The organism is Streptomyces sp. CA-210063, from assembly GCF_024612015.1.
GTDB lineage: Bacteria > Actinomycetota > Actinomycetes > Streptomycetales > Streptomycetaceae > Streptomyces.
In genome coordinates this window covers 2356507-2471849 of sequence record NZ_CP102512.1, presented here as the reverse complement: position 1 = coordinate 2471849, position 115343 = coordinate 2356507, and the positions used below count along the sequence as shown (strand labels likewise).

General features: G+C 70.3%; 95 protein-coding genes and 3 pseudogenes (2 of these 98 only partly in view). 52 read left to right on the top strand and 46 right to left on the bottom strand.

Features of this window, described 5'->3' with window-relative positions; genetic code table 11:
- Positions 1 to 1225, top strand: the 3' portion of a protein-coding gene (gene uppS, locus JIX56_RS10685) for a polyprenyl diphosphate synthase (RefSeq protein WP_257539559.1). The gene continues 608 nt to the left of window position 1, outside the view; only the last 1225 of its 1833 coding nucleotides appear in the window; its start codon lies beyond the left edge, outside the window; it ends in the stop codon at positions 1223 to 1225.
- Between the two features lie 232 nt (positions 1226 to 1457).
- On the opposite strand, the gene JIX56_RS10680 is transcribed toward uppS, so the two are convergent.
- A complete protein-coding gene (locus JIX56_RS10680; RefSeq protein ID WP_257539557.1) occupies positions 1458 to 2357 on the bottom strand; it encodes a hypothetical protein in 900 nt (299 codons plus the stop codon).
- Positions 2354 to 3481, bottom strand: coding sequence for an SPFH domain-containing protein (locus JIX56_RS10675; RefSeq protein WP_257539555.1), 1128 nt, complete (start codon positions 3479 to 3481; stop codon positions 2354 to 2356). Before JIX56_RS10675 ends, JIX56_RS10680 begins: the two co-directional genes overlap by 4 nt.
- A gap of 152 nt (positions 3482 to 3633) precedes the next feature.
- On the opposite strand from JIX56_RS10675, the gene JIX56_RS10670 reads away from it, so the two are divergent.
- Together JIX56_RS10670 and argF are read left to right on the top strand one after the other, a co-directional pair.
- Positions 3634 to 4857, top strand: coding sequence for an arginine deiminase (locus tag JIX56_RS10670; RefSeq protein ID WP_257539553.1), 1224 nt, complete (start codon positions 3634 to 3636; stop codon positions 4855 to 4857).
- A gap of 85 nt (positions 4858 to 4942) precedes the next feature.
- Entirely contained in the window at positions 4943 to 5953 is a 1011-nt protein-coding gene (gene argF, locus JIX56_RS10665) for an ornithine carbamoyltransferase (RefSeq protein WP_257539551.1), read from the top strand.
- Positions 5954 to 5965: 12 nt separating this feature from the next.
- Here argF and JIX56_RS10660 read toward each other — a convergent pair whose 3' ends face one another.
- Positions 5966 to 6430 (bottom strand): ATP-binding protein, encoded by a 465-nt coding sequence (locus tag JIX56_RS10660; RefSeq protein ID WP_257539549.1) that lies wholly within the window; start codon positions 6428 to 6430, stop codon positions 5966 to 5968.
- 290 nt (positions 6431 to 6720) lie between these two features.
- Between JIX56_RS10660 and JIX56_RS10655 the strand changes: the two genes are divergently transcribed.
- Together JIX56_RS10655 and JIX56_RS10650 are read left to right on the top strand one after the other, a co-directional pair.
- Complete coding sequence (locus JIX56_RS10655) at positions 6721 to 7548, top strand: enoyl-CoA hydratase family protein (protein ID WP_257539541.1); 828 nt, start codon at positions 6721 to 6723, stop codon at positions 7546 to 7548.
- Entirely contained in the window at positions 7533 to 9926 is a 2394-nt protein-coding gene (locus tag JIX56_RS10650; RefSeq protein WP_443031801.1) for a bifunctional salicylyl-CoA 5-hydroxylase/oxidoreductase, read from the top strand. Before JIX56_RS10655 ends, JIX56_RS10650 begins: the two co-directional genes overlap by 16 nt.
- A gap of 270 nt (positions 9927 to 10196) precedes the next feature.
- On the opposite strand, the gene JIX56_RS10645 is transcribed toward JIX56_RS10650, so the two are convergent.
- The 8 genes from JIX56_RS10645 to JIX56_RS10610 form a co-directional block, all read right to left on the bottom strand.
- Positions 10197 to 11411: a sulfate adenylyltransferase subunit 1 gene (locus tag JIX56_RS10645; RefSeq protein ID WP_257539539.1), complete on the bottom strand. Its 1215-nt coding sequence runs from the start codon at positions 11409 to 11411 to the stop codon at positions 10197 to 10199.
- A 2-nt stretch (positions 11412 to 11413) separates the two neighbouring features.
- The gene (gene cysD / locus JIX56_RS10640; protein WP_257539537.1) at positions 11414 to 12316 is read right to left on the bottom strand and encodes a sulfate adenylyltransferase subunit CysD; all 903 of its coding nucleotides are present in this window, start codon (positions 12314 to 12316) and stop codon (positions 11414 to 11416) included.
- Positions 12313 to 12873 carry an adenylyl-sulfate kinase gene (gene cysC, locus JIX56_RS10635; protein ID WP_257539518.1) on the bottom strand — a complete coding sequence of 187 codons (561 nt, stop codon included), beginning with the start codon at positions 12871 to 12873 and terminating at the stop codon, positions 12313 to 12315. Before cysC ends, cysD begins: the two co-directional genes overlap by 4 nt.
- On the bottom strand, positions 12870 to 14117 hold the full coding sequence (locus JIX56_RS10630; RefSeq protein ID WP_257539501.1) for a glycosyltransferase family 4 protein: 1248 nt from the start codon (positions 14115 to 14117) through the stop codon (positions 12870 to 12872). Before JIX56_RS10630 ends, cysC begins: the two co-directional genes overlap by 4 nt.
- Complete coding sequence (locus JIX56_RS10625; protein ID WP_257539499.1) at positions 14114 to 14539, bottom strand: hypothetical protein; 426 nt, start codon at positions 14537 to 14539, stop codon at positions 14114 to 14116. The genes JIX56_RS10630 and JIX56_RS10625 overlap by 4 nt, the downstream gene beginning before the upstream one ends.
- Complete coding sequence (locus tag JIX56_RS10620; RefSeq protein WP_257539497.1) at positions 14521 to 15393, bottom strand: sulfotransferase family protein; 873 nt, start codon at positions 15391 to 15393, stop codon at positions 14521 to 14523. The genes JIX56_RS10625 and JIX56_RS10620 overlap by 19 nt, the downstream gene beginning before the upstream one ends.
- 74 nt (positions 15394 to 15467) lie before the next feature.
- Entirely contained in the window at positions 15468 to 16316 is an 849-nt protein-coding gene (locus JIX56_RS10615; protein WP_257539495.1) for a PaaX family transcriptional regulator, read from the bottom strand.
- Between the two features lie 15 nt (positions 16317 to 16331).
- Entirely contained in the window at positions 16332 to 17939 is a 1608-nt protein-coding gene (locus tag JIX56_RS10610) for an AMP-binding protein (RefSeq protein ID WP_257539493.1), read from the bottom strand.
- Positions 17940 to 18117: 178 nt separating this feature from the next.
- On the opposite strand from JIX56_RS10610, the gene JIX56_RS10605 reads away from it, so the two are divergent.
- Complete coding sequence (locus JIX56_RS10605; protein WP_257539492.1) at positions 18118 to 19257, top strand: acyl-CoA dehydrogenase family protein; 1140 nt, start codon at positions 18118 to 18120, stop codon at positions 19255 to 19257.
- Entirely contained in the window at positions 19254 to 19652 is a 399-nt protein-coding gene (locus tag JIX56_RS10600; RefSeq protein ID WP_257539487.1) for a RidA family protein, read from the top strand. The genes JIX56_RS10605 and JIX56_RS10600 overlap by 4 nt, the downstream gene beginning before the upstream one ends.
- Positions 19653 to 19666: 14 nt before the next feature.
- Here JIX56_RS10600 and JIX56_RS10595 read toward each other — a convergent pair whose 3' ends face one another.
- Positions 19667 to 19855: a DUF5999 family protein gene (locus JIX56_RS10595; protein ID WP_257539485.1), complete on the bottom strand. Its 189-nt coding sequence runs from the start codon at positions 19853 to 19855 to the stop codon at positions 19667 to 19669.
- A 276-nt stretch (positions 19856 to 20131) separates the two neighbouring features.
- Between JIX56_RS10595 and JIX56_RS10590 the strand changes: the two genes are divergently transcribed.
- A complete protein-coding gene (locus JIX56_RS10590) occupies positions 20132 to 20563 on the top strand; it encodes a DUF6299 family protein (RefSeq protein ID WP_257539475.1) in 432 nt (143 codons plus the stop codon).
- Positions 20564 to 20681: 118 nt separating this feature from the next.
- Here the strand turns inward: JIX56_RS10590 and JIX56_RS10585 are convergent, their stop codons facing one another.
- The 6 genes from JIX56_RS10585 to JIX56_RS10560 all read right to left on the bottom strand — a co-directional run bounded on the left by JIX56_RS10585 (position 20682) and on the right by JIX56_RS10560 (position 28278).
- The gene (locus JIX56_RS10585) at positions 20682 to 21500 is read right to left on the bottom strand and encodes a carbonic anhydrase (RefSeq protein ID WP_257539472.1); all 819 of its coding nucleotides are present in this window, start codon (positions 21498 to 21500) and stop codon (positions 20682 to 20684) included.
- A gap of 263 nt (positions 21501 to 21763) precedes the next feature.
- A complete protein-coding gene (locus tag JIX56_RS10580) occupies positions 21764 to 22447 on the bottom strand; it encodes a class F sortase (protein WP_257539463.1) in 684 nt (227 codons plus the stop codon).
- A gap of 169 nt (positions 22448 to 22616) precedes the next feature.
- Complete coding sequence (locus JIX56_RS10575; protein WP_257539456.1) at positions 22617 to 23159, bottom strand: hypothetical protein; 543 nt, start codon at positions 23157 to 23159, stop codon at positions 22617 to 22619.
- Between the two features lie 111 nt (positions 23160 to 23270).
- Positions 23271 to 24263 (bottom strand): methylmalonyl Co-A mutase-associated GTPase MeaB, encoded by a 993-nt coding sequence (gene meaB, locus JIX56_RS10570; protein WP_257539455.1) that lies wholly within the window; start codon positions 24261 to 24263, stop codon positions 23271 to 23273.
- Entirely contained in the window at positions 24260 to 26470 is a 2211-nt protein-coding gene (scpA, locus tag JIX56_RS10565) for a methylmalonyl-CoA mutase (protein WP_257539453.1), read from the bottom strand. The genes meaB and scpA overlap by 4 nt, the downstream gene beginning before the upstream one ends.
- Positions 26470 to 28278, bottom strand: a complete 1809-nt coding sequence (locus JIX56_RS10560) for a methylmalonyl-CoA mutase subunit beta (protein WP_257539451.1) — start codon at positions 28276 to 28278, stop codon at positions 26470 to 26472. The genes scpA and JIX56_RS10560 overlap by 1 nt, the downstream gene beginning before the upstream one ends.
- A gap of 135 nt (positions 28279 to 28413) precedes the next feature.
- On the opposite strand from JIX56_RS10560, the pseudogene JIX56_RS10555 reads away from it, so the two are divergent.
- From JIX56_RS10555 to JIX56_RS10545, 3 genes and pseudogenes are all read left to right on the top strand, one after another.
- Positions 28414 to 28664 (top strand): annotated as a pseudogene (locus tag JIX56_RS10555) (cation:proton antiporter); the annotation flags it as partial.
- A 165-nt stretch (positions 28665 to 28829) separates the two neighbouring features.
- Positions 28830 to 30245 (top strand): serine/threonine-protein kinase, encoded by a 1416-nt coding sequence (locus tag JIX56_RS10550; protein WP_443032032.1) that lies wholly within the window; start codon positions 28830 to 28832, stop codon positions 30243 to 30245.
- A 110-nt stretch (positions 30246 to 30355) separates the two neighbouring features.
- A complete protein-coding gene (locus JIX56_RS10545; protein ID WP_257539447.1) occupies positions 30356 to 32041 on the top strand; it encodes a dolichyl-phosphate-mannose--protein mannosyltransferase in 1686 nt (561 codons plus the stop codon).
- A gap of 26 nt (positions 32042 to 32067) precedes the next feature.
- On the opposite strand, the pseudogene JIX56_RS10540 reads toward JIX56_RS10545, so the two are convergent.
- Both JIX56_RS10540 and JIX56_RS10535 read right to left on the bottom strand, forming a co-directional pair.
- Positions 32068 to 32901: pseudogene (locus tag JIX56_RS10540) on the bottom strand (serine/threonine dehydratase); the annotation flags it as partial.
- Between the two features lie 237 nt (positions 32902 to 33138).
- Entirely contained in the window at positions 33139 to 34437 is a 1299-nt protein-coding gene (locus JIX56_RS10535; protein ID WP_257539435.1) for a sensor histidine kinase, read from the bottom strand.
- A 150-nt stretch (positions 34438 to 34587) separates the two neighbouring features.
- On the opposite strand from JIX56_RS10535, the gene JIX56_RS10530 reads away from it, so the two are divergent.
- The 3 genes from JIX56_RS10530 (at position 34588) to JIX56_RS10520 (ending at position 37822) form a co-directional block, all read left to right on the top strand.
- Complete coding sequence (locus JIX56_RS10530) at positions 34588 to 34959, top strand: DUF4333 domain-containing protein (RefSeq protein ID WP_257539410.1); 372 nt, start codon at positions 34588 to 34590, stop codon at positions 34957 to 34959.
- Positions 34960 to 34979: 20 nt separating this feature from the next.
- Positions 34980 to 35663 carry an ABC transporter ATP-binding protein gene (locus JIX56_RS10525; protein ID WP_257539408.1) on the top strand — a complete coding sequence of 228 codons (684 nt, stop codon included), beginning with the start codon at positions 34980 to 34982 and terminating at the stop codon, positions 35661 to 35663.
- A gap of 143 nt (positions 35664 to 35806) precedes the next feature.
- A complete protein-coding gene (locus JIX56_RS10520; RefSeq protein ID WP_257539406.1) occupies positions 35807 to 37822 on the top strand; it encodes an FtsX-like permease family protein in 2016 nt (671 codons plus the stop codon).
- Between the two features lie 40 nt (positions 37823 to 37862).
- Here JIX56_RS10520 and JIX56_RS10515 read toward each other — a convergent pair whose 3' ends face one another.
- The gene (locus tag JIX56_RS10515; RefSeq protein ID WP_257550809.1) at positions 37863 to 38258 is read right to left on the bottom strand and encodes a MarR family winged helix-turn-helix transcriptional regulator; all 396 of its coding nucleotides are present in this window, start codon (positions 38256 to 38258) and stop codon (positions 37863 to 37865) included.
- Between the two features lie 91 nt (positions 38259 to 38349).
- Between JIX56_RS10515 and JIX56_RS10510 the strand changes: the two genes are divergently transcribed.
- From JIX56_RS10510 to JIX56_RS10460, 11 genes are all read left to right on the top strand, one after another.
- Positions 38350 to 38880 carry a pirin-like C-terminal cupin domain-containing protein gene (locus JIX56_RS10510; protein WP_257539404.1) on the top strand — a complete coding sequence of 177 codons (531 nt, stop codon included), beginning with the start codon at positions 38350 to 38352 and terminating at the stop codon, positions 38878 to 38880.
- A gap of 146 nt (positions 38881 to 39026) precedes the next feature.
- A complete protein-coding gene (locus JIX56_RS10505; RefSeq protein WP_257539402.1) occupies positions 39027 to 39413 on the top strand; it encodes an HAD family hydrolase in 387 nt (128 codons plus the stop codon).
- A gap of 212 nt (positions 39414 to 39625) precedes the next feature.
- Complete coding sequence (locus JIX56_RS10500; RefSeq protein WP_257539384.1) at positions 39626 to 40642, top strand: zinc-dependent alcohol dehydrogenase family protein; 1017 nt, start codon at positions 39626 to 39628, stop codon at positions 40640 to 40642.
- 84 nt (positions 40643 to 40726) lie between these two features.
- Positions 40727 to 41392, top strand: a complete 666-nt coding sequence (locus JIX56_RS10495) for an SDR family NAD(P)-dependent oxidoreductase (RefSeq protein ID WP_257539382.1) — start codon at positions 40727 to 40729, stop codon at positions 41390 to 41392.
- 15 nt (positions 41393 to 41407) lie between these two features.
- A complete protein-coding gene (locus tag JIX56_RS10490) occupies positions 41408 to 41929 on the top strand; it encodes a cyclophilin-like fold protein (protein ID WP_257539380.1) in 522 nt (173 codons plus the stop codon).
- Positions 41930 to 42097: 168 nt separating this feature from the next.
- The gene (locus tag JIX56_RS10485) at positions 42098 to 43357 is read left to right on the top strand and encodes an MFS transporter (RefSeq protein WP_257539371.1); all 1260 of its coding nucleotides are present in this window, start codon (positions 42098 to 42100) and stop codon (positions 43355 to 43357) included.
- A 90-nt stretch (positions 43358 to 43447) separates the two neighbouring features.
- On the top strand, positions 43448 to 43711 hold the full coding sequence (locus JIX56_RS10480) for an SDR family NAD(P)-dependent oxidoreductase (protein WP_257539369.1): 264 nt from the start codon (positions 43448 to 43450) through the stop codon (positions 43709 to 43711).
- A gap of 92 nt (positions 43712 to 43803) precedes the next feature.
- The gene (locus tag JIX56_RS10475; RefSeq protein ID WP_257539367.1) at positions 43804 to 44571 is read left to right on the top strand and encodes a glucose 1-dehydrogenase; all 768 of its coding nucleotides are present in this window, start codon (positions 43804 to 43806) and stop codon (positions 44569 to 44571) included.
- Positions 44572 to 44607: 36 nt separating this feature from the next.
- Positions 44608 to 45021, top strand: a complete 414-nt coding sequence (locus tag JIX56_RS10470) for a (R)-mandelonitrile lyase (protein ID WP_257539359.1) — start codon at positions 44608 to 44610, stop codon at positions 45019 to 45021.
- Between the two features lie 206 nt (positions 45022 to 45227).
- Positions 45228 to 46112 carry a helix-turn-helix domain-containing protein gene (locus JIX56_RS10465; protein WP_257539357.1) on the top strand — a complete coding sequence of 295 codons (885 nt, stop codon included), beginning with the start codon at positions 45228 to 45230 and terminating at the stop codon, positions 46110 to 46112.
- Positions 46109 to 46978, top strand: a complete 870-nt coding sequence (locus tag JIX56_RS10460) for a helix-turn-helix domain-containing protein (protein ID WP_257539355.1) — start codon at positions 46109 to 46111, stop codon at positions 46976 to 46978. Before JIX56_RS10465 ends, JIX56_RS10460 begins: the two co-directional genes overlap by 4 nt.
- A 107-nt stretch (positions 46979 to 47085) precedes the next feature.
- Here the strand turns inward: JIX56_RS10460 and JIX56_RS10455 are convergent, their stop codons facing one another.
- The 8 genes from JIX56_RS10455 to JIX56_RS10420 form a co-directional block, all read right to left on the bottom strand.
- On the bottom strand, positions 47086 to 48327 hold the full coding sequence (locus JIX56_RS10455; RefSeq protein ID WP_306819840.1) for an MFS transporter: 1242 nt from the start codon (positions 48325 to 48327) through the stop codon (positions 47086 to 47088).
- 266 nt (positions 48328 to 48593) lie between these two features.
- A complete protein-coding gene (locus JIX56_RS10450) occupies positions 48594 to 49013 on the bottom strand; it encodes a hypothetical protein (protein ID WP_257539345.1) in 420 nt (139 codons plus the stop codon).
- Positions 48956 to 49420, bottom strand: a complete 465-nt coding sequence (locus JIX56_RS10445) for a hypothetical protein (RefSeq protein WP_257539344.1) — start codon at positions 49418 to 49420, stop codon at positions 48956 to 48958. Before JIX56_RS10445 ends, JIX56_RS10450 begins: the two co-directional genes overlap by 58 nt.
- 319 nt (positions 49421 to 49739) lie before the next feature.
- Complete coding sequence (gene moaA / locus JIX56_RS10440) at positions 49740 to 50729, bottom strand: GTP 3',8-cyclase MoaA (protein ID WP_257539342.1); 990 nt, start codon at positions 50727 to 50729, stop codon at positions 49740 to 49742.
- Entirely contained in the window at positions 50723 to 51889 is a 1167-nt protein-coding gene (locus JIX56_RS10435) for an XdhC family protein (RefSeq protein WP_257539340.1), read from the bottom strand. Before JIX56_RS10435 ends, moaA begins: the two co-directional genes overlap by 7 nt.
- A gap of 168 nt (positions 51890 to 52057) precedes the next feature.
- Positions 52058 to 54250, bottom strand: a complete 2193-nt coding sequence (locus tag JIX56_RS10430; protein ID WP_257539338.1) for a xanthine dehydrogenase family protein molybdopterin-binding subunit — start codon at positions 54248 to 54250, stop codon at positions 52058 to 52060.
- On the bottom strand, positions 54247 to 55227 hold the full coding sequence (locus tag JIX56_RS10425; protein ID WP_257539336.1) for an FAD binding domain-containing protein: 981 nt from the start codon (positions 55225 to 55227) through the stop codon (positions 54247 to 54249). The genes JIX56_RS10430 and JIX56_RS10425 overlap by 4 nt, the downstream gene beginning before the upstream one ends.
- A gap of 11 nt (positions 55228 to 55238) precedes the next feature.
- The gene (locus JIX56_RS10420) at positions 55239 to 55877 is read right to left on the bottom strand and encodes a (2Fe-2S)-binding protein (protein WP_257539334.1); all 639 of its coding nucleotides are present in this window, start codon (positions 55875 to 55877) and stop codon (positions 55239 to 55241) included.
- A 463-nt stretch (positions 55878 to 56340) separates the two neighbouring features.
- Between JIX56_RS10420 and JIX56_RS10415 the strand changes: the two genes are divergently transcribed.
- On the top strand, positions 56341 to 57294 hold the full coding sequence (locus JIX56_RS10415; RefSeq protein ID WP_257539333.1) for a Ppx/GppA phosphatase family protein: 954 nt from the start codon (positions 56341 to 56343) through the stop codon (positions 57292 to 57294).
- A gap of 33 nt (positions 57295 to 57327) precedes the next feature.
- Here the strand turns inward: JIX56_RS10415 and JIX56_RS10410 are convergent, their stop codons facing one another.
- A complete protein-coding gene (locus JIX56_RS10410; protein WP_257539331.1) occupies positions 57328 to 58857 on the bottom strand; it encodes a helix-turn-helix domain-containing protein in 1530 nt (509 codons plus the stop codon).
- A 115-nt stretch (positions 58858 to 58972) separates the two neighbouring features.
- Entirely contained in the window at positions 58973 to 59170 is a 198-nt protein-coding gene (locus JIX56_RS10405) for a DUF4236 domain-containing protein (RefSeq protein WP_020114176.1), read from the bottom strand.
- Between the two features lie 698 nt (positions 59171 to 59868).
- On the opposite strand from JIX56_RS10405, the gene acnA reads away from it, so the two are divergent.
- Complete coding sequence (gene acnA / locus JIX56_RS10400) at positions 59869 to 62586, top strand: aconitate hydratase AcnA (protein WP_306819839.1); 2718 nt, start codon at positions 59869 to 59871, stop codon at positions 62584 to 62586.
- 112 nt (positions 62587 to 62698) lie between these two features.
- On the opposite strand, the gene JIX56_RS10395 is transcribed toward acnA, so the two are convergent.
- Both JIX56_RS10395 and JIX56_RS10390 read right to left on the bottom strand, forming a co-directional pair.
- Positions 62699 to 63700 (bottom strand): helix-turn-helix transcriptional regulator, encoded by a 1002-nt coding sequence (locus JIX56_RS10395; RefSeq protein ID WP_257539321.1) that lies wholly within the window; start codon positions 63698 to 63700, stop codon positions 62699 to 62701.
- Between the two features lie 53 nt (positions 63701 to 63753).
- Entirely contained in the window at positions 63754 to 67482 is a 3729-nt protein-coding gene (locus JIX56_RS10390; protein ID WP_257539319.1) for a S8 family serine peptidase, read from the bottom strand.
- 260 nt (positions 67483 to 67742) lie between these two features.
- Between JIX56_RS10390 and JIX56_RS10385 the strand changes: the two genes are divergently transcribed.
- The 5 genes from JIX56_RS10385 (at position 67743) to JIX56_RS10365 (ending at position 72938) form a co-directional block, all read left to right on the top strand.
- Positions 67743 to 68471, top strand: a complete 729-nt coding sequence (locus tag JIX56_RS10385) for a response regulator transcription factor (protein ID WP_257539317.1) — start codon at positions 67743 to 67745, stop codon at positions 68469 to 68471.
- A 26-nt stretch (positions 68472 to 68497) separates the two neighbouring features.
- Entirely contained in the window at positions 68498 to 70081 is a 1584-nt protein-coding gene (locus tag JIX56_RS10380; protein WP_443031800.1) for a sensor histidine kinase, read from the top strand.
- Positions 70082 to 70335: 254 nt separating this feature from the next.
- The gene (locus tag JIX56_RS10375) at positions 70336 to 71121 is read left to right on the top strand and encodes a hypothetical protein (protein ID WP_257539316.1); all 786 of its coding nucleotides are present in this window, start codon (positions 70336 to 70338) and stop codon (positions 71119 to 71121) included.
- 62 nt (positions 71122 to 71183) lie between these two features.
- Entirely contained in the window at positions 71184 to 71639 is a 456-nt protein-coding gene (locus JIX56_RS10370) for a hypothetical protein (protein ID WP_257539314.1), read from the top strand.
- Positions 71640 to 71864: 225 nt separating this feature from the next.
- Entirely contained in the window at positions 71865 to 72938 is a 1074-nt protein-coding gene (locus JIX56_RS10365) for a lytic polysaccharide monooxygenase auxiliary activity family 9 protein (RefSeq protein WP_257539312.1), read from the top strand.
- Between the two features lie 321 nt (positions 72939 to 73259).
- On the opposite strand, the gene JIX56_RS10360 is transcribed toward JIX56_RS10365, so the two are convergent.
- Entirely contained in the window at positions 73260 to 77057 is a 3798-nt protein-coding gene (locus JIX56_RS10360) for a GH92 family glycosyl hydrolase (protein WP_257539311.1), read from the bottom strand.
- A gap of 471 nt (positions 77058 to 77528) precedes the next feature.
- Here JIX56_RS10360 and ngcE point away from each other — a divergent pair, with 471 nt between their 5' ends.
- The 9 genes from ngcE to JIX56_RS10315 all read left to right on the top strand — a co-directional run bounded on the left by ngcE (position 77529) and on the right by JIX56_RS10315 (position 89836).
- Complete coding sequence (gene ngcE, locus JIX56_RS10355) at positions 77529 to 79010, top strand: N-acetylglucosamine/diacetylchitobiose ABC transporter substrate-binding protein (RefSeq protein ID WP_257539309.1); 1482 nt, start codon at positions 77529 to 77531, stop codon at positions 79008 to 79010.
- Positions 79011 to 79026: 16 nt separating this feature from the next.
- Positions 79027 to 79953 (top strand): carbohydrate ABC transporter permease, encoded by a 927-nt coding sequence (locus JIX56_RS10350; protein ID WP_257539278.1) that lies wholly within the window; start codon positions 79027 to 79029, stop codon positions 79951 to 79953.
- Between the two features lie 4 nt (positions 79954 to 79957).
- Entirely contained in the window at positions 79958 to 80881 is a 924-nt protein-coding gene (locus JIX56_RS10345) for a carbohydrate ABC transporter permease (RefSeq protein ID WP_257539276.1), read from the top strand.
- A 252-nt stretch (positions 80882 to 81133) separates the two neighbouring features.
- Positions 81134 to 82333, top strand: coding sequence for an ROK family transcriptional regulator (locus JIX56_RS10340; protein WP_257539265.1), 1200 nt, complete (start codon positions 81134 to 81136; stop codon positions 82331 to 82333).
- 136 nt (positions 82334 to 82469) lie between these two features.
- Positions 82470 to 83561 (top strand): sugar ABC transporter substrate-binding protein, encoded by a 1092-nt coding sequence (locus tag JIX56_RS10335; RefSeq protein ID WP_257539263.1) that lies wholly within the window; start codon positions 82470 to 82472, stop codon positions 83559 to 83561.
- A 210-nt stretch (positions 83562 to 83771) separates the two neighbouring features.
- Entirely contained in the window at positions 83772 to 84563 is a 792-nt protein-coding gene (locus JIX56_RS10330) for an ATP-binding cassette domain-containing protein (protein ID WP_257539261.1), read from the top strand.
- Positions 84560 to 85900 carry a sugar ABC transporter permease gene (locus JIX56_RS10325; protein ID WP_257539259.1) on the top strand — a complete coding sequence of 447 codons (1341 nt, stop codon included), beginning with the start codon at positions 84560 to 84562 and terminating at the stop codon, positions 85898 to 85900. Before JIX56_RS10330 ends, JIX56_RS10325 begins: the two co-directional genes overlap by 4 nt.
- A gap of 312 nt (positions 85901 to 86212) precedes the next feature.
- Positions 86213 to 88132 (top strand): 1-deoxy-D-xylulose-5-phosphate synthase, encoded by a 1920-nt coding sequence (gene dxs / locus JIX56_RS10320; protein WP_257539257.1) that lies wholly within the window; start codon positions 86213 to 86215, stop codon positions 88130 to 88132.
- Positions 88133 to 88312: 180 nt separating this feature from the next.
- Positions 88313 to 89836, top strand: coding sequence for an amino acid permease (locus JIX56_RS10315; RefSeq protein WP_257539255.1), 1524 nt, complete (start codon positions 88313 to 88315; stop codon positions 89834 to 89836).
- A gap of 179 nt (positions 89837 to 90015) precedes the next feature.
- Here JIX56_RS10315 and JIX56_RS10310 read toward each other — a convergent pair whose 3' ends face one another.
- The 4 genes from JIX56_RS10310 to JIX56_RS10295 all read right to left on the bottom strand — a co-directional run bounded on the left by JIX56_RS10310 (position 90016) and on the right by JIX56_RS10295 (position 93958).
- Positions 90016 to 90597: an NADPH-dependent FMN reductase gene (locus tag JIX56_RS10310; protein WP_257539253.1), complete on the bottom strand. Its 582-nt coding sequence runs from the start codon at positions 90595 to 90597 to the stop codon at positions 90016 to 90018.
- 125 nt (positions 90598 to 90722) lie between these two features.
- Positions 90723 to 90923 carry a hypothetical protein gene (locus JIX56_RS10305; RefSeq protein WP_257539244.1) on the bottom strand — a complete coding sequence of 67 codons (201 nt, stop codon included), beginning with the start codon at positions 90921 to 90923 and terminating at the stop codon, positions 90723 to 90725.
- A 302-nt stretch (positions 90924 to 91225) separates the two neighbouring features.
- A complete protein-coding gene (gene metK, locus JIX56_RS10300; protein WP_257539243.1) occupies positions 91226 to 92443 on the bottom strand; it encodes a methionine adenosyltransferase in 1218 nt (405 codons plus the stop codon).
- A 285-nt stretch (positions 92444 to 92728) separates the two neighbouring features.
- Entirely contained in the window at positions 92729 to 93958 is a 1230-nt protein-coding gene (locus tag JIX56_RS10295) for a nucleotide disphospho-sugar-binding domain-containing protein (RefSeq protein WP_257539234.1), read from the bottom strand.
- Between the two features lie 206 nt (positions 93959 to 94164).
- Here JIX56_RS10295 and JIX56_RS10290 point away from each other — a divergent pair, with 206 nt between their 5' ends.
- From JIX56_RS10290 to rfbA, 6 genes are all read left to right on the top strand, one after another.
- Positions 94165 to 95079: an NADP-dependent oxidoreductase gene (locus JIX56_RS10290; RefSeq protein ID WP_257539232.1), complete on the top strand. Its 915-nt coding sequence runs from the start codon at positions 94165 to 94167 to the stop codon at positions 95077 to 95079.
- A 52-nt stretch (positions 95080 to 95131) separates the two neighbouring features.
- Positions 95132 to 96568 carry a DHA2 family efflux MFS transporter permease subunit gene (locus JIX56_RS10285; RefSeq protein ID WP_257539230.1) on the top strand — a complete coding sequence of 479 codons (1437 nt, stop codon included), beginning with the start codon at positions 95132 to 95134 and terminating at the stop codon, positions 96566 to 96568.
- A gap of 66 nt (positions 96569 to 96634) precedes the next feature.
- Complete coding sequence (locus JIX56_RS10280; protein WP_257539228.1) at positions 96635 to 96940, top strand: alcohol dehydrogenase catalytic domain-containing protein; 306 nt, start codon at positions 96635 to 96637, stop codon at positions 96938 to 96940.
- Positions 96937 to 98091 carry a nucleotide disphospho-sugar-binding domain-containing protein gene (locus JIX56_RS10275; protein WP_257539226.1) on the top strand — a complete coding sequence of 385 codons (1155 nt, stop codon included), beginning with the start codon at positions 96937 to 96939 and terminating at the stop codon, positions 98089 to 98091. Before JIX56_RS10280 ends, JIX56_RS10275 begins: the two co-directional genes overlap by 4 nt.
- A 172-nt stretch (positions 98092 to 98263) precedes the next feature.
- A complete protein-coding gene (locus tag JIX56_RS10270; RefSeq protein ID WP_257539217.1) occupies positions 98264 to 99283 on the top strand; it encodes a hypothetical protein in 1020 nt (339 codons plus the stop codon).
- A 127-nt stretch (positions 99284 to 99410) separates the two neighbouring features.
- The gene (gene rfbA, locus JIX56_RS10265) at positions 99411 to 100358 is read left to right on the top strand and encodes a glucose-1-phosphate thymidylyltransferase RfbA (protein ID WP_257539215.1); all 948 of its coding nucleotides are present in this window, start codon (positions 99411 to 99413) and stop codon (positions 100356 to 100358) included.
- 882 nt (positions 100359 to 101240) lie between these two features.
- On the opposite strand, the gene JIX56_RS10260 is transcribed toward rfbA, so the two are convergent.
- From JIX56_RS10260 to JIX56_RS10250, 3 genes are all read right to left on the bottom strand, one after another.
- On the bottom strand, positions 101241 to 102398 hold the full coding sequence (locus tag JIX56_RS10260) for a glycosyltransferase (protein WP_257539213.1): 1158 nt from the start codon (positions 102396 to 102398) through the stop codon (positions 101241 to 101243).
- A 133-nt stretch (positions 102399 to 102531) separates the two neighbouring features.
- Positions 102532 to 103842 carry an MFS transporter gene (locus tag JIX56_RS10255; RefSeq protein WP_257539209.1) on the bottom strand — a complete coding sequence of 437 codons (1311 nt, stop codon included), beginning with the start codon at positions 103840 to 103842 and terminating at the stop codon, positions 102532 to 102534.
- A gap of 188 nt (positions 103843 to 104030) precedes the next feature.
- The gene (locus JIX56_RS10250) at positions 104031 to 104399 is read right to left on the bottom strand and encodes an NTP pyrophosphohydrolase (RefSeq protein WP_257539199.1); all 369 of its coding nucleotides are present in this window, start codon (positions 104397 to 104399) and stop codon (positions 104031 to 104033) included.
- A gap of 166 nt (positions 104400 to 104565) precedes the next feature.
- Between JIX56_RS10250 and JIX56_RS10245 the strand changes: the two genes are divergently transcribed.
- A complete protein-coding gene (locus tag JIX56_RS10245) occupies positions 104566 to 105255 on the top strand; it encodes a hyaluronoglucosaminidase (RefSeq protein WP_257539197.1) in 690 nt (229 codons plus the stop codon).
- A gap of 12 nt (positions 105256 to 105267) precedes the next feature.
- Positions 105268 to 105420 carry a hypothetical protein gene (locus JIX56_RS10240; protein ID WP_257539195.1) on the top strand — a complete coding sequence of 51 codons (153 nt, stop codon included), beginning with the start codon at positions 105268 to 105270 and terminating at the stop codon, positions 105418 to 105420.
- A gap of 46 nt (positions 105421 to 105466) precedes the next feature.
- Here JIX56_RS10240 and JIX56_RS10235 read toward each other — a convergent pair whose 3' ends face one another.
- The gene (locus tag JIX56_RS10235; RefSeq protein ID WP_257539193.1) at positions 105467 to 107605 is read right to left on the bottom strand and encodes a 3-hydroxyacyl-CoA dehydrogenase NAD-binding domain-containing protein; all 2139 of its coding nucleotides are present in this window, start codon (positions 107603 to 107605) and stop codon (positions 105467 to 105469) included.
- On the bottom strand, positions 107602 to 108828 hold the full coding sequence (locus JIX56_RS10230; RefSeq protein ID WP_257539183.1) for a thiolase family protein: 1227 nt from the start codon (positions 108826 to 108828) through the stop codon (positions 107602 to 107604). Before JIX56_RS10230 ends, JIX56_RS10235 begins: the two co-directional genes overlap by 4 nt.
- Positions 108829 to 109259: 431 nt before the next feature.
- On the opposite strand from JIX56_RS10230, the gene JIX56_RS10225 reads away from it, so the two are divergent.
- The 3 genes and pseudogenes from JIX56_RS10225 (at position 109260) to JIX56_RS10215 (ending at position 112402) form a co-directional block, all read left to right on the top strand.
- On the top strand, positions 109260 to 110576 hold the full coding sequence (locus JIX56_RS10225) for an extracellular solute-binding protein (RefSeq protein WP_257539171.1): 1317 nt from the start codon (positions 109260 to 109262) through the stop codon (positions 110574 to 110576).
- Positions 110576 to 111547, top strand: a complete 972-nt coding sequence (locus JIX56_RS10220; RefSeq protein ID WP_257539161.1) for a carbohydrate ABC transporter permease — start codon at positions 110576 to 110578, stop codon at positions 111545 to 111547. Before JIX56_RS10225 ends, JIX56_RS10220 begins: the two co-directional genes overlap by 1 nt.
- Positions 111544 to 112402 (top strand): annotated as a pseudogene (locus JIX56_RS10215) (carbohydrate ABC transporter permease). Before JIX56_RS10220 ends, JIX56_RS10215 begins: the two are co-directional and overlap by 4 nt.
- Before the next feature lie 25 nt (positions 112403 to 112427).
- On the opposite strand, the gene JIX56_RS10210 reads toward JIX56_RS10215, so the two are convergent.
- The 3 genes from JIX56_RS10210 to JIX56_RS10200 form a co-directional block, all read right to left on the bottom strand.
- Positions 112428 to 113738, bottom strand: coding sequence for a ribonuclease D (locus JIX56_RS10210; RefSeq protein ID WP_257539151.1), 1311 nt, complete (start codon positions 113736 to 113738; stop codon positions 112428 to 112430).
- Positions 113739 to 113927: 189 nt separating this feature from the next.
- Positions 113928 to 114587: a helix-turn-helix transcriptional regulator gene (locus JIX56_RS10205; RefSeq protein WP_033529424.1), complete on the bottom strand. Its 660-nt coding sequence runs from the start codon at positions 114585 to 114587 to the stop codon at positions 113928 to 113930.
- A 315-nt stretch (positions 114588 to 114902) separates the two neighbouring features.
- On the bottom strand, positions 114903 to 115343 hold the 3' portion of the coding sequence (locus tag JIX56_RS10200; protein ID WP_257539142.1) for a DUF3000 domain-containing protein. It continues 231 nt past the right edge of the window; 441 of the gene's 672 nt are visible here — the last part of the coding sequence; the start codon falls outside the window, past its right edge — the gene reads right to left on this strand; the stop codon is at positions 114903 to 114905.

Below are 115343 nucleotides of genomic sequence, written 5' to 3'. Positions count from 1 at the left end.
CCCCGCCGAAGTCCTCGACCGCTTCCACGTCACCCCGGCCGAGCTGATCTCCCGCGAGTGGACGCCCGCCGTCCAGCAGCTGATCGCCCACCTCGCCGGCCAGGCCCGGGAATGGCTGGAGGGCTCCCGCCGCGCGCTGCGGAACACCCTCCCGCTGGGCCCCGCCATCGTCCTCGACACCGCCGTCGAACTGTTCACCGCCGAGCTGGACGCGCTCGTACGGGCCGGATCGGCCGTTCTGCACCGCCCGGTACGCGTTCCCCGGCACACCGAGTGGCGGATCCTCGGCCCGGCCCGAGCGCGGGCCGCCGTGGTGTGGCGGCTGACGCTGCCGCCCGACAGGGAGGCCGCCCCGGCGCGGACGGCGACCCCCGCGGACCGTACGGCCGCCGACGCGACCGAGGCGGCCCCGTTCACCGGCCCGGGGCGGCTGACCACCCGGATCGCCGAACCGCCCCTGCCGCCGCGCCCGCACCGCGACGGTGCCCGCCCGCCGGAGATATCCGCGGCCCAGCTGCCGCAGCACGTCGCGATCGTCATGGACGGCAACGGCCGCTGGGCCACCGGGCTCGGACTGCCCCGGGACGAAGGGCATCGCGCCGGAGCGGTCGCCCTCCGCGACGTCGTCCAGGGCGCCCTGGAGATCGGCCTCGCCCACCTGACCGTCTACGCCTTCTCCACCGAGAACTGGAAACGCTCGCCCGACGAGGTCTCCAAGCTCTTCGCGATCATGCGCGCCGAACTCCTCGACGGCGAACTCCTCGACCACGACGTACGGCTCCGCTGGGTGGGTTCCCCCGACGGCCTCCCGGACGACGTGGTGGAGGTCCTTCGCGCCCAGGAGCACGCCACCCGTCACCGCACCGGCCTCACCCTCAACGTCTGCGTCAACTACGGCGGCCGCGCCGAACTGGCCCAGGCGGGCGCGGCGTTGGCCCGCGCCGCACTCGCCGGCGAGGTCGACCCCGCCCGGGTCTCCGAGCAGCTCTTCGCCGCGCATCTGCCCCACCACGCCCTGCCCGACGTCGACCTCCTCTGGCGTACCAGCGGCGAGATCCGCACCTCCAACTTCCTCCCCTGGCACGCCCATTACGCCGAACTCCACTTCACCGACCAGCCCTGGCCCGACGTCGACCGCCGCGATCTGTGGGAGGCCGTCACCGCGTACACGCTCCGCAAGCGCCGTAAGGGGGCGGCGGTGGTGGCGCCGCCCCCTCACGCCTGAGAGCTCGGGGCTGCGGATTCGTGGGCGGGTGCGGGTCGTGTGTGGTTGCTCGCGCAGTTCCCCGCGCCCCTGAAAAGCAGGGGCTGCGCCCCGTGCTTTTCGTTTTTAGGGGCGCGGGGAACTGCGCGACCAGCCCCCACGCACCCGCAGCCAAAGAACGCACGCGACGGGGGTCGAAGGGGCGCAGCCCCTGGGGATGGGACGGGTAGGGGCGGCGGGGGCGACCCCCGCGTCAGCCCACCAACCGCAACCGAACCCCCGCCACCCCCACCCGCACCGTCTGCCCCCACGTCAACTCCAACGCATCCCCCTCCATCCCGTCCCCGAAGACGATGAGCCGGTCCGACTCGACGGTGAGCGACAGCCGACCACCCCCCGCGAGCGCCCCCGCCACCAGCGACGTCCCCGTCACCGGCGACGGCCAGGCCTCCCGCACGAACCACAGCAGCCGGTCCTCACTCGCCCCGGGCAACGCCAGCTCACTCGCCCGCTCCTGCCACACCGACCGGATCCACCCGCTCGCCCCGGTCCCGGTCCCCACGAGCACCCCGGACGAGGCCTGAGGCTCGACGACACCCCTGTCGCCGTCGAGCCCCAGGCGGTACCGGGCGGTCTGGTGCCCCGCCGCACCGAGGTAGATCTCGTTGAGCGCCACCAGCCGCTGCGTGTCATCGGCGACGGCTTCGACCATGGTCAACTCATCGGCTGAGGAGGCGCGTTGGAGGGAAGTGGCCAGCAACTTCCCCGCCTGGTCGGGCCGGTGGCGCACCAGCACCCCCGGATTGCGCCGGGGATCGGGGTTGATCCCCACCACCGGCTGCCCCGCGAGGTACTTGGCGACATTGGCCACCAGCCCGTCCTGCCCGACGACCACCACGACGTCCTCGGGGGCGAACAGGAACCGGTCCAAGTCACCCCGCTGGACCCGTGCCTGACGCCAGGTCAGCGGTACCGAGGACGTGACCTCGGCCAGCGCCCGGCGCTCCCGCCGGTGCCGCTCGGCCACGTCCTCGATGTCCCGCCCCCGGGACCGCAGGAAGAAGGCGGCCTGCCCGTGCGTACCGTGCCGGGCCACCAACTCCTCGTACTCGGTGGTGCGATGGACCAGCACCACCCGCGGCGCGAGACTCACGCGGAGTCCCCGTCCGAACCACCCGTCCCCGCCCCGACGCCGAGCTTCGCCAGCAGCCCCGTCAGCACGTCCGGCGACACCGTCACACTCTCGATCCGCGGCAGGTTCTCCGCGAGCCGCGTCCCGGTCAGCGCGTGCAGCGTCGCCGCGTCCACCTCGGCGTGCACCCGCAGCCACGCCGCCTGCGCCTCGGCCCGTGCCGCACCGACGGCCCGCGCGGCCGTGGCCTCCGCCTCGGCCAGCTTGACCTGCCGTGCCGCCTCGGCTTCGGTGAGCCTGACGCTGCGCGCCGCCTCCGCCTCCGCGAGCTTCACGGTCCGCTCGGCCTCCGCCCCGGTCAGCCGTACCGTCCGGGCCGCCTCCGAACCCGCCTTCACCGCGTCCGCGGCGGCCTTCTCCTCCGCCTCCCGCCGCGCGTTCGTGCCGCGCTGCTCGACCAACTGCTCCTCGCGCCGGGCGAGTTCGATCTGGCTGGCCAGCTCGTTCTCGGCGATGGCCCGCTCCCGCTCGACGGCCACGGCCCGGCGCTCGTACGTCGCCCGGTCCGCCTCCTGCTGGATCTGCTCCCGGGCCGGCGTACGCAGCGCCCGCTCCACCTCGGGCTCGGGCCGCAGCGCCACCACGCGTACGGCCACGATCTCGATGCCGGTGGCCGGCAGCCGGGGCTCGGCCGCCAGCCCGCCCGCCACCCGCTCGCGGACCGCCGCGACGCCGTCGACCAGGGCCGACGCCAGTGTCGTACGGGCCAGGACGTCCAGCGCGTGCTGCTGGGCCGTCTCGGTCAGCAGCGTCGACAACTGCTCCAGGGGAGCGCCGCGCCAGACCCCGGTGTCGGGGTCGATGGAGAAGTCCAGCCGGGCGGCGGCGATCGCCGGGTCGCTCACCCGGTACGTCACCGTGGCCTGCACCGCCACGTCCTGGAAGTCGGACGTACGGGCGTGGAAGGTCATCGCCAGCTCCCGGTCGTCCACCGGGACCTCGGAGAGCGCGGCGGTCAGCGACCGGTACCAGAAGCTCAGCCCCGGGCCGTCGTGCACGAGCCGCCCGGAGCGGTGGTGACGGATGTGCGCGGTGGGCGCACCGCGCAGATGCCGCCAGCCGAGCCGCCTGGTGATGTCGGCCATGGATGATCCCCCTCGTGACGGCTGATCGACACTTGTTAGTGTCACTTAGACGATAATGGCGCGGCCCACTTATCGTCAAGGGGACGAGATGGAAGGGTTCCGATTCGGTCGACCGGCGGGTGAACACGCGCCCGAATGGTCAGGATGAGGACATGGGATTCCATGTCGACTCCGAGGCCGGGCGCCTGCGCCGCGTCATCCTGCACCGGCCGGATCTTGAGCTCAAAAGGCTCACCCCCAGCAACAAGACCACGCTGCTCTTCGACGACGTGCTGTGGGTGCGCCGGGCGCGCGCCGAGCACGACGGGTTCGCCGATGTGCTGCGCGACCGAGGGGTCACCGTCCACCTCTTCGGCGACCTCCTCACCGACGTCATGCGGATTCCGCGCGCCCGGGAGCTCGTCCTCGACCGGGTCTTCGACGAGAAGGAGTACGGCCCGCTCGCCACGGACCACCTCAGAGCCGCCTTCGAGTCCCTGCCCCTGACCGAACTGGTCGAGGCGCTGATCGGCGGCATGACCAAGCGTGAGTTCCTCGACGCCCACATGGAGCCGGCCTCCGTGCGCTTCCACGTCATGGAACTCGACGACTTTCTCCTCGATCCCCTCCCCAACCACCTCTTCACCCGCGACACCTCCGCCTGGATCTACGACGGGGTCTCCATCAACGCCATGCGCTGGCCCGCCCGCCAGCGCGAAACCGTCCACTTCGAGGCGATCTACCGGCACCACCCCCTCTTCCGTGACGAGACGTTCCACATCTGGTCGGAGGGCCAGGCCGACTACCCGTCCACCATCGAGGGCGGCGACGTCCTCGTCATCGGCAACGGCGCCGTCCTCATCGGCATGAGCGAACGCACCACCCCGCAGGCCGTCGAGATGCTCGCCCACAAGCTCTTCGCGGCCGGCTCCGCGGAGACCATCGTGGCTCTCGACATGCCGAAGCGCCGGGCCTTCATGCATCTCGACACCGTCATGACGATGGTCGACGGCGACACCTTCACCCAGTACGCCGGACTCGGCATGCTCCGCTCGTACACCATCGAACCCGGCGTCGGAGAGAAGGAGCTCAAGGTCACCGACCACCCGCCGGAGCACATGCACCGCGCGATCGCCGCCGCACTCGGTCTGAACGAGATCCGGGTGCTGACCGCCACCCAGGACGTCCATGCCGCCGAACGCGAGCAGTGGGACGACGGCTGCAACGTCCTCGCCGTCGAACCGGGCGTCGTCGTCGCCTACGAGCGCAACGCCACCACCAACACGCATCTGCGCAAGCAGGGCATCGAGGTGATCGAGATCCCGGGGAGCGAGCTGGGGCGGGGGAGGGGCGGGCCGCGCTGTATGAGCTGTCCGGTGGAGAGATCGGCCGTATAGAAATGTGGAACGTCGTATAGACTTCCACCTTCCTTATGCTGTCCCTGTCCCAGTCACCCTCCCCGTCACACCCAGGAGCGCCCCCATGGCGACTGTTCCCCACGCCCTCGCCGGGCGCCACTTCCTCAAGGAGCTGGACTTCACCGCGGAGGAGTTCCGCGGGCTGATCGCGCTGGCCGTGGAGCTGAAGGCGGCGAAGAAGGCCGGGACGGAGACCCAGCACCTGCGGGGCAGGAACATCGCGCTCATCTTCGAGAAGACCTCGACGCGCACCCGCTGCGCGTTCGAGGTCGCCGCGGCCGACCAGGGCGCCCGGACGACGTACCTCGACCCGTCCGGCTCGCAGATGGGCCACAAGGAGTCGGTACGGGACACCGCGCGGGTGCTCGGCCGGATGTTCGACGCGATCGAGTACCGCGGGGACAGCCAGGCGAACGTCGAGGAGCTCGCCGCGTACGCCGGAGTGCCGGTCTACAACGGTCTCACCGACGACTGGCACCCCACCCAGATGCTCGCCGACGTGATGACCATGACCGAGCACAGCGACAAGCCGCTCGACGAGATGGTCTTCGCGTACCTCGGCGACGCCCGCTTCAACATGGGCAACTCCTACCTCGTCACCGGCGCCCTGCTCGGCATGGACGTCCGGATCGTCGCCCCGCAGGCCTACTGGCCGGCCGAGGAGATCGTCACCCACGCGCGCAAGCTCGCGGAGATCAGCGGGGCGCGGATCACGCTCACCGAGGATGTCCCCGAGGGCGTGGCGGGGGCCGATTTCGTGGCGACCGATGTCTGGGTCTCGATGGGGGAGCCGAAGGAGGTCTGGGACGAGCGCATCGGGGCGCTGGCGCCGTACGCCGTGACCATGGACGTGCTGCGTGCCACCGGCAACGCGGACGTCAGGTTCCTGCACTGTCTGCCGGCCTTCCACGACCTCGGGACGAAGGTCGGGCGCGAGATCCATGAGCGGCACGGTCTGGATTCGCTGGAGGTCACGGACGAGGTGTTCGAGTCCGCGCACTCCGTCGTCTTCGACGAGGCGGAGAACCGGCTGCACACGATCAAGGCGGTTCTCGTGGCGACGCTGGGGCGCTGAAAGACCGAAGGCCTATGCGGGGCGGCGCTGTGACGGCACCGTCGGCAGCCGGAACCACACCGCCTTGCCGGAGCCCGTGGGGCGGTGGCCGCAGGCGGAGCTGAGGGCGCGGATGAGGAGCAGGCCGCGGCCGTGCTCCTGCCAGGGGTCGGGCTCGATGTGGCCCGGCGTGGTGAGATCGCCCGGGGGTGCCGGGTCCGGGTCGTGGACCTCCACCTTGCAGCCGGACGGCAGCAGCTCGACGACCAGCTCTATGGGCCCGTCCCCGGTCGCGTGCTCGACCGCGTTCGCGACCAGCTCCGCCGTGAGCAGCTCCGCCGTGTCGCGGTCCGTCCCGTGCTCCAGCGCGGTCAGCGCCGTACGGACCAACGCGCGGGCCACGGGCACGGCCGCGGCGGTGTGCGGCAGCGCGATGCGCCAGGAGGCGGGGGCGGGAGGTTCTTGCAAGGCGGTGGATCCGTTCATGGAGCAGGTCATGGGTCGTCCTGCTTTCAGCGTGACGAATGGTACGGCGCGGACCGGCAGGGCCGCTCGGCGGGCGCCGTACGGGACCGTCGGGCCCCGTTGCCAGGCGGTCTACCCACGCCAACGTTCCGCCGCGCACGACCGAGCCCGTCGTTACCGGCCTGTCGAACGTCCGTGACCGAGTCACGGACGCCACCGACGGCCTATCGCGCACTCGTGACGACGGTCAGATATCGGTGATAGCTTCGTGAGGTAGGGAAGTAGCCGCAGCGTCGAGGTAGCCCCCGAGGAGGCCGCCCGTCATGAGTCCCTTCACCGGCTCCGCCGCCCGCACCGCCGACTGGCGGCATCTGAGGTGCGTGATCACCGACGGTGTCGCCACCGTCACCCTCGCCCGCCCCGAGAAGCTCAACGCCCTCACCTTCGGCGCCTACGCCGACCTGCGCGATCTGCTCGCCGAGCTCTCCCGGGAGAAGTCCGTACGGGCCCTGGTGCTGGCCGGCGACGGCCGAGGGTTCTGCTCCGGCGGCGACGTGGACGAGATCATCGGCGCCACCCTCGCCATGGACACCGCCCAACTGCTCGACTTCAACCGGATGACCGGGCAGGTCGTACGGGCCGTACGCGAGTGCCCGTTCCCGGTGATCGCCGCCGTGCACGGCGTGGCGGCGGGTGCCGGCGCGGTCCTGGCCCTGGCCGCCGACTTCCGCGTCGCCGACCCCACCACCCGCTTCGCCTTCCTCTTCACCCGCGTGGGCCTCTCCGGCGGCGACATGGGCGCCGCGTACCTGCTGCCCCGCGTGGTCGGCCTGGGCCACGCCACCCGCCTCCTCATGCTCGGCGAACCCGTCCGCGCCCCCGAGGCCGAACGCATCGGCCTCATCAGCCAGCTCACCGACGAGGGCAGCGCCGACGAGGCCGCACAGACCCTGGCCCACCGCCTGGCGGAGGGCCCGGCCCTGGCATACGCCCAGACGAAGGCGCTCCTGACCGCAGAACTGGACATGCCCCTGTCGGCGGCCGTGGAACTGGACGCGGCCACCCAGGCCCTCCTCATGAACGGCGAGGACTACGCGGAATTCCACGCCGCGTTCACAGAAAAACGCCCCCCGAAATGGCAGGGCCGCTGATGCCGCCCTCGCCTGTCATACCGACCTCAGGGGCAGCGGAGTCAGGGGCGCGGGGAACTGCGCGACCAGCCACGACGACCCCGCAGCCGCCCACGAGGACCAGCCACCCCCACCGCATCGCGATCATCGGCGGCGGTCCCGGTGGCCTGTACTCCGCCGCCCTCCTCAAACGCCTCGATCCGACCCGCGAGATAACCCTCTGGGAACGCAACGCCCCAGAAGACACCTTCGGCTTCGGAGTAGTCCTCTCCGACGAAACCCTGGGCGGCATAGAACACGCCGACCCGGTCGTCTACGAGGCCCTGCAAGCGCACTTCACCCGCTGGGACGCCATCGACATCGTCCACCGAAACACCCGCCACACTGCCGGAGGCCACGGCTTCGCCGCCCTGGGCCGCCGCAGACTCCTCCAGATCCTCCACGACCGCTGCCACGCCCTCGGCGTCGAACTCCGCTTCCGCACGGAGGCCCCGTACCCGGCCTGGCTCCGCGAGACATACGACCTGGTCATAGCGGCGGACGGCGTGCACAGCGCGACGCGCGAGGCATACGCCGAGGTCTTCCGCCCGGCCGTCGAGGAACACCGCTGCCGCTACATCTGGCTCGCCGCCGACTTCGCCTTCGAGGCGTTCCGCTTCGAGATCGCCGAGACCGAACACGGCGTGATGCAGCTGCACGGCTACCCGTACTCGCAGGACGCGTCCACCGTCATCGTGGAGATGCGCGAGGAGGTGTGGCGGGCAGCGGGGTTCGGGGAGCTGGACGCCTCCGCGTCCATCGAGCGGTGCGCGAAACTCTTCGCGGACGCGCTCGGCGGACGCCCCCTGCGCTCCAACAACTCCACCTGGACCACCTTCCGCACGGTCGTCAACGAGCGCTGGTCGCACGGCAATCTGGTGCTGCTCGGCGACGCCGCGCACACCGCGCACTTCTCCATCGGCTCCGGTACGAAGCTGGCCGTCGAGGACGCGCTGGCGCTGGCCGCCTGTCTGGAGGAACAGCCCGACCTGGAAGGGGCGTTGACGGCGTACGAGGAGGAGCGGCGCCCGGTCGTCGCCTCCACGCAGCGTGCGGCACGGGCCAGCCTCGAGTGGTTCGAGAACATCGGGCTCCATCTCGGCCAGCCCGCCCGGCAGTTCGCCTTCAACCTTCTCACCCGCAGCCGCCGCGTCACCCACGACAACCTCCGCCTCCGCGACGCGCACTTCACCGACGCGGTGGAGCGCGAGTTCGGCTGCCCGCCCGGCACGCCTCCCATGTTCACCCCGTTCCGGCTGCGCGGCCTGACCCTGCGCAACCGTGTCGTCGTCTCCCCCATGGACATGTACTCGGCGGCCGACGGCGTCCCCGGCGACTTCCACCTCGTCCACCTGGGTGCCCGCGCCCTCGGCGGCGCCGGGCTCGTGATGACCGAGATGGTGTGCGTGAGCCCCGAGGGGCGGATCACCCCGGGCTGCGCCGGGCTCTGGAACTCCCGGCAGGCCGAGGCGTGGCGCCGCACGGTGACGTTCGTGCACGAGCAGGCGCCGGGCACGGCCATCGGCGTCCAGCTGGGCCACTCCGGCCGCAAGGGCTCGACGAAGCTGATGTGGGAGGGCATGGACGAGCCCCTGGACGCGGACAACTGGCCCCTGACGGCGGCCTCCCCGATCCCGTACAAGCCGGGCAGTCAGACCCCTCGCGAGCTCTCCCGTGCCCAACTCACCGACATCCGGGAGCAGTTCGCCTCCGCCGCCGGCCGTGCCGCCCGCAGCGGATTCGATCTCCTCGAACTCCACTGCGCCCACGGCTACTTGCTGTCCGGCTTCCTCTCACCGCTGACCAACCGCCGCACCGACCGCTATGGGGGTTCACTGGACCGCCGGCTGCGCTTCCCCCTGGAGGTCTTCGACGCCGTACGGTCGGTGTGGCCTCAGGAGCGGCCCATGACCGTCCGTATCTCCGCGACCGACTGGGCTGACGGGGGCACCACCGCCGACGACGCCGTCGAGATCGCCCGCGCCTTCGCCGCGCACGGCGCCGACGCGATCGACGTCTCGACCGGGCAGGTCGTCGCCGACGAGCACCCCGAGTACGGGCGCTCGTACCAGACCCCGTTCGCGGACCGCGTCCGGCACGAGGTGGGGGTGCCGGTGATCGCCGTCGGCGCCATCTCCTCCTGGGACGACGTCAACTCCCTGATCCTGGCAGGCCGCGCCGACCTCTGCGCCCTGGGCCGCCCCCATCTGTACGACCCCCACTGGACCCTCCACGCGGCCGCCGAACAGTCCTACACGGGCCCGGCCGTCACCTGGCCCGCCCCCTACCGAGCAGGCAGCCGCCGCCCCAACACGGGCCGAACGGACGCCCCGAAGCCCCGCTTGAAGCTGGGGAGTTGAGGCGTCCCCCAACTGCGGGCGATCGTGCCGCTGGGGCGATGGGGGCACCTCCCGCTCGAGCGAAGCCGAGAGTGGGGGAGGGCGGGCGCGGCGGCACCCTGTCAGCGCCGGCAAGCGCCCCCGAGCCCCGCCCGGCAGTAGCCCGGGGGTGCCCTGAACCTCTGGGGCGGCTTCGCTCACCGGCGCTTGCCGGGTGCCGCTGTGCCCACCCGTGCCGCCCCTAGCGGCACGCCTGCCCACAGCTATGACGGCGAGCGTGGTGCGCGGACGTTATGACAGGTCCGTCATCCCCGCCGTCAGCGTCGCCCCGTCCGCCGGGTCGACCAGGATGAACGACCCCGTCCGTCGTACGGCCGCATAGTCGTCCAGGGCCAACGGCTCGGCCGTGCGCAGCACCACGCGGCCCAGGTCGTTCGTGGTCAGTTCGGGGAAGCCGCCGAGGTCCTTGACGATGGCCTTGACGGTGCGGGTCGTGTGCCGGAGCAGTACGCGGTCGCCCACGCGCAGCGGCCGCTCCGCCAGATGGCAGACGGCCGCGCGGACGTCCTGCGTCAGCGTCGGCGCGTCCGCCCCGGCCGCGGTGATCATGTCCCCACGGGAGACGTCCCGCTGGTCCGCCAGCCGCACGCTGATCGACTGCGGCGCGTACGCGACCTCCGCCGGCTCACCCAGGACGTCGATCTCCGTGATCTCGGAGGTCTCGCCCGACGGGTGGACGGTCACCCGGTCACCCACCCGCAGCGCCCCCGACACCAACTGACCGGCGTAGTACCGGACTTCGTCGTGCCGGATCACGTACTGCACGGGGAAGCGGGCCGGAGCGTCCGCCGTCTCCACCCCCACCGGCACGCTCTCCAGGAACTCCAGAAGCGCCGGACCGTCGTACCACTCCATCCGCCCGGACCGGTCGACGACGTTGTCACCGACCAGCGCCGAGACCGGGATCGAGGTGAAGCCGGGCAGCCCCAGCTCGTCCGCGTGCCGCGCGAAGTCCTCGACGATCCGGCGGAACTCCTTCTCCTCGTACCCGACGAGGTCCATCTTGTTGACGGCGAGGACCACGTGCGGGACGCGCAGCAGCGCCGCGACGGCCGCGTGCCGGAGCGTCTGCTCCACGACCCCGTTGCGCGCGTCGACCAGGACGATCGCCAGCTCGGCGGTGGAGGCACCCGTCACCATGTTGCGGGTGTACTGCACATGGCCGGGGGTGTCGGCGAGGATGAACCGGCGCTTGGCCGTGGCGAAGTAGCGGTACGCCACGTCGATGGTGATGCCCTGCTCCCGTTCGGCCCGCAGACCGTCGGTGAGCAGCGCGAGATCCGGGGCTTCCTGGCCACGGCCGGCCGAGACCCGCGCCACCGCCTCCAACTGGTCGGTGAGGACCGACTTGGAGTCGTGCAGCAGCCGCCCGACGAGCGTGGACTTGCCGTCGTCGACCGAACCGGCCGTCGCGAAGCGAAGGGTGTCGATGGTCATCGTGCTCATGCTTAGAAGTACCCCTCGCGCTTACGGTCTTCCATCGCGGCCTCGGACATCTTGTCGTCGGCGCGCGTCGCGCCCCGCTCGGTGAGCCGGGAGGCGGCGATCTCGGTGATCACGGCGTCCAGCGTGGTCGCGTCGGAGTCCACCGCCCCCGTGCAGGACATGTCACCGACCGTCCGGTACCGCACCTGCCGCTTCTCGACGGTCTCACCGTCCTTGGGCCCGCCCCACTCGCCCGCGGTCAGCCACATCCCGCCCCGCATGAACACCTCGCGATGGTGGGCGAAGTAGATCTCCGGCAGTTCGATGCCCTCGCGGGCGATGTACTGCCAGACGTCCAGCTCGGTCCAGTTGGAGAGCGGGAACACACGGACGTGCTCGCCGGGCGCGTGGCGGCCGTTGTACAGGTTCCACAGCTCGGGCCGCTGGCGGCGCGGGTCCCACTGCGAGAACTCGTCGCGCAGGGAGAACACCCGCTCCTTGGCGCGCGCCTTCTCCTCGTCCCGGCGGCCACCACCGAAGACGGCGTCGAAGCGCTCGCTCTGGATCCTCTCCGTCAACGGCACGGTCTGGAGGGGGTTCCGGGTCCCGTCGGGGCGTTCCCGCAGCACACCCCGGTCGATGTAGTCCTGCACGGAGGCGACATGCAGTCGCAGGCCGTGCCGGGCCACCGTGCGGTCGCGGTACTCCAGTACCTCCGGGAAGTTGTGCCCGGTGTCGACGTGCAGCAGCGTGAAGGGGACCAGGGCGGGGGCGAAGGCCTTCAGCGCCAGGTGCAGCATGACGATGGAGTCCTTGCCGCCGGAGAAGAGGATCACCGGCCGCTCGAACTCGCCCGCGACCTCGCGGAAGATGTGGACGGCCTCGGACTCCAGCGCGTCCAGGTGGGACAGGGTGTGGACGCTCATACGAGGCCTCGCTCCGCCAGCAGCGCGTACACGCACGCGGCCGATTCGTCGGGCGTCTGGTCCTGCGTCGGGAGCACGAGCGCGGGGTCGGCCGGCGGCTCGTACGGATCGTCGACCCCGGTCAGGCCCTTGAGCTGGCCGGCGGCCTGACGGGCGTACAGGCCCTTCACGTCACGCTCGCTGCACACCTCGACGGGGGTGGCGACATGCACCTCGACGTACGGGGTGCCGCTCACGTCGTGGCGCTTGCGGACGGCCTCGCGGCTGTCGGCGTACGGCGCGATGACGGGGACGACGGCCAGCACGCCGTTGCGGGCGAGGACCTCGGCGACCAGGCCGATGCGCTGGACGTTGGTGTTGCGGTCCTCGCGGGAGAAGCCGAGGCCGGCGGAGAGGAAGCGGCGGATCTCGTCACCGTCGAGGACCTCCACACGGTGCCCCTCGGACCGCAGCCGGCCGGCGAGGACGCGGGCGATCGTGGTCTTGCCCGCGCTCGGCAGTCCGGTGAGCCAGACCGTGGCTCCCTGGGCTTTGGACGCCCTGGACGAGGTGGTCATGCGTGTGTTCCTTTCGCGGCGCCGGCGGCGGCGGTGCCGTGCCGTTGCTCGTGGAGGGAGATGAAGAGGGATTCCCAGCGGTGATGGACGGCGTCCGGGCCGTACGAGGCGGCCGTGAGGACCGCGGCCACACCCATGTCGGCGCGCAGCACCTCGTCGGCCATCAGCCTGCCCATGGCGTCGGCGAGCGCGTCGGGGTCCTCGGGCGCGACGAGCAGCCCGTCCACGCCGTGCGTCAGCACGTCGGCGGGGCCGGTCGGGCAGTCGAAGCTCACCACGGGGAGGGCGTGGCTCATCGCCTCGATCATCACCATCGGCAGTCCTTCGAAGCGTGAGCTGAGCACGTAGAAGGAGGCCTTGGCGAGTTCGTCGTCCAAGCGGTCGGTGTGTCCCATGAGGAAGACGTGATTGTAGAGATGGTGTTCATCTATGAGGTTGCGAAGTTCTGACTTCTTCTCGCCGCTGCCGTAAATTCTCAGCTGCCAGTCGGGGTACGTCTCGACGAGCTTCGCCCAGGCCGGGATCAGCATGTCGAAGCCCTTCTGCGGGAAGAGCCGGCCGGCCGCCACCGCGATCTTCGACGCGGGGGTGGCGGGGACCTGGTCGAGGGAGTGCACGGCGTTGGGGATACGGATGACCCGGGTGCCGGGGAGGAGTTCGGCGTACTCCTCGCGGTCGCGCTCGGTGAGCACGGCGACCGTGGCGAAGCGCGGATACGTCTCCTGGATGCGCTGCTGCACGTCCCGCTTGTGGGTGCCGAGGTTCATGTGCTCCTGGGCGACCCGGACGACACCGCTGGTGGCGTGCTCGGCGGAGAGGAAGTTCAGCGCGGGCCGGGTGGTCACCAGGATGCCGTCGGTCAACGACCGCAGGTACGTGATGAGCCGGTCCTCGACGTACCGGTTGAAGTAGCGGTAGCCGAACTCGCCCTTCGGGATGTGCCGGGCGGGTGCCTCCAGCAGGTCGCCGCGCTTGCGGTCGCGCCAGCGGGCGACCAGGCCGGACGGCGGGGTGTAGGCGTCCTCGCGCAGATCGACGACCGTGGAGACCTTCACCCGGGGGTCGAGCGGGAACTGGAGGTCGTCGCGGCGGCGCACCGCGCTGACGATCTCCACGTTCCATCCCGCGGCGACGAGGGAGTTGGCCTGGTTCATCACCGTGCGGATGGTGCCGCCCCGGCCGTACGCGTGCAGCAGCAGATAGCGGACGCGGGGACGCTGGGGGAGTGGACGACGGTCGGTCATGCGGGGCCTCCCGTGCGGCACTCCAGAGACAGGTTGTCCTTGATCGTGTAATAGGGGCGCACGCCGAGGTCCTCGATGCGCTGCTCCGGATACACGAAGATCTTCTTCTTGCCGTGCACGTCGTCGAGGTGCTTCCCGGCGCGCAGTTCGACCTGACCGTCGGTGAGGTGGATGTCCCACTCCTCGACGGGCGCGTAGTCGGCGGCGGCGAGGTCGCCGAGGGGCAGTTCGCTCTCGAAGCGGTCGCCCTTGACGTCGGCGGTATAGCGCAGCCGGCGGTCGGCGTGGGCGCGGCGGGTGAGGACCAGCTGCCAGGTCCCGTCCGCCGGGACCCCGTGGATACGTCCTACGAGTCTTATGTGCCCGTCGCGCGGCCAGACCTCGGCTATCTCGGCGTGCGCCTTCACTTGCTGTAGCCCCACGCCTCACACATCGGCCGGAGGATCTCCGGGATGTCGTCCTCGGTGGGGAGCGCGCGCCCGGCCTGCACCTGGCCGGTCTTGATCTTGTCGCGCCAGTCGCCGAGGCCCTTCACGACCTGGGCGTCGTCCTTCCTGCCGTAGTCGAGCATGGCCGGCTCGAAGTCGAGGTCGAGGAACAGGCAGAGCCGCCGCATCTCCTTCTCGGGGTCGGCGGTGATGTCCTCGTAGCGCACTGTGTGGCCCGTGAGTCCCTTGCGGGCCCGGTCGACGGCCTTCATATAGCGCAGCGCGTCGGCGGCGGCCTCGTCGTAGGTGCGCTTGTCGGGGTCGCCCTCGTGCCACGACTGGGCGATGGAGACCGGGTGGCGCAGCAGGAAGACGAAGCGGGCGTCGGGCCAGCAGTCCCGGATGCGCTCGTACACGAAGGCGTTGCTCGGGGTCTTCTCGACGACGAAGTCCTTGCCCGATCTGACCAGTTCGCGGTGCATGACCCGGTCCCACAGCAGATGCTCCAGGTCGCCGCGCTCCAGGTCGAGGGCGCTCATCGCCTTCTGCGACAGCTTGCTGCCGTAGCCGACCTCCAGTCGGCGTATGTGCAGCTCGTGCGGGGAGTGCAGCCGTGAGTGCGCGTTCATCAGCATCCGCAGCAGCGTGGAGCCGGAGCGCACGGGAGACATGATGAAGATGGGCTGCCTCAGCAACCGGTCCGTGGCGAGGTCCTCGGGATCCGGACATCGGTACACCGCCGTGGGCTTCTTCGCGGCCGGTTTCGGCGCGGGGGTCGGAACGGCCTTCTGTACGTGCAAGCCGGTGGTGGCGGTGAGTGCACGGTTCAGGTTGCGCATGAGGCTCATGCGTCAGGATGGTAAGTAAGGATTCTGAGAAGATTGAAGGAGAACCCTGAGCGTTCCCTAAGTGAACAGAATTGTTATAGATCTTTAAGTTTGCTTGAGGTTCCCTGCAAGTCCACTCCCGCGAACCCCGCTCCCGCATCCCGTAGCCGCGCGTGCAGCGCCCGGAACACGGCCGCCGAGCGCACCCCCGGCCAGTCGGCGGGCAGCAGCGCGGCGGGCAACCCGGGGTCGGCGTACGGCAGGTGGCGCCAGGAGTCCAGGGCCATCAGATAGTCGCGGTACGCCTCCTCCGGCGGGGTGTCGGCGCGGTGCTCCCAGCTGTGCAGCACGGGCGCGTGCCGGTCGAGGAAGGCCTCGTGCTGTTTGGCGATCCCGGCCAGGTCCCACCAGCGGGCCACCGCCTCGGCGGTCGCCGCGAACCCCAGGTGCTCGCCCCGGAACAGGTCCACGTACGGGTCGAGCCGCAGCCGGGTCAGGGTGTGCCGGGTCTCCTCGTACAGCCGGGCCGGCGCGATCCACACCCCCGGGGCGGCCGTGCCGAAGCCGAGTCCGGCCAGCCGGGAGCGCAGCACATGCCGCTTCTGCCGCTCCGACTCCGGCACGGAGAACACGGCCAGCACCCAGCCCTCGTCCTGCTCGGGTGTCGTCGCGTAGATCCGCCGGTCGCCGTCCTCGAGCAACTGCCGCGCGTCCTCCGACAGCGCGTACCCCGCCGCTCCCGCCGCCGTGCGGGCCGGCAGCAGCAGTCCCCGCCGCTTCAGCCGGGACACCGAGGAGCGGACGGAGGGCGCGTCGACACCGACCGCGGCGAGCAGCCGGATCAGCTCGGAGACGGGTACGGGACCCGGCACCGAACGGCCGTACGCGCCGTAGAAGGTGACGATGAGCGAACGTGGTGCGTGCTGTTCGGACACGTTGATCATTTTAGGTCTTCGGCATCACTGCTGGTCACCTAGGGTGCGCAGCCGGAACCGCTGAAGTTTGCCGGTCGCCGTGCGGGGCAGCGCGTCCAGGAACACGATCTCCTTCGGACATTTGTACGGAGCCAGCTCCGACTTGAGGAACGCGCGCAGCCTTTCGCCGTCCCGGCCGGCGCCCGCTCCGACGACCACATACGCGACGACGACCTGCCCGCGCGCCTCGTCCGGCCGCCCCACCACGGCCGCCTCCACCACGTCCGGATGGCGCAGCAGGGCGTCCTCTACTTCGGGGCCCGCGATGTTGTAACCGGCCGAGACGATCATGTCGTCGGCGCGCGCGACATAGCGGAAATACCCGTCCGGCTCGCGGACATACGTGTCACCCGTGACGTTCCAGCCGCCCCGCACGTACTCCCGCTGCCGCTCGTCCGCCAGATAACGGCACCCCACCGGACCCCGCACCGCGAGCAGCCCCTGCTCCCCGTCGGGCACCGGCACCCCGTCCGCGTCCTGCACGCGCGCGTGCCACCCCGGTACGGGCACCCCCGTCGTCCCCGGCCGGACGGCCTCGTCGGCCGCGGAGATGAAGATGTGCAGCAGCTCGGTCGCGCCGATGCCGTTGATGATCCGCAGCCCGGTCCGCTCGTGCCAGGCCCGCCAGGTCGCCGCGGGCAGGTTCTCGCCCGCCGACACACACCGCCTGAGCGACGAGATGTCGTACCCGTCCGACCCGTTCAGCTCGCCCAGCATCGCCCGGTACGCCGTCGGCGCGGTGAACAGCACCGACACCCCGTGCTCGCCGACCGCCGGGAGCAGCTGCTTCGGCCCCGCCTGTTCGAGCAGCAGGGCGCTGGCGCCGGCCCGCATCGGGAAGACGACGAGACCGCCGAGCCCGAAGGTGAAGCCGAGCGGGGGAGACCCGGCGAACACGTCGTCCGCCCGGGGCCGCAGCACATGCTTCGAGAAGGTGTCCGCGACCGCCAGCAGGTCCCGGTGGAAGTGCAGACACCCCTTGGGCCGCCCGGTCGTACCGGACGTGAACGCGATCAGCGCCACGTCGTCGGCCGCCGTGGCGACCGCCTCGTACGGCCCGTTGGGCGCGGGCAGGCGGAACAGGTCGTCAGGGCCGTCCCCGCCGTACGTGGTGATCCTGAGCCCCGGCACGTCCGCCTTCGCGAGGTCGTCCACGGACCGTATGTCGCACAGCGCGTGCGACACCCGCGCCGGCTCGCAGACCGTCGCCAGTTCGTACGGCCGCTGCTGCGCGAGCACCGTCACCGCGACCGCCCCCGCCTTGAGCACCGCCAGCCAGCACGCGGCCAGCCAGGGCGTGGTGGGCCCGCGCAGCAGGACCCGGTTGCCGGGGACGACGCCGAGGGTGGACGTGAGCGTGTGGGCGATCCGGTCGACCCGGGCGCGGAGTTCGCCGTACGTCCAGGTGTCCCCGGCGGGGGTGCGGAAGACGGGCCGGCCGGGGTCGCCCCCGTCGAGCAGTTCGGCGGCGGCGTTGAGACGGTCCGGGTAGCGCAGCTCGGGAAGGCCGAAGGACAGCTCGGGCCACTGGTCCGGAGGTGGGAGACGGTCCCGGGCGAAGGTGTCGAGATGGGCGGTGACCCTGGAATTCATGACGTTCGCCCCCTGCTGTGGTCCCTGCCGAAGTGGACTCGCATGTGGTGGTGGGCTCGCATGTCGCGGTGGCTCGCACGTCGCGGTGGCCTCGCACAGCGAGCGTATCGCCTTGGTGACGGCAGTCAACAGTTCGCGATAGCCTCGGTAGGGGCCCCATGGGGGAGAAGGGACGGCGATGACCGCATTCTCGCTCGAACCGGCACAACTCGCCTGGCGTGCCGAACTGCGCACCCTGGCCGCCGAACGCCTGCGCCCCTTGGCCGACAAGGGCGAGCCCGGCCACGTCAACCGCCCCCTCGTCGCCGAGCTCGGCCGGCTGGGTCTGCTCTCCCGGCTGTTCACCTCGGGCGCGCTCGACCTCTGTCTGATGCGCGAGTCACTGGCGTACGTCTGCACGGAGGCCGAGACGGCGCTGGCCCTCCAAGGGCTGGGCGCCCATCCGGTCCACGCCCACGGCACCGAGGCACAGCGGGCCCGCTGGCTCCCCCGGGTGAGTGACGGCGACGCGGTCGCGGCCTTCGCGCTCAGCGAGCCGGGGGCCGGCTCGGACGCGGCGGCCCTGTCCCTCCGAGCGGAGCCGGACGGCACCGGACGCTGGCGCCTGACCGGTGAGAAGTGCTGGATCTCCAACGCCCCCGAGGCCGACCTCTACACCGTCTTCGCCCGCACCACCCCCGACGCGGGCGCCCGTGGCGTGACCGCCTTCCTGGTCCCGGCCGACCGCCCCGGCCTCACCGGCACCCCGCTCGACCTGCTCTCCCCGCACCCCATCGGCGCCCTCGACTTCGACGCCGTACCCGTCACGGCGGACGATGTCCTGGGCGCACCCGACCGCGGCTTCCGTGTCGCCATGGCCACCCTCAACCTCTTCCGCCCGAGCGTCGGCGCCTTCGCGGTCGGCATGGCCGAGGCCGCGCTGGACGCCACCCTCGCCCACACCTCCCGGCGCCAGGCGTTCGGCGGCAGGTTGAGGGATCTTCAGACGGTCGCCCACCAGGTCGCCGAGATGGCGATGCGCACGGAGGCGGCCCGGCTCATGGTCTACGCGGCGGCGACGGCGTACGACTTGGGCGACCCGGACGTACCCCGGCGGGCCGCGATGGCGAAGCTGCTGGCCACGGAGACCGCGCAGTACGTCGTCGACGCGGCCGTACAACTGCACGGGGCCAGGGCGCTGCTCCGCGGCCATCTGCTCGAACACCTCTACCGGGAGGTGCGGGCGCCGCGCATCTACGAGGGGGCGAGCGAGGTGCAACGGACGGTCATCGCCAAGGAGTTGTACCAGCGGACCGCGTCACAGGAGAGGTCTTCATGAGCGCCGAGCGGGTGAACCCGGCCGGGCTGTCACCGCCCACCGGCTTCTCGCACGCCGTCGTCGTCACCGGCTCCCGGGTCGTGTTCCTGGCGGGCCAGACCGCGCTCGACGCGGACGGCAAGGTCGTGGGGGAGACACTGGAGGAGCAGTTCGAGCGGGCGCTCGCCAATCTGCTGACCGCGCTGGAGGCCGCCGGCGGCACACCGGCCGACCTCGCCCGCGTCACGGTCTACGCGACGGATGTCGCCGACTACCGTGTCCGCGCGCCTCAACTCGGCCGTGTCTGGCGGAGGTTGGCGGGCCGGGACTATCCCGCGATGGCGGTGATCGGCGTCGTACGGCTCTGGGACGAGCGGGCTGTGGTGGAGCTGGACGGCTTCGCGGTCCTGCCGTAGCCCTCGTGAGAGGGTCAGGCGGCGACGGCGAGACGGCTCGGCGCGACGATGCTGCCGTCGGGCAGGATCTCCCCGGTGTCGTCGAAGACGATCGCCCCGGTGCACAGCAGGTTCCAGCCCTGCTCGGGGTGGAAGGCGACGACGTGCGCGGCGTCGCGGTCGGAGTTGTGGGCCGAGGGGCACAGGGGCTGGTGTGAACACATGGCGCGCCTCCACGTCGTCGTGAGTGCCGGCGGCGAGTCACCGCCTCGCACCACAGACGATGCCCGCGCCCGGAGCTCATCGCCAGACCGTTCCGCGAGACGTGACAGCACCCGGACGTGCTGTGACAGGACGCGGACATAACCCCGGGCGCGCGGGTCGCACCCGGTAGTGAGGACGGCAGAACCGACGCGCCGACGCAGGGGTGATGAGCGCCGGTGCCGGCCGGCCGGCCCGGTACCTCTGGAAGCCCGGCTCAAGGAGGTATTCCGTTGTCCATGTCCCGCGTTCCCCGGATCGCCGGCGCGGCCGTCGGCGCCGCGCTGCTGCTGTTCTCCGCCGCCCCGTCCGCCGGTGCCACGAGCGGGTCGTTCGAGACGGTGACGATCGACCCCACCGGGTATGTCGCCCCGGACGGCACCCTCAGACTCTCCGGCACCTACCGCTGTCTCGGCGGCGACGGCCCCGTCTTCGTCTCGTCCTCGCTCGCGCAGGGCGACAGCAGGGTCCGCAGGGGAGTCGGCGGCACGTCGGCCGTCTGCGACGGCGCCGACCACACCTGGACCAACACCGACAAGGCGGAGCCCGGCCGCTACCGGCCGGGTCCGGCCCGGGTCGAGGCCACCGTCACGGAGCTGTCCGGCAGTGGCCTGCCGCTGCCCAGGTTCCACGCGGTGAAGCAGCAGGACATCACCCTCGTCGAGGGCTGAGACCGAGGCTGAGACCGAGGCCGAGTGGAGAGGCCGGGCGCGGCCCGGGCCGAGACGGCGCGAAGGCGGCCCCGGTGCCTTGTGTCCACCGGGGCCGCCTTCCCCTTTCCAGGGCCTCTTACTTGAGCAGGTGCACGCGCTGGGTCGTCAGGTCGTAGCGGGCGCCGACGATGGCCACCTTGCCCGCCTTCACCTTGGCGGCGAGGTCCGGCTCGGCGTCGAGCCTGGAGCGCACCATGCGGACGTTCGCGTCGATGGTCGCCGCGATCCGGGCGTCACCCTCCACGCTGTGGTCGATGGCCGGGGCGATCTCGTCGGCGATGTACTGGATGTGGGCCGGAAGTTCCTCACCGGTCTGGTCCGCCGCGACCGCCGCCTTCACGGCACCGCAGGACTGGTGGCCGAGCACCATGACCAGCGGGATGTCCAGCTCCAGGACGCCGTACGCGACGCTGCCGAGCACCGCCTCGTCCAGCACCTCGCCCGCGCTGCGCACGGTCATCAGGTCGCCGAGGCCCTGGTCGAAGACCAGCTCCGGGGGGACACGGGAGTCGATGCAGCCGAGGATCAGGGCGAAGGGGTGCTGACTGGTCGTCAGGGTCCTGCGCACCACGGCGTCCTCGTCGGGGTGCTGCTGGTGGAGTTCCCGCCAGCGGCGGTTGCCCTTCGACAGCTCCGTCAGCGCCTCTTCGGGCGTACTCGGCCGCGTGCGGGTGGCGGCGGAGGGCGTGGGGGTGGAGCGGTTGGAGCGGGAGACGGGCTCGGCGTCGGCCGGGAAGGCGCCGATGGCGAGGCCGCCGCCGAGGACCGCGGAGCCGGCCAGCGCGGCGCGCAGGAGCGAGCGCCGGCCGCGCGGCTTCACGTGGGATATCGGGGCGTCGGCGGAGTCGGTCGCCTCGGCGCCGTCGCCTCTGTTGGATGCTGCGTCGGAGTTCACGGACAGGAACGTACGTCCGGCCTAAACGCTCAAACGTTCAAGTTGCGGAATCATGGACGAGCGTTGATCAATCATGGCCGACCCTTGAATCGTTCTTGGCCACTTGAAGGACGGCTTTTGGTCAGCCGGTCGCTCGTTGTTCGCTTCACGGGCTGGGAGCGCTCCCTGTCCCCGTACTCACGCTCACGCTGAACGAAGTGCGGGGCCGGACGGCTGGGCGCGGGTGACGCGCTGCCGTCCGGACCCCGGGTACTCCCGCGTCCTCACGTCAGATGCGCGAAGACCACCAGGTTCTCCGTGTAGTCCTTGGCCGTACGGTCGTAGTCGCCCGCACACGTGATCAGCCGCACCTCGGGCCTGGGCGCGTCGGCGTACACCCGCCTGTCGGGGAAGTTGTCCTTCTCGAACGTCTCCGCGCCGTCGACCACGAACGTCGCCCTGCTGCGGTCGGCGCGTACGACGTGGAAGACATCCCCCTCCTTCAGCTCGCTGAGCCCCGCGAAGACGGCAGGGGAGGTCGCCGTGTCGACGTGCCCGGCGATGATCGAGGTGCCCGGCTCCCCGGGGGCGGCGCCCTCGGCGTGCCAGCCGACCAGGTTGACGTCGTCGGCGGGCGGGGCTTCGAGCTGTCCGGAGCGGTCGATGGCGAGAGGGACGAACGGGGCGCTCACCCGGATCTTGGGGATGAGCAGACGGATCGGCCTGGACCGGGGCCGACGCCGCTCCTCGGGGCGTTTCGCGGGGGCGGCCGACTCGGAGGCGAGGGTGGCCTGCGGGGCGTGCCGGGCGTTCGGCGGAGGGGGGGCGTCGGACGTGGAGTCCTCGCCGCCGAACAGACTCACCGCCAGGAGCAGGAGGGCCACGGCACACAACACGGTCAGATTGACGCGGGTGCCATGGTGGGTCGGCACCGGATCGGTGCCGGGGGGAGAGGGATGGGCTGCCATCGGACACCACCTCACTAGGCACGGCAGCTGGACGGACGGGCGGAAGGGGCGGAGGGCGGGCGGAGAGCCGGCCGGCCGGAGGGGCCTGCGGAACGCCGGCCGGGCCGCCACACGACACAGGGTGTGGCGGCCCGGCCGCTATCGCGCCAGGTATGCCGCCTGACATGGCTCAGGCCATGCTTCCGGCGGTCTTCTTGCGCCGCAGGGCGTACATGCCCGTACCGGCCACCGCGAGGACGGCCATACCGCCCGCGGTCGCCGCCGGTGAGGCGAGCGCGCCGCCACCGGTGTGCATACCGCCGCGGGGCTTGTCGTGGTCGCCCTTCCAGGACTCCGTGGCGTTCTCGTCCTTCCAGGAGCCCTTGTCGTGGTCGCCCTTCCACGACTCCTTGTCGCCCTCGTCCTTCCAGGACTCCTTGTCCTGGCCGCCGTCCCACGACTCCTTCGTGGACTCGGCCCCCTTGTAGCCGTCCGACTGCTTGGCGGACCGCTCGGAGCCCCACTCCTCCTCGTTGTGCAGCGACGTCAGCGCACCGCCACCCGTGTGAACACCGCCACGCGGTCCGTCGTGCCTGCTGTCCTTGTCGTGTTCCTTGCTGTAGCCATGGTCCTCGTGCTCCCACTTGTCACCGTCGGCGTAGGCGCCTGGTGCGGTGATGGCGAGGACGGCGGTGGCCGCCGCGGTCGCCAGAAGCATGCGAGCAGAACGCATCTGATGGTCCTTCCGCCACAGCCGGGCAGCTGGTGCTTCATCAGCTGACGTGACCCGGCTCCGACGTGATCCACCGTCAGCCGGATCCCGTTCCGCCACCACTCGGGGCGCTCAGCCGGGTGAACGTACCCCAGTCCCGAAGGCCTCCAGGATGCGTTCGGCGGCCAGCGTGGCCGTCAGCTCGCCGTCCCGGACCTGTTGTTCCAGGGCGGGCGCGAGGGACCGTACGCCGGGATGGGTGCGCAGCCGGCCGAGGAGTTCGTCGCGGACCATGGACCAGGTCCAGTCGACCTGCTGGTCGCGGCGCTTGGCGGCGAGGCGGCCGGTGGAGTCGAGGAGGGCGCGGTGCTGTTCCAGGCGCTCCCAGACGGTGTCGAGGCCGGTGGACTCGCGGGCGCTGCAGCTCAGCACCGGCGGCGTCCAGACCGGGTCCTTGCCGTGCATCAGCCGCAGGGCGCCCGCCAGCTCACGGGCGGCCGTGCGGGCGTCGTGCTCGTGCGGGCCGTCCGCCTTGTTCACGGCGAGGACGTCGGCCAGCTCCAGGACGCCCTTCTTGATGCCCTGGAGCTGGTCGCCGGTGCGGGCGAGCGTGAGGAGGAGGAAGGAGTCGACCATGTTGGCGACGGCCGTCTCGGACTGGCCGACGCCGACCGTTTCCACCAGCACGACGTCGTAGCCGGCCGCCTCCATCACCACGATCGACTCGCGGGTGGCCTGGGCGACCCCGCCGAGCGTGCCGGCCGTGGGGGAGGGCCGTACGAAGGCCGCCGGGTCGACGGCCAGGCGCTCCATACGGGTCTTGTCGCCGAGGATCGAGCCGCCCGTACGGCTCGACGACGGGTCCACCGCCAGCACTGCCACCCGGTGCCCGAGCGAGGTCAGCATCGTGCCGAACGCGTCGATGAACGTCGACTTGCCGACGCCCGGCACCCCGCTCACCCCGATCCGCCGGGCCCGGCCGCTGTGCGGCAGCAGCGCGGTCAGCAACTCCTGGGCCAGTGCCCGGTGCTGGGCCCGGGTGGACTCGACGAGGGTGATGGCGCGCGCGATGATCGCCCGCTTCCCGTCGAGCACACCCTTCACATAGGCGTCGACATCGATCACAGGCCGGACCCGAGGTCGCCCGACGGCCGCTCCACCGGGTCGTGCCCGAGGTCGGCCGACAACCGCTGCACCAGATCGTGGGCCGCGTCCGGAATCACCGTCCCGGGCGGGAACACGGCCGCCGCACCCATCTCCAGGAGCGTGGGCACGTCCTGCGGCGGGATGACCCCACCGACCACGATCATGATGTCCCCGCGCCCCTCCTCGGCCAGCTGCTCCTTCAGCGCCGGTACGAGGGTGAGGTGCCCGGCGGCCAGCGAGGAGACCCCGACGATGTGCACGTCCGCCTCGACGGCCTGGCGGGCCACCTCGGCCGGGGTCTGGAACAGCGGGCCGACGTCCACGTCGAAGCCGAGGTCGGCGAAGGCGGTGGCGATCACCTTCTGGCCCCGGTCGTGGCCGTCCTGGCCCATCTTGGCGACGAGGATGCGCGGCCGACGGCCCTCGCCCTCCTGGAAGGCGTCGACCAGCGCGCGGGTGCGGTCCACGGACGGGGACTCGCCTGCTTCGTTGCGGTACACGCCGGAGATCGTACGGATCTGGCTCGCGTGCCGGCCGTACACCTTCTCCAGGGCGTCGGAGATCTCGCCGACGGTGGCCTTGGCGCGGGCCGCGATCACGGCCAGCTCCAGCAGGTTGCCCTCACCGCCGGCGGCCCGGGTGAGCGCGTCCAGCGAGTCCTGGCACGCCTGCTCGTCGCGCTCCGCGCGCAGTCGGCGGAGCTTCTCGATCTGCTGGGTGCGGACCGAGGAGTTGTCGACCTTGAGGACGTCGATCTCCTCGTCGGTCTCCACCCGGTACTTGTTGACGCCGATGACCGGCTGCCGCCCGGAGTCGATGCGGGCCTGCGTGCGGGCCGCGGCCTCCTCGATGCGCAGCTTGGGGATGCCCGCGTCGATGGCCTTGGCCATGCCGCCCGCCTGCTCGACCTCCTGGATGTGCTGCCAGGCGCGGCGGGCGAGGTCGTACGTGAGCTTCTCGACGTAGGCGCTGCCGCCCCACGGGTCGATGACCCGGGTCGTGCCGGACTCCTGCTGGATGAGGAGCTGGGTGTTGCGGGCGATGCGTGCGGAGAAGTCCGTCGGCAGGGCGAGGGCCTCGTCGAGGGCGTTGGTGTGCAGCGACTGGGTGTGGCCCTGGGTGGCCGCCATCGCCTCCACGCAGGTGCGCGTGACGTTGTTGAAGACGTCCTGCGCGGTCAGGGACCAGCCCGAGGTCTGCGAATGGGTGCGCAGGGACAGGGACTTGGAGTTCTGCGGGTCGAACTGCCTCACCAGCTTCGCCCACAGCAGGCGGGCCGCCCGCAGCTTGGCGACCTCCATGAAGAAGTTCATGCCGATCGCCCAGAAGAACGACAGCCGGGGCGCGAACGCGTCCACGTCCAGGCCCGCCTCACGGCCCGCCCGGATGTACTCCACCCCGTCCGCGAGCGTGTACGCCAGCTCCAGATCGGCCGTCGCGCCCGCCTCCTGGATGTGATAGCCGGAGATCGAGATGGAGTTGTAGCGGGGCATGCGCTGCGAGGTGAAGGCGAAGATGTCGGAGATGATCCGCATCGACGGCTTCGGCGGATAGATGTAGGTGTTGCGGACCATGAACTCCTTGAGGATGTCGTTCTGGATGGTCCCCGCCAGCTTTTCCGCCGGCACACCCTGCTCCTCGGCCGCCACGATGTACAGCGCGAGCACGGGCAGCACGGCGCCGTTCATCGTCATCGACACGGTCATCCTGTCCAGCGGGATGCCGTCGAAGAGCTGCCGCATGTCGAGGATCGAGTCGATGGCCACGCCCGCCATGCCGACGTCACCGGTCACGCGCGGGTGGTCGCTGTCGTAGCCCCGGTGCGTGGGCAGGTCGAAGGCGACGGACAGACCCTTCTGGCCGGCCGCCAGATTGCGCCGGTAGAAGGCGTTGGACTCCTCGGCCGTGGAGAAGCCCGCGTACTGGCGGATCGTCCAGGGCTGGTTGACGTACATCGTCGGGTACGGGCCGCGCAGATACGGGGCCATGCCCGGGTAGGTGCCCAGGAAGTCCAGGCCCTCCAGGTCCTGCCCGGTGTACAGCGGCTTGACCGGGATGCCCTCCGGGGTCTCCCACAGCGGGTCGTCACCGCCGGCCGCCGTCTTGACCGCCGTACGCCACTCGTCGGCGCCGCCGTCGACGGACGGGGAACCCAGCTCGATCCCGGAGAAGTCGGGGATTCCCATCAGGACACTCCCATGCGGTCGAGGGTGGCGGTCAGAACGGCCACGGCGTCGCAGCCCGCGAAGACGTACGCGTCGACGTCGGTGTACTGCCCGGGCCGACCGGCGAGGAACACATGCGAGGCACCGGCTGCCTTGAGCTCGGCGGCCACGGTCGCGGCCCGCTCCTCGTAGAGGGCGTCGCTGGAGCACAGGCACACCTCCGACGTGCCGCTCTCCTCGAACGTTCCCTCGGTGACCGGTTCGATGCCGCCCGCCTGGAAGAGGTTGGCGGCGAAGGTCGTCCGGGCGGTGTGGGCGGCGGCGGGGCCGAGTGCGGCCAGGTAGACGCGGGGCCGGGAGCCCGTCGCGGCGAGGTGGGCGTCGGAGCGGGCGCGCAGCGCCTCGTACGTCTCGTCGCGGCTGACGCGGGGGAGACCGCCGGACGGCGGCTCGGGCGCGGGCCGGCGGACGACCGGCTTCTCGGCCAGGTGCGGGAACTCGCTGACGCCGGTGACCGGTTCGCGCCGCTTGGCGAGCCTGCCGGTGCGTGCCTCCCAGGTGTCGGCGAGGTCCTGGCCGAGGTTGCCCGACCGCAGCGCGGCCGCCTGGCCGCCCTGTCCCTCGATCCGCTGGAAGAACTCCCAGCCCGCCTGGGCGAGTTCGTCGGTGAGCCGTTCCACGTACCAGGAGCCGCCCGCCGGGTCGATCACCCGGGCGAGGTGGGACTCCTCGATGAGGATCGTGGAGGTGTTGCGGGCGATGCGCCGGGCGAACGCGTCCGGAAGTCCGAGCGTGTGGTCGAAGGGCAGCACGGTGACGGAGTCGGCGCCGCCCGCGCCGGCGGCCAGCGTGGCGATGGTCGTGCGCAGCATGTTCACCCACGGGTCGCGGCGCGTCATCATCACCGGCGAGGTCACCGCGTGCTGTGTCTGCGCCCCGGCGGCGGGCGCCCCGCACACCTCGGCCACCCGGGCCCAGAGCCGGCGCGCGGCCCGCAGCTTGGCGATCGTCAGGAACTGGTCGGCGGTCGCCGCGTACCGGAACTCCAGCTGTCCACAGGCCTGTTCGACGCCGAGCCCGGCCTCGGTCAGCTCCCGCAGACAGGCGACGCCGGTCGCGAGGGAGGCGCCCAGTTCCTGCGCGGCCGAGCCGCCGGCCTCGTGATACGGCAGGGCGTCCACGGTCAGCGCCCGCAGTCCCGGGTACTCCTCGGCGCACAGCCGCGCGAGGTCGACGACCGGTGCGAAGTCGTACGTCTGTCCGGTACGGGCCTCGTGGCCGAGGGGGTCCGCGCCCAGGTTGCCGCGCGCCGCCTCCTTGGCGACGCCCCGCTCCGCGTACAGCCGCAGCAACGCCCGCGCGGCGGGCTCGACCTCGGCGCCCGCGTCCAGGACGACCGGCGCGAGATCGAGGTGGACGCCGTCGAGGACCCGGCCGAGCGACGACACCGGCAGGCCGGCCTCGCCGAGCACCAGCCACAGGGAGGTGACGCCGTTCTCCAGGTCCGCGAGCACGGCCTCGCCGTCCGCCGCCGTGTGGCGCTGGCGTACGTCCCAGCCGCCGGCGGTGTTGCCCTCGGCCCGGCCTCCTCGTACGAAGGGCGCGAATCCGGGGAAGCCGGAAGGGGGCGCGGTGTCGTGCGCGGTGTAGAGAGGACGGGTGCGCAGCCCGTCCTCCAGCGCGGTGGACAGGGCTTCCTCGGCCTGAGCACCCTCGACGTCCTTGCCCGATTTGCGCAGCACGCCCGCAACTAGGCGCTGCCACTGCTCATGGGACGCGTCAGGGAACTCGGCGGCCAGCTCAAGCCCGTCGTCAGGCAGGACCGTCATGCTCGGATGCTAGGCCAGAGGCGCAAAGGAGCAGCAGAGGGCACGGCTGTGACCTTGCCCTCCCTGAGGCGACCTTGAAGCGGGGCGGGTACACGTACTAGGTGTGCTGACCGGTCAGGTCGAGGACAGACGCCCGTGCACGACACCACCGCCATGCTCATCGAACTCGGGGCGATCATCCTCTCGCCTTCGGGCACGGCGGCATCCTGCCCCTCCAGGCCAGCGAGGAGTTCGTCGCCACCGGCGCCGCGAGGGCACTGCTGCTCGGCTGGGGCCCGGTCGCCGCCGTCGCCCTGGCCGGCGTCACCTGGATCTCCTCTTCCGGCGTCATCGCCGAGGTCCTCAGCGACCTGCGCCGCCTCGGCAACCGCGAGACCCCGGTCGTCTGATGCCGGTCCCTTCGGCCGCGGCCGTGGTGATCACGGACACCGGTAGGCTGTGATCGCCGCGGCACCCTCACCCCCTCCGTATGACAGCGGTGAGCCCTGCCCGAGCGGCGAGTCCTGATCTGCGGCCGTCGAGTCGTCATGGAACTTGAGGAAGACACACACGTGTTGATAGCGGGCCGATACCGGCTGGACGTCTCGATCGGGCGGGGCGCGATGGGGGAGGTCTGGCGGGCGTACGACGAGACGCTGGGCCGGGCCGTGGCCGTGAAGCTTCTGCTGGCGCAGGAGTCCGACCCCACCGCCGTCTCCCGCTTCCGCCTGGAGGCACAGACCGCCGGCCGGCTCAACCACCCCCATGTGGTGGGGGTCCTGGACTTCGGGGAGTACGCGGACCGGCTGTTCCTGGTGATGGAGCTGGTGGAGGGCGACAGCCTCGCCCATCTCCTCTCCACCACAGGGGCGTTGCCCGCCCGGCAGGTCGCCCGCCTCGCCGCCCAGGCCGCGGCCGGGCTCGCCGCCGCCCATCAACAGGGCATCGTGCACCGGGACATCAAGCCCGCGAACCTGCTCCTGGACGCCGACGGCGCCCTCAAGATCGGCGACTTCGGTATCGCCCGCTTCCTCGACGACCCGGCCGGCGCGCTCACCGCCACCGGGCAGATCGTCGGCACCAGCCTCTACCTCGCCCCCGAACGCGCCCTCGGCCGGACCACCGGACCGCCCTCCGACATGTACTCCCTGGGCTGCGTGCTCTACCAACTCCTCACCGGCAGACCGCCGTTCCACGCCGACACCGCGATCGCGATCCTCCACCAGCACCTCGACGCGCCGCCCGTGCCCCCGGGTGAGCTCGGCGTCCACCTGCCGCCCGCCTTCGACAACTACCTGATGGGCCTGCTCGCCAAGGAGCCCGAGGACCGGCCCACCGCCCGGCAGGCGGCCCAGTGGTTCGCCACCGGCGCCTGGCAGGGCCACCCCGAGCCGCTGCCCGCCACCACACCGACCGCCGGGCAGCGGACCGTGCCCCCGAGCAACGGTCGGACCGTGCCCCCGAGCAACGGTCGGACCGTGCCCCCGAGGAACGATCCGGCACCGAGACCCGGGCCCGGTCAGCTCCGCCCGACTGGTGAAGCCGGACCCGCGACCACGTACATGCTGCCGTCCGCCTCCGCGCGTACGGGAAGCCGTTCGCGCCGCGTCGCCCGGCAACGGCCGGACGCGCGCCCCCTCGCCTCACGTCGGACCGTCCTGGTGGGTGCCGTCGTCGCGACGGTGATCTTCCTCATGGCCCTGCTCGTCGGCAGGGCGTGGTTCGCGCCGGACGACAGCGAGGCGGAAACGTCACGGACGTCGAACTCCGATCCGTCATCGGCCTCGTCGCCGACGGCGTCTGCGGCATCCACGGCGTCTGCGGCATCCACGGCACCGACGGCATCCACGGCACCGACAGCATCCACGCCACGCACCTCCGCTCCGTCGGGCGGGACGAGCACGTCTCCGATTCCCCTTCCCCCCAACTCCGCTCTCCCGGACGGCGAGGACGGCGAGGAGGGCGAGGAGGACGAAGAAGACGGCTGAGCGGATCTTTCCCGGTTGTGACGACAACCCTTCGGGCTGTGCGTCCGTCTCCTTTGTGACCGAAGCAAGGCCGGTGGCGGCGGCAGGATGCCGGAAAGCGAGCGACAGCGTTGACCCTGCGGCCGACGACGCCCAGCGACTGGAGTGAACGACTGCGCGTGTTCGGGTACGCGGGACGCCCCCGGACCGACATCCGCGATCGGCTCGTTCCGCCCTTCCCGGAGCCGGGGACCCGCCCGTGGGAACTCATGGGCCTCGGCCCGTTACCGGCGTACCGCGTCGCGAGGGCGATGGGCCGGCTGGGGCCGGTGATCGTCGCCGTCCTGGCCGGAGCGATCCGCTTCTGGCACCTCGGGCAGCCGCGGGCCGTCATCTTCGACGAGACCTACTACGCCAAGGACGCCTGGTCCTTGCTGCGGCTCGGTTACGAGGGCACCTGGCCCGACCGCAAGATCGCCGACCCGCAGATCCTGGCCGACCCCCAGGTGATCTCGCTCTCCGACACCCCGTCCTTCGTCGCGCACCCGCCGACGGGCAAGTGGGTGATCGCCCTCGGCGAATGGATGTTCGGCCTCAACCCGCTCGGCTGGCGCTTCATGACGGCGGTCCTCGGCACGCTGTCGGTGCTGATGCTGTGCCGCATAGGACGCCGGCTGTTCCGGTCGACGCTGCTGGGCTGCCTGGCCGGCGCGCTGATGGCGGTGGACGGCCTGCACTACGTGATGAGCCGCGCCGCTCTTCTCGACCTCGTCGTCATGTTCTTCGTCCTGGCGGCCTTCGGCTGTCTGCTGATCGACCGGGACCGCGCGCGGTCCCGGCTCGCGGCGGCCCTGCCGGTGGACGGGGACGGTCACGCCCGCCCGGACCGGGACACCGGCGAACGCGCCGGAACGGGACTGCGCCCGTGGCGGCTCGGGGCCGGCCTCTTCCTGGGGCTGGCGGCCTCGACCAAGTGGAACGGCCTGTATTTCCTGGTCTTCTTCCTCATCCTGACCGTCCTGTGGGACGTCGCCGCCCGCCGCGTCGCGGGAGCACGCCACCCGTACCGCGCGGTGCTGCGCAAGGACCTCGGCGGCTCGGTGCTGTCCCTCGTACCGGTCGCCGTCGTGACCTATCTGGCGACGTGGACCGGCTGGTTCCTGTCCGACGACGGTTACGGGCGGCACTGGGCGGACGGCCGCGGCGGCCCCTGGTCGTGGATCCCGGCCCCGCTGCGCAGCCTGTGGCACTACGAGCACGGGGTCTACCAGTTCAACGTGGGACTGGACGCCTTCCACAAGTACGAGTCCAACCCCTGGAGTTGGCTGGTCCTCGGCCGTCCCGTGCTGTTCTCCTACGAGTCGCCCGAACCCGGGGAGGAGGGCTGCCACGCGGTGTCCGGCTGCTCGCAGGCGGTCCTCGCGCTGGGCACGCCCGTGTTGTGGTGGTCGGGGTGCTGCGCCCTCGTCTATCTGCTCTTCCGGTGGGCGCTGCGCCGCGACTGGCGTGCGGGCGCCGTCCTGTGTGCCGTGGGCGCCGGTTATCTCCCCTGGTTCCTGTACCAGGACCGCACGACCTTCTCCTTCTACGCCGTCGTCTTCGTGCCGTACCTGTGCCTGGCCGTGGCGATGATGCTGGGCGCGCTGCTGGGTCCGCCGGGCATGAGTGACGCGCGCCGTGCCAGGGGCGCGGTGGCGGTGGGCACGCTCGTCCTGCTGATCGCATGGAACTTCATCTACTTCTTCCCGATCTACACGGGTCTCACGATCCCGTATCCGAGCTGGCACACCCGCATGTGGCTCGACACCTGGATCTGAGCTGGACCTGTGTGCTGTCGCGCCGGTCAGTCGACCAGGTCCCCCGGGTCGGTGTTGGCGCCGCAGAGTACGACGGCGATCCTCTCGCCGGGGGCGGGCCGGTAGGGGGCATCGGGGGCCGTGAGGGCGGCGAGGGCGGTGGCGGCGCCGTGTTCGACGGCGAGCCGGCGGTGGTCCCACAGGGCCTGGCGGGCGCGGACGATCTCGCCGTCCGGTACGAGGACGGACCGTACGTGGTGCCGCTGAGCCGCGTGGAGTGCCATCGCGGAGGTGCGGCGGGCGCCGAGGGAGTCCGCGGCCACGGAGTCCACGGTGACCTCGACCGGGTGACCGGCCTCCAGGGCGGCGTCGAGAGCTCGGCAGTTCTCCGGCTCCACGGCGACGACACGGACGCCGTGGTGCCGGGCGGCGGTGGCCACGTCGGTGAAGAGCCCTCCGCCGCCGACGGCGACCACGACGGTGTCCAGGCCGTACAGCCGGTCGCGGATCTCCTCCAGGAGGGTGCCCGCCCCGGCGGCGATGAGCGGGTGGTCGTAGGCATGCGAGGTGAGCGCCCCGGCGGTGGCGGCGAACTCCTGGCAGGCGGCCAGGGCGTCGGCGTACTCCGTGCCGACGAGGCGGACGTCGGCGCCGTACGCGCGCAGCTTGGCCACCTTCACCCGGGGCGCGGTGGCGGGCACGAAGACGGTCGCGGTGATGCCCTGCTGTCGCGCGGCCCACGCGCACGCGAGTCCGGCGTTGCCGCCGGAGGCGATGGTCACCCCCGCCTCCGGGAGCGTGCCGGCCTCGCGGTGGGCCTGGAGGAAGTTCTGCGCGCCGCGCGCCTTGAACGAGCCGGTGTGCTGCGTGAACTCCATCGCCGGCCCCCACTCACCGGGCCTCTACCGGGTCGTCGGCACCCTGGAGGTGGCGGGAGAGCCGCCGGGCTCCTGCTCGGGTCGGCCTCGGCCCCCCTCGGGGCGGCCGCCGCGATCGGGCCGGCGCTGCTGACGGCCGCGGCCGCGGCGGTCCACCTGGGGACAGCCCGCCAAGCACGGGCGTCATCGAACAGGGGGCCGCTGAGCGAATCAGCGCCCCTCAGCGCCCCTCAGCACCCGTCAGCGCCCCTCAGGAATTCCCGCCGGGAACACCGCCCGCACCTCCCACCCCGCGCCGCCCCGGGGCCCGGCGCCCAGTTCGCCGCCCAGTGCGGTCACCCGTTCCTTCAGGCCGACGAGGCCGAAGCCGCCGCCGTGGGCGGCCGCCGGGAGTTGGGTGCCGCCTCGGCCGTCGTCCGCCACTGACACCACCAGGTGGCCGGCGTCGTACCGCAGCCGGACCTCGATACGTGTGGCGTCGGCCGCGTGCCGGCGGATGTTGGTCAGCGCCTCCTGGACGACCCGGAAGGCCGCGGCCTGCACCTCGTGGGGGAGGGCGTGGGACACGGCGGGGTCGCGGCGCAGCACCACCTGCTGGCCCGGGGTCGCGAAGCCTTCGATCAGTTCGGCGATGCCCGCGAGGTCGCCGACCGGGCGGTGGTCGGCGCCCTCGGGACCGGTGTCCCGCAGCACACCGACCGTGCGGCGCATCGAGGCGAGGGCCTCGGTCGCGGCGCGCTCGATGCCGGCCAGGACGAGGTCCAGCTCCTGCGGCTGGGTGGCAGCTGGTACGGGATCCCGTTCCTGCGGCTGGGTGGCGGCCGGTACGGGGTCCCGCTCCTGTGGCTGGGTGGCGGCCGGTACGGGGTCCCGCTCCTGCGGCTGGGGGGCGGCCATCATGCGGGCCACCTGGGTCTGTACGAGGATGCCGGTCACATGGTGGGCGACGAAGTCGTGCAGATCGGCGGCGATGGCCAGGCGTTCGCTGCGGCGGGTCTCGCTGACGGCGACGGTGCGACGGTAGTCCATCGAGCGCAGATAGCCCGCGAGTCCGGCGACGAGGCCGATCAGCAGCAGGCCGATCATCTGCGGGCCCAGCACGTCACTGCTCAGCGTCACGTCGCCGCGTACCGGCAGGACGAGCAGCGCGCCCGCGTCGAGGACGCCGCACACGATGGCCCAGCGTGGCGGGCAGTGCCGTACCGCGATGAAGAACAGACACAGCAGAACCATGACCTCGCCCGGGCCGAACACGACCACCTCTGGGACCAGAAGCGATGCGGCGGTGAGAAGGGCCGAGGCGAGAGCGGGCACGGCGGTGCGGACCTGCGGTGTGAGCCACTCGGGCCGCCGCCCGGCCGGCCACAGCACGGCGGCCAGCCCGACGACCACCACCGCCAGGATCGGCCAGACGGGGCCTGCCGACGGCAGGACGCTCGTTCCGTCGGAGCCCGCGTAGAGAACGTCGACGACGGACGCGGCGAGCAGGACGCCGACGGCGAGGCCACGGGCGCAGCCCCGGGCGGAATCAGACTTCATGCTGCTCACGGTAGGCGCAGCGGCCGTCGGCGGGATCAGCCGAATGGTCGAGGGGCCGCCCGCCGGACATGGCCGTTCGGCCGAGGCGCGCGGCCGGGCCCACGGGCGAGGGTGGAGCCGCATCCTCACCACGGACATCAGGAGTACGCGATGCAGCGCAGCAAGTTCCTCGTCGGCGTCGTCGGCGGTGCGACCGCCGTGGTCGCGCTGGGCGGGCTCGGCACGTATCTGCTCTCCGGCACCGAGTCGACCACCGGGCTGGACGAGCACAGCACGGCATCGGTGGACGGCCACAAGGCACTCGCGGCGCACATCGTCGCGGCCCGCACCGAGGGCAAGTACCACCCGCTGCCCTGGGTCGGCGACAAGGTCACCGGCGTCACCTGCCCGACCGGGCTCGAGGCCGTGGCCGGAGCCACCCTCACCTGCACCGGCAAGAAGAGTGACGGCGAGACCGTCGAGATCCCCGTCCGTGTGACCAAGGCCGACGCCAAGAGCGTCACCTGGAAGTTCGAGCGCTGAGAAGGACAGGGAACATCATCGTGAGCACTGTTCTGGCCGGGTACGGCCTCGTCAAGAAGTACGGCTCCACGACCGCCCTGGCCGGGGTGGACGTGGAGGTGGGCGAGCGTGACTCGCTGGCGATCATGGGCCCTTCGGGGTCCGGCAAGTCCACCTTGCTGCACACCCTCGCCGGAACCACCCGGCCCGACGGCGGCCAGGTGCTGCTGCGCGGCGACCGCATCGACGACCTGGCCGAGGACAGGCTCAGCGCGCTGCGCCGCAAGCGGTTCGGGTTCGTGTTCCAGTTCGGCCAGTTGCTGCCGGAGCTGCCCGCCGAGGAGAACGTCGCCCTGCCGCTGATGCTGGAGGGCACCCCGCGCAAGGAGGCCGTCGCCCGCGCCCGCCGCTGGTTCGCGCCGCTGGGCCTGGACGGGCTGGAGCAGCGTCGCCCCGGCCAGCTCTCCGGCGGTCAGGCTCAGCGGGTCGCCATCGCGCGCGCCCTGGTCAGCGAGCCGGATGTGGTCTTCGCCGACGAGCCCACCGGCGCCCTGGACCAGCGCACCGGCACGGAGGTCGTCCAGCTGCTGACCTTCGCCACCCGGGACACGGGCGCCGCCCTGGTCATGGTCACCCACGACGCCGACGTCGCCGCCCACTGCGACCGGATCCTCCAGGTCCGGGACGGCCGGATCAGCGGCCACCCCCAGTTCACCGCCGCCTGAAGCGTCGCCTGAGCCTCGGCCTGAACCGCGCGCGGTCTGAACCGAGGCCTGAACCGCGGTCTGAACCGCGGTCTGAACCGAGGCCTCAACCGCCGCCTCAACCATCGTCTGACACGCCCCCGCCCGAAGCCCCCGGAGTCCCCATGCGTTCCCCCGTCCTGCCCCTGACCTGGCACCTCGCCCGGTCCTCCGGCCGCCGCGGCCTGCAGTCCCAGCTGCTCGCGGCCGGAGCGGCCGCCGTCGGCTCGTTCCTCCTGCTGGTGATGATCGCCGCCGCCCTCGGCGCCGGCAGCCGCGCCGACCACACCACCTGGCGGACCCCCGACGCCGTACCGGCGAAGTGGGCGACGGCAGTCCAGGCCACGACCACGACGTACGTCCGCCACGAACCCGTCACCGTGGTGAACCTGGCCCAGCTGCCCGGCCGCGCGGCGACCCCCGCGCCGCCCGGCCTGAGCGGCTTCCCGAAGCAGGGCGAGGTGTACGTCTCCCCAGCCCTGGCCGAGCTGCTGCACAAACTCCCCGCCGGCCAACTCGCCGACCGCTTCCCGAGGACGAAGGACTACGGCACGATCGGCGCCGCCGGTCTCGCCTCGCCCGACGAACTGGTCGCGGTGGTCGGACGGGCGCCCGACGACGCGGCTGTCTCGAAGGCGGCCGGGGAGCAGAACTACTACGACGCGGGGTTGACGGAGCGCGCCCCGGTGTCCGGGTTCTCCGGCACCGAGGCGAGCGTGTTCACCGGCGTCGACCAGGGGACCGTGCTGCTGGGCGTGGTGCTCCTCGTCATGCCGGTCGTCGTGCTGGCCTCGGCCGCCGGACGGCTGGGCGCGGCCCGGCGCGAGCAGCGGCTCGCCGCGCTGCGGCTGGCCGGGGCGACCCCGCGGCAGATCCTCGCCATGACCGCCGTCGAGGCGGCGGGTGTCGGCGCGGCAGGGGCCCTGGCGGGCGCGCTCGCCTACACGGCGCTGCTGCCCGCCCTCGCCGAACTGCCGTACGGCGTCGGCGCCTGGTACACCGGCCAACTCTGGGTGGGACTGCCGTGGCTCGCGGCGGTGGTGCTGGCCGTCACCGCACTGATCACCATCAGCGCGGTGACGATGCTGCGCCAGGTGGCCACCTCGCCCCTGGGCGTGGCGCAGCAGGCCGACCCGCGCCGCACCCGAGCGATCCGCCTGGTGCTGTTCGTCGCGGTCCTGCTCTACATCTGGGCGACCACGGGCGACAGCGGCCAGCTGACGCCCCGGCAGCTGATCGCCCTCCTGGTGCTCTTCTACGGCGCGTTCTGGCTGTTCGGCCCCTGGGTCGTGGACCGGCTGGGCCGGATCGTGGGCCGCCGCGCCAAGCGTCCGGCCACGCTGCTGGCCGCGCGCCGGCTCAGCGACGACCCGCGCGGGGCCTGGCGCACCGTCAGCGGCCTGGTGCTCGCGGGCTTCGTGGCCGGGTTCTTCTCCGTCAGCACGCTGGGCTCGGAAGGCCCGAGTCACCAGGGCCAGGTCGCGGTGATCACCGCGAACGCCGCCGACGCCCGACGCACCGCGGCCGAGGCCCGTACGACGCTGCGCGAGGCGGGCGTCACGGCGAGCGTCGCCGTCACGAGTGAGGACGACTACGACAGCCTGCTGGGCGGTGTCACCGGCGTGACCGCCCGTGTCTCCGGCGGGCAGGAGCGCATCGACACCGCCGTCACCGCCCTGACGTCCCTCGGGTCGGGCAGGTACCCGTTCACCCAGGAGTACGTGTCCGCGTCGGACGACACGGTCACCGCCCGCGTCGCCGCCGTCAGCACCGCCACCCTGGTGCTGAGCTTCCTCGTCGCGGCCGCCTCCGCCGGCCTCACGGCCGCCGCGAACGTCCTCGACCGGCGCCGGGTGTACGGCCTGCTGCGGCTGTCCGGCACCCCGCTGAAGGTGCTGGACCGGGCCCGGGTCCGCGAGACCGTCATCCCGTTGGCCGTCCTGGCCGGCGGCACCACCGCGATGGGTGTCTTCGGCGCCGTGCAGCTCAACAAGGCGGTCGGCACCACGATCAACACCTCCGGTGCCGTGCAGCTGGTGATCTGCGTGGTCGTCGGCGCGCTGGCCATGTTCGCCGCGATCACCGGCAGCAGGCCGCTCCTGCGGAAGGTGACGGCGGGCCCGGCACAGACGGCGGACTGAACGCCGCACCGGCGGTGGACCCGCGCAGCCACCCCGCGCGTCAGCTTCGGTGGTTTGTGACCTTCGGCGGGGCGCTCTCCCCGCCCGCCCGGAGAGTGTCCCGAAGGTGGGCGAGGAGGCCGTCGGTGACCTCGGCCAGCTGGGTGACCTGCTGTGGTGAGAGGGCGTCGAAGACGAGTCTGCGGACTGCTTCGACGTGGCTGGGGGCGGCCCGCACGATAGCGGTCCGGCCGGTGGGCGTGAGACGGAAGGTGGCGCCGCGGCGGTCGGTCTCGCACTCCTCCCGTTCGACCAGGCCCCGCCGCTGCATCCGGGCGAGCTGGTGGGACAGACGGCTCTGTTCCCAGGCCAGGGAGGCGCCGAGATCGCGGGCGCGCAGCCGGTGGTCGGGGGTGTCGTGGAGGCGGGCGAGCACTTCGTAGTCGGCGAGGGAGATGCCGTGCTCGTCCTGGAGCTGCCGGCCCAGTGCGCACTGGAGCTGCGCGGTCAGGTTGATCAGCCCGCGCCATGCCTGTTGTTCCTCGGTCGTGCCCGCCGAGAAGAAGCTGACGCCCTCGCGCTACCAGGACCTCACCCGGGCCGCCATGGCCCGCGTGCACGCGCCGGGCGTCAGCGTCGACGTCCATGCGGGCACCGTCGACGGCGTCACGGGTGCGGCCAGGACCCATCACCCGGTGCAGGGCCTGGTCGCCACGCTCGACCCCGGCTCCTCCTACGACCTCCAAGTCCCCGCCGGACACCGCCTGTTCGCGCACGTCATGAACGGGCGCCTGCTGGTCGGCGGCCGGGAACTGCACGCCGGACAGACCGGCTGGTCCGACCCCGTCCCCGCCGAAGCGGGCGGTACGGCGACCACGTCACTGCGTCTCGCGGCCGTCGACCCCGAGCAGCGCGCCCGCGTGATGGTCTACAGCGGTACGCCGTTGCGTGAACCGGTCGCCCTCGGTGGCCCGTTCGTGATGAACACCAAGGTCGAGATCACGAAGGCGTTCACCGACTTCCACGCCGGAGCCTTCGGCCCGGTCCCGCGCCTGGCCCGCCTCGCCTACGACCGATGACAGGGGCCCTCGGCCGCCCCGGAGACGAGCGGACTCCGACCAGGTGCGCGCCGCCCTCCGGCTGCCCTCCGTCGCAGCCCTGCAGGAAGGCCGTGATCTCTCTTCCGCACAGCACCGCCGCGCCATGTGGGGATGGTGGGGGGCAAGTGGACTTTCTGCGCGGCGCGGAGGAGGCGGCCTACCGGGAGCTCACCGCTCCGGACGCCTGGGTTCCCTATCCCGACACCGAACCGGTCCTGCGTGCCCTGCACCAGCGCGGGCTGCGCGTCGCCATCGTCAGCGACTTCGCCTGGGACCTGCGCACCCACCTCGCCCACCACGGGCTGGACGCCTTGATCGACACCTGCGTGATCTCCTACGAGCAGGGCCGCGAGAAGCCCGACCCGCAGCTGTTCCTCAAAGCCTGCGCCGACCTCGGCGCGGACCCGCGCGCCACCCTCATGGTCGGCGACAACCCGGTCCGCGACGGCGGCGCGGCCGCCTGCGCACGTACATCCTTCCGGCGGAACACCGCACCGGTGAGCGCGGCCTGACGGATGTGCAGCGGCTCGTGGTCTGACCGTGGCTGCCCAGCATGACACCGATCGCACCCGCGTAAGGGGGGAGAGTTTCCTCCCCGGATGTTCCTCTCCCGGGATACTTCTCTCCGCTTTTCGCGCCTGTCCTCGCGTGTGAGTCTCGACCGTGAGCAGCCGTTCCTCACCACGGCTGCGGCCCACAGACCCCGCACTGAAGGGAGCACCCCATGCGCGGAGCAGTCATCCACGCCCCTGGCGACGTGCGCTTCGAGAACCTCGACGACCCGGAGATCACTGAGCCGACCGACGCGGTGATCCGTACGGTCGCCACCTGCGTGTGCGGCTCGGACCTGTGGCCGTATCGCGGTCTCGAGCCAGTCGGCGACCCGCACCCGATGGGGCACGAGTACGTCGGCATCGTCGAGGAGGTGGGCAGCGAGGTCACCAACGTCAGGCCGGGCCAGTTCGTGGTCGGGTCGTTCGCCACCTCGGACAACACCTGCGCGAACTGCCGCAACGGCTGGCAGTCCTCCTGTCTGAACCGCGAGTTCATGAGCACCTGCCAGGCCGACTACGTGCGCATCCCCAACGCCCACGGCACCCTGGTCGCCACCGACGAGCACCCGCATGCCGAGATGGTGCCCAGCCTGCTCGCCGTGTCCGATGTGATGGGCACCGCCTGGTACGCCGCCCTCGCCGCCGAGGTGAAGCCCGGCTCGACGGCCGTAGTGGTCGGCGACGGCGCGGTCGGCCTGTGCGGTGTCATCGCCGCGAAGGAACTGGGTGCGGAGCGGATCATCGCCATGTCCCGGCACGATTCCCGGCAGCAGCTCGCCCTCGAATTCGGCGCCACCGACATCGTCACCGAACGCGGCGACGAAGGCATCGCCCGCGTCAAGGACCTCACCGGCGGCATCGGCGCCGACTCCGTACTGGAGTGCGTCGGCACCCCTGAGGCCATGCGACAGGCCCTGCACTCCGCCCGCCCCGGAGGCAACGTCGGCTTCGTCGGTGTCCCGCACGAGGTGGCGGTCGACGGCCAGGAGCTGTTCTTCTCCCAGGTCGGCCTGCGCGGCGGTCCCGCACCCGTGCGCCGCTACCTGCCCGACCTGATCGACCGCGTCCTGACCGGCTGCATCAACCCGGGCAAGGTCTTCGACCTCAGCCTCCCCCTGGACCAGGTCGCCGAGGGTTACCGGGCGATGGACGAGCGCCGCGCCGTCAAGGCCCTGCTCAAGCCCTGAGCGCAGACGCGTCCACACCGGGGCCGCACCCAGGCGGTGCGGCCACAGGACCGGCAACCACCCCCGCTCACCCAAGGACTGACCATGACGACCTTCGCCCTCGTCGGTGCCGGACCCGGTCTCGGGCTTGCCACCGCCCGCCGCTTCGGAGCCGCCGGCCACACCGTCGCCCTCATCGCCCGCGACGCGGAGAAGCTGGACGGCCTGACCGCCACTCTCGCCCGTGACGACATCCAGGCGCGCGGCTACACGGCCGACGTCCTCGACATCGAGTCCCTGACCGCGGCCCTGTACGCGGCTGCGGCCGACCTGGGGCCCATCGAGATCCTCCAGTACAGCCCCGTGCCCCGCGCCGACTTCATGAAGCCGGTCCTGGACACGAGCGCCGACGACCTCGACGCCCCGCTCGCCTTCTCCGTCAAGGGCCCCGTCGCCGGCGTGCACGCCGTCCTGCCCGGCATGCGGGAACTGGGCCGCGGCACCGTGCTGTTCGTCAACGGCTCCAGTGCCGTACGCCCCAACCCGAACGTCGCCGGCACCTCCGTCGCCTTCGCCGCCGAGAGCGCCTACGCCCGCATGCTGCACGACGCCCTCGCCCCGGAGAACATCCACGCCGCCCAGCTGATCATCCCCGGAGCCATCAGGCCCGACGCCGAGAACAGCAGCCCCGACGTGCTGGCCGAGCGCCTGTACGACATCCACGTCAAGCGGGACGGCTTCCGCCACTACGCCGAGCCCCTGCCCGACTAGCCACGGGACGACGCCATGAACCCCGCCCGCCTTCGCGCTCTCGCCCGCGTGGTCCCGGCCGCCGTCCTGCTGCTGGTCATGACCGCCTGCGCCGACGATTCCCCACCCTCCTCCTCTTCCTCCGAGCCCGCGTCGCCGCGGGCTTCGACGGCCCCGGCAGCCACGACACCGACCGGCAGGACAACCGCGATGAACATCCGGCTCACCCTCGACGGCCATCACATCGCCGCGACCCTGAACGACAGCCCCACCGCCCGCGACTTCGCCGCCCAGCTCCCCCTGACCCTCTCCCTGCGCGACCTCAACCAGGCCGAGAAGGTCGCCGACCTGCCGCGCAAGCTGTCCACCTCCGACGCTCCGGAAGGCGCCGACCCCCAGGTCGGTGACCTGGCGTACTACGCCCCCTGGAACCAGCTCGCCACCTACTACCGCGACGCCCCCTACGCGACCGGTCTGGTCATCCTCGGACACATGGCCGACGGCGGCACCGAGCAGCTCGCCACCGCCGACGAGATCACCATCGAAGCCGCGCCCTGACCCGCACCACCGCTCGCCCCTGCAAGAAGGGGGGAGGAGATCCTCCCCTTTTCGTCCGGTTCGCCGCATGGAACCGTCGACGACGTGGCCGCGCCGTCCTCAGCCCGCCGTGACGGCCTCAGCCACCACCTCGATCCGCCGAAAGCCACGCAAGGAGAGACCACACGTATGCCTTCCGCATCCGGGACCACCCCCGGCAAGCTGCCCTTCGTCGTCTGGGTGCTCGCCGCAGGCACGTTCCTGATGGGGACCACCGAGTTCGTCGTCGCCGGCCTGCTGCCGGAGCTGGCCGGTGACCTCGGCGTCAGCGTCTCCCACGCCGGCCTCCTGATCACCGCCTTCGCCATCGGCATGATCGTCGGCGCGCCGACCATGGCCATGGCGACCCTGCGCCTTCCTCAACGCCGGACGCTGATCCTGGCCCTGTCCGTGTTCTGCCTCGGACATCTCGTCGCCGCCCTCAGCACGTCCTTCACGATCGTCCTCATCGCCCGCGTCGTCACGGCCCTGGCCACCGGAGCGTTCTGGTCCGTCGGCTTCGTCGTCGCCACCGCCGCCGCAGGCCGGCACAACGCCACCCGCGCCACGGGCGTCATGATCGGCGGTCTGACCCTGGCCAACGTCGTCGGCGTGCCGATCGGCTCCTTCGCCGGCCAGTTCACGGGCTGGCGCGGCCCCTTCTGGGCCCTGGCCGTCCTCTCCGGGCTCGCCGCCGTGTTCATCGGCCGCTTCATCCCGGCCCAGGAGCAGCACGTCGAGGTGTCCATCCGGGACGAGGTCCGGGCTCTGCGCCAGGGCCGGCTGTGGCTGGCGCTCGGCGCCGCCATGCTGATCATGGGCGGCGTCCTGGCGACGTACACCTATGTCGCACCGCTGCTGACCGACCGCGCGGGCATCCCCGCAGGGGCCGTACCGCTCGTCCTCATCGCCTTCGGCGTCGGCGCGCTGGGCGGCACCACCACCGGAGGCCGCCTGGGCGACCGACGGCCGATGGTCACCACCATCACGGCCGCCGCGGCCACCGCCCTGGTCCTGCTCCTGATGATCCCGCTGTCCGGCAACCCGGTGACGGCCACCCTCCTCGTCTTCCTCATGGGCCTGACCGGCTTCACGGTCAACCCGGTGGTCACCGCCCTCGCCATGCGCTTCGCGGGCGATGCCCCCACCCTCACCTCGGCGCTGACCACGTCCGCCTTCAACATCGGCATCGCCGCCGGATCGGCGCTCGCGGGTACGGCCCTGGAGTCCTCACTCGGCCTGACGGGACCGCCCCTGGTGGGCACCGTCATCGCCACCCTCACGCTGCTGCCCCTGATCGCACTCGCCGTCCACGACTCTTCCAGCCAGGGCCGGATCGTGGCCCGGAGCAGCGCTCCCACGCAACGGCGACGCGACGAACCGGCGACGCAGGTGCCGTCGCAACACTGACTCAAGCCTGGATCCGCGTACTGCCGACACGAAGCCGACGTACCGGCGTACCGGCGTACCGGCGTACCGGCGTACAGGGGGACTCCGCGGATGACGGTGAGCAGCGCGGGCTTCACCGGGAAGGTGGCCGCCGTGACCGGAGCCGGCTCCGGCATCGGCCGCACCACCACCGCCGTCGTCTTCGCCCGCGCGGGCGCCCGCGTCGCCCTGGCCGACCTGTCCCCGGACGGCCCCCGAAAGACCGCACGGCTCATCGAGGAAGCGGGCGGACAGGCCCTGGCCCTCGCACGCTCGGACGCCGCCTCCTTGGCCACCGGCCACGCCCTGGTCGTCGACGGCGGCCGGAGCGTCTGACGGCGTCGCGGCACGGCGTCGTGCCGCAGCAGTTCATCCAGGCACCCCTGACATCAGTCGTGCCGACACATCTCCCCACCTGAAGGGACACCGTGCATCCCACATACGACTTCCACGGCCAGGTCGCTCTTGTCACCGGGGCCGGCGCCGGTATGGGCCTGGCGACCGCCCGCGCGTTCGCCGCCTCCGGAGCCGCCGTCGCCCTCACCGACATCGACGAAGCGGCCCTGAACACAGCCGCGAAGGAACTCACCGACGCCGGCCACCAAGTTCTCGCTGTCACCTGCGACGTCAGCGACGAGGAGCAGGTCGCCGCCGTCGTCGACCGCACCGTGGAGACCTTCGGCCGCCTCGACATGGCCTACAACAACGCCGGCATCCAGATCCCGCCCAGCGACGCCGCCGACGAACCCGCCGAACGCTTCGACCGCGTCAACGCCATCAACCTCCGTGGCGTCTGGGCCTGCATGAAGCACGAGCTGCGGCACATGCGCGCCCAGGGCAGCGGCGCGATCGTCAACTGCTCGTCCCTCGGCGGCCTGGTCGGCCTCCCCGGCCGCGCCTCTTACCATGCCTCCAAGCACGGGGTCATCGGCCTCACGAGCAGCGCGGCACTCGAATACGCCCCGCGGGGCATCCGGATCAACGCCGTCTGCCCCGGCACCATCGACACCCCCATGGTCAGCGACATGATCGCCAAGGGGGAACTCGACCGCGCCGAGGCCGAGGCCGGCCAGCCCATCAACCGGCTCGGCACGGCTGAGGAGATCGCCCAGGCGGTCCTGTGGCTGTGCAGCCCCGGGGCGGGTTTCGTCGTCGGTGTCGCCCTCCCCGTGGACGGTGGCTACGTCGCCCGCTGAAGACAGCCCACACATGAAGGAGAGCTGAGAGACACCATGGAATTCATCAAGCAGCAGCCCAGCAGCAAGGCCCCGGCGGACTGGTTCACCGGCGACGTGTGGTGGGACGTCATCGTGGCCGGCCAGGAACCGTCGAGGATGCGCGCCAACCTGGTCCGCTTCTCGCCGGGCGCCCGCACCCACTGGCACTCCCACGCCCTGGGCCAGACCCTGCACGTCGTTTCCGGGATCGCCCTGATCGGCACGCGGGACGGCACCGTCTTCGAGGCCCACCCCGGGGAGACCGTGGGCTGCCCGCCGAACGAGGAACACTGGCACGGCGCCGCCCCCGACCGGTTCATGGAGCACATCGCCCTGTGGGAGGGCACAGGCGACGGCACCTCCGAGACCACTTGGGCCGAGCCGGTCACCGACCAGCAGTACAACGGCCGCCGCACCCGCGCCCAGTAGCCCCGGCCCATCGGTCACGCATCCGGGGCCCACTCAGCACGGTGCACGGCGCTGCGCTGCCGGCCGCACGTGGTCGTCGCCGCGCCGGCCGCCCGCGAGACGAACCGTCCGGTCGAACTCGTTTCTGAGCCACAAGAGGAATCCATCAGGGGAGAGGAACATCCAGGGAGGAATTCCTCCCCCTTTCCCCAGCTGCGATCGATGTAATGCTGGGAAACATGACCAGCAACGTCCCCCTGAATGAACTGGGAGAATTCCTCAAGAAGCGCCGCTCACAGCTGAGCCCGCGCACGGTCGGACTTCCGTCGACCAGCCGGCCCCGCCGCGTCGAAGGACTGCGCCGTGAGGAGGTCGCCCAGCTCGCCTCGATCAGCACGGACTACTACACGCGCCTTGAGCAGGGCCGTATGCAGGCGTCGGCTCCCGTGCTGGACATCATCGCCCGGGTGCTCCACCTGGACGACGACGAGCGGGGCCATCTGTTCCAGCTCGCGGGCACGACCACCACGCGCACGCGGCGCCGTGGCGTGCAGAAGGTCCAGCCGCAACTGCAGCGGGTGCTGGAGGACCTCGCCTCCGTCCCGGCCATGGTCCAGGGGCGGCGCGGTGACATTCTGGCGTGGAACGGGCTGGCGGCCGCGCTGGTCACCGATTTCTCCCGCATTCCGGAGAAGCACCGCAACTACCCGCGGCTCACCTTCACCGACCCGGCCATGCGCAGCCTGCACGCCGACTGGGAAACGGCCGCGCAGGTGACGGTGGCGCAGCTGCGGATGGAGGCGGCGAGGTATCCCGAGGACCCTCGTCTGATCGCGCTGGTCGGTGAACTGTCCATGCGCGACCAGCAGTTCGCCCAGTGGTGGGGCGATCACCGGGTCGCCGCCCGCACCGTGGGCACCAAGACCCTGATCCATCCGGTCGTGGGCGAGATCACCCTCGACTGGGACACCCTCACCACCAGCACCGAACCCGACCAGTACATGACGGTCTGGACCGCGACCCCGGGATCCCCCGCGCACGAGCGGCTGCGCATCCTCGCCTCCTGGGCCGCCGACCAGAACCTGCCGGCCTCGTCAGGATGGGAAGCATGACCAGCAACGTTCCTCTCAATGAGCTCGGCGAATTCCTTAAGAAGCGCCGCTCCGAGCTGAGCCCGCGCACGGTCGGGCTGCCGGAGACGGGCGGGCCCCGCCGGGTGGAAGGACTGCGCCGTGAGGAGGTCGCCCAGCTCGCCTCGATCAGCACGGACTACTACACGCGCCTTGAGCAGGGCCGTATGCAGGCGTCGGCTCCCGTGCTGGACATCATCGCCCGCGTTCTCCACCTGGACGACGACGAGCGGGGCTATCTCTTCCAGCTCGCGGGCAAGACCACCACGCGCACCCGGCGGCACGGCAGGCAGAAGGTCCAGCCGCAGCTGCAACGGGTGCTGGACGATCTCACCGCGACCCCGGCCATCGTGCAGGGGCGGCGCGGTGACATTCTGGCGTGGAACGCGCTGGCGGCCGCGCTGGTCACCGACTTCTCCCGTATTCCGGAGAAGCACCGCAACTACCCGCGGCTCATCTTCACCGACCCGGCGATGCGCAGCCTGTACGCCGACTGGGAGGGCTCGGCGCGGATCGCCGTGGCGCAGGTGCGGATGGAAGCCGCGCAGTATCCCGAGGACCCGCGTCTGACCGAGTTGGTCGGTGAACTGTCCACACGTGACAAGCAGTTCGCGAAGTGGTGGGGCGATCACCGGGTCGCCGCCCGCACCGTGGGCACCAAGACTCTCAACCACCCGGTCGTCGGCGAACTCGTCCTCGACTGGGACACCCTCACCGCCAACACCGACCCCGACCAGCACCTCACCGTCTGGACCGCCGCCCCCGGTTCCCCCACCCACGAGCGGCTGCGCATCCTCGCCTCCTGGGCCACCGACCAGAACATGGCGCCGTCGTCTTCCCTCCGCTGACCGTTGACGCGCCCACGCCGACGGTGATCCCGCCGGGCTGTACCTCACGCTCTGTCGGTCCGCGGGCGTGACCTGCCGCTCGCGTGTAGGAAGAGCCGAGCACCGCGTCAGCCAATGGCCTGAGTGCCGCACCCGATCGACTGGTCTGCGGCTGCTCGGGGCCGAGGCGGAGGCGTCTCGGAGCGGGTGGCGCGCATCAGCGCGAGTGCGGTCAGCGGTACGAGGGTGAGCGCGGCCGCCACGGTGCCGACCAGCGGGGGCCCTGCCTGCCCCAGCGGTGAGGTCAGGGCGATGCCCGCCGTCCAGGAGCCGACGGCGATGCCCACGTTGGGCGCCGCGCCGCTGAGGCCGGAGGCGAGGGTGGGTGCGGAACCGGCGAAGCGCAGGGCCAGCGCGCCGAGCGCCGGGGTTGCCGCGAAGCCTGTCATCCCCATCAGTGTCACCAGGACGACGGCCGCCACGGGGCTCGGGGAGAGCCAGGTCAGCAACAGCAGGACCAGCGTGGTCGTGGCGGCGGCCGTGAGGAGCGTGGCAAGGGGGTGACGGTCGCCCAGGCGCCCGCCGACCGTGGTGCCCAGCAGGGCGCCCAGACCGTAGCCGATCAGGACCATGGGCACGGCTCCGCCGGGGATGCCGGCCCGCTCGGTGAGCAGGGGCGAGATGTAGGTGTACGTCGCCAGGACACCGCCCATCAGCAGCGTCATGGCACTCAGCGTCAGCCACACCCGGACATCCCGCAGCGCGGCGAACTCGGCCCGCACGGAAGGCGCTTCGCGTCGCTCGTCGGCGGGGATGTACCGGCCGATGACCGTCGCCGCGCCGGCCGACAGCGCGGCCAGCACCCAGAACGGCCCGCGCCAGCCCGACAGCTGCCCCAGCCACGCGCCCAGAGGCACGCCGGCCACGGTGGCCACGGTCAGACCTCCCAGGAGCATGCCCAGCGCCCGTGACGTCGCTGCCGGTCCTGCCGCGGTCGTGGCCACGACCGCGCCGACGGACCAGAAGGTTCCTGTGGCCAGTGCGGTCACCACGCGGGCCGCGAGCACGAGCGCGAAGGACGAGCTGAGCGCGGCGACCAGGTGGCCGAGGGCGAAGACGACGAGCGCGAGGATCAGCGTGGAGCGCCGGGGCAGGTGCAGCGTCGCGACAGCCATCACCGGTGCGCCGATGATCATGCCCGCCGCGAACGCCGTGATCAGCAAACCTGCCTGAGACAGGGAGACATTCAGATCACCGGCGATCTCGGGCAGCAGGCCCGCGATGACGAATTCGGTGGTGCCCATGAGAAACGTTCCGGCGGACAGCACCAGAACGACGAAAGGCAGCTTGCGGGGTCGGTCGTCGGTCATGGATGACATTCGTCGGCATTCTCTTTTCGGGGCGACGTGCGACCGCGGCGGGGTGGGGACGCGGTAGAGCATCGCACCACACGGGCGTTCTGAGAGGGGGAGGAATTCCTCCCTGCTTCATGGCGAAGCGGCGAATGACGTACTCGCGCGTCCGGCGGTCTCCTTGCATGCGGACTACGGCGATGCGGTAGAGGGCGGCGTCGGCTTCGGACTGCCCCGATATCGAAGGGCCGGACACTCACCAGTTGTATCGAAGGGCCGGACACTCACCAGTTGTCAGGACGCCGAGCGGGAGAAGTCCTTACGTCCGTCGAAGCCGGAGCCGGGCCGCGGAGCCTGCGCCGGGCGACCAGGGTCGAGCCTGCGACCAGCCCGAGGGAGACAAGGGTGAGCCGGCCGGCGATGGACGGGCAGTCCGACGGCGTGTCGTAGCCGCCGTCATCGAGCCCGGCCTGACGTTCGAAGTGGTTGAACGCACCGGGGAAGAACGCCTCGTCGAGGGCATACAGCGCGGGGAAGGCGGCAGGCCCGCCGACGAGCGAGAAGGCCGCCCACTGGTCGGCGTGCCGGGCCTCGTGTTCCGCCAGGCGCCGCGTGCGCGGCGAGTCCACCTCCATGCGCTGGTCGGTCAGGAAGACCGTGCCGAACATGGTGCCGGCGCGGACGACTCCGTCGTCCAGGACCACAGCGGTCGTCCCGTTGTCGCCCTGATGCACCTCGCCGCCTTGCCGACGCCGTAGAGCAGGGCCGCTCCGGAGACCGGCGCGTCGACCACCGCGCGGGTGGTCTCCCACAGACCTCCGTCACCTTCGGATCCGGCTACCGCGAAGGAACCGCCGGCCGCCGGCTGCACCGCCGCCCCGGCCGCGACCACCCCGCGCCGCAGCCGGGACGGCGCCCGCCCGCGCAGCGTGCCGACGATGGCGAGGACAAGGCCCACGAGGCCGCCACAGACCAGGCATGCCACCCACCACAACGCCCTGCGGGCTCTCCGGTACCCCGGCCGCACGGCGGGCGCCTGTCGCTCCGGGACGGCCGGCGGGTGTTCCGGAGCGACCGTGGGAGCGGGCCGGTCCAGCGTCGACGTCGTCATGGGCGCCTTTCCTTGCGTTCCGTCAACGGTTTCAATGACCCCGCACAGGAATTGCCAAGGCGTGATCCATCCGCGAGAAATACTCGATTCCGACCCTCACCCGCGGACGCGGGCACGAAAAGAGGAGAAATTCATCCGGGAAGAAGAACATCCGGGAGGAAATTCTCCCCCCTTTACCGATGGTCAGCAGCGGGGTCCGTCCGCGTTGCCAGGGCGGACGGTGGCGTTGTGCAGACGACACCGAGCAGCGCGGCGGCACCGGTCGGCGCACCGAGGGCGGCCGGGACGAACAGGTCGAGCAGTGTCACCAGGGAACTGCCTAGCCTCCGATCGCTGACATCGGGCGGTCCGGCTGGACGAAGGTCGGGTCGTCCAGGCCCGCGCCCGCCTTCTTGCCCCGCATCGCCGTATGCCAGATCCGCGCGATATCCGCGTCCGGTGCGTCCGCGCGCAGGACCGCGCGCAGGTCGGTCTCCTCCCGGGCGAACAGGCAGGTTCGTATCTGGCCGTCGGCGGTGAGCCGGGTGCGGTCGCAGGCGGCGCAGAACGGGCGGGTCACCGAGGCGATCACGCCCACGCGATGCGGGCCGCCGTCCACGAGCCAGCGCTCGGCCGGCGCCGAACCCCGGGCCCGGGAGCCCTCCTCCGTCAGCTCGAAGCGGGTCCGCAGGGAGGTCAGGATGTCGCCTGCCGTGATCATGCCGTCGCGCTTCCAGCCGTGCTGGGCGTCCAGCGGCATCTGCTCGATGAAACGCAGCTCGTAGTCGTGCTCGACCGCCCAGGCCAGCAGGTCGGGGGCCTCGTCGTCGTTCAGGCCCGGCATCAGGACCGAGTTGACCTTCACCGGGGTCAGGCCCGCCTCACGGGCCGCGTGCAGGCCCTCGAGGACGTCCTTGTGGCGGTCCCGGCGGGTGAGGGTCCTGAAGACGTCCGGGCGCAGGGTGTCCAGGGAGACGTTCACCCGGTCCAGGCCCGCCGCCTTCAGCGCGGTCGCGGTGCGCTTGAGGCCGATGCCGTTGGTGGTGAGGGACATCTGCGGGCGCGGCGCAAGGCCGGCGACCCGCTCCACGATGCCGACCAGACCAGGGCGCAGCAGGGGCTCGCCGCCGGTGAAGCGGACCTCCTCGATGCCCAGGGAGGTCACCGCGATGCCGATCAGGCGGACGATCTCGTCGTCCGTCAGCAGGTCGCTCCTGCCCAGCCACTGCAGGCCCTCCTCGGGCATGCAGTACGTGCAGCGCAGGTTGCACCGGTCGGTCAGCGAGACCCTCAGGTCGGTGGCCTGTCGGCCGTAGGTGTCGATCAGCACGTTCCTGAGACCATTCCTCCCTCGTGCCGCGCTGTCTTTGGCACCGCCCCGGAAACGCGGTGGATCGGGCCGCTGACCCGGACCAGAGGCAAGCCACTCGCACGGTTGGCGTGCGCGATGATCTCGGCGGTGATGGAGATGGCCGTCTCTTCGGGGGTACGGGCGCCGAGGTCGAGGCCGATCGGGGAGCGCAGCCGGGCCAACTGCTCCTGGGTGACGCCGACTTCGCGGAGACGGCGAAGGCGCTCTTCGTGGGTGCGCCGGGAGCCCATCGCGCCGACGTAGCCGACGGGCAGGTCGAGTGCCAGCTGCAGCAGGGGGATGTCGAACTTGGCGTCGTGGGTGAGCACACAGACGGCGGTACGGGCGTCCACGGCCGTCTGTGCCAGGTAGCGGTGGGGCCAGTCGACGACCACCTCGTCGGCGTGCGGGAACCGTGCCTCGGTGGCGAAGACGGGTCGGGCGTCGCACACGGTGACGTGATGGCCGAGGAAGCGGCCGGCTTGGGCGAGGGCGGCGGCGAAGTCGATGGCGCCGAAGACGATCATGCGGGGGCGGGTGGCGGCCGCGTGGACGAGGACGGAGAGCTTCTCGGGGCAGGTGTCGGCGTCTCCGCCGACGGCGAGGCGTGCGGTGCGTCCGGTGCGCAGTCGGGCGGTGGCCCGGTCAGCCACTGCCCGGCCGGTCGGCCCGTCGCCGAGCGCGCTGTCGGCGATCCAACTGTCGCCGAGGACGCTCAAAGTGGCGCCGAGCAATCCCTCAGGCCCGTCCACGACCTGGGCGACGGCGGCGGGCCGGCCCTCGACCGCCTCGGTGAGCGCCGCGCCGAGATGCGGCTCTGCGGCCGGATCGACACGCCGCACGAGCACATCGAGTTCCCCACCGCAGGTCAGGCCCACGGCGAAGGCGTCGTCGTCGGAGTACCCGAACCAGGCGCGCTGGGGCGGGCCCTGGTCGTGCAGCACCTGTCGGCACAGTTCGTACACCGCGCCCTCGACGCACCCGCCGGAGATGCTGCCGATGGCGTTGCCGTCTTCATCCACGGCCACCGACGTACCGATGGGCAGGGGTGCGCTGCCGGTGACGTCGACGACGGTGGCCAGGGCGAAGGGGCGTTCCTCGCGGCACCAGCGGTGCAGTGTGTCCGCGATGTTGAGCATGGGGGGGTCTCCAGAGCAGACGGTCGCTGTCGCAGAAGGTGAGCGGGTCGCCGCCGCGTCGACGGGGGCCTAGGGCCCTTCTGATGGATCTCCGCGGCGGCGGCCCGGGAGGGTCCGGCAGCCGTACGGGGGGTTCGGCTGCCGGACCCGGCTATGAAGGCGGCGGTGTCAGAGCAACGCCTCGGCGGTGATGGGCAGTTGGCGGACCCGGCGGCCGGTGGCGTTGAAGACCGCGTTGCCGATCGCGGCCGCCACGCCCACCTGGACGACCTCGCCGAGTCCCTTCACGCCCAGCAGGTTGCCGGCGTTGTCCTCGCCATCCAGGTAGATCGCCTTGATGTCGGGGACGTCGGCGTTGACCGGGACGAGGTAGTCGGCGAGGCTGGCGTTCACTATGCGCCCGTCGCGGTGGTCGGTGACCGTGTGCTCGAGCAGCGCCGTACCGATGCCGCCCACGATGCCGCCGAACGCCTGGCTCTCGGCCAGCTTGGGGCTGATGATCCGGCCCGCGTCGTAGACGCCGAGCATCCGCCGTACCCGCACCAGCCCCAGGTTCGCGTCCACGGCGACCTCGGCGAAGGTGGCGTTGTAGGCGAAGTAGGCGGACCGGTCGCTGCCCGGCCCGTCGTAGGAACCGTTCGCTTCGAGATGGGAGCGGTCGTTGCGGGCCAGCAGACTCTTGTACGTCTCCCCGCGCGCCGGAGTGCCCTGAACGTGCAGTCGGCCGCCTCGCACGACCACGTCGTCCGCGCTCACCCCGTACAGCGGTGACTCGCGGTCCTCGACGGCCAGCTTGATCGCCTGCCGCCGCACCTGGTCGCAGGCGTCGACGACGGCCGAGCCGACGCTGGCCATGGTCGCCGAGCCGCCGTGCGGCGAGGTCGGCGGATACAGGGAGTCGCCGAGCCGGAAGGTCACCGTGCGCATGGTCAGCCCCAGCGCGTCCGCGGCGACCTGGGTCTGCGCGGTGTAGGTGCCCGGCCCCATGTCACTGGTGGCCGCCTCCACCACCGCGGTTCCGTCGGCGTCCAGCCGGGCCCGGGCCTGCGCGGGATACCGCCCCGGGTCGTACACCCCGGTGGCCATGCCCAGGCCGACCAGCCAGTCCCCGTCCCGCGTCGAGCGCGGCTTCGGGTTGCGGCGATCCCAGCCGAACTCGCGGGCGCCGACCGTGTAGCACTCGCTCAGCCGCCGGGTGGAGAACGGCTCGTTGGTCGACTCGTCCTCGCTCGGCTCGTTGCGCCGGCGCAGCTCGATCGGGTCCATGTCGAGGCGGTGGGCGAGCTCGTCCATCGCGGACTCGATCACGAACGACGCCGACGCGAAACCCGGCCCGCGCATCCAGATCGGCGTGTTCACGTCCAGCGGCACCTGCCGGTACGCCTGACGGACGTTCGGCATGCTGTAGAGCATCTGCCCGGCCAGCATGACGGCCTCGTTGAACGTCTCGTACGAGGAGGTCTCGGCGTCGATGTCGTGGATGGCGGCGTTCAGCCGGCCGCGCCGGTCGCTGCCGAGGCGCAGCCGGTACGCGTACGACGGCCTGAAGCCGGTGCCGAAGTACATCTGCTTGCGGCTGAGCACCAGCTTCACCGGGCGACGCGTCACCCGCGCGGCCAGCGCGGCGACGATCGTGTGCGGCCAGCAGCGCAGCCCGCTGCCGAACCCGCCGCCGACGAACGGGTTGATGACGCGCACCGCGTCCGCCGGCAGGTCGAAGACCGCGGCGATCTCGTCGTGCGTGCCCACGATCCACTGCGTCTTGTCCCACACGGTGAGCCGGTCGCCGTCCCAGCGGGCGACGGTGGCGTGCGGCTCCATCGGGTTGTGGTGGTTGCGGGCCAGCTCATACGTCAGGTCCAGCCGTACGGCCGAGGAACGCAGACCGGCTTCCGCGTCACCGCGCGCGTAGTTCGTCGGCTCGCCGGGTTCGGCCTTGGCGATGTCGGTCGAGGGTCGCTCGGCGTCGTAGCGGACCTTGACCAGGTTCGCGCCGTGCTGCGCGGCCTCCAACGTGTTCGCCACCACGACGGCGACCGGCTGACCGTGGAAGAGCACCCGGTCGTCCTGGAAGACCCGAAGCCTGCGCCCGGCCGGGTTGTTGGACCCGGCGTTGTCGCGGTACGGGAGCGTCGGCGCGTTGCCGTGGTGGATCACCCGCAGCACACCGGCGTGTTTCTCGGCGGCGCGCGTGTCGATGGACCTGATCCGGCCGCGGCCGACGCTCGCGTCGACGATGACGGCGTGCACGACACCCTTGACGTCGTGCTCGGCGGCGTACTCCGCCTGGCCGGTGACCTTGAGCCGGCCGTCCACCCTGGACAGCGGTGCGCCTACGGCTGCCTGCGGCTGGGGGCTCATTCCATCTCTCCTACGGTGCGCAGCTGGCGTTCGACGGTCCGCTTCAGGAGCTCGACCTTGAACCGGTTGTGCTGAAGGGGGCGGGCGCCGTCGGCCGCGTGACCGGCGGCCTCGGCCCACAGACGGTCCGAGGGGCGCTCACCGATGAGGGCCCGCTCGACGGCCGGCAGCTTCCACGGCACCGTCGCCACACCGCCGGCGGCGACCTTCGCCTCGCGGATCACGCCGCCCCGGATGTGCAGTGCGACGGCCGCCGAGGCCAGCCCGAACGAGTAGGACTGCCGGTCGCGGAGCTTCAGGTAGGCCGACTTCAGCGGACGCGGATACGCCGGTATCTCGACCGCCGTGATCAACTCGCCTTGCCTGATGGCCTGTTCGCGGTGCGGGGTATTGCCCGGACGGAGCAGGAAGTCGCCGAAGGGGAGGCTGCGCTCCTTGCCGTCCGGGGCCCGCAGGTGGACGGTCGCCTCCAGGGCGGTGAGGGCGACGGCGAAGTCGGAGGCGTGGGTGGCCACGCAGTCGTCGGAGCCGCCGAGGATCGCGTGGCCGCGGTTGTAGCCGCCCAGGGCGGCGCAGCCGGAGCCGGGCTCGCGCTTGTTGCAGTCGGCGGTCACGTCACGGAAGTACGTGCACCGGGTGCGCTGCATGATGTTGCCGCCGATGGTGGCCATGTTCCGCAGCTGGGCCGAGGCGCCGCGCAGCGCCTGGGCGGCCACCGGAAAGAGGGAGTTCAGCTTGGGGTCGGCGGTGGCCACGGCCATCGGGACCAGGGCACCGATGCGGATGCCGCCGCCCGCGGTGGCGGTGATCTCACTCAGGGGCAGGGCGCTGATGTCGACGAGCGTCTCGGGGGTTTCGACGGTCTCGCGCATCAGGTCGACCAGCGTGGTACCGCCGGCGATGTAGCGGCCGCCGCGTCTCCCGGCGTCCAGGGCTTCCCGGACGGTGCTGACGCGGGTGTAGGAGAAGGGATGCATGGGGCCGCTCCTTACTTCCGGGTGGCGGTCTGCTCGACCGCGCGCACGATCTTGACGTAGCAGCCACAGCGGCAGACGTTGCCGCTCATGTACTCCCGGATCTCCTCCGGCGAGCTGGTGTGGCCCTCCTGGATGCAGCCGACGCCGGACATGATCTGGCCGGGGGTGCAGTAGCCGCACTGGAAGGCGTCCTCGTCGACGAACGCCTGTTGCAGCGGGTGCAGCCTGTCGCCCTTGGCCAGGCCCTCGATCGTGGTGACCTCGGCGCCCTCCAGCCGCACCGCCAGCGTCAGGCAGGAGTTGATCCGCTGCCCGTCGACCAGCACCGTGCACGCCCCGCAGGCCCCGGCGTTACAGCCCTTCTTCGAGCCGGTCAGGTCAAGGTGCTCGCGCAGCAGATCCAGCAGCGAGGTCCGGTTGTCGACCGTCACCGTCCGCCGGGTGCCGTTCACCGTCAGGGACACACGGCTGGAGGGTGCCGCACCCGTGGCGGTCGCCTCCTCGGCGCCGGCCAGGAACGTTCCTCCGGCCACCACGACACCGCCCACCGCGACACCGGTGGCGATCACGGTGCGCCGGCTGGGCCCCGAGGGGGACTCACCGGCTCCGGTGGGCGGAGAAACAGCAGAATCAGGGAGTTCAGAGGACATGCGTTCGCCTTTGCATCACGGACGGATCAGTCGTGTACACCAGCGGGAGACCAGGCACGAGATCGACGCCACCGCGGGAACAGGGTGACCGCTCGCCTCGACAGGGCGGCTGATCACGCGGAAAGCCTGCATCACGGGCGTCACCCATGGCAGGGAGAGTTTTGTCCCCCCATGCTTTCCCTTGGCCTTCCCTTGTTTTTTGCCCGCGAGTAAGCGCTAGGTGAAGGATGGGTCGGCCGACCGCCATGACGGCGCTGTCAGGGGCCGTGCCCTGCTCGGGCTCGGCGCGTCCGGCCCGCAGCCGGGTGCTTTCTTGTGGGCCGGGGCGGAGGGTGCACGCGTGGTGACGATATGCTTACGCGCTGGCCCGGAATCCCCGTCGTGCTGTCGTCGAGAGATGTCGCAGGACGGGAGAAGGAGCCGGTCCGGTCGAGCGTCGCGGGGGCGAGGGGGAGGTGAGGGGATGCGGCAGGCAGGTGTGCTCGACGTCGGGTGTCACAGCGCTCTGCTGACGGTGGTGCGGCGGCGTCCGGGTACGGTGCTGGAGCCGGTGTTCTCCCGCAAGGTGCGGCTGAGACTGCACGAGACCCTCGACCGCAAGGGGCGCCTGGACAAGGTCGGCGTGAAGAGTGTCGAGCGGGCAGTGGCCGAGGCCGTCGCCGCCGACCCGCGTCCGCGTGGACCGGAAGTGTTCGCGTTCGCGACCTCCGTCATCCGCGACGCGCCCAACCGTGACGAGATCATCGCGCGTGTGGCACGCACCACCGGCACCCGCCTGCGCGTGCTGTCCGGCGAGGAGGAAGCGCGGTTGGCCTACGTGGCCGCCCGCCAGTGGGCAGGCCCGACGGCTGGGCAGTTGCTGGTCCTGGACATCGGCGGCGGCACAGTGGAGATCGCCCGCGGCACCGGAGACCAGCCCCGCGTCGTCCACTCGCTGCCGCTGGGCGCCCGCAGGATCACCCGGGACTGGCTTCCCGGCGGCACAGTGCCGTCCCGACGTCGCCTGGCAGAAGTCCTGCAGCACCTCAGCCGGTCCCTGGAAGCCGTCCACGGCCTGCCGCAGGCCGAGTCGGGAGGGCGGGTGTTGGCCTGCTCCAAGACCTTCGAACAGCTCGCCCGGCTCACCGCCGCCCAGAGCAGGACACCGCGCACAAGACGGCGGCTGACGTTGCCCCAACTGCACAAGGCAGTCTCCCTGCTGGCCGACGCGGCACCGTCCCACCGTGCCAAGCTGCCGGGCATCTCCCGGCACCGCGCCGAGCAGTCCCTGGCCGGAGCCCTGATCGCGCAGGCTCTCATGGAAGCCTGCGGGGCCAAGAGCGTCGAGATCTGCCCATGGTCCACCAGGGAAGGGCTACTGCTCGAACACCTCGGCGTGGCTCCCACCCCAGCCGGCCGTCCCCGCCTCGTCGGCTGAGCAGGTCAAGCAGGGTGCGGCGGCACGCGACGTTCAGATGTCCCGGAAGATCTCGATCTGTGCCCCCACCGTGTTCAGGCGTTCCGCGAGGTCCTCGTAACCGCGGTTGATGACATAGACGTTGCGCAGGACGGACGTGCCGTCGGCGGCCATCATCGCGAGGAGGACGACGACGGCGGGGCGCAGGGCGGGCGGGCACATCATCTCGGCGGCGCGCCAGCGGGTGGGGCCCTCGACGAGGACGCGGTGCGGGTCGAGGAGTTGGAGGCGGCCGCCGAGACGGTTGAGGTCGGTGAGATAGATCGCGCGGTTGTCGTAGACCCAGTCATGGATGAGGGTCTGGCCCTGCGCGGCGGCGGCGATGGCCGCGAAGAACGGGACGTTGTCGATGTTCAGACCGGGGAACGGCATGGGGTGGATCTTGTCGATCGGCGCCTGGAGCTTGGAGGGTCGGACGGTGAGGTCCACCAGGCGCGTACGGCCGTTGTCGGCGAAGTACTCCGGTGTGCGGTCGTGGTCGAGGCCCATCTCCTCCAGGACCGCCAGCTCGATCTCCAGAAACTCGATCGGCACCCGGCGCACGGTCAGTTCGGACTCCGTGACGACCGCGGCGGCGAGCAGGCTCATCGCCTCGACCGGGTCCTCGGAGGGCGAGTAGTCGACGTCCACGTCGATGTGCGGCACGCCGTGCACGGTGAGCGTGGTGGTGCCGATGCCCTCCACCCGTACGCCGAGGGCCTCCAGGAAGAAGCAGAGGTCCTGCACCATGTAGTTGGACGAGGCGTTGCGGATGACGGTCACGCCGTTGTGGCGGGCGGCGGCGAGCAGCGCGTTCTCGGTCACCGTGTCGCCGCGCTCGGTCAGCACGATCGGCCGGCCGGGGGTGACGGACCGGTCCACCTCGGCGTGGTACAGCCCCTCGGTGGCCGTGATGTCGAGGCCGAACCGGCGCAGCGCGATCATGTGCGGCTCGATCGTCCGCGTACCGAGGTCGCAACCGCCCGCGTACGGCAGCTTGAAGTGGTCCATGCGGTGCAGCAGCGGACCGAGGAACATGATGATCGAGCGCGTGCGGCGGGCCGCCTCCGCGTCGATCGCCGCCAGCTCCAGCTCGGCCGGCGGCACGATCTCCAGGTCGACACCGCCGTTGATCCACCGGGTGCGTACGCCGATGGAGCCGAGCACCTCCAGAAGGCGGTACACCTCCTCGATCCGGGCCACCCGGCGCAGCACTGTGCGCCCCTTGTTCAACAGGGAGGCGCACAGCAGCGCGACACACGCGTTCTTGCTGGTCTTGACGTCGATCGAGCCGGAGAGCCGACGCCCGCCGACCACCCGTAGGTGCATCGGGCCCGCGTACCCCAGCGAGACGATCTCACTGTCCAGGGCTTCACCGATTCGAGCGATCATCTCAAGGCTGATGTTTTGATTGCCGCGCTCGATGCGATTGACCGCGCTCTGACTTGTACCGAGCGCCTCCGCCAACTGCGACTGTGTCCAGCCACGGTGCTGCCTTGCGTCACGGATGAGCTTGCCGATGCGTACGAGGTAGTCGTCTGCCATGGGGTTGAGGTTATCTCAGATATGAGATGGCGCCTCTTGGGGGGTCCGTTCGGGGTGTTGCAGGGTCCGTTCCGGTGACGGGTCGTCAGCTTCACCGGTGGGCCACCGGTGAAGCTCAGTGGCGCCGGGCGTTGCGCGTGCGGCGCCAGCCGAAGGGGCCGGGCAGATCCATCGATGTCGTACGGCGTCCCGTGCTGCTGTGCGTGTGTCGCGGGCCGTTGTGGCCGCCGGTGGTGATGGACCAGGAACGCTTGTTGATGTTCAGTCGCACACCCGGCAGGATGCGGAAGCTCTTGCGGAACGTGAGCGGCATGTGTGCCTCCTTTCGATGCGCGACGGGTACCCCTCCTGCCGGTCCGCATCCCTGATCCTGCTCGGGCGGTCCGTCAGTGCGTTGGCCGTGGTGTCCTCAGCGGCGCTGCTTGGTAGGTGCTGAGCTGCGATAAGGCCATGTGGCACAGTTCACTCAACTCCGCCGCCGCACTGGGCACTTCACCACCTTCTGAAGTCCTGCCGGCAGGGAAACTCCCCTGCCCGTGGCCACCAGCGGCCCATAGCCTCCCTGTGCGTGGCGGAGGCGCTCGTCGACCCCTTCCTCGACCGATGGCGGGGCCGGGAGTCCGATCTCGTCGGCGCCCTCGCCGACCAGGCGGAGACCGCACTGGCCCGCGCTGGAAGGCAATGAAAAGGGGGCAAAGGGGATGGGTAATGACAAGGAGGGGACGGGGGGAGCTGTAACGCCGGAGCGGTCCGCGGTGGCGACCACACCCTGCCCCCGCCGCGGCGAGCCACGGCCGCTCCCGTCGAGATTGGCGCACGCCACATCCGCCCGGGCATGACCAGCCCGCGCCCATGTACTACTGTTATCTCGACATCGAGATATCTGCCGAGGCGCACTGCGGCCCCCACCCCGGTAAGGGGTACCTAACTTAGCCTTACCTTAGCGGATCGGCCAAGAGGGCATGGCGGCAGGATGCGGTGGTACGCGCACATGGAATGAAGGAGACTGTCGTGTCGGCGAACAGCTTCGACGCCCGCAGCACGCTGCAGGTGGGCGACGAGTCGTACGAGATCTTCCGGCTGGACAAGGTGGAGGGCTCGGCTCGCCTGCCCTACAGCCTCAAGGTCCTGCTGGAGAACCTGCTCCGCACGGAGGACGGCGCGAACATCACCGCCGACCACATCCGTGCCCTCGGCGGCTGGGACTCGCAGGCCCAGCCCAGCCAGGAGATCCAGTTCACTCCCGCCCGTGTGATCATGCAGGACTTCACGGGTGTGCCCTGTGTCGTGGACCTCGCCACCATGCGTGAGGCCGTCAAGGAGCTCGGCGGCGACCCGGCGAAGGTCAACCCGCTCTCCCCGGCCGAGCTGGTCATCGACCACTCCGTCATCGCCGACAAGTTCGGCACGAACGACGCCTTCGCGCAGAACGTCGAGCTGGAGTACGGTCGCAACAAGGAGCGCTATCAGTTCCTGCGCTGGGGCCAGACCGCCTTCGACGACTTCAAGGTCGTACCCCCGGGCACCGGCATCGTCCACCAGGTGAACATCGAGCACCTCGCTCGGACCGTCATGGTGCGTAACGGCCAGGCCTACCCCGACACCCTCGTCGGCACCGACTCCCACACCACCATGGTCAACGGCCTCGGCGTGCTCGGCTGGGGCGTCGGCGGCATCGAGGCCGAGGCCGCGATGCTCGGCCAGCCGGTCTCCATGCTCATCCCGCGCGTCGTCGGCTTCAAGCTGACCGGTGAGCTGACCCCCGGCACCACCGCCACCGACCTCGTGCTGACCATCACCGAGATGCTCCGCAAGCACGGTGTCGTCGGCAAGTTCGTCGAGTTCTACGGCGAGGGCGTGGCCGCCACCTCCCTCGCCAACCGCGCCACCATCGGCAACATGTCGCCGGAGTTCGGCTCGACCGCGGCGATCTTCCCGATCGACGGCGAGACCATCAAGTACCTGAAGCTGACGGGCCGATCCGAGCAGCAGCTCGCGCTCGTCGAGGCCTACGCCAAGCAGCAGGGCCTCTGGCTCGACCCGGCCGCCGAGCCCGACTTCTCCGAGAAGCTGGAGCTCGACCTCTCCACGGTCGTCCCGTCGATCGCCGGCCCGAAGCGTCCGCAGGACCGGATCGTCCTCGCGAACGCCGCCGAGCAGTTCAAGACGGACGTACGCAACTACGTCGACAGCGTCGACGAGGCGGGCCAGGAGTCCTTCCCGGCCTCCGACTCCCCGGCCGTCGCCCCGAACGGCGCCCCGTCCAACCCGGTCACCGTGACCGCCCCCGACGGCTCGACGTACGAGATCGACCACGGTGCGGTGACGGTCGCGGCCATCACCTCCTGCACCAACACCTCGAACCCGTACGTCATGGTCGCCGCCGCGCTCGTCGCGAAGAAGGCCGTGGAGAAGGGCCTGACCCGCAAGCCGTGGGTCAAGACCACTCTCGCCCCGGGCTCCAAGGTCGTCACCGACTACTTCGACAAGGCGGGCCTCACCCCGTACCTCGACAAGGTCGGCTTCAACCTCGTCGGCTACGGCTGCACCACCTGCATCGGCAACTCCGGCCCGCTGCCGGAGGAGGTCTCCAAGGCCGTCAACGACCACGACCTCGCGGTCACCTCGGTCCTGTCCGGCAACCGGAACTTCGAGGGCCGGATCAACCCCGACGTCAAGATGAACTACCTGGCCTCCCCGCCGCTGGTCGTCGCGTACGCCCTCGCGGGCTCCATGAAGGTGGACATCACCAAGGACGCGCTCGGCACGGACCAGGACGGCAAGCCGGTCTACCTCGAGGACATCTGGCCCTCCGAGGCCGAGGTCAACGACGTCGTGGCCAACGCCATCGGCGAGGACATGTTCAACAAGTCCTACCAGGACGTCTTCGCGGGCGACGCCCAGTGGCAGGCGCTGCCGATCCCCGAGGGCAACACCTTCGAGTGGGACCCGCAGTCGACGTACGTCCGTAAGCCCCCGTACTTCGAGGGCATGACGATGGAGACCACCCCGGTCTCGGACATCGCCGGCGCCCGCGTCCTCGCCAAGCTGGGCGACTCGGTCACCACCGACCACATCTCCCCGGCCGGCGCGATCAAGGCCGACACCCCCGGAGGCAAGTACCTCACGGAGCACGGTGTCGAGCGTCGTGACTTCAACAGCTACGGCTCGCGCCGCGGCAACCACGAGGTCATGATCCGCGGCACGTTCGCCAACATCCGCCTGCGCAACCAGATCGCGCCGGGCACCGAGGGCGGCTACACCCGCGACTTCACCCAGGACGGCGGTCCGGTGTCGTTCATCTACGACGCCTCGCGCAACTACATCGAGCAGGGCATCCCGCTGGTCATCCTGGCCGGCAAGGAGTACGGCTCCGGCTCGTCCCGTGACTGGGCGGCCAAGGGCACGGCCCTCCTCGGCGTCAAGGCCGTCATCGCCGAGTCCTACGAGCGCATCCACCGCTCGAACCTCATCGGCATGGGCGTCCTCCCGCTGCAGTTCCCCGAGGGCGCCTCGGCCCAGTCCCTCGGCCTGAGCGGCGAGGAGACCTTCTCCATCGCGGGCGTCACCGAGCTCAACGACGGCACCACGCCCCGCACGGTCAAGGTGACCACCGACAGCGGCGTCGAGTTCGACGCGGTCGTCCGCATCGACACCCCCGGTGAGGCCGACTACTACCGCAACGGCGGCATCATGCAGTACGTGCTGCGCAACCTGATCCGCGGCTGACGCGACTGAGCGGTACGGCAGGGTAGTTGAGGGCCGCATCCCCGGAGACGGGGGTGCGGCCCTTCGCCGTCCCCGACGGCCCATCCCGTACGGCCGGTGCGAGAGGGGCGTGCTACAACCAGCCGCGCTGCGCCGCCCGAGCCCCCAGCTGGAAGCGGCTCGCCGCCCCCAGCCGCTCCTGGAGGTCACTCACCCGGCGGCGCAGGGTCCGCAGACTCACGCCCAGGTGGCGGGCCACCGCCTCATCCTTCATCCCGGCCGCCAGCAGCCGGGTCAACGCCCGCTCGCCCTCGGAGAGTTCGGCGTCCTCGACGGGCCGACCGAGCGGAGTCGCCTGCTGCCAGGCCAGGTCGAAAAGCTTCTGCAGGGCCTCGGTCACCGCCGAGTGCCGTACGACGGCGGCGCAGTAGCCGCCCGCCGGAGTGGCGGTCAGCGGGAGCATCGCCCGACGCCCGTCCACCACCAGCAACTTGACCGGGACCGACGGCAACACCCGGGCCTGCTCGCCGAGTTCCACCATCTTCCAGGCATGGGACAGGACATCCGGGTCCTCCAGGGCGGTCGCCGCGTAGACCGTGCGATACACGATGCCGCGGCTGAGCAGATCGGCCTGGAGGTCCAACTGCGGGGTGCGGGGGGCGAGATAGGGAGGCGTGTCGAAGACACACACCTCGTGCTCGGCGTGCGCGTACAGCTCTTCCAGGCGTGCCGCGTTGGCGCCCTCCCCGGACACCACCTCGACCAGCCGGGACGGCTCCTCGCGCAGCAGCCCCGCCTCGTACGCGGTCGCCATCTCCTCGGCGGTGGCGGCGAGCAGTTCGGACTCCGTCTCGCGCCGCCGGATCAGCGCGCGGATCGCCACTCGTGGGTCGACCGCGCGTAACTCGCCCATGGAGTCCGGCGGTTGGAGGAATCCGAGCGCGAGCAACCGGTCGCAGGCCTCCCGCACTCGAGCCGGGGAGGCACCGGTCAGCAGCGCCCAGCCGGCCGCGTCGGCATCAGGTTGGTGGAGGATCGCCTGGTACACCAGCTCGTCGAAGGCGGAGACCCCCACCGCGGACCAAGGGCTCGCGGCAGGGGTCGGTCTTGCCGTGTCGTGTGCCGTGTTCACCATGTCCCGGCACGCTAGACGATCTTTGTTAAGGCTGAGGAGCAGTGGCGGGTCGCCTACTTCAGGCCGAACGCCCGCAGCACGGTCTGGTCGATCCCGTTGCCGTCGCGGTCGGCGGCCCGGACCCGCAGCGACACCGACTCTGCGCCCTTCGCCGGCTTGAACCGCGCCTCGCCGTTCTTGACCCTCACTTCCTTCCAGGACGTGCCGTCGTCGTAGGAGACCCAGGCCTTCAGGCTGCTCGCCTTCACGCTCCCCAGCTGGTTCGCGACCGGCAGCCCGATCTCCAGCTCCCGGCCACTTCTGGCCCGGTTGAGGAGGTCGAGGCCCTTCGGGGCGATGCCGACGGTGAGCAGCGGCAGCGCCGTCGTGGTGTCGGTGTGCGCCGACGCGAAGGTCCACTCGGTGTGCGTGCTCGTGGAGTACTTGGCCCAGGCCGCCCGGCGCTGCACGTCCAGTTCGAAGCGGTACGAGGCCTTGTCCGCGGCCACGTCGAAGATGCCGTATCCGCTGGACGTCGAGTCACCGACGGGCTCTCCGTCCGCGTAGAGCTTGCCCTGCGCGGTGGTGTCGGTGCCGTCGACGTATCCGTAGTGACCCGGCGTGGAGTCGCTCAACTCAGCGACGGACATGGTGAGTTTGTCACCGGTGCGTTCGGAGAGACCGTACTCCTCGCTGGTTCCCGGGCGGACGACCTGGCGCAGCCAGTTCTCGGCGGGCTCTGTGCCCGGCTCGCTGAAGGTCCGCAGCGGGCTCCACTGGCCCCTGAGCGTGTTCCAGTTCGGATAGACGACGTGCCAGGTACGGGTGTCGGGATCGACGTAGTAGTACTCGTCGCGTTCCGTGCCCAGCTGCATGTAGTCGCTGTTCTCGACTCCGAAGAGCTGCCAGGGGCGGAAGGTGTACAGGGTGTCCGCGCCGATCTCGCCGGCCGTGGCTCCGTGGTAACGGGCCTTCCGCTTCACCGTGTTGGAACCGTCCAAGCGGTACGTCTGGTTCGCGGAGATGGCGCCGCTCTGCGCGGCGAGCAGGTTGTAGGCATACGGACTGGCCGGCGTGCCGCTCAGCTTCAGCGTGACCTTCTTGCCGGTCTTCAGCAGGCCGGTGAGCTTGGCGCCCTCCTCACCGGTGGCGATCATCAGCGGGACCGTGGTCGCCCGGTCCACGGCCTCGATCCAGAAACCGGGGGTCTTGCGGTATGCGATGAGGTAACCCGCGCCGGCCTTGGTCGCGTTGTCCAGAGCGCTCTGTGCCCGCTCCGTGGCGCCGAGCGCGACCACCGCCACCTTGCCCTTGACGTCGAGCCCCGCGAAGTCGGCCTCGGTACCGCCGCCCGCGTCCACCGCCCGCACCGTGTGGTCACCGCTGATCTTCAACGGGAAGTCCTCGTACGTCTGGGAGTAGTAGAGCGAGGACAGTTCGGACTTCTCCGGGCTGGTGACGCTCGCCGTCAACTCCTTCGCGTACAGCCGGAACTTGGCGGAGAACTCCAGGGTTCCCTCGGTGACCTGCTCGGTCGGCGTCACATAGACGTGGTCGGTCCAGAAGCCCTGGCTGTAGGTGAGCCCCCAGCCGCTGCCCGGCCCCTCGCGGTGCACATTGGTGCTGAAGCCCTGGAACTCCGAGTCCTGCTTCGTCTTCGGCTTGATCTCCACCGCCTTGCGGGCGTCCAGGACGACCTCGGTGTCCCCGTTCACCTTGATCTCGGGGTTGACGACCACGGAGGTACCGACGGTCACCCCGCCCGCGTCGCGGTCCGGGATCCAGGTCGAGATGGAGTAGGTGCCGGCGGGAACCTGCCAGGTCCAGCCGGAGCCGAGGAAGCCGTACTCGTCGGGGTAGGCGCCGTTCAGCTCCATGAGCGTGTAGATCGACCCGCCGGTGGGCGGCTTGCCGTCGCGGCCCAGGAGCGAGACCTTGAGGTCGTACGTCTTCGGCGCCTTCTCGAAGCCGACGCCCGTGGTGACCCGGATGCCGTCGGCGGTCGCGGTGATGTGACCCGCGTACCGGCCCTCCGCCTCCTTCGCGGGGTCGACGCCGACCGGGACCGTGGCGGTGCCCCGCGCGGGCACGGTCAGCGTGTCGTTGCCCAACGTGACGTCGGCGAGCGACGACGAGATCTTCAATTCCACCGCTTTGTCGGTGGTGTTGGTGTACGTGATGTCCTTGGTGGCGACCTCGGTGTCGCCGTCCTCGAACTTGCCGAAGCTCAGCGTCGGCGTCGCGAAGACGCTCTGCTCGACGGCCCGCACGGCGTCGACCCGCCCGTCGCCCTGCTCGAACACCGAGTTGTCGGCATTCGTCTTCGCCGTGCTGGCCAGCGCTTCCTTGATCTGCTGACCGGTCCAGTCCGGATGCGCCTGCGCGACCAGCGCCGCCGCGCCCGCGACATGCGGGGTCGCCATCGACGTACCGTTCGCCGTCGTGTAGTTGTCGTCGACCGGCGTCCCCATGGTGGTGCCGGCGGCACGCGCCGCGGTGATGCCCACGCCCGGTGCGGTGATCTCCGGCTTGACCGCGAAGTCACCGGGGCGCGGGCCTCGGCTGGAGAACGACGCCAGCCGGTCCGACTTGTCGACCGCGCCCACGGTCAGCGCCGAGTCGGCGATGCCCGGGGTGCCCACGGTCTGCTCGCCCGGGCCCGCGTTGCCCGACGCGATGACGAAGAGGCTGCCGGTGGACGCGGACAGCTCGTCGACGGTCTCACTGAGCACGTCGGAGGGGCCGTACGCCGTGCCGCCCAGCGACATCGAGACGATCTTCGCGCCGGAGCGAGCCGCCCACTCCATGCCCGCGATGATCCAGGACGTCTGGCCCTGGCCCGCGTCGTTCAGCACCTTGCCGACCAGCAGTTCCGCGCCCGGTGCCACGCCCTTGCGCCTGCCGTCCGAGGCCGCGCCGGAGCCGACGATCGTGGACGCCACATGGGTGCCGTGTCCGTGACCGTCCCGTACCGCCTGGTCCGGCACGAAGCTCTGGGACTCGGCGACCTTGCCGGCGAGATCCGGGTGTCCGGTGTCCACGCCCGTGTCCAGGACCGCGACCTCGACGCCCTTGCCGTCGTAGCCCGACTGCCACACCTCGGGCGCGCCGATCTGCGGGACGCTCGTCTCCAGCGACACCTTCACCTTGGCGTCCAGCCAGATCTTGTCGATGCCCCCGCCGAGTTGCCGCGCGGCCTTCGTCGCGGGTTCGGTGCCGAGCGCGGGCGCGATGTCCGCCCAGAACGCGGTCGACTTCTCGGCACTCAGCGCCGCGCCGTCGATCCCGGGCAACGCGAGCGTGCGGCGGGCGCCGTCGGGGGTCGCACCGCCCTTCGCGTAGGTCGCGATCACGGGCGTGGTGCGGGTCCTGGCATCGGTGTAACCCTGCTCCACCAGCCGGGTGACGTTGAAGAGGGCCGGGTCGAGGCGGCCCGCCTGGACCAGCGGGATGGCGTCCGCCGGCAGGACACTGACCTCGCCGTCACGTTCGCTCGACAGGAACGTGGCGGCCTCGCGGCCCGCACCGCGCCGCACATCGACGGCGTACTTGCCGTCCGGCCCGGCGGTGAGCGAGACGGTGTCGCCGGTGATGAGGGTGACGGTCTGCGTGGTGACCGGGGTCGCGGTGTCGGTGTTCCTGGTGCTGGTGCTGGTGCTGGTGCTGGTGCTGGTGCTGGTGCTGGTGCTGGTGCTGGTGCTGGTGCCGGGGCCGGGGCCGGGGCCGGCCGCCGCGGGCGTGATCGCCGCCGCGAGCAGACCGGCCGCTCCTGCCACGGCCCCGAGGGTGTGGAGTCTTCGCATGGGTGTTGCGTCCTCCCCTGAACGCTGACGAACGCTTCCGACCTGGTGGGCGGAAGCCAGTGATCAGAGTGGGCGGCACGCCGAGAGAGACTCAAGGGGTTCCTGTGGCCGGTCCGTGCCAACGCCCTCTTCGGTCAAGGTAGTTGGCGGCTTCCGTACGTCCCCCTACGGAGCGCCGTCCGCGCCCGCCGACCAGGTCGCACGGCTCCGGCTCAGCCGGAACACAGGGTTCCCCCAGCCAACCGGGACAGGATCAGGACATGGCTGGCATCTCCGCGACCCGAAACGGCCGAGTTCGTGTCCTCATCGTCGATGACGAACCCGGGCTCACCGAACTGCTGTCCGTGGCCGTCACGGAGGCGGGCTGGCGCCCCTATCCGGCGGCCGACGGGTACAGCGCGCTGCGGGCCGCGCGCGGCTGCGCCCCGCACGCCGTCGTCCTCGACGGGATGCTGCCCGACCTCGACGGCCTCCAGGTGCTACGGCGACTGCGCTACGAGAACCCGAAGCTGCCCGTGCTCATGCTCACCGCCCGGGACGGCCTGGAGCACCGTATCGACGGACTCTCGGCGGGCGCGGACGACTATGTGACCAAGCCGTTCTCCCTTGAGGAGGTCGTCCTGCGGCTGCGCGGCCTGCTGCGCCGGTCCGGCGTCGAGGAGAGCAGATCGTCGGACGACGGCGCCCTCGTGCTCGGCGACCTCGTCTTCAACGAGGAGACCCGCGAGGTGCACCGCGACGGTACGCCGATCCGGCTGACCGCCAAGGAGTTCGAGCTGCTGGGCCTGTTGCTCAGCCATCCGCGCCAGGTGCTGAGCAAGGCCCAGATCCTGGACCACGTGTGGAGCAGTTCCTTCGACGGCGGCGGCAACCTGGTGGAGGTCTACATCTCCGGCCTCCGCCGCAAGATCGACAAGGGCAGGGCACCGATGATCCACACGTTGCGGGGACTCGGATACGTGATCCGGGCGGGGGAGGACGCAAGATGAACGGTCCGGGCGAGGCAGGACGCAAGATGAACGGTCCGCGCGGGGCTGGACGGAAGAAGAACGGCCCGGGCAGGGCAGGACCGAAGACGAACGGTCCGCTCAGGAGCAGGTCACTGCGCACACGCCTGCTCTTCTTCATCTCCGCCACGCTGGTCGCGGTGTGCGCCGCGATGACGCTGGCCACGGTCGTCGCGCAGCGCGCCTCGCTGCTCGGCGCCCTCGACGAGCGCGTCACCAACGCCGCCGAACGCAGTCTGGGCGGGGTGAGCGTCGGCCCGCGCGACCACACCGATCTGACGTTCCTCAGGGAGCAGGGCCAGGCAGTCGGCACCCTCGCCGCACGCCTCGACGGCGACGGGAACATCACCTCCGCCGAGGTCATCGGGGCGAGCGGCGACCCGGAGACCCTCAGCGCCGAGCAACGGGCCGCCCTCGACGGCATCGCGGCCGACGGTTCGACGCACACCCGAAGCGTGCCCGGCCTCGGCACCTACCGGATCACTGCCCTCGGCGACGACGGGCTGTACGTCCTGACCGGCCTGCCGATGGACGACGTACAGGACATGATCGGCGCTCTGGTACTGGTCGAGGCGGTGGTCGCCGCCGCCGGCCTCACCGTGGCGGCCTGCGTCTGCGCGGTCGTGATCCGACGTCAGCTGCGCCCCCTCGGCCGGGTCGCCGCGACGGCCGTCGAGGTCTCCCGCTCCCCGCTGGACCGGGGCGAGGTCACCGGCCTGACCCGGGTGCCCGACCGTGACACGGACCCCGGCAGCGAGGCCGGCCAGGTCGGCGCCGCCCTCAACCGCATGATCGACCACGTCGAGGCCTCCCTCGCCCAGCGGCAGCGCAGCGAGGAACGCATGCGCCGCTTCCTCGCCGACGCCAGCCACGAACTCCGTACGCCACTGGCCTCCATCGCCGGTTACGCGGAACTGATGAACCGGGGCACCGACCGGATCGAGCCGACGCTGGCATGGCGGCGCGTCTCGGCCGAGTCGGCCCGGATGACGGGCCTGGTGGAGGACCTGCTGTTGCTCGCGCGGCTGGACGAGGGCCGCCCGCTGGAGTCGGCCGAGGTGGACCTCGCGGCCCTGGTGGCCGAGGCGGTGTGGGACGCGCGGGCGGCCGGCGAGGACCACACCTGGCAGCTCGCCCTGCTCCTGGACGCCCCGGCCCTGGTCACCGGCGACGAGGCCCGCCTGCACCAGGTGCTGGCCAACTTGTTGGCCAACGCCCGGGTGCACACGCCTGTGGGCACGACGGTCACGGCGTCCGTCGAGGCCACCGCCGACCGCTGTGTGATCCGCGTACGCGACGACGGCCCCGGCATCCCGCAGGCCCTCCTCCCCTCCGTCTTCGAACGCTTCACCCGCGCCGACGCCTCCCGCGCCCGCGCCCACCCCCACAAGGGCGGCTCCGGCCTCGGCCTCGCCATCGCCGCCGCGATCGTCTCCGCCCACGGCGGCCGTCTCGACGTCACCAGCGAGCCGGGCCACACCGAGTTCACCATCGAACTCCCCCCGACCGGCACCACCGAACTCCCGACCATCGACACGGTCTCGGCCCCTTCGGTTCCGTCGATGCCCACGGTGCCGTCGATCACGGTGTGACCGCCGGGGGAGGCCTACGGGACACGACACCGGGCTAGTGCCGCGTCAGCCAAGGTTCGCCCCGTCGCGACGCCCGGCACGCTCCCCCATTCTCGGCTTCGCTCGAACGGGAGGGGCCCCCACCGCCGCACCGGCCGAAAGCCCAAGTACGTCCGGTCCATCGACGAGGACTTCCGGCCGGCACGCCGAGAGCACGCACCGGACGCCGCTCCTTGACGGGCAAACCTTGGCTGACGCGGCACTAGCCTTGCGGGATGGTGGGGGAAGAGGACTTCGGTCCGCTGCTGCAACGACTGCTGGACCGCAGGGGCCTGGACCCGACGGCCTTGTCCCGACTGGCCGCGTCCCCACCGGCCCCCGCTCTCCCCGAGTCCGAACTGCGAGCCGCCCTCGCCGGTGCCCCGCCGAGCCCGTCTCTCCTGCGCCGGCTCGCGCCCGCACTCGGTCTCCACACGGCGGACCTCTTCGCGATCGCGGGCGTCGGCATCCCCGACGACCTCGCCCCGCTGGACGCGACGGCCGGCTCACGCGTGCCCTACCTGGTCCGAGACGCCGTCGCCCTCCCGCCGGACCAACGGAACGCCCTTCGCCGACTCGTGGCGTCCCTGCCCCAGAAGCAGCGCACGCAGCCCGTCCCCGAAACACCGCGGCACCAGCAGTACCCTCCGGGCCCCGGCGCACTCCTCATGCGCATGATCCGAACCCGAAACCTTGGCTGGACGGCCACCGCCCACACGTTCCTGGTGCTCACCGGCCGATACTGGTCCGCCGCCACCTACGGCGGAGTGGGTCGCGGCCGTAAGCCGCTGACCCCCGACCTCGTGGCCGATTTCGCCGCGCTGCTCGACGTCCCGGCCGCCGACCTGGAAGCACTGACCGGCGTCTCCCCGCCCACCACCTCCACATCGCCGACCCCGGCCGTCCCCGGCGTCGCCGAACTCATCTGGGACGTACGCCGCCTCACCGCGAGCCAGCTCCGACACGTCGGCGACACCGCGGAAGCCATGCGCGAGCAACTGCCCGACGGGGGCCCCGTCTGACGGTGGATCCCATCTGGCGGCCGGCTGCTCCACAACCGCCTCACCCACTCATGGAGGACCCGATGCGTCGTGCCCCACTGCCGTACGTCGACGAGCACGCGACCGTCGTCACGGCCGCCCCCGACGCCGTCTGGCAGGCCCTCGGTGAAGCCCTGGACTCGGCCTTCTCAAGCCCCCGGGCGAGCCGTTACGCGGGCCTCGTGGGCTGCGCCGACCGTACGGCGTCCGGGTCACGGCCCCCGGCCGAGGGCTCGACGTTCCCCGGCTTCCGCGCGGTGACCGCGATCCCGGGCGAGGAGCTGAGCCTCCAGGGCAGGCACCACTTCTCGACGTACGCGTTCACCTTCCGCCTCGACCCCGCGGGCCCCGGCCGCGTCCGCCTACGGGCCGAGTCCCGTGCCGTCTTCCCCGGCCCGTTCGGCACCCTGTACCGGCTGCTCGTCATCGGCACAGGCAGCCACGCGCTCCTCACCCGCCGCCTGCTCACCTCGATCCGCCGCCGCGCCGAACACCCCTGACCACGCGCGCGCACTCGTGTGGGTGCGCGTCAGCCGTTTACAAGCGCGGTGCTCCGCGCTAGCTTCCGAAGAAGGTGGGGGTGGGAGCGCTCCCATAAAGCGGCGGACCGGAACCCGCCGCCAGGACCGCTCCCACCCCGCACCACTCATCCGCACACATGCACCTGCGCACGCACATGGACACGCGCACGTTCCTCCAAGCCGTACACGCAAGGAGTGTTTGTCATGCACGTGACAACTCTACGATCAAGGCTGCCCCGGCGCCACCGAGCTCTCCTTCTCGTCCTGCTCGCCCTCGTGACCACGATCCCGGCGCTCGGCCTGGTCGTCACGGCCGGCAGCGGCAAGGCGGAGGCGCACGGCACTCCGATGAAGCCCGGTAGCCGCACCTTCCTGTGCTGGCAGGACGGGCTGACCGACACCGGCGAGATCAAACCGGTCAACCCGGCCTGTCGCTCCGCACAGCAGGTCAGCGGCACGACCCCGTTCTACAACTGGTTCTCGGTGCTCCGCTCGGACGGCGCGGGCCGCACCCGCGGCTTCGTCCCGGACGGCCAGCTGTGCAGCGGCGGCAACACCAACTTCACCGGGTTCAACACCCCCAGCGCCGACTGGCCGTTGACCCACCTCACCTCCGGCGCGACCGTCGACTTCTCGTACAACGCGTGGGCGGCGCACCCCGGTTGGTTCTACGTCTACATCACCAAGGACGGCTTCGACCCGACGAAGACGCTCACCTGGAACGACATGGAGGAGCAGCCGTTCCTGAGCGTCGACCACCCGCCGCTGAACGGCAGCCCGGGCACGGTCGAGGCCAACTACTCCTGGACCGGGCAGCTTCCGGCCAACAAGTCGGGCCGCCACCTCATCTACATGGTCTGGCAGCGCTCGGACAGCCAGGAGACCTTCTACTCCTGCTCCGACATCGTCTTCGACGGCGGCAACGGAGAGGTGACCGGCATCAAGGAGCCCGGCAACCCCTCCGACCCGGTACCGGGCGAGTGCGCCGCGACCCGTCGTACGACGGGCAGCTGGACCGGCGGCTACCAGTCCGAGGTCGTCGTCACCAACACCGGCGACGTGCCGATGCTGGGCTGGATGGTCAACTGGACACTGCCGGCCGGGCAGAAGGTCGACAGCCTCTGGAGCGGCAGCGCGACCTACACCGGACAGAACGTGATGGTGCACAACGCCAACTGGAACGGGGCGTTGGATCCCGGCGGAACCGCCACGTTCGGGTATGTGGTGCAGGGATCGGGAGGTGATCCCGCGACGACCCTGCCCTGCCGGGTGGGCTGAGGGGCCGGTCCGGCGGACAGGTGAAGGTGCTCGGGGCGGACCGGGTGGGCAGGCGGTGCGGGCCCACCCGGTCCGCGAGCCGCGGCCGGTACGGGGGAGACCGGGCGCGGAGGAAGCGCGGCTGGTGAGACCGAGCGACAAGACAACGTTGTCGAGTGGTCTGAACACGACTCTACCGTTTCAACGTGCAACGAAGTCAAGCCGGTTGGGGTCGGGTGCGTCACAGGCGTTGTCGGCCGCCGGCCGCACCGTGCGGGTCTCGCCCCGGGCACCGGCGGTCCATGACCGCCGGTGCCCGGGTACGGGGTCTTCGTCCTGGCGTCAGGACAGCAGCTCCACCTCCGCGAGTGTCGCCGTGTCGTCGAGGACCAGTCGGTAGTGGTCGTACGCCTTCGGGACGGGGACCGAGAAGGCCCGGGTCTGACGGTCCCAGGCGAAGGATTCGCCGGAGCGCCGGTCGAGGGGCTTCCAGGTGGCGCCGTCGGTGGAGGCCTGGAGGGTCCAGCCGGTCGGTGCCTCGGTGTGGTCGGAGGAGGTGAGCGTGTACTGAACCGCCTTGGTACCGGCGGGCGTTGGGAGCGGCACCGTCTTCACGGACCCCTTCGTCGACGACGTGTTGTCGAAGAGTTCGCCGTCGCCCTCGATGGCGTCCGTGCGCGGTGTCGGCGCCTTGTCGTTCTTCGTGATCGACACCGGGGCCGCGCTCTCGCCGGTGCCCCAGCGGGACGGCTGCGGGCCCATGTCGAACTTCAGGACGCCGCCCCGGGAGATGAGGGAGTGCGGCAGTGAAGTCGACGTCCAGGGCTTGCCGTTGACCTTCAGGCCCTGCACGTACACGTTCTTCGCATTGTTCTTCGGGGCCTCGACCACCAGGTCCCTGCCGTTCTCCAGATGGACGGTCGCCTTGGTGAACAGGGGGGAGCCGATGGCGTATTCGCCGCTGCCCATCACCAGGGGGTAGAAGCCGAGGGCGGAGAAGAGGTACCAGGCGGACTGTTCGCCGTTGTCCTCGTCCCCGTGGTAGCCCTGGCCGATGTCGCTGCCGACATAGAGGCGGGAGAGCACCTCGCGGACCTTCTCCTGGGCCTTCCAGGGCTGTCCGGCGGCGTCGTACATGTAGATCGCGTGGTGGGCGACCTGGTTGGAGTGGCCGTACATGCCCATGCGTACGTCACGGGCCTCGGTCATCTCGTGGATGACGCCGCCGTAGGAGCCGACGAAGTCGGGCGAGGCCGTCTCCGGGGTGGAGAAGTAGGTGTCCAGCTTCTTCGCCAGCCCGCCGCGACCGCCGTACAGGTTGGCGAGGCCCTTGCTGTCCTGCGGCGCGGAGACGGCGTAGCCCCAGCCGTTGGTCTCGGTGTAGTCGTGGCCCCAGACGCGGGGGTCGTACTTGGCGGAGTCGAGCCGCCAGGCCCCGTTGCCGTCCCGGCCCTGGAAGAACCCGGCGTCCTTGTCGAACAACTCCACATAGTTCTGGGCCCGGTTGAGGAAGTACGCCGACTCCTCCTGGTAGCGCTTCTCGCCCGTCTTCCGGTACAGGGCCTGGCCCATGCGGGCGATGCCGTAGTCGTTGAGGTAGCCCTCCAGCGCCCAGGACAGGCCCTCGTGGGTGTCGGTGCTGGTGTAGCCGAGGAAGGGCGAGGAGGCCATGCCCTTGCGGCCGACGCCCGCCGACGGCGGGACCACCGTGGCGTTCTTGACGGCCGCCTCGTACGCCGTCTTCGCGTCGAAGCCGACGCCCTTCACGTATGCGTCCGCGAACGCCACGTCCGACGACGTCCCCGTCATCAGGTCCGCGTAGCCGGGGGAGGACCAGCGGGAGGTCCAGCCGCCGTCCTTGTACTGCTGCACGAAACCGTCGACCATCTCTCCTGCCTGGCGAGGTGTCAGAAGAGAGTACGCGGGCCAGGTCGTCCGATAGGTGTCCCAGAAGCCGTTGTTGACGTACACCTTGCCGTCGACGATCTTCGCGCCCGTGTGCGTCGGGGTGTCCGGGCCGGTCATGGGGGAGAAGGGCGAGGCGTACTGGTGCTTCGAACCGACCTTCTCGAAGCCGGAGTTGGGGTACAGATACAGCCGGTAGAGGTTCGAGTACAGCGTCGTGAGCTGGTCGGGGGAGGCCCCTTCGACCTCCACCTTCCCCAGGACGCTGTCCCACTGGGCCCGCGCCCGGTCCTTCACCGTCTCGAAGGACGTGCCGTCCGGGATCTCCTGGCGCAGGTTGTCCTTCGCCTGGTCGAGGCTGATGAGGGAGGTGGCCAGGCGCAGCGTCACCGTGCGGTCCGAGCCCGCGTCGAAACGGAGGTGGCCCTTCACGCCGGTCGAGTCGCCGTCCGTGACCGGCGCGTCGAAGACCCCGTGCACGAAGAGGCGGGTCGCACCCGTCGACAGGCCGGACTTCACATCCGAGAAGCCCGTCACGACCCCGGCGTCCTTGTCCAGGGTCAGCCCCGCCTGGTCCGTCACATTGTCGAAGAGGACGCTCGCGTCGTCACCGGGATAGGTGAAGCGCAGCACCGCCGCGTGGTCCGTCGGCGCCATCTCGGCCTTGACGCCGTTCTCGAAGCGCACCCCGTAGTAGTACGGCCGGGCCGTCTCGTTCTCGTGCCGGAAGGTCAACGCCCGTGCCGTACGGCTCAGTTCGGGGGTTCCGCCGGCGGCCGACGGCATCACCTGGAAGGTCTGCCGGTCGCCCATCCAGGGGCTCGGCTCATGACTCGCGCTGAACGCCTGGACGGTCGGCAGATTGTCCGCGTTGTTGGCCCGCGCGTAGTCGTACAGCCAGCTCAGCGAGCCCGCGTTGGTCACCGGCGTCCAGAAGTTGAAGCCATGGGGCACCGCGGTCGCCGGGAAATTGTTGCCGCGGGAGAAACCGCCGCTGGAATTGGTTCCCCTGGTGGTCACCGCGTAGTCGGAAAGATGGGCCTTCGGCCGCTCGGGCGCGCGCACCCGCAGGGTCACGTCGTCGAGCCAGCCGCGGAACCTCGCCGGGCCCTTCGGGGAGTCGTACGCCACCAGGATCCGGTCCACGGTCCGCCCGGCCGCGACCGAGCCGATCCGCGAGACCACGTCGTTCCACTGGTTGACGTACAGCACCTTCGCCGCGCCCTGTCCGTGCGGCGACAGCGGGAAGCCGTGCTGGTCCGCGGCGCCCAGCCCGCTCAGCGAGGTGCCGTCCGTGAAGACCAGGTCCACCGAGACGTTCGTGGCGTCGTAGTCCAGATCGCCGTCCGCCATCGAGGGGAAGATCCGGTACGCCAGCTCGGTGTCCCGCTCGACGGCCACGTTCACGTCGAAGACCTTGTTGTACGCATACGCCCGGCCGTCCGCCGTGTGGCGGCCCGCGTACCGCAGGGCCCGCTTGCCGGTGAAGCCCGCACCCGCCTTCGCGGTCGCCGAGCCGCTCGGGCCCCGGTCGACCAGCGACAGCATGTCCTTCGGCGCGGGGTCCTGGCCGCCGCCCGTGGAGAACTGCACATCGGCGAGCTGGGTGATCATCGAGGCGCCGTTGTTCTTCGTGATGTCGAGCCGGAAGTGCCGGTACTCGGCCGTCGCGTCGCCGGGGATGTCGTACGACTTCGTCCGGAACCGTTCCTCGAAGCTCTCACCGGAGCGGGTGTCGAGGACCTTCCACTCCTTGCCGTCGGTGGAGCCCTGGAGGGTCCAGTCCTTAGGGTCGCGGGTCTCGAAGTCGTTCGCCGAGGTCAGCGCGTAGGTGACCACCTTGGCCGGCTGGTCGAGATCGAACTCCGCCCAGCCGGTGGGCTGGAAGGTGAGCCACTTGGTGCCGGGCTCGCCGTCGACGAGGTTCTCCTTCACCTCGCCGCCGTCGGTGTTCTCGCCGCTCGCCCGGACGTCGGTGACGTGGTCGGTGATGTCGCCGGGGATGCCGGTGGTGTGGCCGCCGTCGACGCCGGACGACCGGGGGGAGCCGTCCGCTGCCGTGTCGACCGTGCTGAGCCAGTCCGGAGCCGGGTCGTCCGGTTCGAACGAGGAGCTGAACTCCCGCTCACCGGTCGCCGGCCGGTCCGGTAACGCGACGGCCGCCCCCTGCGAGGCCACCACCAGAGCGAACGCGGCGGCGCCGAGCGCCGCCGTGGAAAACCGTCTGTGCCGCATCAGCGAGCACCCTCCCTACGTCCAGCAGACTATTTTCGATCGAGAAGTGATCGAAAGAGGACAACGTTGTCGACCGCTCACGCAGGGACCAGTAGGGGTTCAAGTGGAGAGTGATGTCAAGGGTGTTGCGTGGGCCATCCGGGGCGAATGGCGCGGATTTTCCGGTCAGGTGGCGCAAGGCCGCTCATATTTCCGAGAGGTCTCAACTCGGAAAAGACCAATGGTGAACCTTGCATTCGATCTTGCCCCCTCGGCGGCAAGTGGACTATACCTGTCGGCGTCCACACAGTGGTCGCACAACTGTGGGCAGGCACGACCTGGGGGGAATTACCGGTGATCGCCAACGTGTCATGCGCGCGGACGCCGTCTCGCCCCTGTTGAATCCTCACGCACGACCCCAGCTTGAACCGACCGCGGTGCCGGGAGGATCCGGTTCACCGCCTGAGTCCTGGAGAAGGCGAGGACTTGAGCATGGGATCCACCACGGCTGAGAACGACAATGGCCCCGAGGGGGTCGGCAGCACCACTTCCGAAGGCGTCGGCCGCCGCGATCTGATCAAGCGCTCCGCGGCGCTGGGCCTGATCAGCGTGCCCACGATGAGCTTCCTGTCCGCCTGCGCCAGCAGCGGCGGAGGCGGCGACGAGGAGAAGGCCGAGGCCGGCGAGAAGACGGCGAAGAACCCTCTCGGCGTCAACGACAGCGCGCAGATGGAGTTCGTGCTGTTCGACGGAGGCTTCGGCAAGGAGTACGCCGAGGACGCGGTGAAGATCTACGAGAAGAACTTCCCCGAGGCGAGCGTGAAGTTCTCCGCCACCCAGAAGATCCAGTCCACGCTCCAGCCCCGCTTCAACCAGGGCACCCCGCCGGACCTGATCGACAACTCCGGCGCCGAGCAGATGGACATGGGCGTCCTGGTCGGCAAGAAGCAGCTCGCCGACCTCACCCCGCTCCTCGACGCCCCGTCCTACGACGACCCGGACAAGAAGGTCCGCGACACCCTGCGCCCGGGCATCGTGGAAATGGGCCAGTTCGACGGCGACCCCGTCTGGATCATGTACTACGCCTACACGGTGTACGGCGTCTGGTACTCGCAGAAGGCCCTGGACTCGCTCGACGAGCAGTACCCCGAGACCTGGGACGAGATGCTCACGGTCTGCGAGAAGGCCAAGAAGAAGGGCATCGCGGGCTGGACGTACGCGGGCAAACACCCGTACTACCTCCCCTTCTCGCTCTACCCGATGATCGCCAAGGTGGGCGGCCGGGAGGTTCTCGACTCGATCGACAACCTGGAGGACAACGCCTGGAAGCACCCGGCGGTCAAGGCCTGCTTCGAGGCCTACTACGAGCTCTACCGCAAGGGCTACATCCTCAAGGGCACCCCGGGCCTGGACCACATCCAGTCGCAGACCGCCTGGGCCGAGGGCAGGGCGCTGTTCATCCCGAACGGCTCCTGGGTGGAGAACGAGTCCGCGAAGGTCATCCCGTCCGACTTCGATCTGGCCGTCTCCGCGCCCACCGGTCTCGACTCCTCCGACAAGATGCCCTTCGGCACCATCTGGGCCTCCGGCGGCGAGCCCTTCATCGTCCCGGCCAAGGCGAAGAACGGCACGGGCGGCATGGAACAGCTGCGCATCATGCTCAGCGAGGCGTCGTCCAAGAACTTCACCAGCAAGGTGAAGTCGCTGACCGCGTACAACGGCGGCACCGACGGCATCACCCTCACCCCCGGTCTCAAGTCCGGTGTCGCGGCCCTGGAGAAGGCCGGCGACAACGTGGTGAACCCCCGGATCCAGGACTGGTACGTGCAGCTGCAGAAGGAGCAGATCGGTGTGGCGGGCCTCGGCGAGATGATGGCCGGCCGGCTCACCCCGGCCGAGGCCATCAAGAAGATCCAGGCCTACGCCGACGCGGCCGCCAAGGACTCGTCGATCAAGCACTACAAGCACCAGTAAAGGCACCGGTGAAGCGATGCAGCACGGCAAGTACCGGTTCATCGTGGGGTTCCTGGCGGTGCCCCTCGGGCTCTACACGCTTTTCGTCGTGTGGCCGTTCATCCAGTCCATCTACTACTCGTTCACGGACTGGACCGGTCTGAGCCCCGAATTCAAGATGGTCGGTTTCGACAACTACAGCCGGATGCTCGACGACGAGATCTTCTGGAAATCGTTGCAGCACAGCCTGCTGTTCGCGATCGTGCTGCCGCTGCTGACGATCAGCCTGGCGCTGTTCTTCGCTTTCATGATCAATGTGGGCGGACGCAAGAGGAAGGGCGGCCCCGTGATCACCGGTGTCCGGGGATCGTCCTTCTACAAGATCGTCTATTTCTTTCCGCAGGTGCTCTCGATCGCGATCGTGGCGCTGTTGTTCGCCTTCGCGTACAACCCGGACAGTGGTGCGATCAATTCGATACTGCGTGGCATGGGGCTGGACGGTGTCCAACCGCTGTGGCTGGGCGATCCGGACCTCGCCCTCTGGGCCGTGATGGCGGTCCTCGTCTGGTCCACGGTCGGGTTCTTCGTGGTCCTCTTCTCCGCCGGCATGGCCTCCATCCCGGCGGACCTGTACGAGGCCGCGCTCCTCGACGGGGCCGGCCGCGCCACCACGTTCTTCCGGATCACCCTGCCCCTGCTGTGGGACACGGTGCAGTCCGGCTGGATCTACATGGGCATCCTCGCCCTCGGCGCCGAGTCGTTCGCGGTCGTACAGATCATGACGACCGGGCCCGGCGGCCCGGACTACTCGACCACCGTCATGGTCCTTTACGTGTACCAGAAGGCGTTCCGGGACGGGCAGGCCGCCTACGCCACCACGATCGGCGTCGCCCTGCTCGTCGTCACGCTGGCCTTCGCCGCCGTGGTGATGCGGCTGGGCCGACGCGAGCGGCTGGAGTACTGAGCTGATGAAGACGACCCAGACCCCCGCCCCCGTCCCGGCCGAGTCCGGGGCCCCCGTCGCCAAGGCCGACGGCCCGGCCGCGCCACCACCCCGGAAGAAGAAGGAGGGCGGCACCCTCAACGTCTTCTCGCACGCGATCCTGATCATCTGGGCGATCATGGTCGTGATGCCCTTGGTGTGGGCGGTGATGACGTCCTTCAAGGACGACCGCTCCATCTTCTCCTCGCCCTGGTCGCTGCCGGACCAGCTGCACTTCGACAACTGGTCGCGGGCGTGGACCGAGGCCAACATGAGCGACTACTTCCTCAACACCATCCTGGTGGTGGGAGGTTCGCTCATCGGCACCCTGATGCTCGGGTCGATGGCGGCGTATGTGCTGGCCCGCTTCGACTTCCCGGGCAACCGGTTCATCTACTTCCTGTTCATCGGCGGCATGAGCTTCCCGATCATGCTCGCGCTGGTGCCGCTGTTCTACGTCGTGAACAACATGGGCCTGCTGAACACCATCCACGGCCTGATCCTGGTCTACATCGCCTACTCGCTGCCCTTCACGGTGTTCTTCCTGACCGCGTTCTTCCGGACGCTGCCGACCTCGGTGGCGGAGGCCGCGTTCGTGGACGGCGCCTCGCACACCAGGACGTTCTTCCAGATCATGCTGCCCATGGCCAAGCCGGGCCTGATCAGCGTCGGCATCTTCAACTTCCTCGGCCAGTGGAACCAGTACATGCTGCCCACGGTCCTCAACACCGACCCGGACAAGCGCGTCCTCACCCAGGGCCTGGTCCAGCTGGCCGTCAGCCAGGGCTACAAGGGTGACTGGTCCGGACTCTTCGCCGGTCTGGTGATGGCGATGCTGCCGGTGCTGGCCGCATACATCGTGTTCCAGCGGCAGGTGGTGCAGGGGCTGACCGCGGGGGCGCTGAAGTAGCGCCGCGCCGCCGACCAGGGCGGCCTCGTCCCCGGGCGGCCCCGCAAGTAGCCCGTCCGGGGACCTCAAGTAGCCGCAGAGTGACATTTAGTGGTCATTCGGCGATGCCAGTTTCCGTCAAGGACTTGACTGCGGTAACCCGTTCAGCGGAGCTTGGAGTTCACAACTTGTAAGTGACCCGGTTCCGCGGATGTGACCTGGGTCACGGGCGGCGTGCGGGCCGCCCAGCCTTGGACGGGAGTGGATGAGTCGATGGAGACTCCGGGGTCGCAGTCGTCGCTGCACCGAGCAAATCTCGAGCGCGTCGTCCGGGCGGTGCGTCTCGCCGGGTCGCTCACGCAGGCGGAGATCGCCAGGACCACCGGCCTGTCCGCCGCCACGGTCTCCAACATCGTGCGCGAGCTCAAGGACGGCGGAACCGTCGAGGTCACGCCCACGTCGGCGGGTGGCAGGCGGGCCCGCGCGGTCTCGCTCAGCGGGGACGCGGGGATCGTGATCGGCGTCGACTTCGGGCACACCCATTTGCGCGTCGCGATCGGGAATCTCGCCCATCAGGTGCTCGCCGAGGAGGCCGAGCCGCTCGATGTGGACGCCTCCTCGGCCCAGGGCTTCGACCGGGCGGAGCGGCTGGTCACCCGCCTGATCGAGGCCACCGGCGTCGACCGTACGAAGATCGCGGGCGTGGGCCTCGGTGTGCCGGGCCCGATCGATGTGGAGTCCGGGACGCTGGGCTCCTCCGCCATCCTGCCGGGCTGGGCCGGCACCAAGCCCGGCGTGGAGATGCGCGAGCGTCTCGGCGTCCCGGTGCACGTGGACAACGACGCCAACCTCGGTGCCCTCGGTGAGCTCGTCTGGGGCGGCGGCCGGGGGGTGCGGGACCTGGCGTACATCAAGGTGTCCAGCGGCGTTGGTGCCGGCCTGGTGATCGATGGCAAGATCTACAGAGGCCCGGGTGGCACAGCCGGAGAAATCGGGCATATTACTCTTGATGAGTCCGGCCCGGTCTGCCGCTGCGGCAACCGGGGCTGCCTGGAGACCTTCGCCGCCGCGCGCTATGTGCTGCCGCTCCTCCAGTCCAGCCACGGCACCGACCTGACCATGGAAGGCGTCGTACGGCTGGCGAGGGACGGTGACCCGGGCTGTCGTCGGGTGATCGCTGACGTCGGCCGACACATCGGAAGTGGAGTCGCCAATCTCTGCAATCTCTTGAACCCGAGCCGCGTGGTCCTCGGTGGCGATCTCGCCGAGGCCGGAGAGCTGGTTCTCGGACCCATAAGGGAGTCGGTCGGCCGGTACGCGATCCCGAGTGCCGCACGTCAACTCTCGGTGTTGCCAGGGGCGCTTGGCGGTCGTGCCGAGGTCCTCGGGGCCCTGGCCCTGGCCCTCAGCGAGATGGGTGATTCAACCCTTTTGGACGGGACGCTCAGCGCAGCAACCCCTGCCTTCACTTAGAGAACGAAACACGCCGTTGCCAACCCGTTAAGGATTTACTTCTTGACGTCGCACGTGTGGCCGAGTTGACTTCCAGCCACCTCGGTCGCAGTGCTGCGGCCCGTGTCAGGGAGGCACAACCCAAATGAACGCAACGATGCGTAGAGTCGTGATCGGCGCCACGGCGGTTTCGCTGGCGCTCTCCGTAGCCGCCTGTGGGAAGGCCGGCGACGACAACGACTCGGACAGCGGCAGCACCAGCGGGTCGGACAGCAAGTCCATCGGCCTGCTCCTGCCCGACACTGTCACCGCGCGCTACGAGAAGTTCGACAAGCCGTACTTCGAGGACAAGGTCAAGGAGCTCTGCTCCGACTGTGACGTCCAGTACGCGAACGCTGCGGCCGACCCGACCAAGCAGGCCCAGCAGATGAGCACCATGGTGACCAAGGGCGTGAAGGTCATCGTGGTCTCCGCCCAGGACTCCGCCGCCATCAAGTCCTCCATCCAGTCCGCGGTGGACAAGGGCGTCAAGGTCGTCGCGTACGACCGCCTCGCCCAGGGCCCGGTCTCGGCCTACGTCTCCTTCGACAACGTCAAGGTCGGCGAGCTCCAGGGTCAGGCCCTCCTCGACGCGCTCGGCGACAAGGCGACCACGAAGTCCAAGGTCGTCATGATCAACGGCGACGACGCCGACCCGAACGCCGGCCAGTTCAAGGAAGGCGCGCACAAGGTCCTCGACGGCAAGGTCGACATCGCCTACGAGCAGTCCGGCCTCTGGAAGGACACCGTCGCCGCCCAGAAGATGTCCGCGGCGATCACCCAGCTGGGCGCCAAGAACATCGCGGGCGTCTACGCCGCCAACGACGGCATGGCCGGTGGCATCGCCAACACCCTCAAGGGTGCGAAGATCAGCAACATTCCGCTGACCGGTCAGGACGCCGAGCTCGCGGCCATCCAGCGGATCGTCGCCGGCACCCAGGCCGCCACGGTCTACAAGGCCTACAAGCCCGAGGCCGACACCGCCGCCGAGCTCGCGGTCAACCTGCTGGAGGGCAAGGACGTCAAGTCCCTGGCCGACACCGAGGTGACCAGCGGCTCCGGCGACAAGGTCCAGGCGAAGCTGCTGACCCCGGTGTCCGTCACCAAGGAGAACATCAAGGACACGGTCGTCAAGGACGGCCTGTACACGGTCGCCGACATCTGCACCGCCGAGTACGCCAAGGCCTGCAAGGAGGCCGGCCTCGAGTAGTCCTTCGAGGCGCGACCGCACCGCGGTCCCGTAGAACCTGTCCGGCGCCCGCCCCACCTTCAGACCCCGCTTCCGGGGCGGGCGCCGGACGGAACCGCCGTCGAGCACGGCGGATCTACGCATGTTCACCCTGTAAGCCTTGTGCGTCACGCACATTCCTCCGCGCCTGGTTCCAAGCGCGGCATCCCCGCCGGTCAGGCGGCGAAGGAGATGGTTCACGTGTCCGCTACGCCCGTGCTGGCGTTGCGCGGAGTCTCCAAGCGATTCGGTGCGGTGCAGGCACTCACCGACGTCGAGCTGGAGGTTCACGCCGGAGAAGTGGTCGCCCTGGTGGGCGACAACGGCGCAGGTAAGTCCACCCTGGTCAAGACGATCGCGGGTGTCCACCCCATCGATGAGGGCGTCATCGAGTGGCAGGGGGAGCCGGTCAGGATCAACAAGCCGCACGACGCCCAGGGACTCGGTGTCGCGACGGTCTACCAGGACCTCGCGCTCTGCGACAACCTCGACGTCGTCGGCAACCTCTACCTCGGGCGCGAACTGCTGCACCGGGGCGTCATCGACGAGGTGACGATGGAGAAGAACTCCCGCGAGCTGCTGTCCACGCTCTCCATCCGGATCCCGAGCGTGCGCATCCCGATCGCGAGCCTCTCCGGCGGTCAGCGCCAGGTCGTCGCCATCGCCCGCGCCCTCATCGGCGACCCCAAGCTCGTCATCCTCGACGAGCCCACCGCCGCCCTCGGCGTCGAGCAGACCGCGCAGGTCCTCGACCTGGTCGAGCGGCTGCGCGAGCGCGACCTCGCCGTCATCCTCATCAGCCACAACATGGCCGATGTCAAGGCGGTCGCGGACACCGTGGCCGTCCTGCGCCTGGGCAAGAACAACGGCTCCTTCTCCGTGAAGGACACCAGCCACGAAGAGATCATCGCCGCGATCACGGGTGCCACGGAGAACGCCGTGACCCGTCGTGCGGGGCGGCGCACCACGGAGGCGGCAAAGTGAGCGACACGTCCAAGACCGTGAAGAGCGATTCCACGAAGACCGGTGAGGGCCCGGTGGCGGGCCAGACCACGGTCGCTCCCGCCGACGACCCCACGGCCGCGCCGGTCACCGTCGTCGACCCGCGTCTGCTGGTCCGCGAAGAGGGCCTCAAGGGGTACGTCACCGAGTTCAAGCGCAAGGTGCGGGGCGGCGAGCTGGGCTCGCTGCCGGTGGTCATCGGCCTGATCGTCATCTGGACGATCTTCCAGCTGCAGAACGACCGCTTCCTGAGCGCCGACAACCTCTCGAACATCAGCTACTTCCTCTCGGCCACCGGCATGCTCGCCATCGGCCTGGTGTTCGTCCTGCTGCTCGGTGAGATCGACCTGTCGGTGGGCTCGGTCAGCGGTCTGGCCTCCACCGTGTTCGCCGTGTTCGTGGTGACCCACGGCATGAACTCCTGGTTGGCGCTGGTCCTCGCGATCCTCACCGGCCTCGCCATCGGCGCGCTGCACGGTTGGTTCTTCGCCAGAATCGGCGTGCCGGCGTTCGTCGTGACCCTGGCCGGCTTCCTCGGCTGGAACGGTGTGATGCTGTGGCTGCTGGGTGACAGCGGCACGATCAACATCCCGTCCGACACGGGTCCGATCCGCCTGTTCGGCCAGAGCTCCTTCTTCATGGACCAGGCCATCATCGGCGCGTACATCCTGGCCGGCCTCGCCGTCGGGCTCTCCCTCGTCGGCAACTTCAACGAGCAGCGTCGCCGCAAGGCCGCGGGCGTGCCGTTCCGGCCGACCAGCGAGATCCTGCTGCGCGTGGGCGCGCTCGCCGTCGCGTCCTTCGTCGCCGCCGCCGTGCTCAACGACTCGGCCGGTGTCTCCAACGCGCTGGTGATCTTCCTGGCGGCGCTGGTGATCGTGGACTTCGTGCTGCGCCGTACGCCCTACGGCCGCAAGGTGTTCGCGGTCGGCGGCGGTATCGAGGCGGCCCGCCGTGCCGGTATCAACGTGCCGATGATCCGGATCTCCGTGTTCGCCATCTCCGGTGGGTTCGCGGCGATCGGCGGTATGTTCTTCGCCGGTCAGACCGCGAGTGCGACGCTGTCCGCCGGTGGCGGCAACACGCTGATGCTCGCGATCGCCGCGGCGGTCATCGGTGGGACCAGCCTCTTCGGTGGGCGTGGGTCGGTGTGGTCGGCGCTGCTGGGCATGTTGGTGATCCAGTCGATCCAGACCGGTCTTGACCTGCTGAACATGAACACGTCGATCCAGTACATGATCACGGGTTCGGTGCTGTTGGGTGCGGTCGTCATCGACTCCGTCTCCCGGAAGAGCCAGAAAGCTGCCGGTCGCGCGTAGCGGTTTACCGAGGGGCGCCGTTGGGGTGCTGCTCGTTGCCGACCGCGGGTCGTCCGTGGCCGGTCGCGCAGTTCCCCGCGCCCCTTGACGGGGCGCCAGGCGCCCTTTGTGGAACAGGTGCTCGGTGTTGATTCTGACACCGGGCACTTCTGTTTGTTGTCGGACGTTTCGTACGGGTACGTCTGCGCAGGATGGTCTACGGCCGTTCGCGTGACGCAGGACCCACCTGCCCGGCGATGGGCGGTGGACGCGGAAGATTAGACTTCGACGAGCCCGGTAACGCTCGAACAGCACTACTGCAAGGAGGCACGGGTGCCGCTGCTGACCCGCATCAGGGGACCGCGCGATCTGGACCGGCTCAGCCTGGAGCAGCTGGACCAGCTGGCGGAGGAGATCCGGACCTTCCTCGTCGAGGCGGTGTCAAAGACAGGCGGTCACCTCGGCCCGAACCTCGGCGTGGTCGAGCTCACCATCGCCCTGCACCGGGTCTTCGACTCGCCGAAGGACAAGGTGCTCTGGGACACGGGCCACCAGTCCTACGTCCACAAGCTGCTCACCGGCCGTCAGGACTTCTCCAGGCTGAAGATGAAGGGCGGCCTGTCCGGCTACCCCTCACAGGCGGAGTCCGAGCACGACGTCATCGAGAACAGCCATGCGTCGACGGTCCTGGGGTGGGCCGACGGGCTGGCCAAGGCCAACCAGGTGCTCAAACGCGACGACCACGTGGTCGCCGTCATCGGTGACGGCGCTCTCACCGGCGGAATGGCCTGGGAGGCGCTGAACAACATCGCCGACGCCAAGGACCGGCCGCTGGTCATCGTCGTCAACGACAACGAGCGGTCGTACGCGCCGACCATCGGCGGACTCGCCAACCACCTGGCCACGCTGCGGACCACCGACGGGTACGAGCGGTTCCTGGCCCGGGGCAAGGACCTGCTGGAGCGGACGCCCGTCGTGGGCCGGCCGCTCTACGAGACGCTGCACGGCGCCAAGAAGGGGCTGAAGGACTTCATCGCCCCGCAGGGCATGTTCGAGGATCTGGGGCTCAAGTACGTCGGGCCGATCGACGGGCACGACATCGAGGCCCTGGAGTCCGCGCTGTCCCGCGCCAAGCGGTTCGGCGGGCCGGTCATCGTGCACTGCCTCACCGAGAAGGGCCGCGGCTACCAGCCCGCCCTCCAGGACGAGGCGGACCGCTTCCACGCCGTCGGCAAGATCCACCCGGACACGGGTCTGCCGATCGCCTCCTCCGGTGCCGACTGGACCTCCGTCTTCGGTGAGGAGATGGTCAAGCTCGGCAAGGAGCGCGAGGACATCGTCGCCATCACGGCGGCCATGCTCCAGCCCGTCGGGCTCGACAAGTTCGCCAAGGCCTTCCCCGAGCGCGTGTACGACGTCGGCATCGCCGAGCAGCACGCCGCCGTGTCGGCGGCGGGCCTCGCCACCGGCGGTGTGCATCCTGTCTTCGCTGTCTACGCCACCTTCCTCAATCGTGCCTTCGACCAGGTCCTGATGGATGTCGCCCTCCACAAGTGCGGTGTGACCTTCGTACTGGACCGGGCGGGCGTCACCGGCACCGACGGCGCCTCCCACAACGGCATGTGGGACATGTCGATCCTTCAGGTCGTACCGGGGCTCAGGCTCGCCGCGCCGCGTGACGCCGAACAGGTGCGCGCCCAGCTGCGCGAGGCCGTGGAGGTGACGGACGCGCCGACCGTGGTGCGCTTCTCCAAGGGCGCCGTCGGCCCCGCCGTACCCGCCCTGCGCCGTGTCGGCGGCATGGACGTGCTGCGTGAGCCGGGCACCGACTCCCCGGACGTGCTCCTCGTCTCCGTCGGTGCCCTCGCGCCGATGTGCCTGGAGATCGCCGGCCTGCTCGACAAGCAGGGCATCACCACGACCGTCGTCGACCCGCGCTGGGTCAAGCCGGTCGACGAGCACATGGCTCCGCTCGCCGACAAGCACCGCGTGGTCGTCACCGTCGAGGACAACTCCCGTGTCGGCGGCGTCGGCTCGGCCGTCGCCCAGGCGCTGCGCGACGCCGGCGTCGACATCCCGCTGCGCGACTTCGGCATCCCGCCGCGCTTCCTCGACCACGCCTCCCGCGCCGAGGTCCTGGCCGAGATCGGGCTCACCGCGCCCGACATCGCCCGCCAGGTCACCGGGCTGGTCTCCAAGCTCGACGGACGCTTCGGGGACGCCGCCGCCGAGGTGGAGCCCGCCCGCGACTGACGGGGCGCGATGGGCTGTTCGGGCCGGTCTGACCATTCTTTACGGTGGTGAGACCGGCCCATTCGCGTGAAACCGCTCGCGCCGGGGCAAACGCTCCCCCAGTCTCGGCTTCGCTCGACCGGGGACCCCCATGGCCCCCTCTGGACCACGTCGAGGACGAAAAGCGTGGGAGGTACGCCTGTGAGCAGCACACTCTTCCGGACGAAGAAGGTCGAGCAGTCCATCCTCGATACCGAGGAACCAGAGCACGCGCTCAAGAAATCCTTGTCCGCGCTGGATCTGACGGTATTCGGTGTCGGTGTCATCATCGGCACCGGCATCTTCGTCCTCACCGGCACGGTGGCCAAGAACAACGCCGGTCCCGCCGTCGCCCTCGCCTTCGTCGTGGCCGGCGTCGTCTGCGCGCTCGCCGCCCTGTGCTACGCGGAGTTCGCGTCCACGGTCCCGGTCGCCGGCTCCGCGTACACCTTCTCGTACGCCTCCCTCGGGGAGCTGCCCGCCTGGATCATCGGCTGGGACCTGGTGCTGGAGTTCGCGCTGGGGACGGCGGTGGTGGCGGTCGGCTGGTCCGGGTACATCCATTCGCTGTTGGAGAACGCGGGCTGGGAGCTGCCCGCGGCGCTCGGCACGAGAGACGGGGCCGACGGCTTCGGCTTCGACATCCTCGCCGCCGTGCTCGTCCTGGTGCTCACCGCCATCCTTGTGCTCGGCACCAAGCTCTCCGCACGGGTCACCTCGCTCGTCGTCGCCATCAAGGTGACCGTCGTCCTCACCGTGATCATCGCGGGCGCCTTCTTCGCCAAGGGCGACAACTACGACCCGTTCATCCCCGACGCGCAGGAGGTACCGGCGGGCGAGAGCCTCCAGGCACCGCTCATCCAGCTGATGTTCGGCTGGGCGCCCTCCAACTTCGGCGTGATGGGCATCTTCACGGCCGCCTCCGTCGTCTTCTTCGCGTTCATCGGCTTCGACGTCGTCGCCACGGCCGCCGAGGAGACCAAGAACCCGCAGCGCGACATGCCCCGCGGCATCCTCGGCTCCCTCTTCATCTGCACCGCGCTGTACGTGGCGGTGTCGATCGTCGTGACCGGTATGCAGCACTACACCGAGCTGTCCGTGACCGCGCCGCTCGCCGACGCCTTCAAGGCCACCGGGCACCCGTGGTTCGCGGGCTTCATCAGCTTCGGCGCCGCCGTCGGCCTGACGACCGTGTGCATGATCCTGCTGCTCGGCCAGACCCGCGTCTTCTTCGCGATGAGCCGCGACGGACTGCTGCCGCGCTTCTTCTCCCGCGTCCACCCCCGGTTCAAGACCCCGCACCGGCCGACCATCCTGCTCGGCGTGGTCATCGCGGTCCTCGCGGGCTTCACGCCGCTGAGCGAGCTGGCCGAGCTGGTGAACATCGGCACGCTGTTCGCCTTCGTGGTCGTCGCGATCGGCGTCATCATCCTTCGCAGGTCCCGCCCCGACCTGCACCGGGCGTTCCGCACCCCGTGGGTGCCGTTCATCCCGATCCTGTCGGTGTGCGCCTCGCTGTGGCTGATGCTCAACCTGCCCACCGAGACCTGGCTGCGCTTCGCCGGCTGGATGGCCGCCGGCTTCGTCGTCTACTTCTTCTACGGCCGCTCGCACAGCCGCCTCGGACGCCATGAGGAGACCAGGGCGGGCGACGTCATCGAGCCGCCGGGCCGCGACGCCGAGTAGTCGCCTCCCCGGAACCAACTCGACTTTCCGGCCCCGCATGTTCCACTTCCAGGGGGACCGCGGGGCCGGACAGCCGGGTGGGGTACGGACTTCGTAACCCACCGGCAGAGTGACGGAGCCGTCCGGCCCCGTGCTCACGGGGCCACGCCGCGTGCGGATCGCCCTGTCCCAGGGCCTGCTCAGCCGGCGTACGGGGTCTTCGTGCGCGCTTCCCGGAGGGCGTTGCCCCACCAGATGAGCTGGTCGAGCAGGGCCTTGGCGGCCGCGGGAGCGGCGTCGTTGGTGGTCTGGCCGTCCTCGCCGAACTGCTCCCAGGCGTTGGTGAGGGTGACCACGTCACGCACGGTCGTGGCGTGCAGCTCGGCGCAGACGGTGCGCAGGTGCTCCACGGCCCGGGAGCCGCCGGCCTGTCCGCCGTACGACACGAAGCCGACCGGTTTGGCGTGCCACTCCTTGTCGGTCCAGTCGAGCAGGTTCTTCAACGAGGCCGGGTAGCTGTGGTTGTACTCCGGGGTGACCACGGCGAACGCCTCTGCCCGGGCGAGGCGATTCGTCACCTCGGTGAGGACCTGCTGCACTGCCGGGGCGGGCTCCATGGAGATGACCAAGGGCAACTCGTGCTCGGCGAGGTCGATCATCTCCACGGTCACACCGGTGTGCTGACGCGCGATTCCCGCGAACCACTCGGCGATCGTGCTTCCGAAGCGGCCTTCACGCGTGCTGCCGATGATCACGGCGAGGCGGACAGGGGTATTGAGCATCTCTGACTCCTGGAAAGAGTGAGTGGGGGCGATGGGCATGCCACAGGGACGGCCGTCCTGGCCGTGGCGGTGCGGTGGATCGTTCATGCGGGGCGAGAAGGCCCTTGTACGCCCACGATTCAGCCTCAACCATGGTTGAGGTCAAGCACTCGGTCAGTCGCCTGCGTACAACGCCGGGGCAGCACACCGGCGTCGCTGGCGACGGTGACGATCCGGCCGGTCTTGTCGGCGACCATCGTGCGGACCGAGGACTCGTCCGTCATGTCGCCGGACGCCACGAGGACGCGCTCACGGTGGGCGCCCGCCGGCGCGGCGGTGGCCTCCAACTCGACGCGGCCACGGGACGAGCGACACTCGCGCGCCCGCCTCGGGGAGGGTGAGCGCGATGTGCCGTCCGGTCCCGCGTCCGGCGCCGGTCACCGGCGCTACTTGATTCGGCCAGGTCCGTCAGGATGCCTCCCTTCGCGTTGGTCGGAGCCGCCCCCCGCCGGTGCCGCGCTGAGGACACCTCGGCCGGGCGGGTTCGCATCGTGCGCGCCGCGTCAGGTCCGTACATCGCGTCGACCCTCGCCACGAGGTCCGTGGCGAGGAGCCCACGCGGTTCCGGGATGGAACCCGGCCCAGACGGTCAGCCGAGCCCGCAGGCCCTGCGCAGGGCCTCGACGCGGTCGGTGCGCTCCCAGGTGAAGTCGGGCAGCTCGCGGCCGAAGTGGCCGTACGCGGCGGTCTGGCCGTAGATGGGGCGGAGGAGGTCCAGGTCGCGGATGATGGCCGCCGGACGCAGGTCGAACACCTCGCTGATCGCCTTCTCGATCCGGTCCGTGTCGATCGTGTGCGTGCCGAAGGTCTCGACGAAGAGGCCGACGGGCTCGGCCTTGCCGATGGCGTAGGCGACCTGGACCTCGCAGCGCGTGGCGAGGCCCGCCGCGACGACGTTCTTGGCGACCCAGCGCATCGCGTACGCCGCCGAACGGTCGACCTTGGACGGGTCCTTGCCGGAGAAGGCGCCGCCGCCGTGCCGGGCCATGCCGCCGTAGGTGTCGATGATGATCTTGCGTCCGGTGAGGCCGGCGTCGCCCATCGGACCGCCGATCTCGAAGCGTCCGGTCGGGTTGACCAGCAGGCGGTAGCCGTCGGTCTCCAGCTTGATGCCGTCCTCCGGGAGTGCGGCGAGGACGGGCTCGATCACGAACCGGCGGATGTCCGGGGTCAGTTGCGCGTCCAGGTCGATGGCGCTCGCGTGCTGGGAGGAGACCACGACCGTGTCGAGGCGGACCGCCTTGTCGCCGTCGTACTCGACGGTGACCTGCGTCTTGCCGTCCGGGCGCAGGTAGGGGACCGAGCCGTCCTTGCGGACCTCGGACAGGCGGCGAGAGAGGCGGTGCGCGAGGTGGATCGGGAGCGGCATCAGCTCCCGGGTCTCGTCGCAGGCGTAGCCGAACATCAGGCCCTGGTCGCCCGCGCCCTGCCTGTCCAGCTCGTCTCCTTCGGCGGCACCTTCGACTCGCGTCTCGTACGCGGTGTCGACGCCCTGGGCGATGTCGGGAGACTGTGAGCCGATCGACACGGACACCCCGCAGGAAGCCCCGTCGAAGCCCTTCGCCGAGGAGTCGTAGCCGATCTCCAGGATCTTCTCTCGGACGAGCCGCGCGACGGGTGCGTATGCCTTCGTGGTGACCTCGCCGGCCACGTGCACCAGGCCGGTCGTGATCAGTGTCTCGACGGCGACCCGGGATGTCGGGTCCTCGCGCAGCAGCGCGTCGAGGATGGTGTCGCTGATCTGGTCGGCGATCTTGTCGGGGTGGCCCTCGGTCACGGACTCCGAGGTGAACAGACGACGGGACATTGCTCTCCAAGTGGTTCGGACGTGAGCGGGGGTCAACGCCCCCTGTGGGTGCCCTGATCGGTCACCGGGGCGGGTCGGACGGGCCGGACAGGACGACGGGGCGGCGGGCGGGAACTCCTCGAAGGTCGGGGACTTGACCTCAATCGGAGTTGAGGTTCAAGACTTCCCCTTGATGTCCGCCGGCCCCGTCAACACCCCCTGGGGAACGCGCGGTTGCCGACTCGCCGCAAGGAGGCCGAATTGACCGACGACTGCTTCGTCCGCGCCCTCGGAGGTGGCCGCAGATCACCCCCGTCGGGTGAGGCGCAGAAGCCGAGGCACCATCTGGTCGGGGCCCGGCAGCCGGGCGAGTTCCGCGGCCACGGTGCGTGCGGAGGACCGCAGATCGGCGTCGTGCACCAGTGTCTTCAGTACGGTGGAGTCGACGTCCGTGGGCTCCATGCTCAGTCCCATTCCGCTTCCCGTGATGATGTCCGCGTTGATCCAGCTGTCGGCGCCGTGCGGCATGGCCAGCTGGGGAACCCCGGCGTGCGCCGCCGCCAGCGTGGTTCCCGCGCCGCCGTGGTGAATGATCGCGTCACAGGTGGTCAGCAGCGTGCTCAGCGGGGTCCGGCCGACGACGCGAACGTTGCCGGGCAGTCTGCCGATGGCTTCGAGGCCGGGGTTGTCACCGAGCGAGAGGACGCACTCCGCGTCCACGTCGGCCGCGGCGTTCAGGATGCTCCGCAGGCCGCCGGCTCCCGCCCCGTACGGGACGGTTGTGCCGAGCGTGACGCAGAGCCGGGGGCGCTGCCTGGGTGTGGCCATCCAGTCGGGGAGCGTGCCGCCGCCGTGGAAGGGAACGGAACGCATCGACCAGCCCTCGCCCTCGCCGCGCATCATGTGCTGCGGGGCGAAGTGGACGGCGGTGATGTCCGGCAACTCGGCGGGCACGCCCAAGCGTTCGTACACGGGCTTGAGGTGGGGCAGGAAGCGCTGCGGCATCGTGCCCTCGCGCAGGAAGCTGAATCCGTGCTCGACCGCCGGTACACCCAGGGCACGCGCGGTGACCAGGGCCGCTCCCTGGAGCCGGGAGTACACGATCAGATCCGGCTGCCAGGCCTCCGCGAAGCGCAGGGTGCCCTCCACCATGAGGTCGCTGACCCTGGAGAACTTCTCGAGGATGACCTCCGGGGTCCGCAGGGACGTGGCGACGGCGAGCCCTCCCTCGCGCATGGCCCTGGCCCGCTCCTCGGGCCTGCCGACCCTGGGGAAGACCGCCTCGAAGTCGACGCCGGGGGAGACCTCACGGACCGCGAAGCCCGCGTGGGCCGCGGCCCGCGTGGAGACCCCGGACGTGGCGACCACGACATCGTGTCCCGCGGTGCGGAAACCCCACGCGAGCCCCGAGGCCGGATACAGGTGGTCGAGCCCCGGGGAGACGGAGAAGAGCACACGCATCGCGATGACCTCGATCCCAGGAAATCCGGCGAACGACCACCGCTGCCGACGGTCGGCCCAGACTGTGGACCGCACAGCTCGAGACAGGCTCGAATGCCGGCTGACCGGTCGGCCTCCCCGGGCGGGCGTGCAGAGGGCCGACAGCCCGTGTCACCTGGCGTCAAGCAGCGGTCGAGGCAACCTCGAGACGCTTGCGTGACCTTCGCAGCGCCGTCGGTCGGTGTCGCGAGGCCTATTGAAATGTCCCGATTCCACGTACCAGCGAATGTGAAGTGATCGCAATGAAGGCTGCAGCATTGTCCTCGTTCGGCGGACCTGAGGTCCTGACGCTGACCGATGTCGCCGAGCCCCAGGCCGGCCCTGGCCAGGTGCGTGTTCGCGTGAAGGCGGCCGGTGTCCAGCACTTCGACACCGGTATCCGGCAGGGCTGGGCGCCCCCGTCCGTCGACCTCAGCTTCCCCGTCGTCCCCGGCAACGAGTTCGCCGGCGTCGTCGACCAGGTGGGCGAGGGGGTCACCGGCTTCCCCGAGGGTTCCGAGGTCCTGGGGTACACGACCCTGGGCTCGTACGCCGAGTACGTCGTGGCGCCCGCGGACCAGATCGTGCACAAGCCCAAGAGCATGCCCTGGGACATCGCGGCCGGCTTCTCGGCCAATGGCCAGGGCGCCCACATGTGCCTGCAGGCAATGAAGGTGGGGCCGGGCGACACGGTGCTGATCCACGCGGCGGCCGGCGCCCTCGGCACCTTCTCGGTGCAACTGGCCCAGGCCTGGGGCGCCACCACTGTCATCGGCACCGCGAGCGAGGCCAACCACGAGTATCTGCGCTCGATCGGCGCCGTTCCGGTGACGTACGGCGAGGGGCTCGTCGAGCGGGTCAGGGCCCTCGCACCGAACGGTGTGGACGCCGCGATGGACAACGCGGGCCCCGACGCGCTTCGGGCCTCGGTCGAGCTGGTCAAGGACAAGAACCGCATCCGGACCATGATCTCCGACGAGGCCGCGGCGGAGCTCGGCGTGCCGGCTCTGGGGCCCGGCCGGTCGGTCGAGCGCCTGCTGGAGCTCATCGAGATCTACGAGCAGGGCAAGATCCGCCTGCACATCCGCAACGCCTATCCGCTCGACCGGGCCGCCGACGCGCACCGGGACCTGGAAACCGGTCACGGGCGCGGAAAGCTGGTTCTCACCGTCGCCTGATGGGCCTTCGCCCCGCGCGGCGGTAATTCGACGGAAAGGAAGTCAGGACACCATGGCGCCGGAACTCACGTCGACGGGTGTCGGTACGGCGCAGAGGGAACCCGGTCTGTCGGCGCTCGGCTGCGTCGTCATTCTGGGCACTATTGTGGCCGCGATCGACGGCACCGTCATGGTGGTGGCCATCGACGCCATGGGAAAAGATTTCTCGGCATCGGCTCGGGCCATTCAATGGGTCACCGGCGCCTATCTCCTGGCCACGTGTGCGGCCATTCCGGTCTCCGGGTATTTGGTCGACCGATTCGGTGCCCGGACGGTATGGCTCCTTTCACTGGTCTCCTTTCTGGCTTCCGTGGTGCTGTGCGGTATCGCCTGGTCGCCGGCGAGCCTCATTCTCTTCCGCGTGATTCAGGGGTTCTCCGGCGGCCTCATCGGTATGGTCGCCACGGTTGTGCTGACCCGGGCGGCCGGTCCGGAGCGGGCCGGCCGCGCGTTCGGCGCCGTGGCGGTGCCCTCCATGCTCGCGCCGGTTCTCGGCCCCGTGGCGGCCGGCGCGGTCATCGACATGGCCAGTTGGCGATGGCTCTTCTTCGGGCAGTTGCCCCTCCTCGTCATCGCCCTGGTCGCGGCTCTCGCTGTCCTGCCGCGCGACACCGTGGACCGCGCGGCGCGCCTCGACGTGAAGGGACTGCTGCTCGTCACCCCCGGCCTTGCGGCCCTTGTGTACGGGCTCGCGGAGATCGCCGCTGTCGACCCGGGCGGTTCCACCGAAACCTTCGGTGTCGTCACGGACGCGGGGTTCGCAGTCGTCGGAATTCTCCTGACAGCCGCATTTGCCAGACATGCGCTGAGGCGTCGTGCGGATACGCTGATCGATCTTACCCTGTTCGCAAACAGGGGATTTTCGGTCGCCATCGTGCTGCTCTTCGTAGTAGGTTTCCTCCTGTACGGTCTGCTTTTCCTGATACCTCTCTACTATCAGCAGGTCGTCGGTCTCCGTGCGACGGCTGCGGGTACGCTCCTCGCACCACAAGGTGCCGGGATGGGTATAGCGGCGATATTCGTCGGCTCGCTGACCGATCGATTCGGGGCCCGGCCGATCGTGTGGTGCGGTCTGGTGCTCACCACCGTGGGCACGGTTCCGTTCGCCCTCTCCGGTGCGGAACCCGACGATCTGCTCCTCGGCACCGCGCTGGCGCTGCGCGGCATGGGTCTCGCCTCCATCTCGATCCCATTGTCGGCCTCTCTGTACAAGAGCGACCTGCCGCAAGAGGCGATTCCGCACATCACCACGGTCAGTGCCGTCGCGCAGCGCGTCGGCGGCGCGATGGGCGGGGCCATGGCCGCGGTGAGTCTGCAGCTGATGTCCGAGCCGGGCAGGGAGTTCGACGGACCGGCGTTCACCACCACGTTCTGGTGGATGACCGGTCTGCTGCTCGTGCCCTTGGCGCTCGTCCCGCTGCTGCCCCGCAGGGCCGGGCCCGAGGCCTGAACCGGAAGTCGGCAGCGCCGTCCACCCCGGATGTCCATCACTGCACCAGCGCGAGAAAGGAACACCATGAGAGCAGCGGCAGTTATGTCGTTCGGCCCGCCGGAGATGTTGCGGATGTGCGAGTTGGAGGCGCCGACCGCGGGCCCCGGCGAGGTGCGGGTCCGGGTCAAGGTCGCCGGCGTCCAACCCTTCGACGCGGCCATCCGCAGGGGCTGGACACCGCCGTTCCTCGCGGCGAAGCTGCCTGTGGTGCCGGGGAACGAGTTCGCCGGGATCGTCGACCAGCTCGGTGACAGGGTGACCGGTGTCGAGACCGGCACGGAGGTCATCGGCTTCAAAAAGATAGTCGTCGTCGTAGACCCCTCGGCATGAGGTGCCTCTTCGTCATCGAAGGCGGTGCCGGTGCCGTCCTGCCGCTGGTTCCGCTGGCGCAGGCCCTGCGGAGCGCCGGACACGAAGTGATCGCCGCCACGCACGCGGAATCCATGCCGAGCATGCTCGGCGCCGGTATTCCCGCCGTCGCGGCGCCCCGTAAGTCGCCCAAGGACTACCGCGTCGTACGGGACGGACAACTCGTACCGCTGACCGGTGACAAGGACGAGCGGGCGGTCGTCCTGGGGACGATCGGGGCGAGCATCGCGGTCGACAGCCGACGCGAACTCCTGGACACGGCGCGCCAGTGGCGTCCGGACCTCATCGTCGGCGGCCCGCTGGCCTATGCCGCGCCCCTGCTGTCGGTGGACCTGGAAATCCCGTACGTAGCCGTCGAGTTCGGCTTTGCCGAACCGCTCAACTGGCACCTGGCCACCGTCGAGGAGCTGGCCCGGCAGGGCTTCGGTGAGCTGCCCGAGCCGGCCTGTCGCCTCATCCTGTGCCCGGAGAGCATCCGCCCTGCCGACGGGCCGATACGCTACCTGCCCGGTCAGCCCCTGCGGTACCTGCCTTACTCCCCGGCCAGGGCGGTGGAGCCCTGGATGTACACCAAGCGCCGTCGGCCCCGCGTGTGGGTCTCCGCGGGCAGCAGGGTGGGCGACGACTACGGGCTCGACCATCTCAGGGGGCTGGTCGACTCGGCCGCGAAACTGGATGTCGAACTCCTCGTGGCCACCCCGGACGGTGTCTCGGAACGGCTGGGCCCGTTGCCCGACAACGCGAGGGTGGGCTGGCTGCCCTTCGACATCCTCGCGCCCACCTGCGACTTGGCGGTTCACCACGGCGGCGGCAGCACGGTGCTCGGTCTGGCGGCCCATGGGGTTCCGCAGGTCGTCATCCCGAGTCTGCCCGAATTCGGGGACTACCTCCTCCCGATGGAGCGCGCCGGTGCCGTCAAGGTGCTCTCCGCCGAGGAGAGCGGGCCGGCCGACCTGCTCCTGACCTGCAAGGACATGCTGTCCGAGACGTCGTACCGGAACTCGGCCGACCGGCTGAGAGCCGAAATGCTCACGGCCCCCACCCCGTCGGCCGTGGTGAACGGGCTGGAAGCCATCGCCACCCGGACCGACACCCCTCTCGGGGGCGACTGATGTACCAGATCGAGAACCAGGCGGAGATCCACGACCTGCGCTACGAGGGCCCGTCCACCTGGCGGCCTTCGCGAAGCACTTCGACGAAGTGACTGGCCGTTGAGTACCTGCGCAACGGACGTCAACAAACGCCCAACGGGGGATAATGATGGGAAAAAGCCGCATCACAGTGGTGACCGCGATCGCCGCGGCACTTGTCAGCGCGTCCATGACCGCACCGACGGTCGCCGCACAGCAGAAGAGTGCGGACCTGCGGAAGAGTTACACCGTCCTGAACACTCTGCCCGGCGGTACGTCCAACAGGGCGTTCTTCGTCAACGAAAGCGGGATCGTCGTCGGTGACTCCGACACGTCCACCGAAGCGAACCACGCCGTGCTGTGGAACCGCGGCGGCGCGACAACCGATCTCGGTGTGCTGCCAGGAGACGACTCCAGCACCGCTTTCTCGGTGAACAGCGGCGATACGGCCATCGTCGGCCGTTCGACCGGCACGATCGAGCGCGCGGTGAAGTGGGACCGGAACCGGAGGATCGTGGAACTGCCGGGACCCGCGGGCGCCGTCAGGACGAGGGCGTACTCGGTCAACAACAGCCGGATCGCCGTGGGCTTCTCGATCGACGCGAACGGAAACTGGAGTGCGCTGCGGTGGAGTGCCGAGGGCAAGGTGTCCGAGCTTCCGGGGCTGGCCGGGGACACGTCCGTCGGGGCCACGTGGATCAACAACCGCGGCGTCTCCGTGGGCGGTTCGAGTGCATCCGACGGGTTGAACCACGCGGTCCGGTGGGAAGCCAACGGCACCGTCGAGCAGCTTCCGGCCCTGCCGGGGCACGGCGACAGCGCCGCGACGTCCATCAACGACCAGGGCATCGCGGTCGGCGCCTCGGGCGTGGACCTCGACTCCCCCTCCCGGGCGGTGAAATGGACGAACGACGGCGTCGTCACCGCACTCGGCGCACTCCCGGGCGAAACGGCGAGCAACGCCCTGGCGATCAGCAACACCGGTTACGCGGTGGGCTACTCGGTCAACGCCCAGGGCCGGCACCGCCCTGTGCAGTGGGCGCCGGACGGCACGGCGACGCCGTTGACCGCGCCGCCGGGCGTCGGCGACGCGTATGCGATCGCCACGGACGGCACCGTCGTCGGTGTCGTGACCCCCACCGGCGGGTCGACGCGCGCGGCACAGTGGCGGTGACAAGCGCCACCGCCCGGGCTTGAGACACCTTCGACCGCCGTGCCGCAGCATCGGGCCCAACAGGTGAGTAAGCGAGCGCATGGTCTCGTTCCCGCGGGACACGTGCCACGGCGTACGAGGTGTCAGCGTGAAGGGAATCATCCTGGCCGGCGGCAGCGGGACGCGGCTGCACCCCATCACTCTCGGGGTGTCCAAGCAGCTGCTGCCGGTCTACGACAAGCCCATGGTCTACTACCCGCTCTCGGTGCTCATGCTGGCCGGGATCCGGGACATCCTCATCATCTCCTCGCCGGTAGACCTGCCCCACTTCCGCAGGCTGCTCGGCGACGGAGGTGACCTGGGACTGCGTATCACCTACGAGGTGCAGCCCGAGCCGCGCGGTCTCGCCGAGGCCTTTGTCATCGGCGCCGACCACGTCGGCGACGATCCGGTCGCACTGGTCCTCGGCGACAACGTGTTCCACGGGCCCGGGTTCTCGCGGATCCTGCGCAGTCGACTGCCGCACACCGACGGCTGTGTGCTCTTCGGATACCCGGTGCGCAGCCCCGAGCACTACGGCGTCGGCGAGGCGGACGAGAACGGCAGGCTGATCTCCCTGGAGGAGAAGCCGCCGCGGCCACGCTCCAACCGGGCCATCACGGGCCTGTACCTCTACGACAACGACGTGGTCTCCATCGCCCGCGGGCTCGCCCCGTCGCCGCGTGGCGAGCTGGAGATCACCGACGTGAACATCGAGTATCTACGGCGCGGCAAGGCGCACCTGGTGGATCTGGGCCGCGGGTTCGCCTGGCTGGACACGGGAACGCACGACTCGCTGCTCGAGGCCTCGCACTACATCCAGACCATCGAGCACCGCCAGGGCGTACGCGTCGCCTGCGTCGAGGAAGTGGCCCTGCGGATGGGGTTCATCGACGCGGACCAGTGTCACCGCCTCGGCTCCGCGCTCGCCAAGTCGGGCTACGGCCAGTACGTCATGGACGTGGCCGAGTCGGTGCGCTCGGCGGGCCGCGGCGCGGAGGCCGGGGGAACCCTGGCGGGGGCGGGCAGCCGCGGGATCGCACCGGGCACGTCCTGAGTCCGGGAGCGGGGCGCGGGCACCCCCGCCTCGACGCGCTTCTCCAGCCGGCCCAGGACCCGCCCGACTCGGCGCCGGGTTCCCGCCGGACGAACGCCCTCGCCCCGTCGCCGCCCTTGCGGCCGGCCAGGAGCCGGCCCCTCCGCTCGGGCGCGGGTACTCGTCACCGAGCCCCGTCCGCACCGGCGGACAGGGCGTGCGCATCCGAGGCGTGGCCCAAGCTCGGCAGGGTCGGGCCCTGCGACGTGTAGGCCGAGGGCGCGCGGGTCCACGTCGCGGAGCCGCTCACGCCCCGCACGCACGATGGCGTTCCCGGCGGCGACGAAGCCGAAAGGAGGGCAGGACGACCTGGGCCGGCGGCATCGAGGTCCCGTGACCCGACGGCCGGGACATGGCCCGCCGTACCGGTGTCCAGGAAGATCACGTACTCGGCGCCGACGCCGGCCCGCTCGGCGGGCGCTGCCTCGAATGCCGTGGTACGTGGCCCGTGCCCCGCCGGACCGGTCGTGTTGCCGACGAAGCCGGTGACCGTCACCTCGCGGCCGAGCGCCGCGACCTGTCGCCGAAGACCTCGGCCACGGCACCCGGTTCCTCCGGGCCGACCCGGTGCCGGGCCTCGAGCGAAGCCCGAGACCGGCGCCGGGTACCGTTCCACGATCGCCGGGGGCCGGCCGCAGGACACCAGCGAGGCTTGCCGCGCTGCGCCCACCTGCCGCCGAGCCGCGATCCAGCGGAGCAGCCCTTCGCGGCGTGACGGGCGCAGGGGAACCACCCGGTGCCGTGGCGTGACCGCCGACACCGCGGTCGTGTGGTTCGACGTCATCGACATCGCCTCCACCGCGGGGCGCAGGGCGCGTCGGGGTCCGCCGATCCGGGAAAGGCTCAGGTAGCGGGTGTGCCGGGCCGAGCCGCGTGCGTGGCGGCCAGCCGCTCGATCCTGCCCACCAGATCGACCGGGCTCGGCGCCGTGAGGGCCTCGGCCCGCAGAACTTGGGCGGCCTTCTGGTGGCCGGGGTCGCCGAGCATCTCCTCGGCCGTGGAGGCGACGGCGTCCACAGTGGCCTCCGCGAGCGGGATCATACGCGCCGCGCCGGTACCGGCGAGCCGCTGCGCGTAGCCCACCAGGTCCGGCATGAAGGGAACGACCAGCTGGGGGACCGCGTGGACGACACAGGTCAGCGTGGCTCCGCCGGCCTGGTGGATCGCCAGGTCGCAGGTGGGTGCCACGACGTCGAGGGGGATCCATCCGGCGCGCACCCCCGGGGGCAGCGGCCCGAGGTGGGGCACCACGGACTCCGGTACGGCGACCAGCAGTTCGGCATCCAGACAGGCGGCGCCGGCCACCAGCGACCGGAGGAAATCGAGGGAGTAGCTCGGGCTCACGCGGCTGCCCGCGGTCACCAGGACCCTGGGACGGTCGCCTCTCGCGTACGCCCAGTCCTCCACCGTACGCGCGGTGTTGTACGGCACGTGCCGCATGGCCAGCGCGGGCCGCGCACCGGGATACCGGATGCTGTGCGGGCACAGCGTCAGGGCGAGCTGCGGGGCGGGCATCGCCCGCAGGCCCAACTCGGCCAGATCGGGCAGCAGTTCCTCCTCCGCTGCGGCATCCGCGAGCGGCGACTCGCTCATGTCGAGGCCGACTTGCACGTGCGGTACGGAGAGCTCGGCGGCCAGCAGGGGAGCCGCGTACGACTGGGGACTGCTGATCACCACATCCGGGCGCCAGCGGCGCGTCAGTCCCCGCAGTCCCGTGAGGGCATCCGCGGCCATGCGGGCGCCAAGTCGCCCCAACTGCCTTTTTCGTTCGTCGAGTTCGGTGGGGAGCGGGATCAGGTTCCCGTCGTCGTCGGTGGCGAAGGACCGCGGTTCGCGCCAGGCCACGGCAACGCCCGGCAGTCCGGCGTCCGAGACGATCGGCAGGGCGGCGGTGTGCCCGGCCACCAAGACCTCGTGGCCGCCGCTGCGCAAGGCCTGCGTCAGCGGTACGAGGGGGAAGACGGTTCCTTCACCCGCTTCGCACACGAAGAGCGCCCTCATGCCTTTGCCACCTCCGAGTAATTGCCGGTTCCCGATACCGTCGAACGTGCCGGTGAGGCCTTGACATCGACTCGGCGCCTGCTCGAACCACCGCCGGGCACGCGGGTGCCGGAAGCCGGCCCACAGAGGAGTGCTACGACGACGTGACGTCGTCCGAGCTCTTGCGCCCGGCCGCCGCGGCGGCGCCCGCAGAAGCATCGCCGGTGTGGTCTCCGCTGCCGGCCGCGAGCAGCTGGTCGGGAACCGTGAGCTGGCGGATCTGCGGCACGAGCAGCGTGCAGCTCGTCGTCACCACGACCATGATTCCGCAGATCAGCATGGCCGGTCGGGCTCCCACTGCGGCCGAGAGGGGGGCCGCGGCCATCAGCCCGACGGGGCCGATCATGAACGAGCCGAGCGCGTCGTACGCACTCACGCGGGACAGCGCCTCACGCGGGATCTCCCGCTGCATGGTGGTCTCGAACAGAACCCCGAAGACGTTGAAGCCGACGCCCAAGGCGAAAGAGCCCGCGACCACGAGGGCGAGCGGCGCGCTCACGCCGAGCAGCAGTACGGGCACCGCCACCGCGAAGACCATGGGAGTGGCCAGGAGCAGCGGCCGGCGCGGCCGCAGCCGCATGGAGACCGCGACACCGACCAGTGTGCCGACCGACTGCCCGAGGAGCACCAACGACCAGCCCGCCGCGCCGCCCATCTCTTCCTTGGCGATCACGGGACCGAGGACGCCGAAGGCCGCCTGCATCGCCGCGATCACCAGGGAGAACTGGAGCACGGTCACCCACAGCCAGCGTCGGCTCGAGAACTCCCGCCAGCCCTCCCGCAGATCGACGAGGACCGACGTGGTCGCGCCCTTGCGGGGGTTGCGGCCGAGGCGCAGGTTGGCGAGCAGGGTGGCCGATATCAGGAAGCCGAGGGCGTTGACGGCGAGGGCCCAGCCGGCGCCGACCAGTGCGACCATGCCGCCGGCCAGCGCGAGTCCCAGGAGCCGGGCCCCGTTCATGCCGAAACGCAGCAGAGCATTGGCGGTCTGCAGCCGCTCGGCGGCCACCACGTCCGGTACCACGCCGGTGAGTGCCGGGTAGAACAGCGCGAAGGAGGTGCCGACCACGGCGGAGCAGACCATCAGCGCGGGCAGCGGCGCGTGCCCGGTCACGAACATGGCGGCAAGACTCGCGAAGGCCAGCGCCGACACCAGCTCGGCACCCATCATCAGCAGATGTCTGGGCACCCGGTCCGCGATCACGCCGCCGAACAGCATCAGGGCGATCTCGGGGACGGACTGGGCGACGAGTACGGCGGTCAGCGTCGCCGCCGACGCGTCCGGTAAGTCGAGCACACCGAACGCCAGGGCGACAGGACCGAATGCCGATCCGAGGACGGACGTGGTCCGTGCCGTGAACAGCATGGCGAAGCGCTTGTCGCGCAGCAGTGTCAGGTCTTTCATGACGGGAGGCCCTCACAGGGGATCGGCGGAGGAGGTCGCCGAGTGAGGTGCCAACGAGGACCTCGCATCCCGGCGGATACACGGAGTCTCAGACATCAAGCATGGTTGAGGTCAACCCCGGGGCGGTGCTTTCCCGGACAGGACGGCGCCGTGCTCCTCGGCGGCCCGGTGAACATCGCCCGTCGTGCTCAGCGCTCGCCGCGTACCGTCCGCGGGCCCGTCACCTCGGCACCCAACTCCCCAACCCGCCGCCGTAGTTCACGGTCGGCGGTGACGACGAGGGTGGGGCGGTCGTGGCCCTCCTCGGCGACGAGTCGGACGATGCGGTCATCGCCGCTGCCGGGGGCCGCGTCGACCCGTACGCCGGGTACGGACTCCACGCCGCGGGCCGCGCCCTCGACGACCATGACGAGCTCGATGGGCTCGGCTCGGCCGGGAACGCCGTCACGGGCGAGCCGGTCACGCAGACGTTCCGCCGCGCCGCGCCGGTCGCGCCACCAGCCGTCGGGGACGGAGCCGATGACATTCGCGGCGTCGATGATCACGAGGGTCGTCATGGTCCCCATTGTCGTCCTCGCGCCGCCGCGGAGACGAGGGGACGGCTGATCCACATGGCCCGGCCACCCCAGGACTCGCGACCGCCGGGGTTCCGAACCTCGTTGTGCGGATCTCGTGAAGCGTGATCACATGACCAACTCCATCAGACGGAAGGTGAGTACAGACATGGCAGTGGGACGCAGAGTGTTCCTCGGAGGCTTCACCGCCGGTGCGGTGACCGTCGCGGTCGCAGGCGCGGAGACGGCGGCCGCCGCGGGCGAGTACACGCAGTACACCGCGCCGGCCCAGTTCTACGGGACGTCGACGACCGAGCACACGGTCACCATCAACCACAAGGCCACGTCCGGAGAGAAGACCGTGGCACTCAACGTCACGTCGGACAACCCGGAAACCTCGGCCATGTACCTCAAGGGCGTGGAGACCGCGCACGGCACGCTGAAGATCTCCCACGTGGGCTACGCCGACGGCTCGGACCCTGGTTCCTCGGCTCTTTCGATCGACCTCCTGACCGCGGGAACCGCCGCGCAGGGCATCTTCGTCACCGCGAGCGACGCCCCGACCAAGGGCGCCCTGCTGGTCCTGCGGAACAACCCCGGCCTGGACGACTTCGTCGTCAAGGGCAACGGTACGACCGGCATAGGTATGGGCCGCGGGAACAATCCGCAGTCCCAGCTCCATGTGATCCAGAGGACCGGCGCGGCCTCGGCCATCCTCGCCGAGGGCGCGGTACGCCTGGCGAATGTCGCCACCGAGCCGACCGGCGCACCCGCCGCGGCGGGCGGCGGCTCCCTCTACGCCCAGGGCGGCAAGCTGTTCTGGAAGGCCGTCGGCGGCACCCCCACCCAGCTGGCGTAAAGGGACGCGAACGTGCAACTGACCCCCGACCAGCTCATCTCCGAGTTCCACGACGCCGTCATGGAGCTGTACTTCGCCCGTAAGCGCATTGCCCTGCTGGAGGCGGAGAACGCCGAACTGAAGGCTCGGCTCGCCGCGGCCGAAGGGGACGCGGCGGACACATGAGAAGAGGGCCCCCGCCGAAGCGGGGGCCCTCAACGGTGTCCCGTGGTTACGCGGGGACCGAAGCCACTCCGGCCTCCAGGAACTTCTTGCCGTTCACCCGCTCGCTGACGCCCTCACGGTCCAGGTACGGCGTGATGCCGCCCAGGTGGAAGGGCCAGCCGGCGCCGGTGATCAGGCAGAGGTCGATGTCCTGCGCCTCGGCGACGACACCCTCGTCGAGCATGAGCCCGATCTCCTGGGCGACGGCGTCGAGCACACGGGCCCGCACCTGCTCCTCGGTCAGGACGACATCGCCCTGCTTCAGGAGCGCGGCGACCTCGGGGTCCAGCTCCGGCTTGAAGCCGTTCTCTGCGGAGTAGACGTAGAAGCCGCGCTTGCCGGCCTTGACGACGGCGGCGAGGTTCTCGGAGACCGTGAAGCGGTCCGGGAAGGCCCGGTTGAGGGTCTCCGAGACATGCAGACCGATGGCAGGGCCGACCAGCTCCAGGAGCACCAGCGGCGACATCGGCAGACCCAGCGGCTCGACCGCCTTCTCGGCGACTTCGACCGGCGTGCCCTCGTCGATGACGTTCTGGATCTCGCCCATGAAGCGGGTGAGGATGCGGTTCACGACGAACGCCGGGGCGTCCTTCACCAGCACCGCGGTCTTCTTCAGCTTCTTGGCGACGGCGAAGGCCGTGGCGAGGGAGGCGTCGTCCGTCGCCTCGCCCCGGACGATCTCCAGGAGCGGCAGGATCGCGACCGGGTTGAAGAAGTGGAAGCCGACGACCCGCTCGGGGTTCTTCAGCTTCGACGCCATCTCGGTCACCGACAGCGAGGAGGTGTTGGTGGCGAGGATCGCGTGCGCCGGGGCGACCGCCTCGACCTCCGCGAACACCTGCTGCTTGACGCCGATCTCCTCGAACACGGCTTCGATGATGAAGTCCGCGTCGGAGAAGCCCTCGGCCTTGTCCAGCACACCGGTGACCAGGGCCTTCAGACGGTTGGCCTTGTCCTGGTTGATCCGGCCCTTGCCGAGCAGCTTGTCGATCTCGGCGTGGACGTAGCCCACACCCTTGTCGACGCGCTCCTGGTCGATGTCGGTCAGCACGACCGGCACCTCCAGGCGGCGCAGGAAGAGCAGCGCGAGCTGGGAGGCCATCAGACCGGCGCCGACGACACCGACCTTGGTGACCGGACGGGCCAGCGACTTGTCCGGGGCACCGGCGGGACGCTTGCCGCGCTTCTGCACCAGGTTGAAGGCGTAGATACCGGCGCGCAGCTCGCCACCCATGATCAGGTCGGCGAGGGCGACGTCCTCGGCGTCGTAGCCCTGCTGGAGGTCGCCGTTCTTCGCGGCGGCGATGATGTCCAGCGCGCGGTACGCGGCCGGGGCCGCCCCGTGCACCTTGCCGTCAGCGATGAACCGGCCGCGCGCGACGGCCTGGTCCCAGGCCTCACCGCGGTCGATGACGGGACGCTCGACCTCGACGTCGCCCTTCAGGACGTTCGCCGTCCAGATCAGCGACTGCTCCAGGAAGTCCGCGCCCTCGAAGATCGCGTCGGCGATACCGAGGTCGAAGACCTGCTGGCCCTTCAGCTGCTTGTTCTGGTTGAGACTGTTCTCGATGATCACCGAGACGGCCTTGTCCGCGCCGATCAGGTTCGGCAGCAGGGTGCAGCCGCCCCAGCCGGGGACCAGACCGAGGAAGACCTCGGGGAGGGAGAAGGCCGGGAGGGCCTTCGACACGGTCCGGTAGGAGCAGTGCAGACCGACCTCGACGCCGCCGCCCATCGCGGCACCGTTGTAGTACGCGAAGGTCGGGACGGCGAGCGCGGACAGCCGCTTGAAGACCTCGTGGCCGCCCTTGCCGATGGCGAGCGCGTGCTCGTGCTCCTTGAGCAGCTCGACGCCCTTGAGGTCGGCGCCGACGGCGAAGATGAACGGCTTGCCGGTGACACCGACACCGATGATCTCGCCGGCCGCGGCCTCCTTCTCGACCTGGTCGATGGCGGTGTTCAGGTTCGCCAGCGACGCGGGGCCGAAGGTGGTCGGCTTGGTGTGGTCGAAGCCGTTGTCGAGCGTGATGAGCGCGAAGCGCCCGGCGCCGAACGGCAGGTCGAGGTGGCGGACGTGCGCGGACGTCACGACCTCGTCGGGAAAGAGCTCGGCCGCGCCCTTGAGAAGATCGGCGGTGGTGCTCACTTGTCGCCTCCGGCGTCCTTGTGGTGCGGGTTCTCCCAGATGACCGTGGCGCCCATGCCGAAGCCGACGCACATCGTGGTCAGGCCGTAGCGGACCTCGGGCTGCTCCTCGAACTGACGGGCGAGCTGCGTCATCAGACGCACACCCGACGAGGCGAGCGGGTGACCGAAGGCGATCGCGCCGCCGTACTGGTTGACGCGCGCGTCGTCGTCGGCGATGCCGTAGTGCTCCAGGAAGGCCAGGACCTGGACGGCGAAGGCCTCGTTGATCTCGAACAGACCGATGTCGTCGATGGACAGCCCCGCCTGGGCGAGCGCCTTCTCCGTCGCCGGGATCGGGCCGTAGCCCATGACCTCCGGCTCGACACCCGCGAAGGAGTACGCGACGAGGCGCATCTTCACCGGGAGGTTGTTCTCCCGGGCGAAGTCCTCGGAGGCGATGAGCGAGGCGGTCGCGCCGTCGTTGAGACCGGCCGCGTTACCGGCGGTGACCCGCCCGTGGACGCGGAAGGGGGTCTTCAGACCCGACAGGTTCTCCAGGGTCGTCCCCGGCCGCATCGGCTCGTCGGCGGTGACCAGGCCCCAGCCCGTCTCACCGGCCTCGGCGTTGGTGCGGCGGACCGAGATCGGCACCAGGTCGGCCTGGATCTTGCCGTTGGCGTACGCCTTGGCGGCCTTCTCCTGCGAGCGCACGGCGTACTCGTCGGCGCGCTGCTTGGTGATCGTCGGGTACCGGTCGTGCAGGTTCTCGGCGGTCATGCCCATGAAGAGGGCGGACTCGTCGACCAGCTTCTCGCTGACGAACCGCGGGTTCGGGTCCACGCCCTCACCCATCGGGTGGCGGCCCATGTGCTCGACACCACCGGCGATGGCCACGTCGTACGCGCCGAAGGCGACGGAACCGGCGACCGAGGTGACGGCGGTCAGGGCGCCGGCGCACATACGGTCGATGGAGTAACCGGGCACCGACTGCGGCAGACCGGCGAGGATGCCGGCCGTACGGCCGATGGTGAGCCCCTGGTCACCGATCTGCGTGGTCGCGGCGATGGCGACCTCGTCGATCTTCGCCGGCTCCAGGCCGGGGTTGCGGCGCAGCAGCTCCCGGATCGCCTTCACGACGAGGTCGTCGGCGCGGGTCTCGTGGTAGATGCCCTTCGGGCCCGCCTTGCCGAACGGGGTGCGGACGCCGTCGACGAAGACGACGTCCTTGACGGTACGAGGCACGATGGCTCTCCTCCAGAGGTGCGGGACGGCACTGCTGCGATACGCAACCGCTGAGCGGGCGCTCAGCCCCATGCTACTTGCGAGTAACAGTGCTGCACACCCCTGAGTGGGTGAGCGGCGAAGGTCACATCGGGTTCGCGCGTTACCGCCGGTTACCTGCACCCACCTTAGGGGCGCGGGGAACCGCGCGACCAGTCACGACGCACCGGTGGTCCCGTGCGGCGCTCGAGGGGCGGGCGCGGTGGATCCCCGAGGAGGGAGTGCAAGCAGCACGCACCCCGCTAAACCGGTCCAGTCCGGGTCATCGACAGTCCCGCGAAATCTTTCGGCAGCCTTGGCGAAATAGGGGCTTTATCGGTTCAGTGGCGACTGTCAGAGTGCCGAACCAGCCAACCACCCGTGCTCGTCCGTCCCGAACGGAGCTGGTGCACATGTACCACCGAAGGACGCTCACCGGAACACTGCTCGCCGCGGCCCTGCTGGCCTCGGGCTGCACAGGAAGCGGAGGCAGCTCGAAGGGCGCCGACGCCAAGGCTCCAGAGGACCCGTCACAGGTCTCCGGCACCATCAAGGTCCTCACCCATCGCACCGACATCGTGCAGGACGGCACGATGAAGAAGTACGCCGATGAATTCAACAAGACCTATCCGAAGGTGAAGGTCGAGTTCGACGCGATCACCGACTACGAGGCCGAAGTCAAGATCCGTATGAACACGGAGAACTACGGCGACGTCCTCATGATCCCGGCCGTCATCCAGAAGAACGACTATCCCAAGTTCTTCGCCTCCCTGGGCACCCAGGAGGAGCTCGGCAAGAAGTACCGCTTCACCGGCTTCACCACGGTCGACGGCAAGGTCTACGGCCAGAGCCCGATGGGCGCGACCCCCGGCTTCCTCTACAACAAGAGAATCTGGGCCGAGGCCGGCATCACCGCCTGGCCCACCACCCCGGCGGAGTTCCTCACCGCGCTGAAAGCCATCAAGTCCAAGACCGACGCCATCCCGTACTACACCAACTTCGCCGCCCAGTGGCCGCTGACCCAGTGGACGTACATCAACGGCTCGGTCAGCTGCGACACCGCGGCCACCACCCACCTCGCCGAGGGCGATCCCTGGGGCGAGAACGGCGAACTGCGCGTGGGCGACCGGCTGCTGTACGACATCGTCGACCAGGGCCTGATCGAGAAGGACCCGACGACCACGAACTGGGAGAACTCCAAACCCGAGTTGGCGAAGGGCCGGATCGCCACGGCGTGGCTCGGCAGCTGGGCGATCATCCAGTTCCGGCAGGCGGCCGAGAAGGCCGGAGCCGACCCCGACGACATCGGATTCATGCCGTTCCCCGCCCGGGTCGACGGCAAGGCCTGCGCGACCGCCAACCCCGACTACAACCAGGCCGTCAACATCCATTCCGAGCACAAGGAAGCGGCCCGCGCCTGGATCGACTGGTTCACCGACAAGTCGGGCTACGCGGCGGACAACCTCTCGATCTCGACACTCAAGGACGACCCGCTGCCCGAGGTGCTCAAGCCGTACGAGGAGGAGGGCGTCGAGCTCATCGAACTCGACGACACCGAGGGCGGCACGGTCAAGGACATCGACAGCGCCTCCGAGGTCGGCATCTACGGCCCCGCCTACCGCCAGGAACTGGTCGACCTCGCGCGCGGCGCCAAGGACGGCGACGTCGACGACTTCCTCGCCGACCTCGGCAAGCGCTGGACCGAGGCACAGAAGACCGTGGGGTCCTGATGCCCCACCCGCGTACGACCGACCCCTCGCACGCGACGGAGAAGGTGGCGCGGCCCTCGACGGCCGCGCCACCGCCCCCCACGCCCCGGCGCGCGCCACGCAAGGTGCGCCTGTGGCGAAAGCTCACACCCTGGCTCTTCCTGGCCGCCCCGCTCGTCCTGCTCGCCGTCTTCACCTACGCCCCGGTCGCCAACATGCTGGCGTACAGCTTCACCGACTGGGACGGCGTCAGCCCCGAACTGAACTACACCGGCGCCGACAACTACGTCGAGATCTTCACCCGCCCCGAGCTGTTCCGGGTCTTCTTCGTCAGCGGCTACTACCTGGCCGCATCAGCCGTCCAGATAGCGGCCGCCCTCTACTTCGCGACAATCCTCAGCTTCAACGTCCGCTTCCGGAATCTCTTCAAGGGCATTCTCTTCTTCCCGTACCTGATCAACGGCGTCGCGATCGGCTTCGTCTTCCTCTACTTCTTCCAGGACGGCGGCACCCTCGACTCGGTCCTCGCCCTCTTCGGTCACGAGTCCGACCGGGCCTGGCTGTCCACGTCCACCTCGGCGAACATCTCCCTCGCGGGCGTCTCCGTGTGGCGCTACATGGGCCTGAACTTCGTGCTCTTCCTCGGTGCGATCCAGTCGATCCCGGGGGAGTTGTACGAGGCGGCCGAACTCGACGGCGCGGGCCGCCGGCACCAGTTCCGGTACATCATCGCGCCGGGCATCCGCCCGGTGTTGAGCCTGAGCGTGATCCTCTCGATCTCCGGCTCCCTGTCGGTCTTCGAGATCCCGTACATCATGACGGGCGGCGCCACGGGCACCGAGACCTTCGTGATCCAGACCGTCAAGCTCGCCTTCCAGTTCAACAAGACGGGCCTCGCGTCCGCCGCCGCGGTCGTCCTGCTGCTGATCATCCTGGCGGTGACGTGGCTGCAACGCCGACTGGTCCCCGACGACAGGGTGGACCTCGTATGACGACAGCGACGACACCAACTCCGGTGATCCGCAGGCGAGTCGCCCGCACCCTCACCTACCTGTCCCTGGTCGGCGCGTCGGTCATGGTCCTCCTGCCCCTTCTCGTGGTCCTGCTGACCTCGCTCAAGACCGAGCGGCAGATGGCGGACGACAGCGGCGCCCTCACGCTGCCGGACAGCTTCCTGAACTTCGAGAACTACGCGACGGCCTTCCGCGACGGAGAGATGCTCGCCGCCTTCGGCAACACGGCCTTCATCCTCGCCTTCGCCATCACCGGAACGGTCCTCATCGGCTCGATGGCGGCCTACGCGATCGACCGCTTCACCTTCCGCTTCCGGAAACTGGTCGTCGCCCTCTTCCTGGTCGCCACCCTCGTCCCCGGCGTCACCACCCAGGTCGCGACCTTCCAGATCGTCGACAGCTTCGGCATGTTCGACACCCTCTGGGCCCCGATCGCCCTCTACATGGGCACCGACATCGTCTCGATCTACATCTTCCTGCAGTTCGTGAGATCGATCCCGATCTCTCTCGACGAGTCAGCCCGCCTGGACGGCGCCAACGCCTTCACGATCTACCGAAAGATCATCTTCCCGCTCCTCAAACCCGCGACAGCCACCGTCGTCATAGTCAAAGGGATCACCGTCTACAACGACTTCTACATCCCTTTCCTCTACATGCCCTCCGACGACCTCGGCGTGATCTCCACCTCCCTCTTCCGCTTCAAGGGCCCCCTTCGGCGCCCACTGGGAAACGATCTCGGCAGGAGCGGTATTGGTGATCCTGCCGACCCTGATCGTCTTCCTGGCGTTGCAGCGCTTCATCTACAACGGCTTCACGAGGGGAGCGACGAAATAGGGGCGCCTCGATGACACGGACGCCCCTACGGCGACTGGTCCCCCTTGGCCTTGGCCGTCGCGGACAACGCCCCCACCAGCACCGGCGTGACCAGCTCGACCTGCCAAGCCCGAGCCCCATACCCCGCGAGCGCCGAACCCACGGACTCCGCGTCCAACGACTTCGGCGGTTCCCAGCAAAGCCGCCGAACCGTATCCGGAGTAATCAAGTTCTCCTGCGGCATGGTGAGCTGCTCGGCCAGCGCGGAAACCCCGGCCCGAGCGGCGGACAACCGCGCGGCCGCCGCCGGATCCTTGTCGGCCCAGGCCTTCGGCGGCGGCGGCCCCGTCACCGGCTGCCCATGCGCCGGCAACGCGGAGTCCGGCAGGGCCCTGGCCCGATCCACCGCGGCCTGCCACTGCTCCAGTTGCCGGCGCCCCATCCGATGCCCGAACCCGTTCAACGCGGCCAGCGCCTGCGCGTTGACCGGCAGGGCCAACGCCGCCTCGACGATCGCCGCGTCGCTCAGCACCTTGCCCGGCGACACATCCCGCCGCTGCGCGATCCGGTCCCGCGCCTCCCACAGCTCCCGCACGACCGCCATCTGCCGCCGACGCCGTACCTTGTGCATCCCGGACGTACGACGCCACGGATCCTTACGCGGCTCGGCGGGCGGCGCGGCCGCGATCGCGTCGAACTCCTGGCGGGCCCATTCGAGCTTGCCCTGCCGGTCCAGCTCCTTCTCCAGGGCGTCCCGCAGGTCCACGAGGAGCTCCACGTCGAGCGCGGCGTACCGGAGCCACGGCTCGGGCAGCGGGCGGGTCGACCAGTCGACCGCGGAGTGGCCCTTTTCGAGGACGTAGCCGAGGACGCCCTCGACCATCGCGCCGAGGCCCACCCGGGGGAACCCGGCGAGGCGGCCGGCCAGCTCGGTGTCGAAGATCCGGGTCGGGACCATGTCTATCTCGCGCAGACAGGGCAGGTCCTGGGTGGCCGCGTGGAGGACCCACTCCACCCCGGAGAGCGCCTCGCCGAGGCCTGAGAGGTCGGGGCAGGCGACGGGGTCGATGAGCGCGGTGCCCGCGCCCTCGCGGCGAAGCTGCACCAGATAGGCCCGCTGGCCGTAGCGGTATCCGGACGCGCGTTCGGCGTCCACGGCGACGGGGCCGGAGCCGGCGGCGAACGCGGCGATCACCGCGGCGAGCGACGACTCGTCGGCGATCACCGCCGGAATGCCGTCCCGTGGCTCCAGCAAAGGGATGGGCGCCCCCGCTTCAGAAGATCCGCCGTCGTCCGGAGGGGCGCCTCCGGTGGTTCGCAGGGTCCTGTCTGCTGCGGTCTCTTGGGCGTCGGTCACCTGTCAAGGGTATCTGTGTATGGACATGGCCCGCCGACGGAACGTTCCGTCGACGGGCCTCCCAGGGGCGTAAACCAGTCACGTGTCACACGTGTCAGTGAATGTTTCCGGCGAACCGGGAGAGGCCGGGCATCGATGAACGATCCCGGCCTTTTCCTGTCCAGGGCGTGGCCCTGTGCGCCCTCGGCGTCAGTGGATGATCCCGGTGCGCAGCGCCACCGCCACCATGCCGGCGCGGTCGCCGGTGCCGAGCTTGCGAGCGATGCGGGCCAAGTGGCTCTTGACCGTGAGCGCGGACAGGCCCATCGAGACGCCGATCGCCTTGTTCGACTGTCCCTCCGCGACCAGGCGCAGCACCTCGACCTCGCGGCCCGAAAGCTCCCGGTAGCCGCCCGGGTGGCTCGGGGCGCCCGGGGGGCGGCGGTGCATACGGGCGGCGGAGCCGATGGGGGCGGCACCCGGGCGGGTGGGCAGTCCGATGTTGGTACGAGTGCCGGTGACGACGTATCCCTTCACACCGCCCGCGAGGGCGTTGCGTACGGCGCCGATGTCGTCGGCCGCGGAGAGGGCGAGGCCGTTGGGCCAGCCCGCCGCGCGGGTCTCGGACAGGAGGGTCAGGCCGGAACCGTCCGGCAGGTGGACGTCTGCGACGCAGATGTCACGGGGGTTGCCGACACGGGGACGGGCCTCGGCGATGGACGAGGCCTCGATGACGTCGCGGACACCGAGAGCCCACAGGTGGCGGGTGACGGTGGACCGAACACGTGGATCGGCCACGACCACCATCGCGGTCGGCTTGTTCGGACGGTAGGCGACCAGGCTTGCGGGCTGCTCGAGGAGAACGGACACCAGGCCTCCTGGGGTGCGGGACGGGGGCCGGCTCGCTGGGCTCGTGGGGTTGAAGCCAGGACGAACCGTACTTTCAAGGTCACAGAGGTCTTCGGCACCAAACCTCTGCTCCTTTAGAGAATGATCACGATTTGGTGAGTAACAATCCGTGCAATTCGGACACGTCTTCGATCATCCGAAGGCCAAACGGGGTCGCTTCACGTCGATACGCGGCCGAAAGTGGCCGTATCGACAAAGTGATGGTTTAGATCGGCGTGGTTGCTCGCACGCAAAAAGGACCGTGCTCCGTGGAGCACGGTCCTCAAGGTGAAGGGTTCAGCGGGTCTGCGGTCCCCGCCGCTGCGGCAGTGTCACGACGGCCGCGTCCCCGGGGTCGACCGCCGGCGGCAACCCCGCGATCTGGGCGAGCAGGTCGCACCACGAGGCGAGATGGGACGCGGTGTCGGGGACGCCGCCCAGGACCTCACGCGGTGTCCACGACGCCCGGATCTCGATCTGCGACGCGGCCGGCCGTGTCGCCAGTCCGCCGAAATAGTGCGAACTCGCCCGCGTCACCGTGCCGCTCGGTTCGCCGTACGACAGCCCCCGGGACTGCAGCGCGCCGGTCAGCCATGACCAGCACACCTCCGGCAACAGCGGGTCCGCGGCCATCTCGGCCTCCAACTCCGCGCGGACCAGGGTCACCAGCCGGAAGGAGCCCTGCCAGGCGTCGTGCCCCGCCGGGTCGTGCAGCAGGACGAGCCGGCCGTCGGCCAG

Bases quoted from the DNA above. Each gene is read 5' to 3' on its own strand.
- JIX56_RS10245 (WP_257539197.1), top strand. From the start codon at position 104,566: ATGGCAGTGGGACGCAGAGTGTTCCTCGGAGGCTTCACCGCCGGTGCG.
- JIX56_RS10615 (WP_257539495.1), bottom strand. From the start codon at position 16,316: ATGATCAACGTGTCCGAACAGCACGCACCACGTTCGCTCATCGTCACC.
- JIX56_RS10610 (WP_257539493.1), bottom strand. From the start codon at position 17,939: ATGAATTCCAGGGTCACCGCCCATCTCGACACCTTCGCCCGGGACCGT.
- JIX56_RS10520 (WP_257539406.1), top strand. From the start codon at position 35,807: ATGCGTTCCCCCGTCCTGCCCCTGACCTGGCACCTCGCCCGGTCCTCC.
- JIX56_RS10580 (WP_257539463.1), bottom strand. From the start codon at position 22,447: ATGGCAGCCCATCCCTCTCCCCCCGGCACCGATCCGGTGCCGACCCAC.
- JIX56_RS10650 (WP_443031801.1), top strand. From the start codon at position 7,533: ATGGCAGGGCCGCTGATGCCGCCCTCGCCTGTCATACCGACCTCAGGG.
- JIX56_RS10675 (WP_257539555.1), bottom strand. From the start codon at position 3,481: ATGGCCGACATCACCAGGCGGCTCGGCTGGCGGCATCTGCGCGGTGCG.
- argF (WP_257539551.1), top strand. From the start codon at position 4,943: ATGGCGACTGTTCCCCACGCCCTCGCCGGGCGCCACTTCCTCAAGGAG.
- JIX56_RS10655 (WP_257539541.1), top strand. From the start codon at position 6,721: ATGAGTCCCTTCACCGGCTCCGCCGCCCGCACCGCCGACTGGCGGCAT.
- JIX56_RS10255 (WP_257539209.1), bottom strand. From the start codon at position 103,842: ATGAAAGACCTGACACTGCTGCGCGACAAGCGCTTCGCCATGCTGTTC.
- JIX56_RS10435 (WP_257539340.1), bottom strand. From the start codon at position 51,889: ATGCTCAACATCGCGGACACACTGCACCGCTGGTGCCGCGAGGAACGC.
- JIX56_RS10500 (WP_257539384.1), top strand. From the start codon at position 39,626: ATGCGCGGAGCAGTCATCCACGCCCCTGGCGACGTGCGCTTCGAGAAC.
- JIX56_RS10385 (WP_257539317.1), top strand. From the start codon at position 67,743: ATGGCTGGCATCTCCGCGACCCGAAACGGCCGAGTTCGTGTCCTCATC.
- JIX56_RS10380 (WP_443031800.1), top strand. From the start codon at position 68,498: ATGAACGGTCCGCGCGGGGCTGGACGGAAGAAGAACGGCCCGGGCAGG.
- JIX56_RS10485 (WP_257539371.1), top strand. From the start codon at position 42,098: ATGCCTTCCGCATCCGGGACCACCCCCGGCAAGCTGCCCTTCGTCGTC.
- JIX56_RS10455 (WP_306819840.1), bottom strand. From the start codon at position 48,327: ATGACCGACGACCGACCCCGCAAGCTGCCTTTCGTCGTTCTGGTGCTG.
- JIX56_RS10490 (WP_257539380.1), top strand. From the start codon at position 41,408: ATGAACCCCGCCCGCCTTCGCGCTCTCGCCCGCGTGGTCCCGGCCGCC.
- JIX56_RS10670 (WP_257539553.1), top strand. From the start codon at position 3,634: ATGGGATTCCATGTCGACTCCGAGGCCGGGCGCCTGCGCCGCGTCATC.
- JIX56_RS10390 (WP_257539319.1), bottom strand. From the start codon at position 67,482: ATGCGAAGACTCCACACCCTCGGGGCCGTGGCAGGAGCGGCCGGTCTG.
- JIX56_RS10290 (WP_257539232.1), top strand. From the start codon at position 94,165: ATGAAGGCTGCAGCATTGTCCTCGTTCGGCGGACCTGAGGTCCTGACG.
- JIX56_RS10360 (WP_257539311.1), bottom strand. From the start codon at position 77,057: ATGCGGCACAGACGGTTTTCCACGGCGGCGCTCGGCGCCGCCGCGTTC.
- metK (WP_257539243.1), bottom strand. From the start codon at position 92,443: ATGTCCCGTCGTCTGTTCACCTCGGAGTCCGTGACCGAGGGCCACCCC.
- JIX56_RS10260 (WP_257539213.1), bottom strand. From the start codon at position 102,398: ATGAGGGCGCTCTTCGTGTGCGAAGCGGGTGAAGGAACCGTCTTCCCC.
- JIX56_RS10445 (WP_257539344.1), bottom strand. From the start codon at position 49,420: ATGACGACGTCGACGCTGGACCGGCCCGCTCCCACGGTCGCTCCGGAA.
- JIX56_RS10465 (WP_257539357.1), top strand. From the start codon at position 45,228: ATGCTGGGAAACATGACCAGCAACGTCCCCCTGAATGAACTGGGAGAA.
- JIX56_RS10645 (WP_257539539.1), bottom strand. From the start codon at position 11,411: ATGAGCACGATGACCATCGACACCCTTCGCTTCGCGACGGCCGGTTCG.
- JIX56_RS10250 (WP_257539199.1), bottom strand. From the start codon at position 104,399: ATGACGACCCTCGTGATCATCGACGCCGCGAATGTCATCGGCTCCGTC.
- JIX56_RS10495 (WP_257539382.1), top strand. From the start codon at position 40,727: ATGACGACCTTCGCCCTCGTCGGTGCCGGACCCGGTCTCGGGCTTGCC.
- JIX56_RS10285 (WP_257539230.1), top strand. From the start codon at position 95,132: ATGGCGCCGGAACTCACGTCGACGGGTGTCGGTACGGCGCAGAGGGAA.
- JIX56_RS10605 (WP_257539492.1), top strand. From the start codon at position 18,118: ATGACCGCATTCTCGCTCGAACCGGCACAACTCGCCTGGCGTGCCGAA.
- JIX56_RS10630 (WP_257539501.1), bottom strand. From the start codon at position 14,117: ATGACCGACCGTCGTCCACTCCCCCAGCGTCCCCGCGTCCGCTATCTG.
- JIX56_RS10405 (WP_020114176.1), bottom strand. From the start codon at position 59,170: ATGCCGCTCACGTTCCGCAAGAGCTTCCGCATCCTGCCGGGTGTGCGA.
- cysC (WP_257539518.1), bottom strand. From the start codon at position 12,873: ATGACCACCTCGTCCAGGGCGTCCAAAGCCCAGGGAGCCACGGTCTGG.
- JIX56_RS10415 (WP_257539333.1), top strand. From the start codon at position 56,341: ATGCGGCAGGCAGGTGTGCTCGACGTCGGGTGTCACAGCGCTCTGCTG.
- JIX56_RS10375 (WP_257539316.1), top strand. From the start codon at position 70,336: ATGGTGGGGGAAGAGGACTTCGGTCCGCTGCTGCAACGACTGCTGGAC.
- JIX56_RS10595 (WP_257539485.1), bottom strand. From the start codon at position 19,855: ATGTGTTCACACCAGCCCCTGTGCCCCTCGGCCCACAACTCCGACCGC.
- JIX56_RS10575 (WP_257539456.1), bottom strand. From the start codon at position 23,159: ATGCGTTCTGCTCGCATGCTTCTGGCGACCGCGGCGGCCACCGCCGTC.
- JIX56_RS10470 (WP_257539359.1), top strand. From the start codon at position 44,608: ATGGAATTCATCAAGCAGCAGCCCAGCAGCAAGGCCCCGGCGGACTGG.
- JIX56_RS10350 (WP_257539278.1), top strand. From the start codon at position 79,027: ATGCAGCACGGCAAGTACCGGTTCATCGTGGGGTTCCTGGCGGTGCCC.
- scpA (WP_257539453.1), bottom strand. From the start codon at position 26,470: ATGGGAATCCCCGACTTCTCCGGGATCGAGCTGGGTTCCCCGTCCGTC.
- JIX56_RS10280 (WP_257539228.1), top strand. From the start codon at position 96,635: ATGAGAGCAGCGGCAGTTATGTCGTTCGGCCCGCCGGAGATGTTGCGG.
- JIX56_RS10370 (WP_257539314.1), top strand. From the start codon at position 71,184: ATGCGTCGTGCCCCACTGCCGTACGTCGACGAGCACGCGACCGTCGTC.
- JIX56_RS10220 (WP_257539161.1), top strand. From the start codon at position 110,576: ATGCCCCACCCGCGTACGACCGACCCCTCGCACGCGACGGAGAAGGTG.
- JIX56_RS10345 (WP_257539276.1), top strand. From the start codon at position 79,958: ATGAAGACGACCCAGACCCCCGCCCCCGTCCCGGCCGAGTCCGGGGCC.
- JIX56_RS10275 (WP_257539226.1), top strand. From the start codon at position 96,937: ATGAGGTGCCTCTTCGTCATCGAAGGCGGTGCCGGTGCCGTCCTGCCG.
- JIX56_RS10310 (WP_257539253.1), bottom strand. From the start codon at position 90,597: ATGCTCAATACCCCTGTCCGCCTCGCCGTGATCATCGGCAGCACGCGT.
- JIX56_RS10335 (WP_257539263.1), top strand. From the start codon at position 82,470: ATGCGTAGAGTCGTGATCGGCGCCACGGCGGTTTCGCTGGCGCTCTCC.
- JIX56_RS10535 (WP_257539435.1), bottom strand. From the start codon at position 34,437: ATGAAGTCTGATTCCGCCCGGGGCTGCGCCCGTGGCCTCGCCGTCGGC.
- JIX56_RS10410 (WP_257539331.1), bottom strand. From the start codon at position 58,857: ATGGCAGACGACTACCTCGTACGCATCGGCAAGCTCATCCGTGACGCA.
- JIX56_RS10340 (WP_257539265.1), top strand. From the start codon at position 81,134: ATGGAGACTCCGGGGTCGCAGTCGTCGCTGCACCGAGCAAATCTCGAG.
- ngcE (WP_257539309.1), top strand. From the start codon at position 77,529: ATGGGATCCACCACGGCTGAGAACGACAATGGCCCCGAGGGGGTCGGC.
- JIX56_RS10395 (WP_257539321.1), bottom strand. From the start codon at position 63,700: ATGGTGAACACGGCACACGACACGGCAAGACCGACCCCTGCCGCGAGC.
- JIX56_RS10660 (WP_257539549.1), bottom strand. From the start codon at position 6,430: ATGACCTGCTCCATGAACGGATCCACCGCCTTGCAAGAACCTCCCGCC.
- JIX56_RS10590 (WP_257539475.1), top strand. From the start codon at position 20,132: ATGTCCCGCGTTCCCCGGATCGCCGGCGCGGCCGTCGGCGCCGCGCTG.
- JIX56_RS10365 (WP_257539312.1), top strand. From the start codon at position 71,865: ATGCACGTGACAACTCTACGATCAAGGCTGCCCCGGCGCCACCGAGCT.
- JIX56_RS10425 (WP_257539336.1), bottom strand. From the start codon at position 55,227: ATGCATCCCTTCTCCTACACCCGCGTCAGCACCGTCCGGGAAGCCCTG.
- JIX56_RS10225 (WP_257539171.1), top strand. From the start codon at position 109,260: ATGTACCACCGAAGGACGCTCACCGGAACACTGCTCGCCGCGGCCCTG.
- JIX56_RS10460 (WP_257539355.1), top strand. From the start codon at position 46,109: ATGACCAGCAACGTTCCTCTCAATGAGCTCGGCGAATTCCTTAAGAAG.
- JIX56_RS10560 (WP_257539451.1), bottom strand. From the start codon at position 28,278: ATGACGGTCCTGCCTGACGACGGGCTTGAGCTGGCCGCCGAGTTCCCT.
- cysD (WP_257539537.1), bottom strand. From the start codon at position 12,316: ATGAGCGTCCACACCCTGTCCCACCTGGACGCGCTGGAGTCCGAGGCC.
- JIX56_RS10430 (WP_257539338.1), bottom strand. From the start codon at position 54,250: ATGAGCCCCCAGCCGCAGGCAGCCGTAGGCGCACCGCTGTCCAGGGTG.
- JIX56_RS10530 (WP_257539410.1), top strand. From the start codon at position 34,588: ATGCAGCGCAGCAAGTTCCTCGTCGGCGTCGTCGGCGGTGCGACCGCC.
- JIX56_RS10330 (WP_257539261.1), top strand. From the start codon at position 83,772: ATGGTTCACGTGTCCGCTACGCCCGTGCTGGCGTTGCGCGGAGTCTCC.
- JIX56_RS10600 (WP_257539487.1), top strand. From the start codon at position 19,254: ATGAGCGCCGAGCGGGTGAACCCGGCCGGGCTGTCACCGCCCACCGGC.
- JIX56_RS10420 (WP_257539334.1), bottom strand. From the start codon at position 55,877: ATGTCCTCTGAACTCCCTGATTCTGCTGTTTCTCCGCCCACCGGAGCC.
- JIX56_RS10480 (WP_257539369.1), top strand. From the start codon at position 43,448: ATGACGGTGAGCAGCGCGGGCTTCACCGGGAAGGTGGCCGCCGTGACC.
- JIX56_RS10620 (WP_257539497.1), bottom strand. From the start codon at position 15,393: ATGAGCCTCATGCGCAACCTGAACCGTGCACTCACCGCCACCACCGGC.